The organism is Pectinatus haikarae (genome assembly GCF_015732185.1).
Classification (GTDB): domain Bacteria; phylum Bacillota; class Negativicutes; order Selenomonadales; family Selenomonadaceae; genus Pectinatus; species Pectinatus haikarae.
Window position 1 is genome coordinate 346028 of sequence record NZ_WIQM01000016.1, and the last position, 115343, is coordinate 461370.

Consider the following 115343-nt stretch of genomic DNA (forward strand, 5'->3'; position numbering starts at 1 on the left):
AGTACACTGCATCATGATTTGCATTTTGAGACAAAAGAGCAGATAAATTCACTGGAGGCACTGATTGAAAGTGTCGGCAATATAAAAGATGTCAGAGTCTGCAATAAACAGCCGTACCGCATTATAAAGGTATTGCAGCGCATCAGTCCGGATGTGCTGATAGTGCGCCATCCCAATCTTGCACCTATGGGCATGAAATTGGGTATTCCGACTTTAAGCGAGGGTGATGCCAATTTCAGTATCGGCTATGACGGTGTGCTGAAATTCGGCAGACGGCTGCTGGATCTGATAACTGCCGAAAAATTGTTCGGCAATATCGCAAAACATGCCAGACTGCCGTATAACAGCCGTTGGCGTGAAAATGATGTTGATGATGTTCTTAATAATAGGATGCTAGGCGGTGAATTATGAGCGAAATAATTGAACAACCACGTTATGGCTGTGCTTTGAGTGCACAGCAGACAGTACTGGCCATCCCGCGTGCTCTGCCTATCATTCATGCTGGACCGGGCTGTGCGTCAAAAGCCTTTTCCTTTGCAGCCACCGGTGCCGGTTTTCAGGGTGAAGGCTACGGCGGCGGATCACATATTTCCTCTACCAATACAGGTGAATCAGAGGTTATTTTCGGCGGCGAACCGAGTCTGGAGAAAGAAATAAAAGGCGCTCTAAAAATTCTGGACGGAGATCTGTTTGTTGTATTGTCCGGCTGCACCTCCGATATAGTAGGTGATGATTCTATATCCGTAGCCGAAAGATTTGCTGCCCAGGGGTATCCGGTGGTAGGGACGGAAACTGCCGGTTTTAAAGGCAGCAGTTATTATGGCCATGAAATAGTTGTAAAATCCATCATTGAGCAATTTATCGGTGATGTAAAACCGCAGGTACGGCATGGACTGGTAAATGTTTTTGCTGTAGTGCCTTTTCAAGATCCCTTTTGGCGAGGCGATCTGGAAGAAATCAAACGCATATTAACCAATATAGGCTTGGAAGTAAATATTTTATTTGGTAATGGCTCGGCGGGAATCAGCGAATGGCGTGACATTCCCAATGCGCAGTTTAATCTGTTGATTTCACCGTCAACCGGCACGGAAATAGCAGAGCTTTTAGAAGCAAAATATCAGACACCTTATCTGCAATATCCGATCCTGCCTGTAGGCGGCGTTGAAACCAGTCGTTTTTTACGGGAAGTAGCGGCTTTTGCCGGGCTTTCTTCTCTGCCCGTTGAAAAAGCAATAGAAAAAGAAGAGCGGCGTTTTTACGATTATTTTGTTGCTGTATCAGATTTTATCGGTGAATATTGGAATAACCTGCCGGTCGATCTTTATGCTGTCGGCGACAGTATTTATGCACCGGGAGTAAGTTCCTTTTTGGTTAATGAACTGGGACTTGTCCCCAGGGGAGTTTATGTAACTGATGAACCGCAGCCGGCCTGGCAATCTGTTATAACGGAGACATTAGCCGCACGCGACAGCAGACTGGCAGCTGTACTGAAGTTTGAAAATGATGGAGGAGCTATTGAAATGGATATACGGGAAAAAGACAAAAATGCCGGAAAATCAATCATTTTAGGAAGTTCATGGGAAAAATTCCTTGCAGTGGACGTAGACAGTCTTTATGCATATCTCAGCCTGCCGCTTGATGAAATAGTTATCTTAAACCATTCATACATGGGTTACAGCGGAGGGCTGCGTCTCATCGAAGAAGTATATTCTGCTGTGTTCAAGCGCAAAACGGCAACATCGAGATCTATCGTCTGAGATGCAAAACACAAAGGGTTCTGACAGCAGGGAAATCATTCATTGTGAAGCTATTTTCCTGCTTGTCACACTCGCTTGTGCTTATTACCGAGGAAACTCTGACTAAAATAAATATGGGATACATCTTTCTGCCGTATATTCCAGATCAATCAGCAGTTTCTCACATTCGGAGGAATAATTTTATTATGGAAAAGCTAAGACCGTGGCTGCCGCTGTTTTCTATATTGCTGGCATCATTTTTAGATATTTGGCTGCCCGATTCATCTTTGCACACGCCTACAAAGGCAAAGTATTTTTTATGGTTCAACATTATTTTAGGAATATTTTTTACCGCCGGTGCCATACGTACAATTTTTTGGAGAAACAAAGGGAAAAACTTTATCACACAGGCTCCATTTTATGCGGCAGTGATTTTTCTGCTGAATATATTTAATCTAGTTTCCAAAAAATATGCTTTGCTGCCGGTTATATTTTTTCCGTCGCTGGACAGAGTTTTTTCTGTTATTGTCGAAGACAGTTTTTTTCTGGCTTCCTGTCTTGCATCCTCGGCACAGCTACTTTTTGCCGGATTTGCCATCGGCGCTGCTGCCGGAATATTAACAGGAATAGCTGTCGGCTTCAATAAAGTTTTATCATACTGGATCAATCCATTGATACGTGCCATCGGGCCCATGCCCCCGACAGCATGGATACCGATAGTACTGGTAGTGTTTCCAACGACATTTTCAGGCAGTGTTTTTTTGATTGCCCTGTCCGTTTGGTTTCCCACGACAATAATGACAGCCGGCGGCATTCAAAACATACCGAATGTTTATTTTGAAGTAGCCAGTACCTTGGGTGCGGGTAAATATTATCAAATATTGAAAGTGGGTATTCCCGCAGCTATGCCGCAAATGTTTTTAGGAATATTCAACGGGGCTGGTATATCCTTCGTGACCCTTATGACCGCTGAACTTCTTGGTGTAAAAAACGGTATTGGCTGGTACATAAACTGGCAGAAAGATATGATGGCTTATGCCAACGTGTATGCGGGCCTCATCATTATAGCAGTCAGTTTTTATCTCTTGGTAATGCTGCTGTTTAAGGTGCGCGACCGCGTTCTGGTATGGCAAAAAGGAGTCATAAAATGGTAGGAGCCGTAAATATAAATTCAGTAACCAAAAAATTTGCAGCCGATGACGGCAGTGAGATCACGGCTTTAAACGGTATAGACTTGAAAGTGAGAGCCGGTGAATTTATCTCCCTGATAGGTCCCTCAGGCTGCGGGAAATCAACTTTGCTGCGTCTTATAGCCGGATTAAGCAAACCTACCGAAGGTACTCTTTTTATTGATGAAAGTGAAATCAAGGGTACATCTTATGAACGTGGTCTTGTATTTCAAAATGCCATGCTCTTCCCCTGGCTCAACATATATGACAATATTGCTTTCGGCCTCAAAGCAAGAAAAGTCTACCGCAGCAGCAAAGACCGGGTAAAATCATTCATCAGCATGGTCTCTCTGGACGGATTTGAAAAATCATTTCCGCATCAGCTGTCCGGAGGCATGATTCAGAGAGCGGGGCTGGCCCGGGTGCTGATAAACGATCCCAAGGTGCTCCTGCTCGACGAACCGCTGGGAGCTCTCGACGCATTCACGCGCATGAATTTGCAGGATGAACTTATCCGTATCTGGAAAAAGGAAAAAATGACCATGATATTGGTTACTCACGATGTTGATGAGGCGGTATATCTGTCTGACAGAATAGTGGTCATGACCCCTCGTCCCGCCAAGATAGAAAAAATCATTGATGTCAATCTTTCTTATCCGCGGGCCCGCAGCGGATCTGAATTTCTTTATCTTCGCACTCAAATATTGAAAATATTGAACTACGCCGGAAAAACCGAGGAACCCGGTTATTATATATGACTCATATTCAAATATTGCAAGGGGAATAAATACAATGAAAAAACTCATATTATTTATGCTGCTGGTGCTGACGCTACTTTCTATAGCCGGCTGCGGCACACAAGATAAAAATACTGCGGAAGGAAATGGACCCGCACCGGAAAATGCCGATGATAAGAATTTCGTTTTAAAAGTCGGCTACAGCGGCTCGCTTTGTGAAGCACCGCTGCATATGGCAATAGAAAAAGGCTTTTTTGCCGAAGAAGGTTTGACTGTGGATGCTGTAAAGCTTGCACCGGGAACGGCTTTTGAAAGCATCAGTTCCGGAAAAACCGATGCGGGTTTCAATTTGCTGGCCAATCTGGTCCAGCCGTTATCGAACGGGCTTCCCGTTAAGCTTACGGCAGGTCTCCATACCGGCTGCGACAAAGTTCTGGTGCCCAATAACGGCAAAATAAAAACCATCGAAGACCTCAAGGGGAAAAAGATAGGTGTGCCAAGCCTTAACAGCAGTCCTATAATATTTGCCAAACGCGTTTTGGCTGCGCACGGCATAGGTGTAACGGAAAAGAATATGGAAGTTGAATTTGTCGTATTCAGCAACAGCGAATTGCCTCTTGCCCTGGAAAAAGGCGCTGTCGATGCAATAGCTGCCAATGACCCTGTTGCCAGCATAGCTGCTGACCAATACGGCCTGAATATGCTGGCCGATTCCGCTATGGATGCTCCTTATAAAGATCAATACTGCTGCACAGCTTATGTAAGCAATAAATTAATTGCGGAACATCCTGAAGCCGCCGCAAAATATACTCGGGCAATGATGAAGGCCAGCCGCTGGATACAGGCTAATCCCGACGAAACTGCCAAATTGCAGGTAGAAAAAAAATATGTAGCGGGTGATGCCGAAAAGAACGCTGCAATACTAAAAACTTTTAAATATACTCCATCCGTGCAGAAAGCTTATGATTCTTTCAGTATAGTGGCAAAGGAACTGCAGGATATCGGTATGCTGGATAAAAATACAGATATAAATACATTGCAGAAAAACAGTTTTCAATTTTTTGATGATGTCAAGGATGAATAATATAAATTACACAGGACAAGCACAAACAAAATAAAACAGTGAGGGGAATTCATATGGCAAAGGGACGAATGCACAGCTTAAACACTATTTTAATACACGGAGGCATAGATGGAGACGAACGAACAGGTGCAGTAAACATACCTGTTTACCAGACTTCTACTTACAAACAAATACGGCTTGGTGAAAATACCGGTTATGAATACTCCAGAACAGGCAACCCGACACGTGAGGCATTGGAAAAACTTACGGCAGAACTGGAACAGGGCAGGTACGGACTGGCTTTCGCTTCCGGTATGGCGGCTATAGCGGCAGTATTCACCTTATTTTCCAGCGGAGATAAAATCTTGATCTCAAAGAATGTCTATGGCGGCACATTTCGTATTCTGGACAAAATTTTTGTGAACTTCGGCATTACTTATCAATTTGTTGATACGGGAGATATAGCAGAAATAGAAAAAAACCTCACGAAAGAAGTTAAAGCTGTTTTAGTGGAAACACCCACCAATCCTCTGCTGGAAGTAACAGATATAGCAGCGGTAGCGGAAACGGCAAAAAAGCACGGAGTGCTGACCATAGTAGACAATACCTTCATGTCCCCTTACCTGCAGCGCCCGCTGACACTGGGAGCGGATATAGTATTGCACAGTGCCACAAAATATTTGGGCGGGCACAGTGATCTTATTGCCGGCATCGTAGTTGTCGATCAGGAAGAACTTGCCCAGAAATTATATTTTATTCAAAATTCTACGGGCGGTGTTCTCGGTCCGAATGACTCATTCCTGCTGATAAGAGGCATAAAGACACTGGGTGTGAGAATGGAGCGCCATCAGCAAAATGCGGGGAAAATTGCCGAATGGCTGAAAACTAAAAATTGGGTAAAGGAAGTTTATTATCCCGGCCTGCCTGAGCATCCCGGTTATAAAATACAGAACAGGCAGGCTGACGGGGCAGGTGGCATGCTGACTTTTGAATTAAAGAAAAAGTATGATTACAGAATATTTATAAACAGCCTAAAAATAATTACGCTGGCTGAAAGCCTGGGCGGAGTGGAATCTCTCATCTGCCAGCCTGCATCCATGACCCATGCATCCATACCGCCGAAAATAAGAGAACGTATCGGTATTACAGAAAATCTGCTGCGCCTGTCCGTGGGAATCGAAGACTACGAGGATCTGCTGGCTGACATAAAGCAGGCGGCTGAAAAAGCGGAGGCCTGAAATGAAATATTATAATGGCATTCATTCACTGATCGGAAAAACACCGCTCCTTAAGCTGAATAATTTGAACCTGCCGGAAAATGTCAATATTTTCGCCAAACTTGAATTTTGGAATCCGGGCGGCAGCGTGAAAGACCGCATTGGCGTCTTCATGCTCGAATCAATGGAAAAAAAGGGGAAAATCACTCCCGGAGCCACGATAGTAGAAGCTACCGCGGGAAATACAGGCATCGGCATAGCACTGGCTGCGCTCAACAAGAATTACAAAGTCATATTTGTCGTTCCCGATAAATTCTCAGCAGAAAAGCAATGCCTGATGAAGGCGCTCGGCGCACAGATAATCAACACACCGCGTGAAGGCGGCATGCTTGGCGCGGCAAAAAAAGCGCAGGAAATAAAAGACAGTATCCCCGATGCCGTCTCCTTTGACCAATTTAATAATCTTGATAACACACAGGCACACTATGAAACCACCGGACCGGAAATTTACAGAGACCTGGATGCCGAGATAGATTATTTTGTTGCCGGTGCAGGCAGCGGCGGCACATACAGCGGAGCATTGCGTTATTTAAAAGAAAAGAGACCAGCCATTAAAGGTATTCTTGCCGACCCTCTCGGTTCCACGCTTGGAGGCGGTGAACATAAGGACTACGATATTGAAGGAATCGGCAATGATTTTGTTCCCGCTACAATGGATATGAAACTTGTGGATAAAGTAATAAAGATATCCGATCAGGAAGCACTGGAGTCAGTACGTTTACTGGCCCGGTACGAAGGCCTCTTTGTGGGAACATCATCCGGAGCGGCATTAGCTGCCGCACTCAAATTGGCCTTTACGATAAACAAGGGCAACATAGCAGTCATTTTTCCCGACCGCGGCGATCGCTATTTCAGCAAAAAAATATACGGATAGGCGATAATATGGCATTTATTGAAATTCACAATTTGGAAAAAAGCTTCAAGACAGACAATAAATCCTTTAGAGTCTTAAATAATATTAACCTGAGCATAGATAAAGGCGATATTTTTGGAATTGCCGGATTCAGCGGTGCTGGCAAATCGACCTTAATAAGATGCCTCAACAGACTTGAAGAGCCAGACAGCGGCACTGTAATCATAAACGGCAGGGAAATAACGTCACTTTCCTCAAGTCAGCTGAAAAAAGAACGGCGCAGCATTGGAATGATATTCCAGGCATTTAATCTGTTTGACAGCAAAACTGTAGCAGAAAATATTGCATATCCGCTGCATATAGAAAAATTTAAAAGTTCGACCATCAATGCGCGTGTCAGCGAGCTTTTACAGCTGGTAAATCTGGAGCATCGCTCCAATGCTTATCCCGGAGCCCTTTCGGGAGGAGAAAAGCAGAGAGTGGGCATTGCCCGGGCAATCGCCAATGAACCAAAAGTATTGTTAAGCGATGAGGCGACCAGCTCACTTGATCCACAGACTACTTTTTCCATATTGGAACTATTGCAGAAAATAAATAAAAAACTGGATCTGACAATTATTCTTATAACCCATGAGCTGTCGGTAATTCAATATATATGCAACAGAATGGCTATTCTTGAAGCGGGAAAAATTGCAGAATACGGTGATACTAAAAACGTCTTTAGTGCCCCTTCAAGTGAAACACTGCAAATGTTTATGAAAGTTCATCATCAATTTCAGCAGCAGTCATTATTTGTGGAGGGAGCGGGAATATGAGTCTGCGAACGCATTCACTGTATGAAGTATTGGTAAGTGCATTCGGACCGGATGTCTGGAAAATGATTATACCGGCCATCGGTGACACCTTATATATGGTGTTCTGGGCAGCTGTATTTACTTTGATAATAGGAATTTGTCTGGGATTTATTTTGACAATAACGGCTGATGACGGACTGCTGCCGCTGCCTCTGCCGCATCGCGTGCTTGGTGCTGTTATAAACGGATTGCGGTCTCTGCCGGAAATAATCATGATCATATTGATGCTGCCTATAGCCAGAGTGATCGTTGGTAAATCCTATGGTACAAATGCCTGCATAATAGCATTAGTTGCAAGCTGTGTCCCAATGTATGCGCGATTGGTGCAGGGAGCACTTGCGGAACTTTCCAAGGGAAAGATAGAAGCAGCCAAGGCGATGGGCAGCGGTATATGGAGAATAATCTTCAGCGTGATGCTGCCGGAATCAGTTCCCACACTGATACATTCCTTCACTGTGGCGCTGGTGGCAATAATTTCAATGACAGCACTGGCAGGAAGCTTTGGTGCCGGTGGACTAGGCGATATTGCCGTACGATACGGATTCAACAGATTTCAGCATGATGTGCTGATCGCCACAGTGACTGCTCTTGTGCTCATAGTTCAGGCGGTTCAATTCATAGGGGATTTATTGGCTCATATGATATTGAGAAAAAGACATATGCTTTAAAGACATATGCTTTAATGGGGGAATATGAATGAAAAAAATTATTGCAGCCTTATTGTCGGGCATGTTTATTATACTAACCGCAGGCTGTTCAAATTCCAATGCCACACAGACATCCGGACAAACAGATGGAAAAAAACTGACCATACTGGCCGATCTCGTACCGCACAGTGAGCTGCTTGAGTTTGTTAAACCAAAGTTAGCGCAGAAAGGTATTGATTTGGAAATAATTTCGGCAGCATCGGACGGGACCTGGAATTCTCGAGTAGAAAGCGGTGAAGTCGACGCCAATTTCAATCAGCATTATCCGTATTTAAAGGAATGGAATGAAAAAAACAACGGGCACGTGGTAAATGCCGGAAATATCCATGTAGAACCGATAGCAGCATACTCGGTAAAATATAAACAGCTGAGTGAAATACCCGATAATGCATCAATCGTTATCCCCAACGACGCCACCAACGAATATCGGGCACTTAAAATATTGGAACAGGCCGGCTTCATTAAGCTCCGACCTGATCTTGACTCACTCCGGGCCAGCCTTACCGATGTATCGCAGTATGTAAAACCCGTTTCGATAAAAGAAATTGATTCGGCGCAGATAATAAACATGTCGGAAGATTTTGACATTTATATAACAAATACCAATAAAATTTTAGAGGCAGGCATAGATCCGACAACTAATTTATTCCGTGAGGACGGCAATTCACCCTATGCCAATATCATCGCAGTAAAATCAGGACGGGAAAACGATTCGGCTATACAGGAACTTGTAAAAGAGCTGCGTTCAGACGATACAAAAAATTTTATAAAGGAAAAATATAAGGGTGCAGTTATTCCAGCAGCATGACAGTAAAAGGAGGTTCGGCAAATGCAAAAAAAAATTAATCTTGATATTTCGGAAGTGCAGCCGCGCGAACAACGGCTCGGAACGATCATTGCCTGGGACGGCGACATTGAAGAGCTGCACCGTCAATCCAATTTTGCGGGCAGAGCAGCAGGCTGCGGCAGCGGCAAGGGCTGCCGTTTATGTGAATTACAGGGTCCATTTTCGCAGGGATCGGTTTGCAGTGAACAGATGGTTGAATGTCAGGCCGGCAATGTCCGTGACGCCGTTTTAATACAGCATGCCCCTATCGGCTGCGGTGCCGGACAGGTGCCGTATAATTCCATCTACCGCAACGGCCTTGCGATGCGCGGCCATAAAGTAGAAAATATACGAATAATAAACACCAATCTTGGCGAAGACGATGTAGTATTCGGTGCCGCTGACAAATTACGCAGCGCCATTGATTCCGCATGGACGCGCTATGAACCCAAAGCCATATTCATCGCTACATCATGCGCGACCGGTATTATCGGTGAAGATGTCGAAAGCATTGCCCGGGAAAAGCAGGAGGAAATCGGTGTGCCGATCATACCAATGGCCTGCGAGGGATTTCGCTCAAAACACTGGAGTACAGGTTTTGACGCCACACAGCATGGCATTCTGCGGCAGCTCGTCCGCAAAAACCCTAAAAAGCAGGAAGACTTGGTCAACGTAATAAATTTATGGGGTTCCGACGTGTTTACGCCGATGCTGGCAAATTTGAATCTAAGAGTCAACTATGTTATCGATCTGGCATCTGTCGAGGATCTGGCGAAAATGTCGGAGGCTGCAGCAACTGTAGGATTTTGCTATACCCTATCCTCCTATCTGGCCGCTGCGCTGGAACAGCATTTTGGTGTACCGGAAGTCAAGGCACCGATGCCCTATGGCTTTGCCGGTACAGACGCCTGGCTGCGTGAACTGGCACGCGTGACCCACAGGGAAGAATTGGCCGAAAAATATATTGAAAATGAGCATAAAAGAGTCCTTCCCCGCATTGCGGAGCTGAAAGAAAAACTAAAAGGTATAAAAGGCTATGTAGCGACAGGCTCCGCATATTCTCACGGCCTGATACAGGTACTGCGTGAATTGGATGTCGAGGTAAACGGCTCTCTGGTTTTCCACCACGACCCTGTTTATGACAGCGGTGATGAGAAAGAAGATTCCCTGGGCCATCTGCTGAAAAATTATGGAAATGTCGAAAATTTTCATGTCAGCAACCGCCAGCAATATCAATTATATGCTTTTTTGCAAAAAGTACATCCCGATTTTATGCTCATCAGACATAACGGTCTGGCTCCTCTTGCCTCAAGGCTTGGCATTCCGGCGGCTCCTCTGGGGGACGAACATATTGCTATAGGCTATCAGGGAATAATCAATCTGGGGGAAACTATTCTGGATATACTGGCCCGCAAAAAATTTCATAACAGTATCAAGGCTCATGTTAAGCTTCCGTATACAGATTGGTGGATAAAACAAAAAGATCCGTATATTCTGGCACGACAAAACAAAATATGATTTCCACAATAGAGAGGTTTAAATATGGATATATGCAAAAATAAAAAAAACAATTCCATCAATCAGGTCCGTTACGGCTGCGCTCTGGGCGCCTTTCATTCCGTTTCGGCTATCCCCGGGGCCATGCCGATCGCTCACTGCGGTCCCGGTTGTGTTGACAAGCAGTACATGAGCCTCGGCTTTTACAACGGCTTTCAGGGCGGCGGCTATTCCGGCGGTGCAGTCATTCCCAGCACCAATCTGCAGGAAAATGATGTTGTTTTCGGCGGAGCCAAACGCCTGCAGGAATTGATCGAAGCCAGTCTCAAAATCCTCAAAGCTGATCTGTTCGTTGTATTAAACGGCTGTATTGGTGAGCTGGTCGGTGATGATGTGGGTGCCGTAGTCGACCAATTTCAAAAGCAAGGCATTCCTATCGTAAACGCAGAAACAGGAGGCTTCAAGGGCAATAATTTTATTGGTCATGAAATAGTAGTGAAGGCAATAATCGAGCAGTTCGTTGATAAATACACGGCGGCGCATTCCCAAAAGCAAAAAGGTCTTATAAACGTGTGGTCAGAACTTCCCTTCCAAAATACTTTTTGGCGGGGAGATCTTGCCGAATTAAAAAGAATTCTTCAGGGAGCAGGCTTCCGTGTAAACATTCTTTTCGGCAACAATTCTGAAGGCGTAGAAGAATGGAAAAACATACCAAAAGCCCAGTTTAATTTGGTAATTTCTCCATGGCTGGGCCTTTCTACCGCAAAATATCTGGAGGAAAAATATGATCAGCCATACCTGCATATTCCCGTTTTACCCATAGGTGCCGATCAGACTGCCGAATTTCTCCGAAAAGTAGTAAATTTTGCAGATCATAATAAACAAAAAGCGGAAGAATTCATTGCTGCTGAAGAAAAGGAATACTACTACTATCTGGAACATTTTACAGACTTTTATGCGGAATACTGGTGGGGGCTGCCTTCTTCCTATGCGGTTATCGGTGACAGTGCCTATAATCTGGCTATAAATAAATTTCTGGTAAAACAGCTGGGACTGATTCCGGCAAAGCAAATTATTACAGATAATCCGCCTGAACGATACCGCCCGGCTATCAGTGCGGAGTATCAAAAACTGGATACCGATGTTTCTGCAGAGGTAGTTTTTCTGGAAGATGGCTATGAAATCAACGCGTTATTGGAAAATGTAAACTACGGCCACCGTCCGCCTATAATATTCGGCACTACATGGGAACGTGATACAACAAAAAAACTGGGCGGCAGCATAGTAGAAGTGGGATTTCCTGCATCCTATGAAGTTGTTCTGAATAAAAAATATGTTGGTTACCGAGGTGCTCTCAGCCTTTTAGAAAAAATATTCACTACTGTTATAAGCAAATCGGCATAAATGCGGGGGAGAGCTTGACATGAAAAAAATAAATCTTAATATGCCGGAAGTTGAAGTCAGGGAAAATCGTCTTGGCTCCATAACGGGCTTTCAGGGAAATGCGGAAGAACTGGTAAAATGCTCCGGCAGCGGTAAGTTATGCGATCAAAAACGGTCATTCAGCCAATGCTTAGACTGCTCTATAAGCAAGGCGGCATGTATGGTGACATTGATACAGGATGCCGCGGTCATCTGCCACGGTCCTGTCGGCTGCGCTTCCTGTCTGCATGAATTTGCCTTCACCTACCGAGTAAATGCGCCATTGCGCAATGTGGCCCGCCCCACTCAGCGAAGGATATTTTCTACAAATATAGGTGAAGAAGAAACAGTATACGGGGGCGGCGACAAGCTGGCCGAATCAATCAGAAGTGTATATAAAAGAACACAGGCAAAGGCAATTTTTGTCCTGTCTACCTGTGCCGCAGCCATCATAGGCGATGATATAGAAAGTGTGACTGATGAGGCAGAAAAAGAACTCGGTATCCCAATTATAGCTATTTTTTGTGAGGGTTTCCGTTCAAAAGTATGGACCAGCGGTTTCGATGCCGGCTATCACGGCATAGCGCGCAAATTAATAAAACCGGCGGAGGTGCACAGAAAAGATATCATCAATGTCATCAATTTCTGGGGAAGCGATGTATTTACACAATGGTTTGCCGCTTTTGGCGCAAAACCAAACTATATAACACCCTATTCGACGATAGACAGCCTTTCCCATTCCTCCGAAGCAGCTGTCACCATCCAAGCCTGCCCCACACTGGGTTCTTATCTCGGCGCAGCATTGGAACAGGAATTTGGTGTTCCTGAACTTAAAACACCACCTCCTTATGGCGTAGCACAAACTGACAGATGGTTCCGTGAACTGGGAAGGATCCTAGGAAAGGAAGAAATTGCCGAGCAGCTTATAGTGCAAAAAAAAGCAGAATATCTGCCGCAGCTGGAAAAAATAAGAGAAAAATTAAAAGGCAAGCTTGCTTATGTTACCGCCGGTGCGGCACACGGCCATGCTTTGCTTTCTGTATTGAGAGAATTAGGGTTGAGAGCTGTGGGGGCGGCAATATTTCATCACGATCCCGTCTATGACAGCAATACTGATGAAGCTGATGCCCTGGCGCAGACTGTGCGCGATTATGGCAACATTCCAAACTACAATGTCTGTGATAAACAGGAATTTGAGCTTGTGAATATGCTGCATCATTTAAAACCGGATGTATTGCTGGCCAGACACGGCGGTATGACACTCTGGGGCGCAAAGTTCGGCATACCGTCGCTGCTTATAGGTGATGAGCATTTCAGTATGGGTTATGAAGGGCTTATCAGATACGGGAACCGACTCATAGAGGTTATCGAAAATGATGAATTTGTAAAGAATCTCGAAAAACATACGATCAATCCTTATACAAGCTGGTGGCTGGAACAAAAACCATATACATTTTTAAAGGGAGAGGGATAATGGATGGCAGGCAAGATGATTGAACAAGAGCGCTATACCTGTGCTATAGGCGCACTGCAAAGTGTCGTTGCAATACCTAAAGCGCTGCCGATACTGCATTCCGGTCCCGGCTGCGGTATGATGGTCAGAGGTTTCTTTGAACGTTCTACGGGATATGCCGGAGGAAGCACCTCTCCGTGTACTAATTTCAGTGAAAGCGAAGTTGTTTTCGGCGGAATTGAGAAGCTCCGCAAAATAATCGCCAACTCTTATAAGATACTGAACAGTGATCTGCAGGTTATTTTGACCGGCTGCACGGCTGGCATCGTAGGTGATGATATAGACAGCCTTGCCGATGAATTCCGTGAAGCGGGCCGGCCAATAGTTACAGTGGAAACAGCAGGTTTCAAAAGCAATAATTTTGTGGCGCACAGCGATGTGGTAAAGGCAATAATCGATCAGTATACAAATATATTCATTAACGACAATCCTGTGAGAAGCGAAAAGAAGACAATCAACCTATTTGCCTCAATACCCTATCAGGATCAATTTTGGAAAGGCAATCTCAGGACTTACAAATATCTTCTGGAACAGCTGGGATTCAAAGTACATGTCTTATTCGGACCTGAATCAGACGGCGTTGCGGAATGGCAACAGATACCGCGGGCAAATTTTAATGTGCTTATCTCACCCTGGTACGGACAAAGCATTGTTGAACACCTCGAAAATATATATGAACAGCCATTCTTCAAATTTCCCCATATACCGATAGGAGCAAATGAAACAGAAAAATTTCTGCACGGTGTCCTGAAATTTGCGGAAGGACTGAATGTTCGGCTGGACTATCCTAAAGCAGAAAATTTTATAAAACGCGCGAGCGCGGCATATTACGAAGAGCTTGATAATTTGGCAACATTTTTGCTGGAATTCCGTTATGGACTGCCGAGTTATGTTCATATTATCCATGACGCAGGATATGTCACCGGTCTGGCAAAATTCTTGCTGCACGAAACGGGCATCGTTCCTAAAGAACAATTCATAGTCGACAATACCCCGGAAAAATTTCAACAAAGCATACGCGAAGATCTGCAAAGCATATCGGCAAAAAAAATTGTTCCTCTGACTTTTGAACCGGATGCGGGGAAAGTCCAGGATATTGTCAGAAATATTGTGCATGAAGGCAGAGGGCTTCTTATCGGCAGCGGCTGGGATAAGGAATTGTCCCGGGAAAAAGGATTTGATTTTATATCCGCCTCCGTACCGTCACCTTATCGGCTGGTTTTAAGTACGGGGTACGCAGGTTTTCACGGCGGCCTCAGAGTAATGGAAGACATATTCAATACCGTCCTGGCAAGTTACAGATAATGATATAAAGCTCATCATTTAAAGGAGATGTTTAATTTGACTGCACCAGATTATGGATTTGAAACAGCACAGATACATGCCGGTTATAATGCAAAGGAACATAATTATGCGGTATCACCGCCTATATATCAGTCGGCAGCCTATGATTTTGCCAGTGTACAGGATGCACGAAATCTATTTCAATTCAAAGAGGCCAGATGTGTTTATTCACGTGTCGGCAATTATACAGGAACGGTGCTCGAAGAACGGATAAAAATTCTTGACGGAGCTTCAGGAGCTCTCGCTGTCGGTTCCGGCATGGCGGCAATCGCTTATACATTGCTCAGTCTTACTGAAGAAGGCGGAAGCATTCTTACGACACCTTATCTTTACGGAGGAACGGCAGACAGTTTTAAAAAAATATTTCCGAGATTTCATGTCAATATAAATATAGCAAAAAATATCGAATCCCCGGAAAAACTGGCACAGGAAATAACGCCTGACACCAAAGCAATATATATTGAAAGCATCAGCAACCCCAACGGTGTTCTTCTGGATATTGAGGCTTTGGCAAAAATCGCACACGACAATAAAATACCGCTGGTAGTCGATAATACAGTTGCCACGCCATATCTGCTCAATCCTCTTAAACATGGAGCCGATATCGTAGTCTACTCGGCAACCAAGGCACTGAGCGGGCATGGAAATGTTATTGCAGGACTTATCCTGGAAAGCGGCACCTTTGACTGGAACAGTGGTAAATTCCCCTATTTTGCCAAAAAACACTGGACACTGCGTGATGAAAACAATAAGCCGCGCAGTTTTCTGGAAGTTTTCCCTGATGCGCCGTTTTGCTTTCAGATAAGACGTCATTATCTGGCATATCTCGGAGCGGCACTCTCACCGTTTGATGCCTATCTTGTACTGCTGGGACTGGAAACATTATCGGTGCGTGTTTCCCGGCAGACAAAAAATGCGGAAAAAATTGCCGCTTTTCTGGCAGAAAACGAACATACCGAATGGGTGCGCTACGCTTCTCTGCCAAACAGCCCCTACCACAAATTATCTGAAAAATATTTTCCAAAAGGTGTAGGCGGCCTATTGGCTTTTGGCTTCAAGGGCACCCCAAAACAGTTAGAAATATTCATCGACAGCATCAAATTATTTCATTACCACGTCAATATCGGTGATGTACGCTCTCTGCTGGTAAATTCACCCCAAACGACACACGGTGAATTAGAACCGCATGAAAAAGCAGCGGCTGATATTCCCGAAAACCTGATTCGCCTTTCTATCGGTCTTGAAGATCCTGAAGATCTCATAAATGACCTGACACAAGCATTTCATACTGCATTTAAAACGGCTGAAAAATAATGGACCGTTCCCAATGAAGAATTGGGAACGGTCCATTATTTTTCAAGATTTATGTCAGTCATATATATTTCTTTAAAGCATTTCACTGACTATACAAGACCAGCCCTTTCCCTTATAGGCATTATAACCGCGAGAATGCGCATAGCCAAATATTTCTGAACGGCCTTTGCTGTCTTCTATATGATAACCATACGTTTCACCGGAAATAGCTTTATTCACTGCCGGTATGCTTTTCAAGCTATTTTTCAGAACATTGGAATGATCTTTTGCTGCAATAACAATACCGTCTGCATTAACCACGTAAATTTGTGCCGAAGTCCCGATTTTAGCAGAATCTACTATATCATAAATATAATTCCAATTGAAACGTGAAGAAAAATAGCCTATCAGGTTACCTTTGTCATCTAAAACAGGCGAAGTATACGCAACTGTCGGACTGTCAGCTGTAGAAGATATATATAGCTCTGAGGCCGATATCTTATTCAGTTTCTTTGCGTCGCTGAACCATTCATGCGTATGCATATCCTTCCCTATAGAACTTTGATTAACGGCTGCGGCAATAATTTTTCCATCTAAATCCAATATGTAAAGATCGAGATAAACCTCATAAATATCCACAATATTTTTTAAAAATGTGCAGCCGCTCTGGATAATATCCGGACTGCCGTCAGACAGACAAAGCTTTACCGGTACGAATTCAGCCCAGGCCTGTGCATCGCAGTTCCGTTCAAAAAGATTTCGTTCTATTTTATCCATAACATCATAAGCTACATCGGCTGTACGAACACCCATTACCTCATTAGCTTTATTTACTATATTTTGAATAATAGTATCACTTTCTTTAGTCGATCCAAGACTCTTTGTGGCAAGTTTTTTTATTTCTTCCGCTACAACGCTGAATCCTCGTCCTGCCTCACCGGCCCTTGCTGCTTCTATTGCAGAATTAAGCGACAGCAGATTGGTCTGTTTTGCTATACTTTGAATAGATTTATTCACCTTTCCCATTTTCTGTGTTGCTTCTTTCAATTCTGTCAGCAAAATAGATGAATCGATTACCTTATCATTTTCCATTCAAATTGCCCCTTTTGCAAAATACCGATTTTTCGATGAATAATCCAATCTATATAATATTTACATTGATGCTTTTTGCAGAGGAATTTATATGCAAAATCCCTTCTAAATATAGAAGTATAAAGGAATTTTTTTTCAAAATCAATAAATATTTTAATAAATATTATATTATACTTATTTAGACAAATATATCAATACAAATAAATATCATTAATACTATTTTCACTGGGATTTTTCCTGCAAAAATTGCCCTCCATAAGTTGGATTCCAGTCCAGCTTATGGAGGGCAGCTTACCACCAGTATGTTTTTAAATTTACTTTTCGAAAGCTTCGAATTATATTTTGCCGCAGCAATATTCCTTACCAAAACTCCCTATAAATTACTCAATCCATTGTCTGAATGATTACGATGCCGATTATCATGCACAACAACCCCAGCAAAGCGCTGCTCTTTAATTTTACGTGGTAAAACATAACGTCAAGAATACCGGTAATAAGCATTCCCGCAGCTCCCCATAATGCATAAGCAATACTGATATCCATTGTTTTTACAGCCTGAGCCAATAGAAAAAACGCGGTAAATATGCAGATGACAGCAAAAAATCCATATAATTTACGTTTAAAACCGGCCGAATTTTTCAGCAATATATTGGCTGCAATATCCATTATTACCGCTCCTATCAAAAATATAATGCCCTTATTCATGTTTTTCACCGCATACGGTACCAAAATTCAGCAAAATGATACCAATAAAAATTGCTGAAAAACCCACTATTTTAGCAATTGGCAGCTTTTCTTCAAATACAGACCAGCCAATAAAGGTTATAGCGGCAAGACCGACGCCCTCCCAAAAAGCATATGCTGTGCTCATAGGTATCCTTGTCACAGCCTTGGCCAGAAGGAAATAGGAGATACCTATAAAAGAAAAAATAATGCAATACATCATAATCGATTCATCATTGCCAAATTTTTTCATTATCGTAGTACCTGAAACTTCCGCAATGACAGCAAATATCAGTGCATACCATTGCTTCATAATATCGAACCCCTTACATTATCAATACAATCACTATTCTTTACATATATATAGTATCACACTAAACTATGTACTGTCCAACAGGATTAACGATCAATCTTCTGTACCTATTCCGGACTATCAATGTTTTATGCCTCTGGCTGCATGTTTCCTTATATCTCCGCTCATCTGCTCTTGTTTGCTCCTTTATAAAGCCTGAATAGTGTATATATTATTTTATTTGTATATATTATTTTATTATATTAAAATATAAGTTAAAAGAATATTGATTCTTATACAGTTAGACAAATTTTTCTTCTGTCGCTCGCAGACAGCGGGAAAAATATATTACCCATAAGTTTACATCAGATGGAGGCCATTACATGATGAATGCAAAATTTAAAGCTTATACAGCTGCGCTCATATATACACTGATCATAGGACTTTCGTTCATGTTCGTAAAAATAGCGCTGCGTACTGCAGCCCCGGTGGATATATTGGCTGACCGCTTTTCCATCGCTTTTCTGACAGGTTCTCTTATTTTTCTATTCAGCAGGAAAAAAATCCATATTGGTGTAAAAGATTTTTTTTCTATATTGCCATTGTCACTTCTTTATCCTGTTTTATTTTTCTTCTTTCAAGCCTTTGGTCTTGCATACTCAACATCTGCCGAGGCGGGAATAATTCAGGCTTGTGTTCCTATTCTTACCCTTCTGCTGGCTATAATCTTCCTTAAAGAATATTCATCTATGCGCGAAAATCTCTTTACGCTGTTATCCGTGTCCGGCGTAATATATATATTTATCATGAGCGGAAATAGAGAGCAAAACGGCAATACCCTGGGCATTATCCTTATTTTTCTTTCAACATTGGCCGCAGCGGCCTACAATGTTTTAGCCAAAAACCTGATAAAAAAATATTCTGCCACTGTTCTTACTTACTTCATGACAGCTTTTGGCATGGTAATATTCAACTGCGCCGCTTTGATTCAACATACCCTGAATAATACGCCGGTTTCTTATTTTTCCCCTTTTAGGGATAAATATTTTTTCTTTGCCATTTTATATCTTGGTATTCTATCTTCGTTCACCAGTGCTTTTCTGTCCAATTACGCACTTGGCAAAATAGATGCTTCAAAAATGAGCTTATTTGCGAATCTCGGTACTTTGATAACAATAGCAGCAGGAGTTGTTTTTTTACAAGAACCGTTTCATTATTATCAAGTAATTGGTTCCTTCCCTATTCTAATAGGAGTAGCCGGTGCAAATTATTTTGCGTCAAAAAAAAAATAAGCCTCGCTTTCAGGGCCTATTTCTGTAACTTCATGCCATTTTATTTTTATCCGATGACTAACCCGCTCTAATACTCCCGCTTCTGCAAGCGGTGAGTAAAGAGCGGCTAAGTCCCTGGATAATTTTGACTACTATTCAGGCGGCGTCAAAGCGCCGTCTGAATTAACTCTCCATTTATATTCTTCTCCCCAGTTATACATAGCCTTTAGGACAGGATCAAGACTATAACCTGTTTCTGTAAGAGTATATTCAACATGCGGCGGCACTTCGGCAAAAACCTTACGATTGACAAGTCCTGTTTCTTCCATGGACCGCAAGTTTGCCGTTAATACTTTTTGCGATATATTGCCAATAGATTTTTTCAACTGACCAAATCTTTTTGTACCGCTTAAAAGATCACGTATTATTAGAATTTTCCAACGGTCGCTTATCAGCATTAAAGTAGTTTCTACCGGACAAGCCGGTAATATTTTTTTCATAACCGTTTTTCTCCTTGCAGTTATTAATAGTTTCATTTTAGTAACTATGTTACTCTAAGGTGCTTACTTTACTATTATTCCTTATGGCTGTATTATAAACCTATAGAAGAAAAAACACAATTTTAATTGGAGGTATTATCATGAAAATCGGTATTATCGGTGCCAACGGAAAGGCCGGACGCTTAATTGTGAAAGAAGCTCTGAGCAGAGACCTTGATGTCACAGCAATCGTTCGCCATGAAAACAAAAGTGACGCTGTTAAGGCAATACAAAAGGACTTATTTGATTTAAGCTATGATGATTTAAAAGCCTTTGATGTGATCATTGACGCAGTCGGCACCACCTCGGAAAATGCTGCACAGCATATAACGTCCCTAAAGCATCTGGCTGATGTTCTAAAGGAAAAGCCTAATCGTCTGCTCATTATCGGCGGGGCAGGCAGTCTTTATACCAATGCTGAGCATACTTTAAAGCTTATCGACGCACCGGATTTTCCTGATTCTTTCAAACCTGTAGCTTCAAGCATGAGTCAAGCCCTGGACAATCTGCGTAAGATAAGTGATGTGAACTGGACTTTCATAAGTCCCGCAGCTGATTTTCGTTATGATGGTGCGCGAACCGGCAGTTATATTTTAGCAGGCGAAGAATTTACCGTTAATTCTAAAGGCGAAAGTATTTTAAGCTATGCTGATTATGCCATTGCCATGATTGATGAAGCTGTGAAGGGCAACCATATACGGCAGAGAATCTCTGTTGTTGGTAAATAAGTATTAAAAGGACGTGTCCATTATGAAGGATGTTATTGAAACTATAAAAAATCATCGCTCTATACGTCATTATCTGGACAAACCAATTCCTGACGCGGTGCTGAATGAAATTTTACAGGCAGCTCAGTCTATGCCGACATCCATAAACGGGCAGCAGCTTTCACTTATCGTGATAAAGGATAAAAATAAACGCCAAAAAATTGCTCACCTTACCGGTGATCAGCCCTGGATAGCGCAGGCTCCCGTTTTAGTCATTTTTACTGCCGATTTTTATCGCTCAGATTTGGCTTGCAGGAAGAACGGACAAAGGCAAGTGATTCATGAAAGCGTGGAAGGAACATTGGTAGGTGCTGTCGATGCGGGCATAGCTATGGGAGCAGCGATCATCGCAGCGGAGTCACTGGGATTGGGCATTGTTCCTATCGGCGCAGTGCGGCGTGATCCCGCACAAATGATCAACCTGCTTGAACTTCCCCCATATACTTATCCGTTAGTCGGACTTGTCATCGGTTATCCTGCCGATCCATCCGCTTTAAAACCGCGCTTTCCGTCCGGTACATTTGTTCATGAGGAAGTATATCAGAAAGACGGTGTACAAAATGCCATTGACGAATACGATAAAAAAATGGAAGACTATTACAAAGAGCGCGGCGACAAACAAACTGACTGGAGTTCACAGGTAACCGGTGCCTATAAGCAGGTCTACTTTCCCCAAGTTTATCCGACAATGAAAAAGCAAGGTTTTTTAAACGATAAATAAATAAAATAATAATTTGAACAAAAAAGGAGCCCAAACGGCTCCTTTTTTGTCATATCAGAAAAATCAATCCCAACAATTATAGACACCATCTTTATCCCCACCTGCTCTGCCGTATCCGCCGCAGAACTGGCTGCCCTGATCTGATGCAGCTGCAGATGAAACAGCAGCATTATTTGCATCTGTACCGGACTCGGCTGCTGCAAACGCCGTAAATGAAAAAGCTGTTATTGCCAGCGCAGCAGATAAAGAAATTAACATTTTTTTACTCTTCATAATAAAACCTCCCGCCAATTTAGATGAAGAAAGTAAATAATAACTTTTCCTAAAATAATGGTAGCAATAAATTATGACAAAACTATGACAGAAACTATTTTATCTGTGTACATTCTTTATAATTTATTTACCTGATACATGTGCATCATCTTCAAAACTTAATCTATTTTTATGAATTTATTATTTTTGGTTACCCAAAAATAAGCATTAGTAAACATTGACAAAATTTATATAATTTATTATAATTACCCATATTAATTTGATCATATATTATTTATAATATATTGTTGATTCAAACGGAGAGAATAAAATGGCAATTGCTAAAAATACAACGGCATTATCAAAAATAAATAGCGGTACTATGAAAATTATTACAAAACTGCTGAAGGACGTTTTTCACGGAGAAATTACCTTAATAGTGCAGAATTCCTGCTTGATTCAAGTGGAAAGAAACGAAAAGATTCGTTTGGCTGATATCGCCAAATATGATCAGTACGCTGCAAAGGCTACTCTTACAAACTATGATTCTATATGTAAAAAAATTCAGCAGGAGTTTAGCAGCTTGGAATATGGAAATATCGTCATAATAATAAAATCCGGGCGAGTAGTACAGGTTGAACGAACGGAAAAGCATCGTTTTCAGGGTTTTACAGGAATGGACGGCGAAGGTATTTAAAATTTGCTATATATAAAGGAAGCCGTCGGCTGAACAGCCGACGGCTTCCTTTATATATAGCAAATTCATCCATGTCCAAGACGGTCCAAGAAGATATCGATATTATATCATGGACGCAATATAAGACAGTTCATCATTGTTCAGATCAATTCGAAGTATTCTCCCAAATACAAGCGATGCTTCCTTCACCTTAGCCAATTTTAACGGGTCGATCGTTCCCGCGAGATCGCTGTTATATTTTATATCGTTATGTGTCACCTGCCGTTCCAGCGCACACCCTGTATGAACAACTATCTTCAATTTTTGAGCATTTGAAAACTCCGTGCCAAAACTTTTCTCCAGTTTTTCAGTAAATTCCATCAATAAATTAATTACTTTATCCGGATTCAGATATAAAAGTATTTCATTCAATGAATCAGCGCATAAATGACGCAGGACCACATTGCCATTTTCTGTACCCTGCGGAACAAAACCAGTCCCCGGCAGCTGGCATAACAACGCGTTATCCTTGCCGCTCAATATCGTTTCCAAGGGAATAAAGGGAGCCTCTATCTGTGGATCCATAATACCGACTGAAGCCAGTATATTATATTTCTCCGATAATTTTTTTATATTTTCCTTCATATCATATATGCTTATGGGTATTATTTTAACATGCATAATTCCTGCATTGAGTAAAATATCCCGGATCATCTGTTTGAGTTTTTCGGCAGTTCCCTCACCGGAGCTGCAAATAGTAACTATTATGTCGTTTTTTTCATTGTTTGACAGAATGGTACTGTCATCATACCCGCCGAAAGATTTCAATGAATCACAAACCGCCTGCAGCGTAATTCCTGCCATATCCACTTTGCGCATTGCTTCCAATACCAACGGAGTAGTAACCATGCTGATAGTCATTACCGATATATTAAGCTTTTCCTGTATCAGCGGCCCAAAATTGCATAAGGATCCCATATCCGCCATAAGCAGCAGCCCCTGACTGCAATTGATATGCCGCAATTTTTCTACTATGCGGTCAAGCATTTCATTAGGCCGGCATTCAAGGGGCATATCAAACGCAACAAGCTTCACTTTTGTTGCACTGAATAATTTGCGGGCAACATCACAAACAGAACTGGCTGTATAATTTCCATGCATCGCAACAGCAATAACAATTTTATCCGTTATATCTTCCTGCTTTAAAGACTGTAAAAGCATAGCAAAATATTCCGTTTCTGAGACAGCGATCTTGATATTATAATGATCTTCAATCATTTTTTTGATTTCCTGTGCCAGCTCGAACTCCAACGTAGAAGTATTTACCACCCCTGACAAAGAATTACGAAATTGCTTTTTTTCTTTATTACGAGCAAATAAAGCACTTAAATGCAAGCCAAACGCATATAAAAATCTTTCCTTAGATATCAGATTTATTTTATCAGCCACTATATCAGCTACCTGCTGCGTAAAATCCACCATATCCGCATCGATTATTTTCAAAAGACGGTCATGCACGGATAATGTAACATTCTGTTTTTGTTTTATATAAAAATCCTTTAAATACGCATTAACATCAGCGATCATTACCTGCTGCACTACATCATCCGCAATTCCTTCACCCTTTAAAATTTTCACCTTATTTTCTACCATTTGATAAAGATTGAATTTCTCATCTTCAGCCTCTTTAGGCAGTTTTCCCTTGCTGTCAGGAGTAACATAAAACTCATTGCCTATTGTCGCCGAAATAGCGGCCATATCCTGTCTTTTAGTGCTCATAGCCAATATACCGGACTTTATTTGCTGCGGCAGTATATGATAATCTATTTCTATATATTTGCGGTTTTTTATATTGAGCAGCCCTTGCGCGCATAACAGCCTTATGTTGGATTCAAGCTGTCCGACATTTCCCGGGCCTATATTTCCGATCAAAGCCTTTATTGCGTCACCGCTTACCTTTATCGGTCTTTTTATGCAGCGCGATTCTTTTAAGAACAGCAGCTTTGTAATTTCCAGCTTTTCTTCTATAGGCCGTTCAGATAACGGTGGTATTTCAATAATATTCGGTATTCTCCGTTTGAATGTTCTCGTCAGCACAGAATCGGGATCTTCTGTTGTCGCGCAGACAATAAGCACACGTGCTTTTCTTTCCCGCTTTGTTTCTCCCAATCTGTTGAAGGTGCCCGTATCCATAAAATAGAATATCATTTCCTGCCCCTCCGGCGGCAGGCGATGAACTTCGTCAAGGAAAAGTACGCCCTCATCAGCTGATTCCATCAAACCGACAGCACTGGTATCCGCTCCGGTAAAAGCACCTTTAATGTGACCAAAAATATGTGATATCAAAAGTTGAGAATTATTGTAATAATCAGCGCAGTTGAATGTTACAAAAGGGGCATTCTGCTTAAATCGCCCTGCCTCTCTTCCATATTCAAACATCATGTGGGCGAACAAAGTTTTTCCCACACCGGTCTGTCCCAAAATAAGAGTGTGGAGCCCGTCAGGTGGATATATTATAGCTGCTTTGGCTTGATCAATCTGTGCATTCAGGCTTGCTCCCACAAACTTACTGAATACATTGGTCCGTTCATCATTCCCCTTTACTTTTATTTTTTTCAGAGAATCTTTTACTTTACCGTCATTATAGAAATATAATACAGGTCTTCCCCTTGATTTTTCTATTTTTTTTTGTCTATAAAGTTCATTCAGCTCACGACTTACATTGCTGCGCAGAATATTTAAATGCTGCGCGATCTGAACAGCTGTTAGTCCTCTCTCCCTCAATGCACCCGTTTCATAAAGCTGTCTCATATAGGCATAAATTCGTTCGATACGTTTCATAATGTAAACTCCAATATAATTATTTTGTGCCTTCTTCCAAAATAAACACCGTGAAATAAGTTGTTTAATGTAAAATGACCTGCAAAAAATTTCATCAACATTTTGATAAAAGTTTTATCTATAAATATTCAATTCTATTGCGTCCATTACTTTTCGCCATATACATTGCCGCATCCGCATCTTTTTTAATGTCCTCTATTGTTTTATGATGCGGCTTGTTGGCAGAAATACCGATACTGACAGTAACAGTAACAATTATTTCTTCCGCATCAAACTTTGATTGCTCAATGTATGTTCGTATTTTTTCCGCCAGGGCAACTGCACCATAGCAATCAGTCTGCGGCAAATAGACTGCAATTTCTTCTCCGCCGACTCTGCCTACAATATCACTTTTTCTGCAATTTTCTACTATACATTCTGCCACTCTCTTTAAAACTATGTCACCGACTGCATGTCCATATGTATCGTTTACTTTTTTAAAATAATCTATATCAATAAACATGACAGAGAACGGAGTATTTTCCCGTCGTGCCAGATTTATCAATTTATTGCATATTTGACAATAAGAACTCTTATTAAGCAGATTTGTCAACCCATCGCGCGAAGCCAAATATTTCAATTTCTTATTCAATTCAGCGAGTTTATGTTCAGTATCTTTGTTTTCTGTAATATCCGTCAATACTACTAATTCTGCAAATGCATAACCCGATTCATTTCGCAGAGGTGTGACACTTACTTTATAAATTTTATCATTGATAACTAATTCGTGTGTCGGGACCGTTTTATTCTGATCAAAAAGTTTAAAGTCACGTTCTATATTTTGTGCGCCTTCCGGACTCATTTCAGAGACCTTACGCCCCGCCAGATCTTGGACCTTAGGATTATTAACAGCTACCAATGCCTGGCTGTTTAATATATGGTCTCCTTTTCTATCTACCAGCACGACCGATACAGGAATAGCCGCAAATAACTGTTCGAGTGTGATAATTTCTCCGCCCACTTCAATTAAGTTTTTTTTATTTTTATACTTATCCGCCCCCAGGCTCACCATCCAGTCACCAGCTTTCAATAATTTATTAGAAAACGTTATAAGACGATTATAATACTTTCGAATGACTCTAAGCAATGGCTATTATAATGAAACTGTTATTCTTCACATCTTCGGTACTGCCTTGCAGAGTGAATCGCGCAAATACTCCAGAATAATAAAACTAAGATTTTCTGTACCTTGAGCAAACAGATATTTAAATCTGAGCATAACAAAAAACTGTCGTTCTGTAACTCGACAGTTTTTTGTTATGCTCAGATTTAAATATCATTATTTGACTGAATAAACCGCAATTAATGCTTCACAAATTTGCTTAATCCAAGACCAATGAAAAGTCCTTTTTAATTTCTGCAATACTGACAGGTCTGTTTTTTTCGACCGATTTTTTTGCGGCAAGTCCTATAAGAACCGGCTGCAAACCATCATTTGCATTTACTGCCGTTGGTGTGTCATTACATATTGCATCAACAAATGAATTTATTTCAGCAGCATATGCCAGCATATACCGTTCGAGGAAAAAATACATTGGCTTTTCACTTAATACACCATCCTGATTGCTTATGACAGCTGAAGAATTGCTGTCATTACCGATGGAGATCGCACCTTTTGTACCAAACACTTCAGCCCGCTGATCATATCCATAGACAGCCTGACGGCAATTATCAATCACTGCGGTGGCACCATTTGCCAGTTTCATCGTAATTACAGCTGTATCTATATCACCTGCTTTGCCGATTTCAGGATCAACTGTCACAGAGCCGACAGCAAATACTTCTTCCACTTCACTGCCAGATAAATAACGGACCATATCAAAATCATGTATCGTCATATCCAGAAAAATACCGCCCGATACTTTCACATACTCTATAGGAGGAGCTTCCGGATCACGAGACGTTATTTTTATTATCTGCTGCTTACCGATCTTCCCTGCTTCTACTGCATCTTTTATTGCTCTAAAATTATGATCGAAACGGCGATTAAATCCTACTTGATATTTCAATCCCGATTTTTCCACAGTATCCAATACTTTTCTTATTTTTTTCACATCATGGTCAATAGGCTTTTCACAAAATACGTGTTTTCCCGCATTTATCGCTTCAATAGATATGGGGGAATGCGTATCCGTTGATGAGCAGATAAGAACTGCATTTATTTCAGCATCTGCCAATATCTTTTTATAATCTGTGTAAACATTTTCAATCCCCAATGATGCAGCCCATTTTTTACCATTATCATTTAAAAACGGGTCCGCAACAGCTTTTATTTTCGCGTTTTTTACAAATTTGGTAATACTTTCTCCATGAACTCGGCCAATACGTCCTATGCCAATAATACCAATATTTACCATTTATATCACCTGATTAATAAATTTTAGAATCTTTTTCAGAAACAATTTTCAATATATCTCGCTGACAACTCTGTTACGTGCGCAGTTCACGATAGATATCGATCATTTGTTCTATCAGTTTTTTATTAAGTATAGCATTATTCACATACCCTTGTGCATGTATCAGCAGTACGGACAGTTCATTTTTAACTCCATTCGCTTCATCTTTAATAAGATTTGTCTGCAATTCATGCGCTTTGAGAAGTAACTCATCAGCTTCTCCCAAAATTTTTTCAGCAGCTCCAAAATCAGCTTTTTTTGCATCTTCCAGAGCTTTGAACTGTAAAGCTTGCGCATCACCTGCAGAAGCAATCATACTATATGCCATTTGTGTAATATTGGACATAATTCAACTCATCTCCTTGATTAAATATTTTATTTTTGGTTAAATAATGATTAACTATTGAATATAAAATAGCATTATATATAGTAATTGTCAATAAAAATAATAATATTTTGAAATAAAACAATTGACTAAATAACGTTTATATAATAATATTATTATCATAAAATCATCATAATATTATTATAATATAACTATATAGATTTCATAGTACAGTCATTTATATGTAATAATTATATACTTGTAGATGATTTTATTCATAAATTTACGGGAGGTCCTAAAAATGTCAACACAAAGACTAAAATATTTTGTAGATGGTCAATTTAAAGATTCCGTATCAACCAAAATAGTTGATGTTTACGATCCGAGCACAGGTAATGTACTAGCGCAAATGCCCTGCTGCACAGAAGATGAAGTAAACGAGGCAGTGTCTGCGGCAAAGAAAGCATTTATCTCCTGGTCGATGACAGCTCCATCGAAAAGAGCAGCCATCATGTTCAAAGTTAAACAATTACTTGACAGTCACTTGGATGAGTTGACCATGCTGGTTGCCAAAGAAAATGGCAAATGCTGGTCGGAAGCAAAAGGGGATGTACTCAAAGCGATTGAGCCTACCGAATTAGCCTGCGGCATTCCTTCACTTCTTGCCAGTGAAGGGGAAGCATTATTCGACGCGTCCCGAGGTTATGATACTATTCGTTATCGCGAACCATTAGGTGTTTTTGCCGGTATTGCTCCGTTCAATTTTCCTGCAATGATTCCAATGGGCTGGATGACACCAATGTGTGTTGCCTGCGGTAATACAATAGTATTAAAAGTTTCCAGCAACACCCCGATGACTTCTTTAAGAATAGCCGAATTATACAAAGAAGCCGGCATTCCCGACGGCGTGGTAAATATAGTTCCCTGTACGCGCAATGAAGCCGAAATGCTTCTTTCTCACCCTGACATAAAAGGAATTACTTTTGTCGGTACAACTGGAGTGGGACTTCATATTTACTCAGAAGCCGCAAAATCCGGCAAACGTGTTCAGGCGCTGTGTGAAGCAAAAAATCATGCTCTTGTCCTGGAAGACGCCCCTATTGAAAGAACGGCAGCAAGCATCATCAACGCAGCATACGGCTGTGCAGGCGAACGTTGTATGGCTCTGCCTGTGGTAGTAGTACAGTCAAGCATAGCTGACAAATTAGTCGAATCAATAGCAGAAAAAGCGAAAAAAATGAAAATCGGTCCCGCCTATGACAAAACCAGTAAGCTTGGACCTGTTATAGACGAAAAACACCGTCAGCATATTATTCAATGGATAGAAAAGGGTCTTGACGAAGGAGCAAAGATGGTCCTCGATGGACGAAATGTCACCGTACCGGGCTATGAAAAAGGATTTTATCTTGGCCCCACGGTCTTAGATCACGTAACGGATAAAATGACTGTCGGACAAAGAGAAATTTTTGGTCCTGTTCTGTGCATAAAACGGTGTAAAGATTTTGAAGAAGGCCTGGCAATAATGAATAATAATCCTTTTGCCAATGGTTCTGCCATTTTCACCCAGAATGGCCACTTCGCAAGAGAATTTGCCCGGCGCACAGACGGCGGCATGGTTGGAATAAATGTCGGTATCCCTGTGCCGGTCGGGATGTTCCCCTTCAACGGACATAAACAGTCCTTCTTTGGTGATCTTCACTGTCTGGGCCGTGACGGAGTCAGATTCTATACAGAAAGCAAAGTTGTAACTTCCCGCTGGTTTGACGAAGAAGCAAAAAAGGAAAAAGAAGTTTCCACATGGGACGGAACTATCTGAGCAGTCTGCTTATCATTAAATAAATTTTTCAATTTGATATTGCTGAAAAATTACGTTCGATGAAATTTTGATTTTATTGAACGTAATTTTTCTGTAATATAGAACTCAATAAAATATTAATATTTATACATAGAAGGTGTTTTATTTGAAGGCAGTCATTTATGAAGGCAATGGCACTATGAAAGAAAAAAACGTTGACTTGCCAATATTGGAAAACAACGAACTGTTGTTGAAAGTACAGGCCTGCGGTATTTGCAGCAGCGACCTGAGAACTCTTTTATATGGAAGTCGTTCCGTCGTACCGCCTGTAGTGCTGGGGCATGAGATTGCCGGTGAAATAGTTGATAAAACCTTACGGGGAACAGAATATAATCTGGGCCAAAGAGTAATCGTATCTCCTGCAATAGGATGCGGACGATGTATATTTTGCAGAACAGGTCAACAGAACCATTGCAATGACGTCAGGAAAATAGCCAGTCATTATAATGGAGGATTTGCGGAATATATAAAAATACCCGCTCAAGCGATATACGGAGGCAACATAAATATCATACCAAAAAATATTGATTATCTTGAAGCCTCTTTATCAGAACCTTTGGCCTGTGTGATAAACGGTCAGGAAAATCTGAATATCGGTCCCGACGACACGGTTGCCGTGATTGGCGCAGGCCCTATCGGTCTTTTGCACGCAGAAACTGCCAGACTAAGCGGTGCAAAAAAAATTCTGCTTATCAACAGGAGCTCGAAACGCTTAAAACTAGCAGAATCATTTCATTATGATGCCTATATTGATCTATCAGCCGAAGATGGAATAAAAGCAGTAAATGATATGACTGATGGAAAAGGCGCGAATGTCGTCATTGTAACAGTAAGTTCAGCACAAGCAGTGGAAATGGGAGTAAATATGGCATCGCACATGGGGAGAGTATGCCTGTTCAGCGGTTTTCCTTACGATAAATCAAAAAACAAACTGGATCTTAATATTGTTCATTATCGTCAGATAACTCTGTACGGAGTATTTTCCTCTGCACCCAGACATAATGAAGCGGCACTGAATTTGATCACAGACGGAAAAATTAATATCAAAAAAATTATTACGCACATTGTCTCCCTCAGCAAAATAGACAGTGGTTTTGATATTGTCCGGGCACACGACGGACTAAAAGTTATTGTTGTGCCGGATATGGAGGATTTACAGGAAGATATAAAGAATTATTCCAGTGCAAAGATTATTGTCTGATTCTATCTATGATCTTAGTCAGATAATATATTAAAAATACTAATTATTTTCAATATACTAATAATTATTTGCAGTATTATTATTGTAAATGATTATACAAACAGAAGGGATTGATGAATGTGCGGAAAAGGAACTCTGTTATTATTTTTGGTGTTTTGATTTTGGCAATCGCTATTGCAGGTTTTATATTTGGAAAATTTCAATACGGCGGCTCTACAGCAAACGGAAAATTTATCGTCGCTTATCTGAATTCATCTGATTCGGATAATTTTCTGGCTACCATCAAAGCAGGTTTTAATGAATCAGCCAAAAAAGATACAGGAATAGAGGTTAAATTTGCCGACGGAAAATCAGATGTAAATCTGCAGATAGATCAAATGAATCAATTCATAGCTGAAAAGGTAAACGTAATCTGCATTAATGCCGTCGATCTGGAAGCTGTTGTCCCTGTTATAGAAAAAGCCAACGCGGCAGGAATACCGGTCATAGCAGTTAACAGAGCACCCAAAGGAGGCAATTACATACTTGCGGCTTCAAAAAACTATGAAGCCGGCGTGCTGCAAGGACAGTATATGATCAAAGCTTTGCCTCCCAACGCCAAAATCTTATACTTAGAGGGGACACGCTCGCAGGAAAGCGCTCAGCAAAGATGGACCGGTTTCTCCGATGCATGTTTAAAGCAGAGGCCGGATATACAAGTTTTAAGTAATCTTGACGGCAATTATGACAAGGCCGAAGGTATGAAAATAATGTCAGTATGGCTGCAGATATTTCCTCATTTTGATGCTGTTGTCTCAGGCAATGATCAAATGGCACTGGGTGCCATAAAAGCTATGCAGGCTGCAGGACGCCAGGGTGTAGCTGTTTCCGGTGTTGATGGTACAAGTGAAGCCTTAAAAGCCATTTCAGAAGGACTTATGGCCCAGTCAGTAAAACAGGATGGTGTAAAGCAAGCACAGGAAAGTTTTAAACTGGTAGAGATGATAAAGGAAGGAAAGACTCCTCCAAAAGAAAATATGATTCCCTTTACTTCAATTACGAAAGAAAATCTTAATGAGTTCTTAAAGTGAGGAGGTTTTAAACATGCTGCAAAATCAAAAAGTAAAAAATAAAATTTTGGGACTGGCATTTATTATGATCCTGATATTATGTATGATCGGCGGTGCAGGATATTTTTTCATATTGCAATCAAAAAACACTATAGATGATCTTTATAATTATAATTTGATGTCCACGCAATATCTTAACGATGCGGGCAATCAGATGCGCACAATCGAAGTTGATGTTTCCTATATATTGCTCCAAGGTAAAAACAGTCTTGATCCCAAAGTTCTTCAGGAGGATATCCTGCAGAAATCTGCCATATTAAAAAACGATATAGACAAACTTAAACAAGTCGACAGAAGTGATAAGGCACAAAAAATATTGGAAAAAGCTGACGCGGATATCAATGATTTCATCGCAAAAGTAAAAACTATTGATCAATTGAAGGACACACCGGAAGATAAGGTAAAATTATTTGAAAATGTATCGGCAATAAGAGCCTTAACCGATGATTTTTCATACTTGAATCCTGACAATGTAATGCAGGGAAAAACCCTATTTGATGCCAATAATACAGCTTATCAGACCTCTATCAAGATCTTTTTCGCTATTTTACTGCTGGGAATTTTTATAAGTGTGATACTGTCCGTTATAATTTCTAAAAATATTTCTAAACCGCTGCATACTGCAGTGATGCACTTGAATCACGTCGCTGACAAAGATTTTGGCAATGATATCCCCAATGATCTACTTTACCGAAAAGACGAGATCGGTGACATGATGCAGTCCCTGAATAATATGAAAACAACGCTCAGAAATATTTTACAGAATTTCCAGACCGAATCTCAGAAAAATGCCCAAATGGCATTGGAAATTAAGGAATCAATAAAAAATCTAAATGACAATACTCAAGATATCTCGGCAGTAACCGAACAAATGTCGGCAAGTATGCAGCAAACAGCAGCCTCGACTACTGAAATCAAAAATATGAGTGAACGGTTGAAAACAAGGATGACTGATACTGCAGAAGAAGCAGAAAAGAGTGAAAAATACGCACAGGAAATCAATGAAAGAGCAGGTACACTAAAAGAATCTGCCGAGGTTTCAATAAAAAATTCCAATGAAATATACGCTAGAACAAAAATGGAATTGGAAAACGCAATTGAAGATTCCAAAGTGGTCGGGCAGATAAATACGCTGACAGAGGATATACTGTCAATAGCCTCTCAAACAAATCTTTTGGCACTCAATGCTGCAATAGAAGCAGCGCGGGCCGGTCAGTCTGGCAGGGGATTTGCGGTTGTCGCTGATGAAGTCAGAAAACTTGCCGGACAGTCGAAGGACACCGCTGACAAAATTCAAAACATAGCCGTGCAGGTCAATGATTCGGTGGCAAATTTATCACAGAGTTCCTTTGATATACTAAAATTTATAGACGGTGCTGTAAACAATGATTATAAAGCACTGAATGTCACAGCGGAAAAATATAAAAAAGACGCTCAATATATAAATAATTTTTCGGCACAGAGCAATGCATCAGCTCAGCAGCTTATAAAAGAAATAGAATCTATGTCTGTCTCCATGGAAGAAATTGCCAAGGCCACACAGGAAAGCGCCACAGGTAATTCCTCCATAGCTGAAAAAGTTACGGATGCAGCCCAGAGCTGTGAGGATATATTAGGCAGGGTAGATCAAACGCACAAAGGTGCGAAAATATTGCTTGAAGAAATATCAGAATTTAAACTATAATGTCAGTGCTGACAAAGCTTGATGATACTGCCGATTTTATATCAAAAAATTATTATCAAGAAATTAAATAAATTTATTAAAATATATTGGTGAACGGCAATGAAAAAAAACTTTCCTTTTAATGAAGATCATATTGAATTGAAAAATTCTTTTTATGTAGATGAAAATTACAGCGAAAAGCATGTCCATATGATTCACTCTCATGAGAATGCACTTGAGCTGCTTTATATTTACAGCGGAGAGGGAAGATATTTTGTCAGAGACAGAGAATATGCCGTGCATTCCGGAGACCTCATGATATGCAATGCAGGTGTATTACACGGAGAATCACCGTTACAGAAACATACCATGCAAACATACTGCTGTGCTTTTTCCGGACTGGAGACAGAATCTGACAAAAAATTGCTGGCTTATGAAGAAAAACCTCTTTTTTCTCTGCCCGCAGAAAAGGCGGAATGTTTCAATGCTTTAATGCCGATAATCTATAATGTTTTTTCCGGATCGAAGGTAACGGCGCACCATCTGTCGATGGGGCTACTGTCTATGGCCTGTGAGGAGATCTTAACAAGAATGACAGCCAGAACAGCATTATATGAGCAAAAAAACGAAAATCTCGTTCGAAAAATAACAGCTTATATTGATAAAAATTACAAAGAAAGTATATCACTTGAAAAAATCAGCAGAGATCTTTACATTAGTCCTTCAAGATTATCTCACGTGTTTAAGGAAGAGACAGGCCTGTCACCGATTCAGTATGCTATTCACAGACGGATCGGTGAAGCGCAGAGCCTGCTTGTGGAAACTGATGAACCCATATGCTTTATTGAGGAATCGCTGGGCTTTTGCAGCAGTGTCCATTTCAGCATGATGTTCAAAAAACACGTGGGTATTTCGCCTAAAGCGTACAGGCAGCATTTTTGTAAATAAATTTTCATTTCAAAGCATCACTCGAAATGCCGGAACAAGAAAATTTTGTTCCGGCATTATTTATTGGTGAAAATCAGATTATTTTGTCATATAGAAAAGCTCTCAGATAAATATACTTTGCAATATTTTATAATAACCTATAAAAAAAATTTTCGATCCATTGATTGGCAGCATTCATAACAGCAGGATATTGATAACATATAAGACCGATATTTGCTATACTTTAAATAAAGTTAATGAATAATTTAAATTAACTAAATATTTTGTTGCAAGCAAGATTACTTAATTTTGTGTTTAAAATTAATGTTTTAGGAGGATGCTTCATGGAGAAAAATTTAAATATCGGTATTGTGGGAACGGGCGCTATCGGTCGTACCCATATCGAAAGGATCAATCGAAAGTTACAGGGAGCAAAGGTCACCGCCTGCGCGGATGCCAATTTAGATTTTTGCAGATCTGTAGCTGAAAAATACGGACTGAAGGTTTATGAAAACGGAGAAGATATGATTGCAGACGATAAAATCAATGCAGTTATCGTAACGACTTTGGACGCTTTTCACGAGGAATATGTTCTAGCGGCGATAAAAGCAGGAAAATTTGTCTTCTGTGAGAAACCGCTTGCACCCGAAGCCCAGGCGTGCAGGCGGATTGCAGAGGCCGAAATTGCTGCGCGCAGGCAGCTGGTGCAGGTTGGCTTTATGCGGCGTTACGATCCGGGGTACCGTCAGCTGAAAGCCCTGATCGAGTCAGGCGAATACGGCAGTCCGCTGATGCTGCACTGTGCACATCGAAATCCTGACGCTCCCGGATTCACGACAGATATGCCTGTAGAAAATTCAATGATACATGAGATCGATGTTTTGCGCTGGCTGATCAGTGAAAATTATATCAGCGCAGAAGTGGTTTTTCCGAAGACTACCAAATATGCGCAGGGAGCCTTGAAAGACCCGCAGATAATGTATCTTACAACTGAATCAGGAATAAGGATCGATGTTGAATCCTTTGTTAACTGCCGCTACGGATATGATATAAAGTGTGAAGTTGTATGCGAAGAGGGTTCATTAAATCTGCCGGAGCCTGCAAATGCCATGGTCCGCAGCAAAGCTTCACGCATGACGCCTATTTGCCGCGACTGGTCGGAGCGATTTATTGAAGCCTATAATGTAGAATTTCAGGAATGGATAAATTCCTGCCGGGCAGGAGTGGTGAGCGGGCCGTCGGCATGGGACGGCTATCTGGGACAGGTAGCTGCCAAAGCCGCATCAAAAGCGCGTGACACCCAAACCAGAATCGCAATAAAGACCGAACCGACACCGGATTTTTATAAAAAGTAATTTACAAAACAACAGCCGAATAAGACAGCCGCTCTTGTCAGTCTGTGTTTTTTATACCATAACTATGGCTGTACCAGAGATTTTTATAGCATTTCAACTGTTGTCATAATGTAGAATAAGCGTTGTTTTATTTATAATCCTGTTCTATAAAAAGTTGAAAAATATTGTATTATTCATCTATTCTTGAAAAACATTGATAAAAAATTTATATGGACAGAGACATCAAATGATTTTCCCAAATGATGCCCCTGTTTTTTTATGTCCAAAAAGGCGGATTTTTTCCTGCGGCTGTTCTTAACGATCAGTCAGCGGATATAGCTTACCGTGCCTGTTCGGCGCTTGGGAGCTGGCTGCAGAGCGGTACCGGCATCCTTATAGCCGAGCGCAACGGCAAAATATGGCTGATAGCTGTCCGGGATGCCCAGCTCTCTTACTTCCGGCAATTCAAAAAAGAAATTGACCAGTCCCAGCCAGCAGCTGCCTATTCCCAGACTTTCCGCGGCCAGTAAAATATTTTCGATAGCCGCGGCGCAGTCTACCAGCGGTGTGTAATGAAAGTCAGTACCTGCCAACGGCAGTGGTGAAGTGGCAGTTTTGTCGCCCGAAACTATCACCACGGTGGGAGCGTGATGGAACACATTATACTGATCTGAGGCACCCATTTTATTTGCCCATTTATGTAAAGGCAAAATCATTTGCTGTTTGATTTTTTCATTCATTGATTCGATCAACAGCTTATTTTGAATAACGGTAAAATGCCAAGGTTGACAGTTATGACCGCTGGGAGCATAGGTACCTGCTTCAATTATGGCATTTAATTCTTCTTCTTTGATTTGTTCAGGCAGGTATCTTCTTACGCTCCTCCTGCTTTTTATTACGTTAAAAATTTGATTCATTTTGAATCCTCCCCATCATCAGCAGTAAATTTTTAATACCAGACTATAAAATGTGTTCAGGCATTGACCACTCTTCAAAGCTTTTACTGAATTGGAAAAGCAGTATTACATGCTTAAAGTGCCTTTATTGATATTATACAATATTGGTAAAGTATATTCTATTCCTTCTATACCTAATTTTCTCTTTGATGAGAAATCGCAATGTCACCCATTACAAGCAAAAATTTATATATCTTGCAAAATGTATTTTGGAACAATGACACAACACTAATTAGCAAAACAGAAAACTATATAGTTAATAACATCCTCATTTATATGGATATTATGAGTAATATTTTTACAATGAATTTGATTTTTTTAAGACAAATAATATAATTTATGGTTTTATGTTGATGATAAAGGTGATAAGTTATAAGATATAAATCAAATTCAAAGAGGAGGAATTATCATAGACACTTCAAAGCAAAAAAAACTGCTGTTCGCCATTGTGACAATGTTCTGGTTTGCACAATACGTGTACGTACCATATCAGACACCCTATCTTTTGATGAATCAGGTTGCTTTCTCTGCTACTGGCATCATTATGGGAGCATATGGCTTTTCTCAATTGGTACTGCGAATGCCTATAGGTGTCATGGCAGATAAAAACGGCAATCATAAATTATTCATCATAATAGGTGTGGCAGCATCTGCTCTGGCGTCTGTATTCAGGTTGACAATGCCGCCAGAAACAGGATTTTTCTGGGGAAACATTTTATCGGGACTCGCTTCTGCTATGTGGCTGTCCTTTATGCTGCTTTATTCCGAATTTTTCAGGAAGGAACATATGCAAAAAGCAATGGGACTGATGATGACGGCCAACAGCATAGGAATTTTTATGGGATTTATGCTTTCAACAATATTGTATGGAGCTTATGGAATGAATCTGCTGTGCTATCTCAGCGTCATTGCCGGAGGAACGGCAATGTTTTTATCATTTTTTCTTAAGTCGGCTGATAGTCATAATAAAACGGTTTCTGTTAAAAATCTTCTTACCGTCTATTGGAATAAAAGGCTGATATTCTTTGGCCTTCTGGTATTCATTCAGCAGGGTATACTCATGTCTACCTGCATGAGTTTCACGATGCAGATAGCGCAGCAAAATGGTGCTTCTTCAATACAGATTGGCATGTTGTCACTAGTATACATATTATCTGCAATATTCTTTTCATATTTCGCATCATCCAAACTGGCACAAAAGCAAAGTCCTATGTTCTGGCTATTGACTACAATGCTTTTAATGGCTGTATACTGTTTTTCAGTACCTCATCTAAAAACAGATCTGATAATTATTTTTCAAATTCTTATGGGCATGTCCACAGGTATTTTAGTTTCCTTCTGTACCTTTGAAGCAATAAAGGAAATACCTCAAGGCAAGCGTTCAACCGCAATGGGATATTTTCAGGCTATATTTGCCGCAGGCATGACAATCTTACCTGCACTGGCAGGAAAAATTGCCGAAAATTATGGCGTACAGTTTTCTTTTTATGCAGAAGGTATTATAGCTGTAGCCGGAGCTGTACTTACAGTATATTACTACCGGCTGCCAAAGAAAACTATTGTGTAAAAAATATAATTATACTATAATGTTATCAATAAATACCAAAAATAGTGTTAATATATAGTAATGAATTCTGCTCAAATCAAATTTGGAAGGGATGCCAGCATATGAAAATAGATCGCATAAACCGTATTAAGGAAATGTTGCAGGAGTCAAATACTATCTCAATTGATAAACTTTGCTCTGCCTTTGAAGTGTCCAAAAATACAATAAGGCGCGATATTACAGAATTGGAAAAACAGGATGTAATAAAAAAAATATACGGCGGTATCATGTTAAAACAAAATAGAGGAGAGCCGGAACCTTTCGCATCCCGTGAAGTAAAAAATTCAGCAGAGAAAAAAATTGTAGCAAAACTGGCTGCTGGTTTTGTGAAGGATAACGATGTAATATTTATTGATTCGGGAACAACAACGATGCATCTCATACCATATCTGGCAAATATTAAAAATCTTACTATTCTGACCACAAGCCTTTATATAATCAATGCGGCTGCAAATTATTCTCAGTTTAATATTATTTGCACAGGAGGGACTTTCTATTATCCTTCCAAAGCCTTCATCGGTTCCAGTGTTCTAAAATGCCTTGATAATTATAATATATCAAAGGTATTTTTGGCATCTGCGGGTGTCTCACTGGAGAATGGAGTCACCAACACGTCATCTCTTGAATGTGAAACAAAAAAAATTTTAATGTCTAAAAATGCTCCTAAAATATTGCTCATAGATTCTTCCAAACTTGATACGGCTTCTTTAATGACTTTTGCACAACTCAGGGATTTTGACGATGTGGTTATAGACAATAAACCGCCTCAGAAATACATTACGTATTTTGCTGATAACAACGTTAACTTATGGTATTCAAAAAATCGTGACTGAAATCAGACCACGGCCTTAATCTGACTCTGCCATATAATATATTATAAAATTTAAATATTTATTGTATCAGCAAAAAGCCTCGGTTTATAACCGAGGTTTTTTGCTGTATTAAAACATTTATGGTTAAATTATGATAATATTATTGACTTTTATTCAGTTTTATATTATTTTATAATCACAATATTATCAAGTTAGTTCACATTCAAACTATAATATTAAAAGCTCAATTAGGAGAATAATGAAATTTGAGCATAGGATCTATACAAATTTAAGTAAATTACAGATCCAACAAAGAAAAGAAGGTAACTAAAAATGGGACTTATTATAATTGTTATTGCACTAATTGGCTTAATGTATTTTGCATACCGAGGATATTCGATCATTTTAATCGCACCCATATTTGCTGTAATAGCAGCTATTGGTAGTGGTTACGCCGTAATGCCGATATATAGTGAGCTTTATATGACCAAAGCAGCCGAATATATTAAGAACTATTATCCTATTTTTTTATGGGGAGCCGTATTTGCAAAAATTATGGAGGTTGGCGGACTGGCTGCTTCTGTTGCAAGCAAGATTGTAGAAACACTGGGTAAGGATAGAGCCATTTTAGCTGTGCTTTTAGGCTGTGGAGCATTAAGTTACGGGGGACTCAGCGTATTTGTTGTCGCATTTGTCATGTATCCCTTTGCCGCCATTTTATTTCGAAAAGCACAAATTCCTAAACGATTATTACCGGCAACACTATGGATGGGTATATTGACTTACGCAATGATTGCCATTCCAGGAACTCCGCAGATTCAAAACATCATACCAACGGCTTTTTTCGGAACAACGACCTGGGCAGGAATTCATACGGGACTTCTGGCTGCAATATTGTATTTTGCCATAGCATGGCTGTGGATTACATATCGTTATAAGAAACTTGCGTCTGCCGGCGAAGGATATGGCTCATATACTTTAAATGAACCAGAAGATATAAGGCATGATGATTTGCCGCGATGGTATCTGGCAGTGCTGCCTCTCATTTTGGTAGTGATCATTAATTTGCTCATCAGCAATCCTTTTTCCTGGCAATGGGCTTATTATTGGAACAGCCAAAGCCTGGCACCTTTTTCGGCATTAAACCTGCCTCTTTTGGCTCCCAGTGTAAATCGTGTGCAGGCAATATGGTCCATTAATGTTGCTCTCATCGTCAGCAGTATTGTTGCAGCGTACATAGGACGCAAGCGATTAAAGACAAAAGGAGGGTTAATTTTTTCTGTCAATGATGGCGCTATAGCATCTGCTTCAGCAGTTTTAAACGTAGCATCAGGGTATGCCTTTGGTTCTGTTGTCGCATTGCTGCCGGGTTTCCAAGCTGCTAAAGACGCATTGCTGCATATTAATAGCAGCGGCAGTCCGTTACTTTCTGCTATTATTACCACAAATATTATGACCGCTATTACTGGATCGGCATCCGGCGGCCTGACCATAGCCTTGGGTATGCTGGGAGACGAATGGCTGACCTGGGCGCACAGCATTCAAATGTCACCGGAGATTTTACACCGAATTATCTGCATTGCTTCAGAAGGGCTGGATACTATGCCTCATGCCGGCGCTCTGGTTACATTGATTGCTGTATGCGGACTTACCCATAAAGATTCCTATTATGATGTATTTGTACTTACATTGCTTAAAACAACAATTGCTTTTATTGTATGGGGTTTTTACAATTTAACGGGTTTGAATTGAATAAGAAACAAATTATCCAGCGTTCATAAATTATATATGCAAATCTTATACATATAAGAAAAACCTTGCTCAGAAACCAGCGGATAAATTTTCTCCTGTGCTGCTTATTTTAAGGAATGAATATGAACAAGTATTTTCTGAAATATTGAGCCATAACACAAAATTATTTCAACCGTATCTTAAAAAACCTTGGCTTACAGACCGAGGTTTTTGCTGTTTAAGAACACTTATGATGAAAACATGATAAAAGCTATTGATATTTTTGTCATTTTGTATTATTTTATAACCATAATATAATCAATTTAAAAACATATTAATTCAAAACTTACTCAGAAGGGGAAAGAAAATGTCAAAAATATTTTTTGTTCCAAACAAAATATTATCAGGTGAAGGTGCTGTGAAAGATATCGGTCAATATTTGAGCGGTAAAGTAAAAAAAGCTCTTCTTGTCACTGATAAATTCATGGTACAGTTTGGCAATGCGAAGAAAGTCACCGATGCGCTCGACGCATGTTCTATAGACTATATACTTTACGACGGAGTAAACGGTGAACCAACCGAAAGTATGGTGGAAAAGGGTGTTTCCTTGTATAGGGAAAATAATTGTGATTTTCTTATTGGTCTGGGCGGCGGCAGTCCCATGGATACAGCCAAGGCGATAGGTTTTATGTCTGTGAGCAAAGGACAATTAAGTGATTATATGCATAAGTCTATCGATACGCCTGTACCTTATCTTGTTGCCATACCGACCACAGCCGGTACAGGTTCGGAAGCTACACAATTCACTATTATAACCGACACTAAAAACAATGTGAAAATGCTTCTGGCCGGACCATCCATTCTGCCTCAGTTAGCCATAATAGATCCTGATTTCACACTGACAGCGCCTGCTAAAGTCACGGTAGCAACAGGTATTGATGCTCTTTGCCACGCCGTAGAAGCATACACTTCAAGGAAAGCGCAGCCTTTGTCCGATATATTTGCATTATCCGCAATAAAGCGGATACATAAAAATCTGCCGCTTTGCTTTGCCGACGGAAAGAATGTTGAAGCAAGAATGCAGATGTCACTCGCTGCCACAGAAGCAGGAATATCATTTAATAATTCATCGGTAACTATTGTTCATGGTATGAGTCGGCCGATCGGTGCCCTTTTTCATATAGCACATGGAGTTTCCAATGCAGTTCTGCTCGTTGCCTGTATGGAATTTGCCGTTAAAGAAAATACAGCGCGCTTTGCGCAGATAGCCCGGCTGATGGAAGTGGCAGGCGAAAGTACACCCGATCATGAAGCGGCAGAATCACTAGTTGAAGAATTATCACGTTTTTGCAAAGCTTTGGAAGTACCGACCTTGGCTGAGCTCAATGTGAATAAAGAAGATTTCATGGAACAGCTGGAAAAAATGGCAGCAGATGCACTTGACAGCGGCAGCCCTGCCAATACTATGCGCCAGCCTGCCAAGGAAGATATCATTGCAATATACAAAAAACTATTTTGAGCTTGAAAATACAGTAATAAAGGGGGAAAATGTAAATGTCGCTTGTAAAGATGAGTGAGCTTTTGCATTCGATAAAAGATAATTCCTATGCGATCGGCTCTTTCAATGTTTCCAATATGGAGATGGCAATGGGAGCGATAAGAGCTGCAGAAAAAATGAATGCTCCTATCATGATACAGATAGCTGAGGGCAGACTGAGGTATTCACCGCTTGAGCTGCTGGGTCCGGTAATGGTCGCTGCTGCAAAATATGCGTCTGTTCCCATTGCAGTTCATCTTGACCATGGCGGAACGATGGAAACTATTAAGCTGGCTCTTGACATCGGCTTCACGTCCGTGATGTTCGACGGTTCGAAATATCCGCTGGAGGAAAATATAAAGCTGACAAAAGAGGTAAAGGCTCTTGCCGATGGATACGGGGCAGATGTTGAAGGTGAAATAGGCAAGGTCGGCGGCGCAGAGGGAGATTATAAGGAGGTGGATATTGCAATCACCAGTGTTGAAGAGGCTGAACGATTTGCAAAAGAGACCGGGATCGACGCGATGGCAGTTGCTATAGGAACGGCGCACGGCAATTATAAAAGTGAACCCAAGCTCAGAATAGACCGCCTGCAGGAAATCGCAGCCGCGGTAAGCTGTCCCCTGGTGCTGCACGGAGGGACAGGACTGACAGCAGATGACTTTCACAACTGCATCCGAAACGGCATAAAAAAAATAAATATAGCAACAGCCTCCTATGACAGTGTGGCCAGGTATATAAAAGAAACGATAAGTGCCAAACCTGATGCCAATTACTTTGACATCAGCGATGCGGCAGTGAAAGCTGTAACGGAAAATATTGTTAAACATATGGAAATATTCGGATTAAAAAATAGACTTTAACAAAGGGAGATAAAAAATGGCTCTGTTAGAATTTGATAAATCAAAACCAATGGATATAATCCCAATGGGACGGGCAGCTATAGATTTCAATCCCAATGAATTGAACAGAACACTCGACCAGGTTCGCACCTTTACCATGTATTTAGGCGGAAGTCCTGCCAATATAGCAGTCGGCATGGCAGCACTCGGCAAGAAGTCAGGCTTTATCGGTGCCGTTTCTGATGATCAATTCGGCACCTTTATTGAAAATTTTTTTAAAAACAGAAATATTGATACAAGTCAGATCATAAGGGCCAAAAACGGCGAAAAACTTGGGCTGACATTCACTGAAATATCCAGCCCCACCGACAGTCAGATTTTGATGTATCGCAATATGGCGGCAGATTTTGCTGTTTCACCTGAAGATATATCAGAGGAATATATAAAGAACAGCAAAATTTTATTGGTTTCGGGAACAGCACTTGCAGCCAGTCCTTCCCGCGAAGCATGCTTTATGGCTATTCGATATGCCAAAAAACATAATACAAAGGTGATTTTCGACATAGATTACCGGCCGTATAATTGGAAAAGCCTGTCAGAAGTGAGCATATATTATTCACTGGCAGCTCAGATGAGTGATGTCATTATGGGGTCAAGAGAAGAATTTGATCTTACTGAAAATTTACAATATGGAAACAACAGCGTATCAGACTATGAAATAGCCGATAAATATATAGAATTGGGCAATAAAATAGTCATAATAAAGCACGGAAAAAAAGGATCTGTAGCTTACGGAGCAGACGGAAAAGCTTATAAGGTAAATTCCTATAAGGTGAAACTTCTGAAATCCTTTGGCGGCGGAGATGCTTATGGTTCAGCGTTTATTTATGGACTGCTGGAGCATTGGGAACTGCCGGAATGCCTGCGCCACGCTACGGCACATGCGGCAATGGTCGTGGCCAGCCACAGTTGTTCCGAAGCTATGCAGGATATAGTATCCATTGACAAATTTATCAATGAACGTAAAGATGAACAAGTGATAACGCCTGTAGATTGGAAGGTTGTATTATGAGTGAAGAAAAATTCGGCCGTTTGGGAAGAACTCTGCAGCATGGCTACAACAGCATGGTCACATGCGACAGCAATATGATGATGGATATAGGCTATCAGGTCATGAATAAAAATGACGCAATTTTCTTTGAGGAAAAAGGAAAAGAAACAGCCTATGTGATTCTTACCGGTGAAGTAGAAATTTCCTGGGAAAAACATACGGAAAAGATGAAAAGGACTTCACTGTTTGATGAAAATCCTTACTGTCTGCATGTTCCGTCCGGAGTAAAGGTATCCATAAAAGCTTTGAATGATGCCGAAATGTTAATTCAAAAAACAGAAAATGACAGAAACTTTACCGCCAAATTTTATTATCCCAAAGATGTACAGTGTGATATCTTTGGCAAGGGACAGTGGGGCGGCTGCGCTGAAAGGACCGTCCGTACCATATTCGACTATGAAAGCGCACCGTATTCCAATATGGTAAACGGAGAGATCATTAATAAACCTGGACGCTGGACCAGCTATATACCTCATTTTCATCCGCAACCGGAGGTATATACCTATAAATTTGACAAACCACAAGGCTTCGGCGGCTGTTTTATCGGCGATGACGCTTTTAAAATTGCCCATAACAGCTGGTGCGCCGTCCCCGGCGGACAGACGCATCCGCAGACTGCAGCACCAGGCTACGTTATGTGGTACAGCTGGATGATAAGGCATCTGCCGGGCAACCCATGGGTAAAAACCCGTACTGACGACAGTGAGCACACATGGCTTTTGGCTGAAGATGTCAAAATCTGGCCGGATAAATAATTCGGCGAAATATGAATGAGAGGATGAATCTAATCAATGGCAAAAACAATTCGTCTGACTATGGCTCAGGCATTGGTAAAATTTTTGAACAATCAGTATATTGAGTTCGACGGAAAAGAAAACAGAATGTTCAAGGGGATTTTCACTATTTTCGGGCACGGTAATGTAATTGGGCTTGGACAGGCTTTGGAAGAAGATCCGGGAGAATTGACGGTTCATCAGGGGCGCAATGAGCAGGGAATGGCGCATGCGGCTATGGGCTATGCAAAACAAAAACTCAGAAAACAGATTTACGCCTGCACCTCTTCTGTCGGTCCAGGAGCCGCAAATATGGTGACGGCGGCGGCCACAGCGACCGCAAACTGCATACCGGTGCTTTTTCTGCCCGGAGATGTTTACGCCACCCGCCAGCCTGATCCGGTGCTGCAGCAGATGGAACAGCCGTCGGATCTTTCGATCAGTACGAACGACGCTTTCCGGCCGATAAGCAAATACTGGGACAGAATAGCACGCCCGGAGCAGCTTATGTCTGCCTGCATCAGTGCCATGCGTGTTTTGGCCGATCCTGCTGACACGGGGGCAGTCACGATAGCTCTGCCGCAGGATGTCGAGGGCGAGGCTTATGATTATCCGGAATACTTCTTTGCCAGACGTGTTCACCGCATTGATCGCCGTCCGCCGACGAAGGCAATGATCGAAGATGCTGTAGCAGCAATAAAAGCACATAAAAAACCTATGCTGATCTGCGGAGGCGGAGTGAAATATTCCGAAGCATGGGAAGAGTTTAGAAATTTTGCCCATAAGTTCAATATTCCCTTCGGTGAAACTCAGGCGGGACGCGGCGCTATAGTCTGGGATGATGAGATGAATCTGGGCGGCATTGGTGAAACAGGCGGTCTGGCCGCCAATGTGATCGCCAAAAAAGCTGACCTGGTAATCGGTGTAGGAACACGCTATACGGACTTCACAACATCATCAAAATGGCTTTTCCAGAATCCCGATGTAAAATTTCTTAATATAAATGTATCTGAATTCCATGCTTATAAGCTGGACGGCATACAGGTAGTGGCAGATGCCAAAGCTGCACTGGAGGCAATAAGTGAAACTTTGGAAAAAACCGGAGGTTATAAAAGCACTTATACAAGTGAAATAGCTGCGGCAAAGGAAGAATATAACACAGAAATAGATCGTGTTTACGGTGTTGAATATACAGGCAAAGGATTTGTTCCTGAAATTGATGACCATCTTGACCGTGAAAAGGTATTTGAAGAGGTTCATAATATCACCGGTTCTTATCTCACTCAATCTTACGCTTTAGGTGTATTGAATGATTTCATGAAAAATGATTATGTCGTGGTCGGTTCTTCAGGTTCGCTGCCAGGTGATCTGCAGAGGGCATGGCGGGTGAAGGAACAAAACAGTTATCATGTTGAGTATGGTTTCTCCTGCATGGGATACGAAGTAAATGCGGCGCTCGGCGTAAAGCTGGCGGAGCCGGATAAAGAAGTATACAGCTTCGTCGGGGACGGTTCTTACATGATGCTTCATTCTGAGCTGCCAACCTCCATACAGGAGCATAAAAAGATAAATATCATTTTATTTGACAACATGGCATTTGGCTGTATTAATAATCTTGAAATGGAGCATGGCATGGACAGTTTTGGCACTGAATTCAGATTTCGTGACGAAAAGACAAATAAGCTCACCGGCGGACTGGTGCCGATAGACTTTGCCATGAACGCAGCTTCCTACGGCTGTAAAACATATAAAGTCACGACTGCCGATGAATTGAAAGAAGCTCTGGAGGATGCCGCGAAGCAGACTGTTTCAACACTTATAGATATAAAAGTACTTCCAAAAACCATGGTCCACAAATACGGCTCTTGGTGGCGTGTGGGTGTGGCACAGACGTCTAAAAGTCAGCGCATTCGCAAGGTATATAAAGAAATTTCCTTGAAAATAGATGAAGCAAGAAAATATTAAACATGAGTCGGATATGCTTATACTTAAGTATATCCGACCATATGACCAGAACAGACTTCAGTATTAATAATTGTTATTTTCAGATAAGACAAATAATATTTTAAATTTTAAAAAGTCATTACTAATTATAGTGGTTATTGCGTGTGATAAAAATGAATATTTTACTTCATATAATGTATACTCAAATCTCAAAACTCAATTTATAAATTTAATTGCAAGACATATCTCATTGCTCAGTTAAGTATTATTCCTATAAAAACGCACATTTATAAATAGAAAGTTTACCCATAACGCATACTCTTTCAAAAATATCCGCTATGGGATTAAACTATATCAGCAGCTCATCAAAAAATGAAAATGTTTTACTAATGGGAGGATAAAAGATGTCTACTCACATAAATGATCAAGGACATGCATTTCTTAAAAAAATTGCTTTTTCCGCAACTTTCGGTGCTATATTGTTTGGTTATGATACAGGAGTTATAAACGGTGCACTGCCGTTTATGTCATCGCCCGATCAACTGAATCTGACTCCGGCCAGAGAGGGAATGGTCGCCAGCAGCCTGCTTTTCGGAGCTGCAATTGGGGCCTTCTTCGGCGGACGTATTGCAGATGCCAAGGGACGCCGCAAAATGCTCCTTATTTTGTCGGTAATATTTTTCCTATCAACTATAGGCTGTGCTCTGTCCCCCAGTTTTGAAGTCATTGTATTTTTTCGCTTCATACTGGGGCTTGCTGTCGGCGGTGCATCAGTTACCGTTCCCACCTATTTGTCAGAAATGGCTCCCGTTGAAGGAAGAGGGCGGTTGGTGACACAAAATGAACTGATGATAGTATCGGGGCAGTTAACAGCATTTGTGCTGAATGCTATTTTGGCAGTTTCTTTTGGCGAAGCAGGCCACATTTGGCGCTGGATGCTTTCAATAGCCACTATTCCTGCGGTCTGTCTGTTCGTCGGTATGTACCGAATGCCGGAAAGTCCGCGCTGGATGGTCCGGCATGGCAGAATCAGTGAAGCCTTGGAAATTTTGAAAAAAATACGTAATGAAGAGCAGGCTGTAGCTGAACTAGAAGAAATTCAGACAAATATTGCCCGCGAAAGTTCTGTCAGTCAGGTTAAATTCAGTGAATTAGGGACTCCATGGATACGCCGTATAGTCTTTATCGCAATAGGCATAGCAATGTGTAATCAGTTCGGCGGTGTCAATTCCGTTATGTATTACGGCACACAAATACTGCAGAATGCCGGTTTCAGTACAAATGCTGCCATCGTCGGAAATATAGCAAACGGCATCATTTCAGTAATCGCAACCTATCAGGGCATTTATCTGATGAAAAGCCACGGTGTTCGCAAATTACTGATGCTGGGTTTTATCACCACTATGATCTGCCATATCATTATCGGCACCTCAAGTCTGCTGTTTTCGCATGAAGCATTTTTCCCATATTTTATTCTTTTTATGACTGTAATGTTTATGATGTTCAATCAAGGTTTGATTGCACCAACAACATGGCTTCTTTTGTCAGAGATATTCCCAATGCGTCTGCGCGGTATGGGCATGGGCCTTACAGTTCTTTTTTTATGGCTTACCAATTTTGCAATAGGTCTGTCTTTCCCTGTACTGCTGTCAATAGTGGGACTTTCAGGAACATTTTACACTTTTGCCTGCATCGGAGTAGTCGCGCTTATTTTCGTGAAACTTTGGGTCCCTGAAACCAAGGGACGTTCGCTTGAAAAAATCGAAGAAGATTTCAGAGCCTACGGTGCTACAGATGAAGAAAAAGCTAAGCAATATATAGAAAAAATTTGAATTTTACTATAAACATACCTGCTGCGATAATATTATCTGTTCAGTAATGTTGAGTGAGAGTTTTAGCGTACCGATTTTATCACGCGTTTATATAATATCAAGATTTACGATTATCGAGGGAAGCTTATCAGCTTCAAAATACAATATATCCAGAGCAGGATATAGGGGAGGCCGATATAAAAGCAATTTTATTTGTTTGAATATGCACTAGGACCCATTTTAAACTTTCTAATATATATTATAATATTTTAAAACATTGATTGAAAACAAAGGAACTGCACTTGGCAGCTGATTTTTTATTATTGATTGTTTCATCATATATACAATTGCTTTGGTGAATGATTTAAGTATAAAAAACAATTACATCGAATATAAATCGTTAATTTACAAGTAGAGAGCCTTCTATGGTTATGAATTTTAATTATAGAAGGCTTTTTGCATTTTTCAATAATAATCAGGTATAATAACTAAAAACAGTTTTGCAGATATTTCTTCGGACAAGTATGCAGAAGCATCCATTGAAATAGAACAGCTAACATCTAAAGAGGTAAAAAAATTGACAGTACAGCATTATATAAAAAAAGATTTTCAACCGGGCATTGAAAAGGATATACGATTGCTATACGTATGTGAGGCGGATGAAAGTCAGGCAAATTATCCTTCACTGCTGCACTCACACAATGATCGTCTGGAATTGGTCTACGTATATAAAGGTGAAGGAATCCACCGCATAGGCAATAATCTTTATCATACTCAGGCTGGTTATATATCAGTATTCAACAGCAATGTTCTACATGACGAAATGGCCAGGCCTGATATAGGCATGGGTTTTTTCAATTGCGCCGTAAAAGGCCTGAAAATCAATACTCTGCCGGAGAACTGGCTTATCCCCCAAACTGTCAGCCCGATATTGAAATGCGGCGATATCAGCTGGTGTGTAGAAGATATCTTTCGGCAGATGAAATATCATTTATCCAATAACCGAGAAGGCGCAGAGCTTATATGTCAATATTTGATGGATGCACTTTTATGCATGATTATGAATCAAATTCCCTTTGAGGCAGACAAAAAAAATACAGAAGACAACGAATTGATCATCGAAGTAAAATCATATATTGATACGCATTATTCTGAAAAGCTGACATTTGATTCGTTGTGTGAAAAACTGCATATCAGTGAATCCTTTCTCTCACATAAATTTAAAAAGGTAACAGGTTTTTCTCCTGTACAATACATAACACGCAGACGTATGGGAAAAGCACAGACTCTTCTGATAAGTTCTGACGAAAGCATCACCGAAATAGGTGCTGTGGCCGGCTATGAAAATACCAGTTACTTTAATATGCTGTTTAAAAAAATTATCGGCATGACCCCACTGGAATACAGACGATACTGGGTCGGCAAGGAACAATACAGAAAGCTTGATGCATTGAATCAGGATAAGCTCTGATATTCCATAGTCAACTTGCTTCTTATATTTTTCGATGCCCAAAGCAGCTCCGTTACGGTTTCTGAAATGAGTTATTTATTATGATGCCAGATATTGATATTTTTATTTTACGGACTTAAAAAGTATATATATTTCAGGCCTGCGGTTCTGATGAACGTGCGAGATACTGCAAGTTATTTTCCCACAAAAAGCCTATAATACAAGTATAAAAAATATACAGCCGCAATAATGAAGGGAGTCCTTTGATTATGAAATTAGGTATGAATGAAGCTACAGCTTTAGAAAAATCTTCTTTAGAAAAAGATTTGGAATTATGCGAAAAATATAAATATGACTATATTGAAATTCGCACTATGGACAGTCTGCCGAATTACCTGAAAAAACACAGCATTGATGATCTGGCCGAATATTTTAAAACACATAAAGTAAAACCGCTGGCTTTCAATACATTGTGCTTTTTCAACAATCGTACACCGGAAGAATATCAAAAGGTCCTGGATGAGCTGAAGTATATGTGCGAAGTGGGCAACAAAATCGGCTGCAATACGATTATAACAGTTCCGACTGTGGACCTTAAAAAAACCACTCGCACTCAGATACGCAAATCAGCAGTAAAATGCCTCAGTGAAATGGCAGATCTGGCAGCTGATTATAACATGCGGCTGTCGGTGGAATTTATCGGTCATCAGGCAGCATCAATAAACACTTTTGGTCAGGCTTACTCAATAATTGAGGAAATTGATAAAAAAAATCTTGGTATCACTCTTGATTGTTTTCATTTTCATGGAATGGCATCCAAAATAGAGGATTTGGAAAAGGCAGACGGACAGAAAATTTTTGTTGTTCATCTGAATGATACTGAGGATTTTCAGATAGGTGTGCTTTTAGATGAGGACCGTGTGTGGCCGGGAGACGGATGTATTAAATTAGGAAAGATTTTCCGCACGCTGAAAAAAATCGGCTGGAAAGAAGATGTGGTTTCTCTGGAATTGTTCCGTCCTGAATATTACCAAATGGATCCCGATGACGTATACCGTATTGGCATGGAAAAATCAAAATCGATTATCAATAAGATCAACATGATCGAAAAGGGTTGGTTTTGAGAATTTTTATAAGTATCATACAGGCTTAGTAAAAATGGGCATTCATTTATTACTGAGTTATAAAAGGCTCATTGTCGGTGCATTCTATATCAGATGCATCGATAATGAGTCTTTTCTGTTTATTTTTTCATAATTTATAGATAAAACTAATAATTTTTAATATAAAAGCTTCGGGCAAACTCATTGACACCGATAATTAATATGCTATACTGATGGCAAGTAACGGAGGAGGGATAGGAAATGAAAAATCTGACATTGTTATTTACTGGAATTACACTCGTCGGTGGTGTGATTCTTTCATTGATATCTGGCTCATGGATCATGCTGGCAGCAGCTGTTATCCTGATGGGCAGCAGTTTCGTAATAAGCTATATAGGCAGTATGCTGGCCTTGTCAGGCGATGAAGCTGCAGATGATGCTGAAAGTGTCGTTTATCGGCGCGCCTGTGCAAATAAGTAGAACTCTGACTTTGGCTTCAGACGGTTTTGTATAATTATTAATATCAAGAAACACAATAGGACGGGTTCAATTTTTTATTGAACCCGTCCTATTGCTGTCCAATTAGATCAGTATATAGATTTATCCGGATCAGCGCCCAAAGTGTCCAGTACCTGCGGCAATTCATTAAGAAGCTCCATATCTCCGTCACTGAGTGCAAAGTCAAAGATCAGCGCGTTTTCTTTTATGCGATCAGGTTTTACGGATTTAGGCAGCGGCAGTATCTGTTTTTGCAATGCCCAGCGCAGACATATCTGTGCGATAGATTTACTATATTTTTCACTCATTCTCTGCAGTTCGGGCATCCTGAATATATCACCATGAGCCAAGGGCGACCAGCCTTCAACGACAATATTATTTTTATGGGCAAATTCAACCGTATCGACATGATTCAATCCCGGGTGCAGCTCTATCTGGTCTACCATGGGCGCGATCCGGCAATGATCAAGCAACGGACGCAGGTGCCGTATCATAAAATTGCTGACACCGACAGCGCGTATATATTTTTCCTGATAAAGTTTTTCAAAGGCTTGCCAAGTTTCCAATATCATTATTTGCCAGTCATGTTCATGTCCCTTTACTATCGGCCAATGTATAAGATATAAATCAAGATAATCAGTCTGAAGTTTTTTAAGCGATTCATGAAAAGCCTTTAATGTGTTTTCATACCCTTGATCATGATTCCACAGCTTACTTGTGAGAAAAATATCGCTGCGATGCACACCGCTGCCTGCTATTGCTCTACCGACACTTTGTTCATTACCATAAATAGCTGCAGTGTCAATATGGCGATAGCCGATTTTCAAAGCATCCAATACCGCTTTTTCCGCGGCACTGTCAGGTGTTTTCCAAGTTCCATAACCAATACAAGGTATCTTAACCCCATTATATAATTCATAACAATCTGTTAATTTCTGCATGTAAATCGCCCTTTCTCTGCAATGCCCCAGCATATTCTGCCAGATAATAATTCCGAAAATCATCACAAGCAGGACAGGATGGATGAGAGTCTATAATTTCAACTCCATTCTTATACCTGTTGTGTATCATATTATAAATATTTTGATTAATTTTTATCAATATATTTATAATATGATGTTAATACGAGGTGTTAAGTTTGTCAATTTTTTTATGTAAAATGATAATTTTTTGATTGATAAAACCATAATTAATTTGTAATATAGTATGCAGAGACATATTTTACGATTGATTATCCGCTTTACCGCACCTGCATGTGCAGATTACGCGACTGCGACAGCCTCTGAATATAAAAATCATAATCTCAGGGTGATAAAATGACTATACAGTACTACATAAAAAAACCGTTTAAACAAGATTTTGAACAAAACGCAAAATTGCTGTATGCCTGCTTTGCCGATGCTGTGCAGACAAGCCTGCCTACAGTCCTCCACTCGCATCATGACCGATTGGAGCTTGTATATATATCTGAAGGACAGGGCCTGCATCGCATCGGAAATGGTCTTTATCATACAAAAGCCAATGATCTGCTGATTTTCAATAATAATGTCCTGCACGATGAATGTGCTAATCCCAATACAGGAATGAGTATATATACCTGTGCTGTAAAAAACATAAATCTATCAGATATGCGGGAAAATGAAATTATTAGTGATAACTTTGAACCGATTTTGCACTGCTCTGATCAGGGAAAAATTATAAAAAACATATTTGAAGGAATGATTGGCCAGCTTGCAAATGACTGCTGCGATGCTGATAACATATGTCAATATTTGCTTAGTGCATTGCTGCTGGTAATTACCCGTCAGGTGCCCAAAACAAGAAAAGCCTTTTCACTAAGAGAAAGTGAGTTGGTAATCCGCATAAAACAATATATAGATGACCACTATTTGGAAGCACTGACTCTGGACGGTCTGAGTGAAAAACTGAATATGAGCGATTCATATCTGTCACATAAATTTAAAAATTTTACCGGTTTTGCACCAATGGAATATATTATCCGAAGACGTATCGGAAAAGCTCAGTCATTGCTTATCAGCACAGATAAGAGTATAACGGCAATAGCGGCGGAAGTGGGTTATGAAAATAATAGTTATTTCAATACTCTCTTCAAAAAAATGGTGAGAAAAACACCTCTGGATTACCGGCGTTATTATGTAGGAATAGAACAATATAATAAATTAAACCGGTTGTCCAAATTTTAATGGCTAAATAAGGCTGCAGTAAAAACTACAGCCTGTGAACGGAATATTATTTACTGATAGTTTGGTTCAGCGCATCAATAGATGAATGAAGTCCTGCTTCCACTGACATTGTCAGATCTTCCATTTCCAAAGAAACAGCATCATTATAGCCCATCATTCTGACAACGGAGAAAAATTCTTTCCACCACTGCAGATCCTTGCCGCAACCGACAGCCACATAATTCCAGCTTCTGTTTGCCGATTCAGTTACCGGTTTAGACTCGGGCAGGCCGTTAATATCGCATAGACCTCTTTCTATACGGGCATCCTTGCCGTGCACATGATAAAGAGCTCCTTTCAAAGCCCTCGCTGTGGCTATTGGGTCGGCTCCCATTACTATCAAATGCGATGGATCAAGATTCATGCCAATTATAGGATCTACCGCATTTCGCAGCTTCCATAATGTTTCTGCATTATATACCAGCTGACAGGGAAATTCTTCTATAGCAATCTGCTCAATTCCGTTATTTTTACAGTGCTCCGTGAAATTCTTCCACCAGGGAACGGCGATATCTTCCCATTGATAGCGAACTGTTTCCACCATATAGTCAGGCCATGAAACTGTTGATGTTATCCAGTTTGGAGTTTTATCTCCAGGAGCACCTGCCGGCAGGCCAGACATCATTACCAGCTTTTTTACCCCCAGTCTGCCTGCAAGCACGGCAGTAGAATACATACTTTTACTGTAAAAACTGCCTGTTTCTGTCGGCCATAATTGATTACCGGAACAATTCAGGGCAGCAATACGCATATTGCGGGCGGTCAACTCCTTCTTGTAGGCTTTCAATTTACTGTCATCCGTCAATAGTTCTTCAGTAGGAACATGCCTGCAGCCGCCCCATCCGCCGGCAGTCATTTCGACCGCATCGATCCCCATTGATTTTACTTTATCAAGCATTTGTGTAAAGCTCAACTCTCCTAAAACGTCCGTGCATAATGATAAATACATTTTTTAATACCTCCGTTATTTAAATAATTAATATACTTGTAATATTCTATCGATATTATTTAGTATAGCAAAGCGCCTGATTAAGTGTTAATGATATCTTGCTGTTATAAGCATGAATATAGAACAGACACCACAAAGTATTATAAAATATTGCAGAAATGACAACCTGCTGCATTATTTAATTTAAACTGCGCCTCATAAAGTTTGACAAAATTTCCATAATTGTCATCTGTATCTTCCTGACCGAAAAGCCAGTTCTATTTCTTCCAGACTTTTTCCTTTAGTTTCGGGCACATAATTTTTTACAAAAAATATTGAAAATAATCCTATTATAACGAAAATTGCAAAAGTAAAAAACAGACCAATAAGATTGAGCAGAATGGGAAAGAATAAACCTATCAGAAAATTGACTATCCAGACAAAAAATACACATACTCCCATTCCCAGCCCCCGCAGCTGCAGCGGAAAGAATTCTGCCAGAAGGAGCCAAAAAACAGGTGCTATGCACCCCTGCATAAAGGCAAGAAATGTCACGGTAAGTGCAAGAACCACATAAGGTAAATGAGGATCACCAGACATGTATTTGGATACCAGAGCCAGACAAGCCATTACTGAAGTTGTTCCGGACAGCCCAATTAAAAACATCGGTACACGTTTTACCTTCCCAACCAGAAACATGCCAACGCCAACGGCTATGACAGCTATAAGACCGTTCAGAGTATTGGCGATCAATGCCGCTTCCGTACTGAACCCGGAAGTCTTTAAAATTTGTGTACCGTAAAACATGATCGTGTTGACACCAGTAGCCTGTGAAGCTGCTGCCACACCTATCCCAATAAATACTACACGTCTTACCCACGGAGTAGTAAGCTCGCGCCAGGAAATTTTCCTTATGTGATTTTCTGTTGCTATGGCATTTTTAATAGATTCCAGTTCACCTACAGCTTCGGCACTGGAACAGCGTATTTTTTTCAAAACACCCAAAGCTTCGGAAATTTTACCATTATTGATCAACCACCTTGGTGATTCCGGCATTTTCAACATTCCTATGAACAAAAATATCGCTGGCAGAGCAGCTATTATCAGCATGTATCGCCATACATGTCCTGTGTCACCAAAATAATGACCTAAAACGGCATTGCAGATAAATGCAGTAAATTGTCCGATGACTATCATCCATTCATTTTGGGTGACCATACGCCCGCGTTTTTCAGTCAGAGACATTTCAGCCAAATAGGTTGGCACCGTAACAGAAGCACCGCCTACTGCTATACCAAGAAAAAATCTGCCGATGATCATTATTCCGGCATTGCGTGATAAGGTACATCCCACAGTAGCTGCAAAAAAGAGGACCGCCAGATACAGAATAGTTTTTCTCCTGCCGATGTAATCAGACAGCTGTCCGATTATTACAGACCCCAAAGCGGCACCGAATAATAATCCGGCAACCACAAAACCTTCTGTAGATGGAGTAAGATTCAACTGGTCCGGTGCTGACATATATGGCAGTGCTCCGTTAATAACTCCGGTATCGTAGCCGAATAACAGTCCGCCGAAAGTGGATATGATCATTATTACCGTCAACGATTTATTGGCATCAGCATTTAAAGTATTTTTCTCTTGCATATCCTGTCCCCTTTCAATATATAAAAAAAACAGGAGCATCATTGGGAGGATCATCTGATACTCCTGTCAATACAAACACTTTAACCCACGATTAATCTACCTAAAACACTCCATCGTATGCATCGTAATTCCTGAATTTGGCATAAAATTTTATTTATTGAAAATCCACCCAGACAGAACCGCTGTCAGCAGAACGAACACAGTTTTGTATCCATTTTACGCCTTCCAGACCGGCGTTTATATCAGGATAAACGAACGTCCTGAGAAAATTTATATCGTTACGATCCGCAGCCTCAATCGCCCTGGCAAATTTTAGATAAATATTTGCCCAGGACTCGCCCAGACCTTCGGTGTGAAGAGCACCGAAACGATCATCAGCTAATCCTTCTTTTTTCAAATACGGCATGCCATGATAAAGTATTTGGTAAGGTTGTCCCTGAATTTGATATAAAAGCCGATTAGGCTGAAAATCACTGAATTCAATGCTGGCTTTTGAGCCGACTATACGTATAGTTTGAGATTCCATATAACCTGCATCTACCGCCGAAAACCATGCTGTACCTACTGCACCATTGTCATAGTGCATCAGCATATGAACATTATCTTCAAGCGGAGCCCTGCTTTTTATGAAACTTTGACGGTCACATAACAGCTGTTTTATTTTCAGATCAGGCAGCATCAATTGAGACATATAGTAGGTATGCGTGGACAAATCACCTATTACAAAGCTGGGACCGGCAATCTTTGGATCTACGCGCCATTTTTGCGCTTCACTGTATTTTTCTGCATCCTCGGTTGCAGAAAATCCGTGAGTGTAGCGTAAACTTACAATGCGTATTTCACCCAGTTCACCGTTTTCAATCATTTTACGGGCCTGAAAAAGCATAGGGTGACCGCTGAATCCGTAAGTAACACCGACTATTTTATTTTTTTGCTCAGCCAGTCTTTTTATTTCTTCTACCTGAGCAATTTCAAAGAACAGTGGTTTTTCGCAGATAACGTGCATGCCGGCGTTCAGTGAGGCTTTTGTTATTTCATAATGTGTACCGTTTGGGGTGGCTATGGAAACCACTTCTGCACCGTCAGGACGTTTGGCTTCTTCTTCAAACATTGTTTGGTAATCGGGATAACAGCGGCTTGGATCGACTCCAAGATTCACACCAAAATCTCTGCCCCGTTCAGGATCAATATCAAAAGCTCCGGCAACGAGGCGGAAGGCTGTATTATCACGCAATGCACCTGTCCTGTGTTTATAGCCGACTTGTCCTGTGCGGCCTCCGCCGATCATTGCCCAACGCAAAGGCCGGGAAATACTTTTTTCACCATTCAGCATTTTTATTACTTCCTTTCAATAATATGTACTAAAGCTTAAGCATCATTATATACGAATTTATTTCAGATTAATTTCACTATTCTGCATTTTATTGAAGCTGAATATTTAATCTTATCAGGCTTTTGAAATTGTCGATATAATAGATTTTTGCCGATAATTTCATTATGTTGTTCTGTACACATATTTTGAGGCCAACTTACTTCTTTCTGAATGCAGTACAATAATATATTCCGAAAAATCATTCAAAAAAATTGCTGTTCATGCAGTTAAATGAATGGTATGACAAATATCAACTAAAGGAGTTTTATCGATGTTTACCAAAGGGAAATTTAATTCCATTTTCAAAGAAAACACATATCCCGATCTGATATCCGTATATCAGGCCACAGGCAAATACACAGAAATGCCTCGCGCCATGCATTCACACGAAAGCACTGTAGAACTGATTCTCATAACCGAGGGCTATGGCATACATATTATTGATGGGAAAAAATATTATACGGAAAAGGGTGATCTTTTAATCTTAAATGCAGGTGTTTTGCACGATGAATCATCAGCGGGGACAAATCTCTGCATTGCCACCTGTGCCTTGCAAAATTTATCGATCCGTGATTTTGAAACCAATACCCTAACAGGGAAGAATCAAAATCCTATTTTGAAAACCGATAGGGACTTCTCCGAAGTAAAGAAATTATTTTTTCTGATGTATAATGCTGTAAGCATGAAGGATTATAGTGCGGAGGAATACTCCAATTATCTTTTAAGGGCATTATTAGTGCTGATATGCGGTATCATCCGAAAAAATCCTGACCATGACTATACCAAGGATGAAAATAAGCTGGCGCAGAAAATAAAAAAATATATGGATATACATTATACGGAAAATTTGAAATTGAATATGCTGGCCGGATACATTCATGTCAATACGTATTATTTGTCGCATATATTCAAAAAGGTTTATGGACAGTCGCCGATGCAGTATGTTATGCGGCGGCGTATCGGCGAAGCACAGACGCTGCTGATCGATACCCGGAAAAATATTACGGATATCGCTATGACAGTAGGATACAACAGCCAAAGCTATTTTAACGGAATCTTTGTCAAAATTACCGGTCTGCCGCCCAGAAAATACCGCATGCTGTATTCAAAAATTTGATTCTTTGCTGACAGGGGAAAAACTGACGGTCCTTAAAATATTGCATAAAAAAAGCCCAGGAAAAATTTCCGATTGTTTTGGTCGAAAATTTTCCCTGGACAATATTAAGGTGATATAAATGGTAGGTAATTTTAAAGAATGCATTGCTGATCAGACTGTCTTTGCATTATTTGCTGCTGGCTTCTTAGATCGTTCAGTTCAGCGGACAGACAGCTATGGACGCAGCAGATCATAATCTTCTGCCTGCTGCTCCCTGATGGAATGAAAGTCCGCCGCCGACGGAGATCATTTATAAAAATCAGGGCGATCCTTCATTTTGATCGGCAGAATTTTGCCGGGATTTTGCTGTGCCTGTACGCAGACATCAGCTGTCAAAGCTGCCGCATAGCCATCCCATGAAGTTGGACCGTCGAGTTTCTGTCCCTTGTTGATATTATTGATAAAAGCTTGAATTTCGTAATCATATGCTTTTATGAATCGTTGCTTCCAATCCATGAGTATAGGACGATTCAACGCTGCTTTCTGCCGCGTCTGCACAGTGGCCGGTTCGGGCAGATAAGCGATGCCGTCTTCACCGACTACTTCGCATTTTATATCATAGCCGTATTTGCAGTTTACAAAAATTTCCACATCGATACGAATGCCTTTCTTTGTCTCCACTAAAACAATTTGCGGGTCTGCCAAGTGGCTGGAGGCATTACCGGTTTTGCGCGGATATATGACCTGAGCCGATATATACTCATCATCCAAAAGCCAATGCAGTACATCTATTTCATGAATCATAGTATCATTTATAGCCATATCTGTAGTGTATTTTTCATCAACGGCAGGATTGCGGTGTGCAGCGTGCAGTATAAGCGGTGCACCGATCTGTCCTTCATCAATTGTTTTTTTCAGAGCTACATAGCCCTCGTCAAAACGGCGCATAAAACCGACCTGCACCAGATGTTTTTTTTGTTTCATTTCCTCTTCAACTATTTCAAGACAGTCATCCGCCGTTGTAGCCAGCGGTTTTTCACAAAACACATATTTCTTCTGTTTTACTGCTTCAAGCACGAATTCTTTATGGGCAGGTCCCCAACAGGTCACAAGTACAGCGTCTACATCCGCCGATCTGATAAGTTCATGTCCGTCGGCATAAAATTTTGCGTCCAGATGCAAATCTGCGATAATTTTTTTTGCATTATTCTCGTTTATATCATTTACGGCAACGATTTTCCCGCCTGATAAGGTATTTGTTATTCTCTTAATATGCTCCAAGCCTATTGCGCCGCAGCCAATAACACCAATTTTTACTGTCATGATGAAACCTCCCATTATATATTGCCGCACCATATACAGGTCACAGCCATATGTCATAAATTTTGAATAAATAAATAGATAAAAGTGATATTTAAAATTATCGCTTTATTATGCCTGTACAGTATTTTCCTTTATTTACAGACCTATTATAATATTATCCGTCGAGGAATACTTTATTTTTTCTGCTGAATTAAGAACCTAATATTTGAATTTTTGCAATAAACTTGCAGGAATTTGAAAATAACTAAAATATAAAGGAAATATCAGCTGATATTCCCCTTATATTTTAGTTATTTATTTTTTATCGTTAATTTACAAAGATAGTCCAAATTTTTATATTGAATCTCGCCAACCCGGCATTTTCGATAAGTTTTCGGAGCCATTCCCACAATTCTTTTGAAAAGATTATTAAAATAGCTTACATTATCATAGCCTATAAACATACTAATTTCCGTTATACTTTTATCAGTGCTGATCAAAAGTGACTGGGCCTTTCCTATCCTTCTGTGAATGATATACTGTATAGGAGAGAAACCGATCCGTTTTTTAAATTGGTGAGTCAGGTTCGACGGACTCATATGAATCATTTTGGCGAGAGCATCAATATTTATGTCTGTAAGATAATGGTTGTCCATATATTCTTTTAAATACAGGATAAAAGTATCTTTTTTGCTCTTTTGAGTAATATTTTCCCATGGAGCCTGATAAACCAGTAGAATCATAAGCGCACTGACAGCATACTGGCAGAAGATCTCGGCATGAGTACGATCCTCAGAAATCTGTTCATGCATGCTCTCAAAAATATTTTCCACGCGGCCTGCCAACGCTTGGCAGTGCAAAACGGGAGAAATGCCGTCACTGATCAAATGGCCGGGCTTAAGCCCATCAAGCTGTACTCCGCTCAGACCGCAATTAAAAAACTCCATGCCTTTTTCCGGATCTGACCACTCATCGTGCAAAACGCCCTGATTATATATGAGCAAATCACCGGCAGTTATATGAAAAAGTTGATTTTCAATGCGAAACACACCTTTTCCGGCGTAGACGTAAAGCAATTCAAGATTTTCCTCATGTGAATGCAATGCCGTAGGAATTTTTGTCTGAGTACGATCCGCTTTACAGACGTAAAGCAGACGAATGTTTTTTTCAAAGCCAGACTGAAATAATTTTTTATTATAATAAACAACAGTCATAAAAAGCCTTCTTTGTTTCGCAGTATATGCCGAACATTTATAATTATGTTCTCTAAACAAAAACATATGATAATATCCTGTATTTATTATATAAAATTTATTGCTCAAATTCATCTATAAATTTATTTTTTTTCAAAAAATCTTATAATTCTGGACAAATTAAGAATTGCGCTATAGTATTTCTTAATACCGGAAAAGGTTAATCCACTTTGAAATCATTTTCTAACTGTTCTAACGTTCGTCCTCTCGTCTCAGGCATAAACAACTGAACAAAGATAATTGCGCAAAGCCCCATGATAACAAAAACAGCAAAGGTCAAGGACAACCCCAGTCCATTCAAAAGAATGGGAAAAGTGAAACTTACTGCGAAATTACCTATCCATTGGAAAAAAACAGCCATGCCTGTACCGGTCGCTCTCATGCGAAGAGGAAAAATCTCCGAACACATAAGCCAGGTAACAGGAGATACGCAGCTTTGCTGAAAAGCCAGAAAGGTAATCGTCAGTCCCAACACATAAAATGGAAGCTGTGACGAATGTGGTGCGAAATGTGATATCAAGGTAATCCCAAGCATACAGACAGTGGTACCTGCCAGCCCCAGTGTAAGCATCGGCCTGCGCCCTATTTTGCCAACCAAGTAAAGTCCGAACAAGCCTCCTAATACAGAAATTACACCGTTGCCGATATTTCCTATCAATGCTGCCTGAGTGCTGAATCCTGAAGATGTCAGTATCTGCGATCCGTAAAACATTATTGAATTTACACCGGTAATCTGCTGGGTAATAGACAGTCCGATGCCAAGGAATAACAATCGGCGTATCCACCTTGTTTTCAGATCACTCAGTGTAAAATTTTTTCGGTTCTCTTCCTTGCTCAGCAAATCCTGCAATTCATTAAGTTCGGCAATTACCTGTTCTTTTGTGGTACGTGTTTTATGAAGTACTGACATGGCTTCACTGATACGGCCTTTTGCTACAAGCCAGCGGGGACTTTCATCTGTTTTCAGCATACCTGCAAACAATGCGACTGCCGGTATAGCGGCAACAGCGATCATATACCGCCATACATGCGATGTATTGCCAAGCTGAATAGCCAGAACAGCGTTAATGATGAAAGCCAGCAGCTGTCCGGATACGACGACCAGATCCATCAGCCCGACCATGCGGCCTCGCGTTTCTTTAGTGGCTATTTCCGCCAGATAAATGGGGACGGTCACAGAAGACGCACCGACAGCTACTCCGAGTATAAAGCGAAATGCTATCATAATATAAGCATTAGGGGAGAGGGAGCAGCCTATAGTCGCCAGAAAAAACAAGATGGAAAGATATAATAGATTTTTCCGCCTGCCAAGCAGGTCGGCCAACCGCCCGCCAATAAGACAGCCGAGTGCCGCGCCAAGACCTATTGCTCCCGTAATTGCTCCCTCCAGCACAGGAGATAAATTAAGCTGATCCGGTCTCGCCATAAAGGGAAGCGCACCATTTACAACACCTGTATCATAGCCGAAAAGCAGGGAGCCGAAAGTAGCCACTAAGCCGATCAGAATGACATATTTTTTCGGATCTACTCGTTTGGACAATATATTCACCTCTTTTAATTATAATCTACCCAGCTGCTGCCGTTGACCGCCGATTCAACACATTTTTCCACCCACTTGACCCCCTGAGCACCGGCATGGATATCAGGGTACCAGAAGTCGACTTTCTTTCCCTTTCCGGCAGCCTGCATAGCGATGGCAAAACGACGGTAAAGGTTGGCCCAGGCATCGAAAAGTCCTTCGGAGTGTCCGCCACTGATACGATCTTCCCTGCGAGCTTCCGGATATAGATAAGCACCGCCGCGTTCAAGAATTCTTACCGGCTCGCCTTCCACCTCATAACTCATCTGGTTAGGTCGTTCGTCAAACCATTCTATGGAGGCTTTGGAGCCAATGATGCGGATTTTCTGCCCGTGCAGCGCTCCGCAGTTTATAGCTGATGACCAGCATGTAGCCTGAGCACCGCTTTCCAGGTTCATAAGAACAAACGCATTGTCTTCCAACTGACGGGTTTTAACAAAGGATTTCGTCAGGCATAAAAGGTTTTTGATTTTAAAATCAGAGACCATAGTTTCGGCGAGAAACAGTACATGTGTACCGACATCACCCAGAACAAAGGAAGGTCCTGCCGTTTTAGGCTCCATACGCCATTTCGCAGCGGGATCTTTTTCCTCTACGGTACTGGCATAGGCACCGTAAGGAAACTGCATTCTTATAATGCGTATTTCTCCCAAATCACCGTGCGATATCATCTGACGTCCCTGCTCGATCAATTCATGCCCGGAATATCCATAAGTGACGCCCACTACCAGATTTCTGGAATCCGCCAGCCGGACCAGCTCCTTTGCCTGCGCATGAGTAAAGCAGAGCGGTTTTTCGCATACGGCATGCAGACCCGCAGTCAGAGCGGCTTTGCATATTTCATAATGAGTGCCGTTGGGTGTGGCTATGGAAACAGCCTCTATACCGTCCGGGCGTTTGGCTTCTTCGGCAAACAATGTTTTGTAGTCGGGGTAGCAGCGTTCCGGAGCAACGCCCAGCTGGATGCCAAAATCCCTGCCGCGTTCGGGATTAATGTCAAAAGCGCCTGCAAGCAGCTGAAATGAATTGTCGCGTAAGGCGGACGAGCGGTGAATATAGCCGATCTGGCTGCCTCTGCCGCCGCCGACCATAGCCCAGCGTATGGGATGATCCAAAATTTTCTCTCCGTTGATCATAAAAAAAGAACCTCCTTAGGATTTGCTGTAAATAAAATTTTTATTTCAGGCGAAGCTCTTCATTTACATCAGGACTTCGCATTGAAAAACATATGATACGATCATTTGTCGATATGGGTCCCGACTCTCAAAAACCAATGCTTTTTAAGTAATCAAGGCTTGCCTTTACGTCACGCAGACTGGTCTGGGAATTTCTCGGATCGCGCTCCTGCTCGATCGTGATATAGCCGGAGTAGTTGATTTCCTCGATCAATAATTTGTGTATTGAAATGTAATCAATATTTCCTGTCCCGATCGGGCACATTGAACCCTTGGCGCATCCGTCGAAAAAGCGGATATGCTCTTTCATCACCTGTGCATATATCTTCTGGTTTATATCTTTAAAATGGATATAGTCCAGGCGGTCAGCATACTTTCTTAACCATTGCACAGGGTCCATGCCGGAATATTTCAGATGACCCGTATCGAGACAAAAACCTGCTTTTTCACAGGGGATGTCCGATGCGGCTCTATCAATCTCGTCAGCAAATTCTATATACCCGCCGGCATGGGGATGCAGCACCGGACGCACTTTCCACTTTGCAGCCCGGTCGCATATACCGATAATGTGCCTTATCATGTTTTGCCAGTCACTGCTCTTCAACCTGGACGCACGCCCGGAATGTCCGGCGGCAAAATCCCGCTCATCATGCCCCCAATCCATTATTGTCAAGTATGGTGCGGGAAAATGCTGTCCTTTCTCAGTAGGAAGTTTAGGCAGCCTTGTAATTATGGAACAGATATCATCTGTCTGTTTTAAAAGATTACTGAAATTTTCCTCACTTACCAAGTCATCAAATATAGTCCCAGCGACAATAGAGATGCGGTTTTTTTCCAGTTCGCGGCTCACGACATTGATATCAAGCGGCAGATATCCGTATGGACCAAGCTCTATTGCCGTATATCCCGCCTGAGCGGCTTCGGACAAAACTTTCTGCCAGGCCGGCAAATAAGGATTTCTTACATCATCAATCCCCCAGCAGCATGGAGCCCCGGTAATGTGTATTGTCAAAACAAATCACTCCTTTTACATTTATTTTTGATGCACATATAGTTTAACAAAAAAATAATCAAAAAAATTCCAAAATATTGGCTAATTTTTGATTATTTTATATCATCAATAAAGTTTTTTTTCATTATCTTGCTGTTTCTCATATCTGTTCACAATTTTCTGGTGCGAACCGGACAATATACGTCAGTCTGCTGCACCTAAATATTCTGCAGATAAAATAAAAATCATGTTATGTTCGCAGATCGGCATGCGAATCAGCAGATATAAAACAAAGTAAAACTTCTGACCCGCTGATAGATCTGTCCGGGCAATATTATCCATGCAGAATCAGATCACTGCGCACAATTTTTTTAAATTGCAGAAAAAATATGCTTATAATTTAGAAATTATTTATAAAATACAAAATAAATAAAAAATACTTGACATTCTTTTTTTATAGTGCTAATTTATATTCAATAATTATTCATAAATTAATCATAATATTATCAGAAAGGTGACTGAATATGAAATTAGCATTTGACGTAGATGTTTTGGCAAAACAAATGGGAATCAGTGACATGGTACACAAGGTATCAGCATGGGGGTATAAGTATATTGAACAATCACCGCATCCCAGAATAAATCCATTTTACAAGCATCCAAAATTCAGCCGCGAATGTCAGGCAGAATACAAAAAAGCCTTAAAGGAAACCGGTGTTGAAATTTCTTCCTTTATAGTAGTGTATCGCTGGTCCGGCCCAACGGAAGAACAGCGGCAGATCGCGGTAAAAAACTGGAAAAGAATGATAGAGATAGCCGTCGATATGAATGTTTCTGTTATAAACACGGAACTTTCAGGTGATCCTCACCAATCGGAAATATGTGAAGGAATGTGGTACAAATCCATGGAGGAACTGCTTCCTATCATCGAAAGAGAAGGTATAAGGATAGAGATACAGTCCCATCCGTATGATTTTTGTGAAAACAGCAATGAATCGGCAGATCTGGTCAAATCTTTGCGCAGTGACAATTTAAAATATCTTTATTGTGCGGCGCATACATTTTTTTATGACAACGGCAAAGGTGACGTGAAAAGTATGCTGGACTATGCGGGAGATGATCTATCACATGTATTGTTTGCCGATACGATGAATCACACCAAAGACTGCCGATATATATTAAATCCTCCGGGGGTTGATGCGACAATCCATCAGCATCTGGGACTGGGTGAAGGGGAAGTCGATTTTGCGGGAATATTTGAAAAACTTCAGGAAATGAAATTTACCGATCGCAAATTTAAAGTCGGCGGTGAATCGATAGCCTGTGTATCACTGTTCGGCTATCCGGAAAAAATGGATAAACAGGCGTCCGAAGCACGGAAAATAGTCGAAAGAGGACTGGGCATTTGATATCAAGACAGCGGCGGCTGACAAAGCCGCCGTTTTTGATTATACACATAAGCATTTATTTTGATCATGATTTTTATTCCGACTAAAATTTGTATAGGAAATTATACGTGGAAAAAAACAGAGAAAAAACCTATATAGCACTTATAACGGCCACTGTATTCTGGGGTATACAGCCCTTATGCATAAAACTTATTATGGTATACTGGTCGCCCGCGGCATTGACCAGTATGCGCTACTTTTTCATAAGTCTTATTTTATTTTTCATAATCTATTTGCGCAGTGAACCCAGATTTTTTTTACCGGCTAAATTTGTCATACCGGTGCTGCTTATGGGGCTGACCGGTATAGCTATAAACAATATCGCTCAGTTTACAGGTCTCAAATATTCTACGATTACCAACTGCACGCTCATAGCCTCAGTCGGTCCTTCCATTACGGCACTCATGGCAGCAATATTTTTAAAGGAATGTCTCAGTTTTCTGCAATGGCTGGGTATTATACTGTCTCTATGCGGAGCATTGCTGTTGTTTACTGAAGGAAATATTGATATTTTACTGAATTTTTCTTTCAACCAGGGCGATATCTTATTTTTTATCTGTCAAGTAGTCTGGGCCTTATATTCATTCATTGGGGTAAAAGTAATGCAATCTCTGTCGGTTTTTCTGGTTACCGCATGGGCTGGATTATTCGGAGCGATACTGACTGCTGTTTATGCACTGTATACAGATGAACTATATTACACACCGTTGCCCCTGCCAGCAATCTACGCCTTCACTTTTATTGTGCTTCTCGGCGGAGTTTGTTCGATGGTATGCTGGAATATCGGTGTCAAGAATGCCGGCCCAAGTTTGTCGGCTGTTTTTGCCAATATAACACCATTAGTAGGAATATTCTGCGGGGTATGGTTTTTTTCCGAAAGTTTTGGTATGCTGGAATTCTTCGGTGCTGCCGCAATATTCGTCGGTGTTTATATGACCACCCATAACAGGCAGATAGCGGCCTGCTTCCAGCATTTACATATTTTATCTAATAAGGTGAATCATTGATAAAGTAAATATTCACCTCATATAGATGAAAAAATGAAGTAAACTTATATACAAATTTTTGTTCATAAATTAATCACAAATGTATAGACATTCAACAGTAACAATGCTATTATATACCCATAAACAAACAATTATATTATATATAAGAGGAGAAAAAAATGGCAAAAATACAATTAGGTATTTGTCCGATTGGCTGGACAAATGATGACATGCCGGATTTAGGAAAAGAAAACACTTTTGAACAGTGTATAAGTGAAATGGCGCTGGCAGGTTTTACGGGCTGCGAGGTCGGCGGAAAATTTCCGCGCGACATAAAAATATTGAAAAAAGCATTGTCTCTTCGCAATATGAATATTGCCAGTGCATGGTTCAGTTCATTTTTGACCAGTAAACCATATGAAGTAACCGCCAAGGCCTTTATTGAACACCGGGATTTTCTGCATGAAATGGGTGCGAAAGTTATTGTTGTGGCGGAACAGGGAAACAGCATCCAAGGGCAAATAGAAACTCCACTGTTTGCCAGCAAGCCGCATTATACTGACGAACAGTGGAAAACCGTACCGGAAGGGCTCGATAAGCTTGGACTGCTTGCCAAGGAAAAAGATATGACGTTAGTATATCATCATCATATGGGAACAGGTGTGCAGACAGAGGAAGAAATCGATAAGCTTATGGAACTGACCGATCCCAATCTGGTGTCATTGCTATATGATTCGGGCCATCTGGTGTGCTCCGGAAAAAATCATCTGCGGGTGCTTGAAAAACATATTAACAGAATCAAGCATGTTCATTTGAAAGATGTTCGTAAAAAACTGGTAGACAAAGTAAAAGAAGAAAATCTAAGTTTCCTGAAAGGTGTAAGAATGGGGATGTTTACCGTTCCCGGTGACGGCGATATCGATTTCGGTCCAATTTTTGACATACTGAATAAAAATGATTATACCGGATGGGCATTAGTAGAAGCTGAACAGGACCCTGCTGTTGCCAATCCGCTTGAGTACGCTCAAAAGGCCCGCAGCTATGTGAAAAAAGTATCCGGATTATAATGCTGCACCAAAATAAATAAATATTCTAAAATATATAAATGCTTGGGTAGATATACAAATAAAACTCAGGCATTATTTTATTTTAATGTCTATCCGCCGATGAAAAAACTGCATGAAAATCTGTGTACATACTTGATTATCACTTATTTTTGCATGGAATTTTTTCCGGAGAAAAATTGCCTTTTAAAATCAATATGTCGGGTAGAGGTCATGATAATATGTATAATTTAAAAAAAATTATCAGCAATTCATCTGAAACAGGTACAGATTGCAGACTGAAGCATCGTTTTGCAGCAATTGTTTTCGGCAATATCATAATGAGCCTGTCCATAAGTATGATGCGCCTGAGCTTATTCGGCAATGATCCGTTTTCGTGCATGAATTTAGGCTACAGCATATTGACAGGGCTGACGTTCGGTAAATGTGTGATAATATATAATTGCATAATAATCCTGTTTGTGTTTTTACTGGATAAGAGTTTTATCAATATAGGAACTTTGATCAACATGTTTTTACTCGGTCCCGCCAGTGATATTTTTTATGACATATTGCTGATATTATTGGGCAGCAACAGCAGTCTGACCATCCGTATTATTTTATTGCTGCTGGGTATTTTGATATCATGTTATGGCACATCCGCATATATATGTTCAAATTTTGGCATGGGTCCATATGACGCAGCAGGATGGATAGTAGAGAAAAAATCTAAAGGCAGAATAAAATTTCGTTATGCACGTATTTTTTGGGATTTTTTATCAGTTTCTATCGGTTTTTCACTTGGCAGTATAGTAGGAATTGGCACGATCATAATGGCTTTATTCACAGGACCTCTAATTTCTTTTTTCAACAGGAATATAAATATGCCTCTGATTTATGGCAAAAATGATAATTAATCTCAGAAAATGTTATTTATCTGTCTTATACCTGTTTATACGTATATATTTGGCATAACCTCTTAAATAAAAATGTGATATAATCAAAATTACAGGCGCACTGCTTTTAAATAGCAGCACGCCTGCAGGTAAAATAATTGCATTTGCTTTATAGTTTAAGGAAAGGTGATAATAATATGCCAAATATAATAATAAATGATGTTTTAGAAGAAAAAATTAATGCCATTACGCATGGTATAGGCGCTTTTTTTGCGGTAATCGCTCTTATCGTACTTATTGCCAGAGCTTATTTGGACGGCGGTTTGTGGCAGATGGTCGCGGCTGTGGTATATGGTGTATCATTGGTGCTCTTGTATCTTGCTTCTACTCTTTATCATAGTTTTTCCCGCAGACGAGTGAAGGAGATTTTAAAATTCTTTGATCATGCCGCTATTTACATATTAATTGCCGGCAATTACACCCCCTTTACTCTGATACCGCTGCATGGCACTTTTGGTTGGGCCATATTCGGTATTATCTGGGGGCTGGCATTGGCAGGAATTGTTTTCAAGATTTTCTTTGTAAAAAGGTTCAAATTCTTTTCCACTTTGTGCTATCTTCTGATGGGGTGGCTGGCGGTCTTCATGGTAAAGCCGCTGCTTGCTGTACTGCCTGCCGCTGCAATATACTGGCTGGTTGCAGGCGGTCTGTTATATACAATAGGCACGATTTTTTATTTGGATAAAAAAATTCCCTATAATCACGCTGTATGGCATCTATTTGTAATAGGAGGCAGCGTTTCGCATTTTATAACAGTTTTCAAATATGTAATGCCCATGCCGGTCATGTGAACATTTTATTATGATTCTTGCGTAACCCAGATAAAAAAGGCTGCACAAACATTTCTTGTTTGTGCAGCCTTTTCATCTTTTCAGTTGACTTGTAAACCGTTATTCATCCAAAATATTTACAGTTTAAAAATTCTCTGCCGAAGTCTGTGTCTGCCTGCCTGTTTTCCTGCCGTAGAAAAAGTAATACAAAATGAAACATACTACTGCAACAGCACCGGCGACAGCATATAGCTGCTGAAAAGCCATAAAATCTCTGAGACTTCCAAGAATATACGGTCCCACGCCTATCCCCAAGTCCAAAGCTACAAAATAAGTAGACAGCGCAACACTGATACGATGCGGCGGAGTGAGCTTAATGCAGACTGCCTGCCCGTTTGACATGAATGTACCGTACCCCAGGCCGACCAAAGCCCCCGACAAAAGCAAAGTAGCTGACGTGCCTGTCACACTTAAAAGAAATAAACCGGCGGCCAGAAATATATAACAGGGATACAACACATAATTTTCACCCTTGCGGTCAAAGATCACGCCTGTCATCGGTCTTGTAATAGTAATAATAACAGCATACACTACAAAGAAAAATGTTCCGGCATCCACCAGATTTATTTCCCTTGTATAGGCCGCCAAAAAACTTAATACGCTTGAATAAGCGAATCCCATTAAAAATCCTATTATCGATATTACCATAACACGTGATTCCACATAATTATCCAACGTACATTTTTTCATTTGCTTTCTTTCAGCCTCAGTGAGATTCATTTCTCTCACTGTAAGAGTAAAGCATCCTGCCACGCATAAAACGATCAGTGCCACACAAGTTATTATAATTACATTGAAGTTTGCTATCAGCATCAAAAGCATACCTAAAAATGGTCCTATAGCCGCGGCAAGACTGGTACTGAGTCCATAATAGTTTATTCCCTCACCGCGTCTTTCTTCCGGAATACAGCTGGCAATTATAGTATTTGTAGCCGTCGAAATAACGCCGTAAGCCATCCCATTCAAAAAACGAACGACATACATAACAGCCAAATTAGGAATATAAAAATACATCAGCGTTGTCACTAAATAAAATATAATGCCAAAATATAAAGTCTTTTTTCTTCCATATAGTTCAATTTCTTTTCCAAGCTGCAGTCTCGCCAGCAGCGTACCCAGGATAAAAATACCTGAAGCCAGCCCTGCCTCACTCAAAGAAGCATTCAGCTGCTCTTTCGCTACTACAGCTATTATAACCATTAACAAATAGTAAATAAGATATACAACAAAATTTATACCGGTGTCCAGTACGAAATCCTTGTTAAATAAGGAACCTTTGCTCATAACCACATCTCCATTTTTACTTTTACTTCTCTTTCCGGCTGCTGTTCCCAAAGGCAGCATGTTCTAAAGCCCTTCAAAACAAGGTTTTTGCACTTCGAAATGAGTTGATATCGCCTATTATATACTCCGGAAATGGGTTTGTATAACAAAAGAATTAGATACCTGTCATAAAATTATATTATGCCGATGCAATGAAAAAGGCAGCGGAAATTCCATTCTTTTCATAGAACTTCCGCTGCCATATTCATCTGTTTGTATATAATTTCTGTATATAATCAATAAATACTTTCATTATTTTATATTTAGGATTGCTCTTCTTATACATCAAATAGCATTTTAAATTAAAGGAAGGCGCCATGTCATAATAACCGTCCTCTATTCCCACTGCATTCAAAAGACGTTCTGAAAGCACAGCCCCCGTCTCATTCTGCTGACAATAATTCATGATGGCATACGGAGTAGAGAGCCAAGCCTTGACTACGGGTGTTTTTTTATTGACCGTAAAATAATTTTTTATAATTGAATTCATTAAATAATGCGGTGCATACTGCACTAAAGGATACGAGGCTATATCCTCTATTGCCAGCTCATTTTTCTGAGAATTGAAATGTGGCGCATAAAATACCATTTTTTCATTGCAAAAGAATGTTCTTTCATATTTTGCCACATCCAGCTGGGACATATAAAATGTTGATATTATATCAAGTGACCCATCTTCCAGCTGACGAAAAAGCTCATAAGCTTCCAAATTATAAACATTTATTGTCAAATCCGCATTATGTTTTTGAAAATATGACAAATGCTGATTCATCAAAACATCGCCTAATGACATCAAAGCGCCTATGTTCAACGGCATTGTTTTCCCTTTTATCTGTTTCATTTCATAAACGCATTCAGACAGCTCGCCTATAACTTTCTGAACATGCTGAAGGAATTTCTCTCCCGCTTCAGTCAGGTCGCTTCCTCTATTTGAGCGGACTATAAGCTTAACCCCCAGAAGCTCCTCCAGTTTCTTCATCTGAAAACTAAATGCCGATTGAGTAATATTTGCCTTTTTTGCTGCTGTTGTAAAATTTCTGACCTTGCCGTAAATAATAAAATTTTCTAATTGCTGAATACTTGGCAATTGTTCCATTCATATCCTCCAATAGCCCTATTTCCCTGCAATGAATAATACCGCTGCCATAACGCGCGTATTTTTTATATAATAATCGCAGCTCTCCGCATTATTCAATGTATACTAAAGAAAATTCTATTGCATTTTGACAATTAATTCAATAGCCACTGCATATATTTTTTAAAAAACATGTGCAAATAATCTGTTCAACGTGCCAGATCGCTCTGCATACAGCTCTTCGTTTTCATCCGTGCCTTGATGACAGCCAGCATAATAAACCAAACCGGCGTTACAAATAAAGCGACCCTTGTTTCTTCGTTGAATGCCAAAATCACTATAACGAATGCGAAGAATAATAAAATCAAATAACTGCTGAGCGGATAAAAAGGCATTCTGAATTTATTTAATGATTTGTACTCAGATTTTGACTGACGGTATTTCATGTGGCAGATAACCATAATTGCCCATATATAAATGAAGCAGATAGTTGATATACTTGTGATCAATACAAAAACACCCTTAGGCATTATATAATTTAAAATTACTGAGATTAAGATAACCGCTACAGAAAATATTGTCGCATTAGCGGGTACCTGCCTGGATGTAAGTTTCTTCATAGATTCCGGTGCATTATTTTCTTTTGATAAAGAATATACCATACGGCTTGTACTGAAAATGCCGCTGTTGCATGCTGATGCTGCAGCTGTCAATACAACAAAATTCACTATACCGGCGGCGGCTGCTACTCCCACTGCGGCAAATACCTGAACGAACGGACTCTTATCCGGACTTATTGCTGTCCATGGATAGATACTCATTATTATGGCAAGAGCACCTATATAAAAAATTATAATGCGGATAGGTATATTATTGATAGCCTGCGGTATAACCGTTCCGGGATTTTTTGTTTCTCCTGCGGTTATACCGACGAGTTCGATACCGGTAAATGCAAAAACGACCATTTGGAATGAAAGTATGAATCCACTGATCCCATTCGGAAACCAACCGCCGTTATTCCATAGATTTGAAAAACCTGATTCACCTATATCTGTAGAAAATCCCTTGAAGATCATAACGGCACCAACAACGATCAAAGTCAATATTGCCGCTACCTTGATTAAAGCGAACCAAAACTCCATTTCACCAAACATTTTCACCGCAGTAAGATTCATGATCAATAAAACCACGAGTACTATAAAGCTCGGCACCCATTGACCAACACTAGGAAGCCAATATTGAATATACAATCCTGCTGCTGTCAGATCAGCCATAGCAAGGGATATCCAGCAGAACCAATAAGTCCAGCCTGTAATGAAAGCGGCTCTGTCTCCCATATATTCATAAACAAAATCAACAAATGAATGATAGTTCAAATTTGAAAGAAGAAGTTCGCCCAGAGCCCGCATTACCCAAAAACAAATTATACCCGTTATCAAATATGCCAAAAGTATAGATGGTCCTGCCAAATGAATAGATCTGCCTGCTCCTAAAAATAGCCCTGTACCTATCGCCCCGCCGATTGCCAGCAATTGCACATGGCGATTTTTCAATTCTCTTGATAAACCTTGTTTTTCCGACATGTAAATTCCGCCTTTTAATATATTAAAATCTTCTCAAAATAAAAAGAGGTCAAATTATAAAAATTTGACCTCTGAGATAACATACTGCTCCATACTCTGTCCTTTTACCTGAGAGATTCACTGCTAAAATCAGCAGCTTGCTCCTTCGGTGCTCATCTGAGGCTCTCCAGAGGTCCGTCTGATATTGGTTCTTTTGCCTGAAAGTATAACATCTTCGGCGGACTGTAAAGTCTCTCTCCCAATATCTTCATCCGAAATTATATGCAATTTTCAATACAGTTACATACTTTATCACCTATTTTTATAAATGTCAATTATTTAAATACATTAATATTATCCACACAAACACCGATAATATTAAAATTAATTGCCTATAAATATTTGTCAATTTAATTTATTAGCTTGTCATATATATTTATGTGCCGCATCCCGATGGCGGATGGTCCTTATCCTCCGCAGCAGCAGAAAGACCACCATGATTATTTTGGCGAAATAGAAAAGATTCTTATATCCATATCTGTTTCCAGCAGATTGCCCTGTACTGCAATATTTATCTTATCAACAATATTATAACGATCTAAGCCATTAATTTTTTCCAGAAAATCCAGCACTTGAAAATAATCACCCTTAGTTTTTATTTTTATAATTATCTCCTCATAAAGATCATTTTTACCGGACTGTGGTACAGGTTCGACAGAGGAAAGGACAATATTGCTCGCAGCAGCGGCTTCCTGCAATGAGGAAATAAAAACTGCTTCATTTTTTTGATCCGGCAATTTATTTTTCCAAAATAAATTTATTTCTTCTATTTTTCCTGCAGTATTTTCCTTCTTTTCGTACCTGTCAGAAAATGATCTCAATATTCTCAGCTGTTCTTTATTGCTGCTTATTTTCTTTTCTACAGCATACAGCTCTCTATCACAAGGAATGTAAAGCAGTAAATAAACCGCAGCGGCATATACGCATATCATTAAACTCACAACAGACAGATAATACTTATCTTTTTTTCCCATATATTCACCTGTCTTTATATATTTTCAAAACAAAAATTACAGCACCTGTTTCTTTTTCCTCTTTCTCAGAAAGCATTGAGGTATCAGGAAAGTAATATTGTTTCAATGCTCCTATATATTCTTCAAGTGCTTCATAGCTCAAACTGGTGCCTGTAATGATAATATTGTCCATTTCATCAGTTTTGACGGCATTAAGCCAGACTCCGTCAATACAAACAGACCCCATATTGCTCAGTAATGCATAACCGGACATATTAATCGGATGAAGTCCCAGCAAAATATTTTTTCTTTTTTGAATATCCATTTGATAATTTTCAAACATGTTTTTTTGTTCAACAATATTTTTCATATTATGTAATTGTGACTCTAAACCGATTTCTTCTTCATGGGCAGCGGCTATGGCAAAATGAAAAAAACTCGCTATAGCCGCTGTAAAAATAAAAGCTGCTGCACACATAAAGACGCTTATTCTCCGCCAATTCAATCGCGCGGGTTTTTGTTTTTCCGGCAGCAGATCCAATTTACTGTCTTTCAATAAAATATTCTGCACCAAACTTTTTATATACGGGGGAAGAATTGATTCATCCGTCGCTAAATGAAAGCTTATTGCTCCTTTATGCCACCCCAGCTGAAAAATTTCGCTTTCTTCTTTGTTCGCCAGAACTTCATCCTGCAGCGGAAAAACTCCGCATGGACATAAATATGCAGCGGTGCATATAGCATACAGAGTCATAATAAATGCTTTCTCTGCTGTATATATTTTTATATTTACCGAGTCCTCCGTATATTCATAATCGAAAGAAACGCACTGAGTGTCATCTATTGCCGCATTACCGCGAATTTCCCAATAAATAGCCTTTTTCAGCTCTTTGTAAGACATCGGAGGAAAAATATTTTTATACAAATTAAATTTGTCAGCAGAGATGCACATATATACAGGCAGGTCTCTGCAGCCTATTTTCAACACTGCATTTTTCAATATATCACTAAGCTGATCAAATTCCGAAAAATTTACTGACATATAATGTTCAATATTTTTTATCTTCCATAAATTATCCTCCAATTTAATATTGGCCAGATAAATATCATCTTCCATTATTGCCAGTGAAACTACATTTATATGATTGCTGTAAAGCAATTTTTCAATTTTTTTATTCTTCATGGTAATTCCACCGTATCACGGATAATTTATGTTCTTTTTCCTTAATATATACTGTTATCCGTTTAGAAGCACCGCCGGCATTCCCCACAGCATTAAGTGTGAAATATGAGTCCTCATAATTGAAAAAGTGCAGATAAACAGCAGCGCTCAGCTGTTCTTCATCTTCCTGCCAGCTCTCCTCAAACAGAGTTTTTTTATAAGTTATAAAACTCCCATCTGCCTGTCGTTTTATATCATCATAAATAAACGTTTCTGTGCTCAATAGATATATTGTCCTTTCCAAAGCACTTTCTGCGGCATACTGAGCTTTAATACCATTTACAGCCAACAGATCTATTTTTTGTTCATTGGTGCTTAAAAGAAAAAACGAGGAAGTGATAAAGAGCATCGGCAGGATATAGCATAATCCTGTCAATGTGGAAATTCCCTTATTGTTCATTTTTTGTGCCTCAATTCAATGAACGGCTTCCCAATCTTGTCACTGCTGTATCCAGATAAAAATACTGGGAAGAAAATTGATGAGTCCCCTTCAATTCCAATAAATACACACGATTATCCTTATTCTCTGATAAAGGCCGGCATGAAAACCTCACATAGGTGTAGCAAAAATCATTGTCACCTGTCAGTGGCTGCCCCTTTTTTATAATACGCGGAAAAAAAGCCAGATCATCTTGTCTGTATTTTATAAATTCTGCTGACGCTTCACTGCTGCCCGTGGTAGCACGTGTGGTAATGGCAATGGCATCATGCCCGCTTTCCTGATAAACTGTCACCGAATCAGCATGCTTTATATCCTGAATTATGCATTCGGCTGCAAAACGCATCTGTGAACGAAGTTCCATCTGATAAATATTTTTCAAATACATATGCAGCACTGCCAAAAAGATAACGGAAATACTCATCATGATAAATACATAAATATTAAGCGACAGCAGTGTCTCCAGTAATATACTTCCGGCCTGATTTTTTCCTTTTTGTTTATTCATTTGTATACACCGTTTTCCTTAAATCAAATTCGGCCTGCTTTCCATTGACGGTCCAATTTACTTTGGCAGTCACAGTTTTCAATTTATCATTTACTGATAGGGAAGTATTAATATGGAAAAAAACATTATTTTTATTTATTGAAGCTTCTTTTATCGTTCCCGCATCATAGAATTTTTTCTCAGTTAATATCTCGCCTTCAATCATGGCAATTTCTTTTTGTGCCAGATAAACAGCAGTCATTTTAGCATCTTCCATCACCTGATTTTCTGAATATATTCGAAAAACACTGAAGATAGCCGCCGCAGCCAAAAGCAATATGCTCAGGGAAAAAACCTGCATAAGCATAAAAAAACCTTTATTGTTCATTATTTTGCCATCCTGATGCGCCCATATGAATGAATAATTACTTTTGCCAAAGAATCTTTGCCGGAAATATTTATCGTCGCGGCATTGACCGTATATTTATCACCTCGATTAAAAGAAAATACTGCTCCGTGATTCGAACTCAGCACTATTCCCTCCGGCATATTTACTACAACAGGTTTTGCGGCAGGGTCAAAATATAATTCATATGAAGTTTTGTTCAGCACCATATATGGTGTAGGAACAGCCTTCGCTTCATGCGGCAGTGAAAAATTTTTCTGCTGAAGAAGCCGCAGATTGCTAAGCAGGTATTGAGCCTGAAAATCTGTCTGCATTTTTTCCGTCAGTAAAAATTTAGGCGCAACCATAAGAAAAAATACAGCCAGTACTGCAAGAGATAATATCAACTCAATGCTCATGAAACCATATTGTCTTTTTTTCATTGCATTTTTCCTTAAAAATAAAATATGCTAAAAATGATCAGGGCACCAAGTGAAATAAACGGCCCAAATGGCAGTATATCATTAAGTGTGTATTCTTTTTGCAAAATTCTGTAAATGCATAATAGGGATGCACTGAATACCGCAAAAAATATTGCCTGCGCGATCAAGGGATAAGGCAGCCATAAGCAAAGCGCATAGGAAAGTTTGACATCACCGCCTCCTATAGTATCAGTAAAAAAATAAATGGGCAAAAATACCATGCTTATAAATATCAATGCAAAAAACACATTCCAAAAAGCAAAATATTCATTCTGCATCAACTGATGTATACATCCGCCAAAAGCTATAAAAACTGGCAGCTTATTTGGAATAAGGTACGATTTATAATCTATGTAGGCAACTTTTGCCAACAATAAGAGAATGTAGATAAAGCCGGCATATTTTTCCGATATATTCAATAAAAAGCAATATCCTGTCAGACAAATTATTTCTGTAAAAGGCAGCTGTATTTTCATTTTTTTACTGTTCCGAAATCTTTTAAAGCATGCCCCTGACAAAGCGCTGTCGCATTTACAGTATCCAGTTCATATGTTTCCGCCGTTATTTTCAATTTATCGCCTGTACGTAAATAGCTTTCTCCCTGTGGTGGTTTAAGATTATCCACATCGTCTATATATTCAGCTAAGTCTGTCTTTATATTTTGCGGATTCCGGCCGTGTGTCGATAAATGCATAGCAATCGCTGTATTCAGTGTCTGCAGATCGGCCTGTATTTTGGCCGTATTGGCAAGCGTGACAGAATTGCTGAATTTAGGAATAGCCAGCGTTGCCAATATTCCTAATATGACAATAACAATCATCATCTCTAAAAGCGTAAAACCTCTCTCATCTTTTAAAAATTTTTTTCTCATAATAATTTCCCTCACATAGGTACCTGTGCAGCCGCTTCAAACATGGGAATAGCAATAGCCGCCACGAATATACCGATAAATATAGAAAGCGCTATTATCATACATGGCTCTGCAAGCGCTATACCGCGTTTATAAAGCAATTCAACATCATTTTTATAAAATTCTGCTGTCGTATTCAGCATAATTGCCAAATTGCCGCTTTTCTCCCCTGTAAGCAGCATTTGCATAAATAAAGGAGTAAATAATGTATTTTTCGCCAATGAGGAAGATAATGTATTTCCCCTTTGAATATCTGCCTGAACTCTTTTCAATATATTTTCCAAATATTCATTGGGCGAGTTGCTGAGAATAGTGCTTATACTTTTGTCTATGGTCAGCCCTGAAGAAAGCATAACCGATAACTCATTGCAAAATTGCAATAATATTAATTCGGCAAACAGCCGGCCCCAAAAAGGTGTTTTTAAAAGAAACTTATACACCATGTATTTATATTTCTTTTGCTGCCACATAAAATTAAAAACAGACAGCAGAGAAAGGAACAGCATGATAAAAACTATCCCGTACTTTTCTAAACCAAAACCAAGAAAAAGCACAAAAGTTGTCAGCAATGGCAAGGGCACATTTAAATTTTTCAGCAACTCTGCAAACATAGGCATAACTACAGTAAGCATTACACCGGCAGTGACAATAAATACAAGACTTAGCATCAAAGGATAAACAGCAACGGTTTTCAATTTTTCTCTTATATTATAGTCACGTTCAAGGTAATCTGCTGAATACTGCAATACATCGTCAAGTTTGCCGCCTGCTTCACCTGCCGCGGTGAGAGCAAGAAAGCTCCTGGGGAAAGCAGTTTTGTGTACGGCAAGACTGTCAGAAAAGCTTTTCCCTGTTTGGATCTGCAATGAAATCTCATAAAGTATATTTTTGAATTTTATATTTTTTGTCTGTGCATTTATTGCCTCAAGTGCCTCCTTCACGGTTATGCCGGATTTCAGCATTATACTCAGCTGCCGGCAAAAAAAAGCAACATCATTACAGCTTATTATATAACCGAATCTTCCTTTTAATCTCTGCCGCAAACTACATTTTTCCTCTTCTAAACCGAGCAGAAAATAATTTTGCGACCGCAGTATTTCAGCGGCTTCATCAGGAGATGCCGCAAATATGCTGCCTTTTATATCTTTGCCCAGATGATCCTTAACACAATAAAAATACTTTTTCACAGTATAAGCTCCGATAATTTTGACCACTATTCAGGTGGCATAAAAACACCGTCTGAATTAAGCCTTCCATTATATAGATATCATCAAAAAATCCCGTTTTCAACGCTCATCTCAAAGTGGTATATTTTCTATTAATTGATAAGGTTTTTTCGGCGCAGATTGTTCAATGCAGCTTCCATAGTCTGCATTCCTTCACTTTTTCCCGTCTGTATAGATGAAAGCACCTGCTGCGGTCTGCCTGATGCTATCAGGGAGCGAACCGCATCTGTTGCCGTTAAAATTTCCATGGCTGCTATTCTCCCGCCTGCTGTTTTCTGCAGCAGCTGCTGGCTTATTATTGCCTGCAGGACCATGGAAAGTTCAATACGGACAGTGCCTGCATCATCGTTAAAAAGGCTCTCGATTCTTGTGAGCGATTCTGCCGCACTGGCGGTATGCAGTGTTGAAATTACCAAATGACCTGTCTGCGCAGCCGAAAGAGCTGCCCGCATAGTTTGCCGATCACGTATCTCTCCGAGAAAAATAATATCAGGATCCTGACGCATCGCGCTCTTCATCGCCTCCTCAAAAGAAAAAAAATCACTGCCGTATTCTCGCTGATGAATAAGGCTCCGAGTCGAAGAAAAAATATACTCTATCGGGTCTTCTAAGGTCACTATATGACACGGACGGTATTGTGCTCGATAAGAAAGCATAGCGGAAAGTGTGGTGGATTTACCTGATCCTGATGGTCCTGTTACTAAAATAAGACCGCTTTTTTTCAAAATAAGCTTTTTAAGAATTTCAGGATATTCCTGATCCTCTATTGATTTTATTGTCTGGCAGATAAGGCGTACAGCAAAGGCAAGCTGACGCTGCTGCTTATATATGCTTATGCGCAGACGTCTATCGCAAATTGTATACGCTATATCCACGTCATTTTGGGATAAAAAAATCTTCCTATCTTTTTCTGTCAATAAAATATCAAAAATTTTCTGCAATTCAGCATTGTTGAACTTTATATCGGGGACAATTAATAATTTTCCGTCCACACGACAAAAACATTCCTGATCAGCCGTTATATGCAAATCAGAGCATGCGGCATCTGCAGCTGAAATCAACATTTCAAATTTATTCAAGGCGCTGGCATTCATCCTCGTTGATCACCCTCATGATTTCACTTATAGTAGTTTTTCCCCGTATGATTTTTTCTATACCGTCATTGAACAGAGGTACCATCTCATCACCCACTGCAATTTCCTTCATAACACTGCTGCTGTCTTTTAAACAAATAGATTTTTTTAGGCTTGCCTTCACTGTGAGTATTTCCTGAACAGCTATCCTGCCAAAATAGCCGCTGTTTCCGCAAAAAGCACAGCCTTTTCCTCTGAAGGCCTGCTTTATTGAGTATTTTTGCATAAAAATATATTGCTCAGAATTTTCAACAGGTTCATAACTTATTTTACAGTGAGGACAAATGCGGCGTAAAAGCCTTTGCGACAAACATCCGGCAAGAACTTCAGCCAATAAATACGGCTCTATTTTCATATCCAGCATTCGTAAAATAGCACTGACAGCATTGCCCGTATGCAAAGTAGAAAGCACCAGATGCCCTGTCAAAGCTGCACGGACAGCAGTAGCAGCTGTTTTTTCATCACGAATTTCGCCGATGAAAATAATATCAGGATCTTGCCGCAGTACTGCCCGCATCCCCTCTTCAAAAGATAATCCTGTTTTTTCGTTTATCTGTATTTGTGTTATATTATCAAGCTTATACTCAACAGGGTCCTCGATTGTCACAATATTTTTTTCCGGTGTATTCAATTCATTCAACGCGGCATAGAGTGTTGCTGTTTTACCTGAATTGACCGGACCTGTATTTAATATCAATCCGCTGGGACGATGAAACAATTTGCGAAAACTGGCTTCATTTTTATAATTTAATTCCAGTTCCTCAACAGTAAAACATCTTCCTAAAATATTTAAAAGCCGCATGACAAGTTTTTCTCCGTGTATCGTTGGAATGGTGGAAATTCTTATATCTATGGTTTTTCCTGCATATTTATAAGACATACTGCCATCCTGCGGTTTTCTTTTTTCTACAGTATTCATGCAGCTGATTATTTTTATGCGGGAAATAATCAGCTGATGCAATTCTGATGGTAAAGTAACATAATCTTTTAATATGCCATCAATACGTACACGTATGCACATATTTTTTTCTCTCGGTTCAAAATGTATATCGCTTACATTTTGTAAAATTGCGTTATTTATGATTTTATCGACTAATCCGACTATTGGTGCCGCACTTATATTGAGGTCCGGCAAATCGATATTATTACCGCTTTTATTGAATGAGCGCAGAGTCTTCTCTGCCAGCTCATTCAGCGACTTTTCCTCTATACCCGTCATAATTTTTTCAATAGTGCTTCATGTAAAGCTATACGCATAAGATCAACGTCAATTTTTCCGCACCCGCTCCATTTTTCCAAAGCAGCTGCCCCCTGTCCCGCCAGCATGTATTCTCCGTTTAGAACAGTATACCCGTATTTCTCTGCTTCGACGAGGAGTTTTGTTTTTTCCGGTGTATAAATTATATCATAGACAAATGCATTGGATGGAAGCATAGTTATATCCACAGGAGGCATTTTATCGATATACATATCCATGCCAAGCGGAGTTGTATTTACTAAAAGATCTGTTTTTGGCAAAATTTCCTGAAACATTTTTTCATTCCAATCAGAGGAAGAAATATTTCCCAATTCTTTAAAATCATCGGCCAATTTTTTCGCCTTTTCTGCGTTTCTTGCAGCGATATGAACTGAACCGACGCCTGCATGGAGCAATCCATATATAACAGCCCTTGCCGCTCCTCCTGCCCCCAAGACTACAGTATTTATTCTTTTCAGAGTAAATTTTACAGACTGAAACGCACTTATAAATCCTTCGTAGTCCGTATTATAACCGTAAAGTCTGTCATTTTTTATAAGCACCGTATTTACTGCTCCGATAAGGCTGGCAGACTGATCTATCTCATCAAGATATTTTATGATATTTATTTTATGCGGTATTGTGATGTTAAAACCCGTAAAATTTAATGCTTTCAGCCCTTTTACCGCTGCCTCCAATTCATTTTCCCTGACAGGCATGGCGATGTAAGCATAGTCGAGATGCATACTTTGCAATGCTGTATTTTGAATGACAGGAGAAAGCGAATGATGGATAGGGTAACCTATAACACCCAGATTTTTTGTTTTCCCTGTGTAAATAGCAGACAATATATTCCCCTCTTTCATTATTTTGCTCCAGCACCGTGCCAAAGCTGCAGATGCTCAGACAATATTTTCCATTTCATGGATATCTGTGTTACTTTTGAATTGAACTGCCTCGGCAATATGCTTTTCCGTGATTGCAGGTGCATTATCCAGATCGGCAATGGTCCTGCTTACCTTGATTATTCTGTCATATGAGCGTGCACTTAATTTAAGCTGCTCGAATATAAGACCAAGCATATTTTGTGCCGCATCTGTCAGATGACAGAATTTCTTTATAAGCGCGTGATTCATCTGGGCATTGCAGTGAATCGCATATGCCGACAATCGTTTTGTCTGGATATTTCTCGCCTTTTCCACTCGTCGTCTTATACAAGCCGAATTTTCTGTTTTTTCCGATGTAATCATTTCCTTGTAATCAAGGCGTGGTACTTGAATATGAATATCTATTCTATCAAGAAGCGGTCCTGAAATTTTTTTCGTATACCGTTTTATTTCATTTGGAGTGCACGTACATGCCCTACTTTTATCATTAAGAAAACCGCACGGACATGGATTCATTCCAGCCACCAGAATAAAATTTGAAGGGTATGTATAAGCACCGTTTACACGGACAATCGAAATTTGCCCGTCTTCAAGAGGTTGTCTCAACACTTCCAGAGTTATCTTGTTGAATTCCGGCAATTCATCAAGGAACAGAACTCCGTTATGGCTGAGAGTCACCTCCCCCGGTTTGGGAATACTGCCTCCGCCGATCATTCCCGCATTGGATATAGTATGATGCGGACTGCGAAAGGGCCGGCTGTCTATAAGCCCCCCTCCCGCTTTCATGAGACCGGCAATACTGTAGATCTTGGTAATCTCCAGTGCCTCCTGTTTTGTCATAGACGGCAGTATCGATGGCATTCTCCTTGCCAGCATAGTTTTTCCTGTGCCGGGCGCCCCGCACATAAGAACATTATGCCCGCCCGCGGCGGCTATTTCCAGCGCCCGTTTAGCAGTATACTGACCCTGCACATCGGAAAAATCATCTTCGGCAATGTTATCCGCTTTATTTTCTTTTATGGCCTCTGTCTCTTTCAACGCAGGATATAGTTTTTTCCTTTCGTTAAAAAAATCTATCAACTCAGCTAAACTCGTTATGGAATATACTTCCAGTCCATCTACAAGAAGCGCCTCCTGTTCGTTGCCCTCAGGTATAAAAAGCTCTCTTATTTCCTGTCTGCGGCACTGAATAGCGATCGGCAGTATACCTCTGATACTGCGGAGATGCCCCTCCAGTGACAATTCTCCCGCAAACATTGCCTTCCCGCAGCGTTTCTGTGGAAGCAGACCGTAGGCTGCCAGAATTGACACTGCGATAGGCAGATCCAATCCACAGCCGTCCTTTTTCAGATCCGCCGGTGCCAGATTAATCGTTATCTTTTTTGGCGGCAGCTTTATACCCGAATTTTTAATAGCCGTACGCACACGCTCTTTTGATTCCTTCACTGCTGCATCCGGCAGTCCGACTATATCGAACGCCGGCAGACCATTTGCTATATCGGCTTCCACCTCTATAAGAATTCCATCTATGCCGGCAGTTGCCGCACCGAAAATTTTGGCAAACAATATAACCGCCCCTCGCTGTTATACTTTAATCAATAATGACCGGACCAACGCTTGAACAATTCATGTTCGATATGCAGCTGATCACATATTTTCCCGACCATGATATTCACTAAATCATCTATGCTCTGCGGTTTATGGTAAAAACCCGGACACGCAGGAAGTATGCTCACGCCGATGCGGGACAATTTCAACATATTCTCTAAATGCAGAGGACTGAAGGGTGTCTCACGCGGCACTAATACAAGACTGCGTCTTTCTTTTATTGTCACATCAGCGGCACGGGTAAGAAGATTATCAGCTAAACCCGCAGCTATCGCCCCCACTGTTTTCATCGAGCATGGAAGAATTACCATAGCTTCATATAAAAAAGACCCGCTTGCCACAGCAGCTCCTATATTATCAACATCATAAAGCGTATGGGCATACTTTAGAAGGTCTTCCGGCACCATTCCGCATTCATGCTGTAAAACGGTTTGTCCGGAATGAGTGACTACCAAATGTATTTCTATCCCGGTATCTTTCAATACTTCAAGAAGTTTCAATGCATAAATAGAGCCGCTTGCCCCTGTTATGCCAACAACTATGCGTTTTTTCATATTTTCCATATATTAAACTTCGAAAGCTCCCTTTATATGATTTAGTTTATACGGACAGGGAGGATTATAATATATTTCGATCACATCAAAACGATAATTCAATGAATCATGCTGATGAAATAGAATATATAAATGTGCTGTGCGTATTATTTTTTGCTGCTTTCTGCGGTCCACCGCTTGTGCCGCTGTTCCATACAATGCATTTTTTCTTGTTTTCACTTCGACAAACACGATTACATTTCTATGCTCAGCTATTATATCTATTTCACCGTATTTTGCAGTATAATTCATATCCAATATCTGATACCCGCGTGATTTCAAATAATCAGCTGCGATCTTTTCTCCCAGAAAGCCTTTTTCTCTTCCTCTCATAGCTTTATATCCGGTGGTTTTTTACGTTTATCTATTCTATACACATATGCAAGTATTTGCGCCACAACCGCATAAAGCGCAGGGGGGATTTCTCTGTCAAGTTCCAGTGCCATAAGCATACTGACAAGTGTTTTATCTTGATATACGGGCACGGAACTTCTTTGCGCGGCCTGTAATATGCTTTCAGCGGTATAGCCTCGCCCCTTGGCAACTATCTTAGGTGCTTTTCCCTCTTTTTCTCTGTAACGCAGCGCCACCGCCTTTTTATCCAGGGCTGCGCCATTTTCATTATTATTTTCTTCCATGATATATTACTCCCGTTTTTTCACTCAATAGTACCGATTTTCAATTCAGTGAGATTCAACTTTGACTCATGAAGATATGAACGCAGTTCCGGCAGATAGTTTTCAAAAGATACAGCTGTATCCTCACTTGAGAAAGAAAGCCGAACATTCAGCTGCTGTTTATTGTATAAACGCAGCACTATTTCCACAGCTCCCGCATTTTCAGTGAGACAGCAGACACGAAACCATGTCTCATACTGTTCTTCACCCGTTTCCGAATTACGATGTCCTTCATTATAAACATTTATATACGCAGGATAACTTTTCCGCTCATCTAAGAATATGGGGAGAATAAAATCAAGAGATTTCTGAGCCGCCGACGAAGTAGAATCAGTAGGAAATGACTGCCCCATCACTTTTGCAAAATCACTGACATTTTCCCCTGCACGCTTTAAGGAACTGGCATCAGCATCATTAATCGTACTTATATCACTTAGCTGAACAAATGCCCACAGTTTAGGTAAATTAGGAACATTGTTTCTCGCCGCAGCCTGCGATACAACACCGGGAATGTTGCCTTCAACCACCTGCATTACCTTTTGCAGCTGCTCTGCATCTTTTGGAGATAATATCTGTTGATTTCCGTTCACAAAATCTTTTAAAAGTGCAGTATCAGCGGAACTAAGCTGTTTATTTTGCAAAAGGAGCTGACCCAAATCACGCAGGGCACTCATTGACTGTGCCGTATTGTTCATAAAATCCGGCACAGAGATTTCCTGTTGTATAGGTATATTGCTTCCCTGCGTCATCTGAGTTGCGGCAGCTTTTGTTGCCACCGAAAACGGCTGCTGCAGCATGTTCTTCATGTCAGGCGGCTCCGAAGCAGCGGAAGACACTGCCGAGTCGACTGCATTGCTGATTTTCTGCCCTGCTGCGGCTGTTTCAGCAGTGTCTTCCGCAATTACCCTGCCATTTTGTATAACCGTAGGCCGTTCAGCTGCGGGCTGAGTACTTGCCCTGCCGCCACCGGAAGGATACTGCGGAACAGTATTTTTTTCTGTCCCGGCAAGACCGGCGTCATTGCCCATTTTTGCTCGGGCAGATTGCAGCTTTTCACCGCTGTCCTCTGCTGTACCGGTATTAATAACTTTCGCAGAAACAGCCTGTTGAACCGGACTATCCACAGAAGGTTTGCCCCCTGTACCTTTGCCGCCGGCTGCCGCATCACTTTTAAAAAATGTATCTAAAATGTTTTTCAGCAGCCGTACATTATCATTTACTCCCGCCCGTTTATCTCCGGTATTACTTGTATTTTCAGCACCGGCAGTATCTGCAGGCTGTGTCTTGACCAATGTTTGCAGTGTTTCAGGCAGCTCAGAATCATCCTTGTTGTTGAGTAAATTAAACGCTGTTTTTGACATATCTACCATACTGGGATACTGATTTTCCTGCGTCAAAAGTGAACGAAAATTATTCAGGAGAACTTTTATATTATCCGGCAAGCCCGTATAATCGCCATTTTCCATTAATTCTCCCAGCTGCGACAGCATCTTGCCCAGTGAGGCCAGCTGATCAAAAGCATATCGTCTAGCCTGAAGAGCATCTCCCAAGCCCTGGGCCAATGTTTTATCAATGGAAAAGGCATCCTGCAAAAGCTGCTGAACGAGCTTTTGTATTTCCGGTGACAGATCATCTGTATTGATATTTTGTGCGCCAATAATATCAGAAAGCACTTTTGAAAGATCTGTTACCGCATTTTTTATTGCAACATTCGTCTGGGGAGAAGAGCCTGACGCATCGCCCACAGCCTGTGCAGAAGCAGTTTTTTTATCAACTGGGCCGGTAGGTTGTTGATTCGCTGTATTAGTTGGATTGATTCCAGACTGTATGGGCATAAGAACATTCCTCCATCAGAATTGCTTCATCGATTTAACTGGTTCAAACGAGCATCGGTGCAAGGGACATGGTCCATATTTATGCAGTGCCTCAAGATGTCTTGGCGTACCATATCCTTTATGGTTGGAAAAACCATATTCGGGATATTGCCTGTCGTACTCATCCATAAGCTGATCTCTCTCCACTTTTGCCACTATGGAGGCCGCCGCTATTGAAGCACTTTTGGCATCACCTTTTATGATGGACAAATGCGGTATATCAAGTGCATTCAGCGGCATAGCATCTATCAGCACTTGCTGCGGTTTTACGCCTAAACTATAGATTGCATTATACATAGCATTCATTGAAGCCTGATATATATTTATACGATCAATCGTCTTTTCGTCTATCACCGACCTGCTCACAGCGATGGCTTTTTCCAAAATCTGCGCATAAATTTTTTCACGGGCCGCAGCCGACAATTTTTTTGAATCATTAAGACGCGGAATATAACAGCCAACAGGTAAAATAACTGCCGCGGCAACGACTGGTCCGGCTAAGGGTCCCCGCCCCGCTTCATCTGTACCTGCTATATATTCGTTGCCTCCCGCCTGCAGCTCATATTCGTATTTATATAATTCATGCAGACGCTTTCTTTCTTGCATTTCCCTGTTATGACGGACGATGAGTTGCTGAACAGCTTTACGTTTATCATTTCTGACAAGTTCAGCAAAACTTTCATCCGTATCAAAAACCGAAAACTTATCGGCTATTTCTCTGACCGACATCTTTATTTTTGCATCCATTAGTATCACCTATAAAAAATACATCTTATTACCAATTCGGTATAAGATGTATTTTTCCTTTGTCATGTACATATTTTTTACAGTGACTCAACAGCACTGCAATATATCTGAAAAGAACCGCTATGTCAATATAAACATCCCTAAAGACAGGTCGTTATCATACTGACGGTGACTCAAGAGAAATTTTTCCCAACCGCCCGCTTCGAAAATCTGTAAAGACAACAGTTGTTATTTTTTCCTCGTCCAATTTACCGCCCTTAAGCAGACAGCCGCGTTTTTTGCCTATTACTTCAAATAGTTCCTCCGTGCTGTCAGGCAGCACATCTATTTTATAACGTGTCATCAGGAAATGCGGATAATAATTCTGCATATATTCCAACAGAAGCAATGCTACTTTTTCCTTATCATAAATATCATCATTGACCGCCCCAGTGAAAGCGAGGTTGATTCCCACGGCAGGATCGTCAAATTTAGGCCATAACAAACCCGGCATATCCAGTAAATCTATATGTTTTCCTATGCGTATCCACTGTTTTGCCCGCGTCACGCCCGGACGATTTTCTGTCTTAGCCGCTACAGTACCTGCCAGCCGATTTATGAGCGAGGACTTGCCGACATTAGGGATGCCTACGATCATAGCCCTGGCATTACGCGGTCGTGCTCCCTTGGCAGCGAACTTAGCTGTCTGGCGCTGGGTCAGATCATTGATCATATTTGTCAGTTCTTTGATGTTTTTACCCTGAACTGAATCTACTGCCATAGCTGATTTGCCCATACGTTTATAAAACGTTATCCACTCACGTGTTATTGCCGGATCTGCAAGATCTGCCTTATTCAAAACAATAGCATGCGTTTTTCCGCTGATCATTCCAGCCAGCATGGGATTTGAACTTGAAAGAGGTATACGGGCATCCAAAAGTTCTACGACAATATCAACCAGTTTCAAATTTTCTTCGATCAGTCTCCGGGCTTTCGTCATGTGCCCTGGGAACCACTGAACCAAAGGTATATCCGGTTTTTGTTCTTCCATTTGTTCCTCCAAACAGATCATAAATTACTGAACAATTTCAAAATTTTTAACACATATCGATTTTGGAAAAAAAGCGCCGGTTTTTACCGGCGCCGGAACAATCCGCTGTTAATTATTTTCCTTCTGCAGCCATGGCCAGTGTATGCAGTTCACTCAGCGGCCAAAACACCAGGACAGCTTTTCCTTTTATCAGATTGAATGGTACAAAACCCACGTCGGGAAACCGACTGTCTTCAGAATTGTTGCGATTATCTCCCATTACAAAGATATGCCCTTCAGGAATAGTTGTGAGAGGGTAATCGCCTCTTGTCTGGCTAAGAATAAAGGGTTCATTCTGCAGTTCGTTGTTAACAAAAACATGCCCATCCTTTATTTCAATAGTATCTCCGGGAAGGGCTATCACTCTTTTAATAAAATCTCGGCTGGTATCTCTGGGATATTGAAAAATCAATATTTCTCCCCGTTTGGGTTCACGCAGCCGATAGATAAATTTATTCACTACCAAACGTTCATGGTTTACCAATGTCGGTTGCATAGAAGGTCCGTCAACAAGATAAAGTTCAACGATAAAATGTCGTATAAACAAGGCCAATACTACTGCAATAGCTATTGATATGATCCAGTCTTTTATTTCCGCGCCTAATGATTTATTCATATTCGGCCTCCAACATATAAACTTTTCGCAAAAATCACAACTGCATATAAAAAAGGACTGCCATAAAGCCACAGTCCCCAATAATAAACTATCAGCGTCTTTCCTTGATACGGGCAGCTTTACCTGTAAGATTGCGTAAATAGTAAAGTTTTGCTCTGCGTACAACGCCTCTGCGCACGACATCAATTTTTTCCAGACGCGGAGAGTGTACCGGAAAAGTACGTTCCACGCCAATACTGTAGGAAATTCTTCTTACAGTGAACATTTCGCGTACGCCACTGCCCTGACGGGCAATAACAACCCCTTCAAACATCTGAATACGTTCATGTGTACCTTCAACTACTTTTACATGTACACGAACTGTATCTCCCGGTTGAAATTGGGGAATGTCCTTTCTAAGCTGTTCCTGTTCCAATACTTGGATAATATTCATCATTTTTCCTCCTTAATATCAGCCGTTCGTGGCAATGCAAACCAGAGGACCGACTGCGATACCTTCTAAGTTTAGCATAATTTAATTTTCGGTGCAATCATTTTTTCATTTTTTCCAGCAATGCTATTTCGTCCTTTGTCAGAGGATAATCGGCCAGCAAGTCAGGGCGTTTTGAAAACGTTTCTTCCAATGCTTTACTTTTTCGCCAAAGAGCTATTTTAGAATGATCTCCCGAAAATAGAATATCAGGCACCGGCATTTTCTTATATTCACGAGGCCGCGTATACTGGGGATGTTCCAATAATCCATTATAAAAAGAATCTGTGGAAGCCGATTCCTTTGATCCAAGAACTCCGGGAAGCATACGCGAAACAGCATCAACAATAACCATGCAGGCGAGTTCGCCTCCTGTCAAAACATAATCACCTATGGAAATTATCTCATCGGCTAATTTTTCTGTTATGCGATTATCAAATCCCTCATAATGTCCGCAAATGAAGATCAACGAATCGTATTGCGAAAGCTGCCGGGCCTTCTCCTGTGAAAATGTCTGCCCGCCCGGACACATGAGCAGTACACGGGATGTAAATTTCGGCGGAATTGCATTTTTTATATTTGCCACAGAGCGAAAAAAAGGTTCTGGCTTTAAAACCATTCCAGCCCCACCGCCAAAAGGCGCATCATCTACCTGATGATGCTTGTCATAAGTAAAATCACGTGGATTTGTAAAAAATATATCAATAATATTTTTATCAGCAGCCCGTTTAATAATACTGTGTCCAAAAGGTCCATGAAACATCTCGGGAAATAAAGTCACTATGTCTATTTTCATGTCAATCTTTTTCCGGCCATATAACATCCATACGTTTGTGTTCTATGTCTATCTTGGTGACCACTTTTTTTAATGCAGGCAGCAAAATAGGTTCGGCAGACTCAGTACTTTTTATAACATAGACATCATTGCTGCCCGTTTTCAGTACGTTTATTATTGTTCCCAATACAATACCTTCTTCATTCCAGACCTTGAGTCCGACTATATCAAAAGTATAATATTCACCTTCGGCAAGAGGAGCTGCTTCTCCGCGTTCTACCCGCAGAAGTTTTCCCGTGGCCGCAGCTGCTTTTTCCCTGTCATCAAAACCTTTTATATCCATTATGATAAAGTCATTATGATACTGGACAGTATTTATTTCTACTAAGGTATCGTCTATATAAGCACTGCGCATTTTTAAAAACCTCTCAGGGAAATCAGTGAGCGGATAAACACGTATAGCTCCTCTTATACCGTGGGGTCTACCTATTTTTCCAACAACAATAAAATTTTTATCAGTCACGCATTTCGATAATTTTTCCATCTTCGACCAAGAGCTCCGTATTCATTATTTCCGGCATCGTATCGCCTATTTTTATTTCTACCAGACGCTGCAGTGTGCCCTGAACGACTTCTGCGCCAATTTCAAGTTCTTCCGTGTCGGTGATTTTATTTAAAAGATTATCTTTATAGGACAATCTTTTTTGTTTTTCTTCCTCCATGCGCTGTAAGAGCATGGAAACGCGCTGAACATCACCTGTATTTTGTTCAGACAAGACTTTTTTCATATCTTTTTCTATATGAGAAACTTCAGCATCAACTTTTTCTATCTGCCGATTGAGATTATGCAGCATATCTGTCTTAAATTTTTCGGTTACTTTCGCTTTTACTGTTATAGGACATTGCAAGGTTATGGATTCCATTTTAGAAGCCTCCTGATTTTTAGTATATAACAACAGCGGCAAGGCTTTTTGCAAAGTCCGTTGCCGCTGTGTATTAAATGATTTCAACTATGACTTTTTTATATTCGCGAGCTGCCGCGGCTTTTACGACAGTACGCATTGCTTTAGCAATACGGCCTTGTTTACCAATTACTTTTCCCATATCATCATCTGCAACGGAAAGTTCATAAATGATAGTTTTGCCGTCATCTTTTTCATTGACGATCACCATATCGGGATTATCAACCAAAGATTTTGCTATAAGCTCAATAAGCTGTTTCATATCATAGCCTCTTTCTTACTTATTCGCTTTTTTTGTTTCAGCGAATCTAGCCATTATACCTTTTTTGGATAATAATGATTTTACGGTATCAGTAGGCTGTGCACCTTTACTCATCCAGTCGATGACTTTTTCTTCATCTATATTTACAACAGCCGGTTCTTTCGTTACATCATAGTTACCTACGATTTCGATAAAACGACCATCGCGCGGAGCGCGGGAATCAGCTACAACGATGCGATAAAAAGGATTCTTTTTAGCACCCATTCTGTTTAAACGAATTTTTACTGCCATTTTGATATTTCACCTCCTTAAAATGGAAATTTCATATTGCCCAAACCTTTTGGAAGACCTTTCATACCCTTCTTCCCTTTAAGTCCGGTCATTTTTTTCATCATTTTTTTCATTTCGGCAAACTGCTTCAATAATTTATTGACATCCTGCACTTTAGTGCCGCTGCCCGCAGCTATACGCTTACGACGGCTGCCATTTATTATATTTGTATTATTTCTTTCGGCAGGAGTCATTGCCCTTATAATAGCTTCGATATGAGCGATATCCTTATTGTTCTTAAGATCCATGTCAACATCGCCGAGTTTTTTCTTAAGCCCGCCCATTCCCGGCAGCATGCCGAGAATCTTGTCAAGAGATCCCAATTTTTTTACTTGCTGCATCTGGTTCAGAAAATCATCCAGCGTAAATTGATTTTTACGCAGCGCCTTTTCCATTTTTTTTGCTTCATCAGCATCAAAAGTTTCCTGCGCTTTTTCTATGAGAGAAAGAACGTCTCCCATATCAAGTATCCGTGAAGCCATGCGGTCAGGATAAAAAGACTCCAGAGCATCGAGTTTTTCACCTGTCCCGACGAATTTTATCGGGCAGCCGGTAACGGCCTTTACCGAGAGTGCAGCTCCGCCTCTGGCATCGCCATCCATTTTTGTTAAAACCACGCCGTCAAGACCAAGATCATTATTGAAACTTTCGGCAACATTAACAGCATCCTGACCTGTCATAGCATCAACCACAAGAAGTATTTCATGCGGATGAACTATGCTCTTTATTGATTTCAATTCCTGCATAAGTTCTTCATTAATCTGAAGACGTCCTGCAGTATCAATGATAACTACATCATTAGCATGAGAATGCGCGTACTCAAGTGCTTTCTCAGCTATGACAACCGGATCGGTGCCTTCAGGCATGCTAAAAACTGGAAGCTCAAGCTGCTGCCCCAAAACCTGCAATTGCTTTACGGCAGCCGGACGATAAATATCTGCCGCAGCAAACAGCGGATGCTTGCCCTGTTTTTTAAGCATTATGCCAAGCTTGCCGACGGACGTAGTTTTACCCGCACCCTGCAGCCCGACCATCATTATGACTGTGGGCGGGTTCGGTGCAATATTTATGCGGCTGACAGAACCGCCCATGAGTTCAGTAAGTTCTTCATTGACTATCTTTATTACAGCCTGTGCCGGTGTGAGGCTTTCCAGTATATTTGCCCCGATAGCACGTTCCTTTATTTTTGCGATAAAATCCTTTACTACTTTAAAATTTACATCGGCTTCAAGCAATGCCATACGAATATCACGCATCGCTGTACTGACATCATCTTCTGACAAATGCCCGTGTCCGCGCAGCTTTTTAAAAGTATTCTGCAATTTTTCCGCCAGAGATTCAAAAATCAATTAAATTCCTCCTTCCAAAATCAATATTCCAATAGTTTCTTTATTTTTTCTTCTGTACCACTGATTTTTTTTATTTGGAAGTCAGCTTTCAGTGATTCCACATCATCCATAATATCCTGCAGCGAAACTTTTATCAACTTATCTCTTTCCATCGCCTTCAATTTTTGTTCGTAATTTTCAAGAATAGCCTCACAGCGATGAATGGTATCATAGGCAGCCTGTCTGGAAACATTCATTAAAGAAGCTATCTCAGAAAGAGATAAGTCTTGGTATAAATGCATTCTGAGGCACTCCTGCTGCTTTTTTGTAAGAAGCCCTCCGTAAAAATCAAAGAGCATGCTCAGCCGCAAAAAGTTATCTAACACGTTAAACACCTCGGCAACTGATTTTTAAACTTTAAGACATTATATCTAAACGCTGCAGTATTGTCAAGTAAATATACTTGTCAGCATTTTTGATATTATATTTTTATTTTTTAATATAATATTAATATAATTTAATTATTATTATAAATTATTATTAAAACATTACATATAAAAAACATTATACATTATTTTTTATCATTATATAAAAGAATGCACTATAATTTTCATTGTAATTTTGTTACAATATTATAAATGAAGTTATAACATAGCCAAATACAATATAAACAAAATATATTTTACAATAATATTTAATTATGTTATAAAATAATCATTGTCTTTCAAATGATATATAAAATGATTTTTTTCAAAATCTATTTATATAAATTAAGTTCTTCATAAATTTTAAAACGGAGGTGAGAATATGTCTGAATTTACTAAAATACTCATATTATTAATTGCTGCGTCATTATTTCCTGTCATGGCAATGATAGTCCCACTGTTAATTCAGCCCCGTCAGCCTAACGAGGAAAAAAATTCACAATATGAATGCGGTGTGGATACTGTAGGGCGTAACGTGACCCGATACCGGATCAGTTATTTCTTATATGCAATCATTTTTGTAGTATTTGATGTAGAGACTATTTTTCTATTTCCATGGGCTGTAAAATTCGCCAGTCTTGGTCTATTCGCTCTGGTGGAAATGTTTATATTTACAGGTATTTTAGCTGTTGGTCTGGCTTATGCATGGAAGAAAGGAGCTTTGACATGGAAATAGTCGATATAGTGCCGGATGTGTTAAAAAATAATGTTATGATCACAACAATCGACGGTCTTTTTAAATGGGCACGCAGCAATTCTCTCTGGCCGCTGACATCGGGTCTGTCCTGCTGTGCCATAGAAATGATGTGCGCAGCTGCGGCAAGATTTGATTTGGCAAGATTCGGCTATGAAGTATTTCGTCCGTCACCGCGCCAAGCCGATCTGTTTATCGTAGCGGGCACGCTGACCTGGAAGATGGCTCCTCCCTTAAAACGTCTTTATGAACAGATGCCGAATCCTAAATATGTAATCGCTATGGGAAGCTGCGCCAACGAAGGCGGACCTTTTGCCGATGCCTATTCTGTAGTACCAGGTGTAGATAAAATTATTCCTGTTGATGTTTTTATTCCGGGATGTCCGCCCCGGCCTGAAGCACTGATCTATGGAATGCTCCAATTAAAGGAAAAAATACGTCATCCGGAAATAATACAGAAGGTGAAAAAATGAAAAGGCGCTATATGGGCAGGGATAAGCTTTATACATTGAAAAAAGATTTTCCGACGGATATCGACTTTGACGATGCAGCAGAAAATCCCTCCCTTATTATAAGGTCGCTGCCGTATTTTCCAAAAATCATGCACAGCCTCAATACTCAGCATAAATTTGACATGCTCTCAAATATCACTGCTGTTGATTATGATGACTATTTTGAAGTTGTTTACGATCTTACCAGCAGAATAAATTCCGAGGAACTTATGGTAAAAGTACCCCTGGCAAAAGCTTCGCCAGCCTTAGAAACTATGACCGCTCTTTGGCCGGAGGCCGATTTTCATGAACGGGAGCAATATGACCTCATGGGCATTATTTTTCTTCACCATCCCAATTTACAGCGGATATTGCTGCCTGATGATTTTATTGGCTACCCCCTGCAAAAATCTTACAGACAAGCTGAAAAAGAAGGAGAGAACGGGTAATGATAAAAACAGAAACATACCAGTTGTCTATGGGGCCTGTTCATCCCAGCACTCATGGAGTATTGCAGGTACTGCTTACATTGGACGGTGAAAAAGTTGTCGATTCTGTTCCCTGCATGGGTTACCTGCACCGCGGCATAGAAAAGCTAATGGAAGCCCGCACATATTTTCAATGTCTGCCCTATACTGACAGATTAGACTATGTATCGGCCATGAACAATAATTTTTCCTACTGCCATGCTGTAGAAAAACTGGCCGCTATAGATATTCCGGAAAAAGCACAGTATCTGCGAGTTATTATGGCTGAACTGAATCGTATAGCCAGCCACATGATTTTTATCGGTTCACTCGCTGTAGATATAGGTGCAACTACGGGTATGATCTATCCGTTCCGCGACAGGGAGCGTATTCTTGACATCTTCAACGAGCTTTGCGGCGCTCGTATGACTTACAGTTATATACGGATCGGCGGTGTGAGAAGTGATCTCTCATCCGCCATAGTTGATATGATCAATAAATTTTTAGCTGATCTGCCTTCAATGCTTGACGAATATAACAATCTGCTGACCGGAAATGAGATATTCCAGCATCGTTTAAAAGGAACTTCTCTGCTGTCAGGCGAACAGGCACGGCGTTTAGGAATAACCGGACCTATGCTCAGGGCAAGCGGCATCGATTATGACTTACGTAAAGATAATACTTACAGTTCCTATGACAATTTTGAATTTTCCGTGCCGCTGGGAAAGAACGGTGATAACTGGGACAGGTATATTGTAAGAGTAAAAGAAATAAGTGAAAGCGCCAAAATAATACGGCAGGCTCTTGACGGTATCCCGGATGGACAAATTACCGCAAAAGTTCCTAAGGTGCTCCGCCCGCCCAAGGGCGAAATATACGATACGACTGAAGGACCGCGCGGTGAAGTCGGTTATCATATAGTAAGTGACGGATCAGCAAAACCTTACCGTATTCATATACGCAGACCGTCTTTTATCAATCTGCAGGCATTGAATATATTATGCAAGGGTTATCTTGTTGGTGATGTTGTTGTGGCTATGTCCACCATTGATCCGATTTTGGGTGAAGTTGATTGCTGAAATTTCTTGAATAAGGGCAGGTGAAGAATGTGCATGAAGGATTGCTTGTAAATCTTACGGTTTTCTTAACCAGGATCGCAGAATTTATTTTTGGTAATATATTTATAGCGCAGCTTTTTATAGTGCTGCTGGAAATAGTAGTAATATTTGCTGTTATTTCTTTGGCTGTTATCATACAGGTCTATATGGAACGCCGCATATGCGGCCTCATACAGGATCGGTTTGGCCCTAATCGTGTAGGCCCATTCGGACTTTTACAAACAGTTGCCGATATGATAAAGCTGATGTCAAAAGAAGATATAGTTCCCGCCAAAGCAGAAAAATTGCTGTGGGGTATAACACCGATGCTGCTGTTTATTCCCGCTGCATTAGTTTATGCTGTATTTCCCTTTGACAACGGTGTAATTTTTGCAGACATAGGCATCGGTATATTTTTTGTAATAGCTGTCATGTCGCAAGGTGTTCTTCTGTTTTTACTGGGTGGTTACGCATCGGAAAACAAATATTCATTTATGGGTGCTATGCGGGCTGTAGCACAGATGCTGAGCAGTGAAATCCCTATAGCCTTTTCCATTTTGGCCATCGTAATGATGACAGGTTCCCTGCGTATGAGCGATATAGTTTCTGCCCAATCGGGCATATGGTTTATTGCCGTCCAACCACTGGCTTTCATTATTTTTATAATTGCCATGCTCATGGAGACAAACCGCACTCCCTTTGATCTTGTCGAAGGAGAGGCAGAAATAATAGCCGGTCCTTTTACTGAATACAGTGGTATGCGCTGGGCTTTATTCTTTCTTGCAGAATATACCAATCTTCTTGCTGCTGCTATTTTAACTGTTACTTTATTTTTAGGTGGATGGCAGGGACCTTTTCTGCCAGGAATATCATGGTTTATATTGAAGGTTTTTGCCGTCATTTTCGTATTTATGTGGATAAGATGGACATTTCCCCGTACAAGAATCGATCAAATGATGGCATTGAGCTGGAAGGTCCTGCTCCCTTTGGCTCTGTTTAATATAATGGCCACAGGAATAGGCATATATATATATAAATGGATATATTGAGGTGAGTGATATGCAGGGCAAAGGTCTATTAATAGGACTGTCTGTTACCCTCAGACATTTTTTCAGTAGAAAGGAAACTGTTCAGTATCCTGAAGAAAAATTGGTGATGAACGATTTATTTCGCGGTGGCAGACTTATTTTGAATGAAAAAAAATGTATCAGCTGCAAATTATGTGCTATGGCATGTCCTAACGAAGCGTTGGCCTTGACGGTAGAAATTGATGAACAAAAAAAACGGCATATGAAAAAATATGTACATAAATCGGGGCGTTGTTTATATTGCAATTTTTGTGTAGAAGCCTGCCCTACAAAAGCGATAACTTGGGATAAAAATTATGAAATCGCCTGTTATCATATAGAAGAGCTGACATATGATGCTGTAAAACGAAACAAGGAGGACGAAAACAATGAATATTGATTTATCCTCAGGTTTATTTTACTTTTTAGCCGCAGTTATGCTTTTCTCCGCATTGGGTATAATATACTGCCGTAATTTAGTCCATTCCGCGCTGTTTATGGCTCTTTGTTTTATATCCGTTGCCGGTCTTTACGCGATGATCAATGCCGATTTTCTGGCAGCGGTTCAGATAATGATCTATGCCGGTACTGTCGTCATTTTAATAGTTCTTGGCATAATGATAACCAGAAGGACCACTATGGAACGAACAAGCATGCCGGAAAAGAAATACATTTTTCGCGCATCTGTGCTTGCAGGCATATTGTTTTTCTTGATGTCCTATATATTTATAACCGCAGGAACTTTGCCGACATTAAATACAGTGACTCTTCCCGATGATACCGTTTCAGCATTAGCAGAACTTTTGCTTGACCGCTATATGCTGGCTTTTGAAATAGCGGCAGTACTGCTTCTGGCTGCTATGATAGGTGCTGTCGTTTTAGCGAAAGGAGCTGATGAAAAATGATTATCGGCATAACACATTTTCTGATAATAAGTGCAGCGCTTTTCTGCATCGGTCTGTATGGAATATTGATAAAAAGAAATCTTTTTTCAATATTAATGTGCATTGAACTTATGCTCAATGCAGTAAACATCAATTTAGCAGCATTCAACTATTTTTTGCCTATGCCTGATCTTTCAGGGCAGGTAATGATTCTCTTCTCTGTTGCAGTGGCCGCTGCTGAAGTTGCAGTGGGGCTGGCACTTATTTTCCGTGTTTACCGTGACTTTAGAACAGTCAATATTGATAAATTGAACAGCATGAAAGGATAGGAGGCAGAAAAATGGAATATTTTGCACTCACCAACGCGTGGCTTATTCCCTTAATGCCGGCTATAGCGTTCGTTCTGATAGGTCTGTTCTTTAAGAGATGGTCTGCTCTGTCAGCCTGCATAGCTGTTTTTGCTTCTGCTGTCAGCTTTATCTTGGCAATATTTGCAGCAATAGCTGTTATCGGCAGCGGTATCAGTGTGGATGCTCCGTTTGTCGGGCATGTCATTTGGGCAGAAGCAGCCGGTCTGCATTTTGAAATGGGTATGTTGATCGACCCGCTCTCCGTGATGATGCTGTTTGTCGTTTCACTCGTTTCCCTGCTTGTACAGATATATTCCATAGGCTACATGCGGGGCGATAAGAGTTTCGGACGTTTTTTTGCTTATATATCGCTGTTCAGTGCTTCTATGCTTGGCCTGAACATATCCGCAAATTTCCTGCAAATGTATATATTTTGGGAACTGGTAGGTTTATGTTCCTATCTGCTGATCGGTTTTTACTATCAGCGTATTGCCGCAAGAGAGGCAGCAAAAAAAGCATTTATCACCACACGTATAGGTGATTTTGGTCTGCTCATAGGTATTTTGCTGCTGCAGACTGTTTTTGGTACTGTCGATTTTCTTGAACTGAGACAGCTGCTTCCTTCTTATATTGCTTCGTACGGAACTGGTACTTTAACCATAATAGGCATCCTGCTTTTTATAGGACCTATCGGCAAGTCAGGACAATTTCCCCTGCATGTATGGCTTCCCGATGCTATGGAAGGACCTGCACCGGTATCTGCATTAATACATGCCGCAACAATGGTAGTAGCCGGTGTTTATTTGGTCGCAAGAGCATATTTTTTGTTTGCATCCGTACCCGCTCTGCTGGAATTTATTGCATGGCTCGGTGCCTTTACTGCTTTCTTCGGTGCCAGCATAGCTATATCCCAACGCGAGATAAAGCGTATCCTGGCATATTCCACGATAAGCCAGCTGGGTTACATGATGCTGGCATTGGGAGTTGGCTCCCTGACAGCCTCTTTATTTCATCTTTTCACACATGCTTTTTTCAAAGCACTCCTTTTTCTCTGTGCCGGTGCCGTCATGCATGCGATGAATGATGAAGCCGATATTTTCAAAATGGGCGGTCTGCGTAAAAAAATACCTATTGTCTTCATCACAATGACAATCGGTGTCCTGGCAATATCAGGTGTTCCTCCGTTTGCCGGTTTTTTTTCCAAGGATGAAATCTTATCGGCTGCTTTGTCAGTCAACACACCTATATATATAATAGCTGTGATAACAGCTTTTATGACGGCTTTTTATATGGCCAGACTATTATTTGTTGTCTTTTTCGGCGAAAAAACCAATATGCGGCTGCATCATATATCCTGCTTTATGCAGATCCCGTTGGTACTTCTGGCAGTTTTATCACTGGTAAGCGGTCTTGGCGGCTATATATATGATTTTGGTTATTGGATTCGCTTTGGTGCGCCGCAGCCTGAGCATATGGATATATCTATAGCTGTACTCTCCGCCGTTTTGCCGCTTCTTGCTTTCATCCTCGCCTGGAATATATATGTCAGAAAAAAATGGTCTGCCGATTGCATAGCTGCCAGGATGGGCGTATTGTATACAATAAGTTTTCATAAATATTATATTGATGAATTTTATGCTGTCTTATGCCGCTTTTTTATTGATGGAATAGGCAGAGTAATGTATTTTATCGATATTTATATCATAGGCGGCATAATAAATGTTATTTCGGGATTAGTCCTGTTTTCCAGTACACTTTTAGGAAAAATACAGACAGGCCAGACACAAAGATATGCGGCTGCATTTTTATGCGGTGTAATTATTCTCCTGCTTTGCGGTATCCTGTATTTTAATAAAATAAGCGGCATTACTGCCGGAGGAGGCGTTTTATAACAATGGAATTCCCTTTTATGTCAACAATTTTGCTGATGCCTGTTCTGGCTATATTTCTTTTGTTTTTTGTCCCCCCCTCCTCAGAAAAAACCATAAAAATCATATCTGCCACGGCAATGCTGATAAGTTTTCTGCTGACGGTCTATGTGTACATCTCTTATGACAATTCAGCAGGAGGTCTGCAATTCACAGAAAAAATTCCCTGGATAAGCGATCTTGGCGTTTCATATTCTGTCGGTATAGACGGCATATCCCTGCCCATGCTTTTTTTAACGAACATAATCGGTCTGGCCTCTGTATTCAGCTCCTGGAATATCAATAAACGGCCGAAAGAATTCTTTATTTTACTATTACTGCTGATAGCCGGTGTCACAGGCACTTTTATTGCCATGGACCTATTCATCTTTTTGCTTTTTTATGAACTGGTGGTTATTCCTATTTATATAATGGTGATAGTATGGGGTTCTACTAAAAAAGTAAGCAAAGAATACGCCGGCATGAAACTCACAATGTATCTTTTAATAGGTTCCGCCTTTATGCTGGTCGGCATAATTGCCTTATATCTTCAGGCATTTCCTCCCGGTATGCGCACATTTGATATTGTTGCTTTAGCCAATGCGCATTTTTACGGAACCTTAAGTCAGCAATTTCAAATAATTGTTTTTTTGCTTATGCTGCTCGGTTTTGGTACTCTTTTATCAATGTTCCCTTTTCACACTTGGTCTCCAGACGGTTACGCCGGTGCGCCCACAGCTGTCTCAATGATTCACGCCGGTGTTTTGAAAAAAATCGGCGGTTACGGACTTATACGCCTGGGTCTTTTAATTTTACCGGAGGGCGCAAAATTCTGGGCTCCGCTGATTATATTGCTGGGTCTCGCCAATGTTATCTATGCGGCATATATAGCGATTGTCCAAAAAGATCTTAAATATGTAGTCGGTTACTCTTCTGTATCTCATATGGGATATGTGCTTTTAGGTTTTGCGGCTCTCAACACCATCAGTTTAAGCGGAGCTGTAGCCAATATGGTAGCACATGGTATTATGAGCGCGTTATTCTTTGCTATGATCGGTTATGTATATGAAAAAACTCATATGCGCAGTACGGAGCAGCTGCACGGACTTGCCCACCAAATGCCAAAAATAGCTACCGGTTTCATGCTGGCAGGTATGTCTTCTGTCGGTCTGCCGGGACTTATCGGGTTCATTCCAGAGTATACTACCTTCGTCGGCTTATTTGCCAAATATCCTGTTCTGGCAATTGCTGCCGTATCGGGTATAATATTCACCTCTATTTATATTCTACGGGTTTTGCAGAAAATCTTATTCGGACCGCGGGACAGCAGATTCGATTGTTATAATGATGCGAAGGGTGCCGAATTAGTCCCTCTGTTTCTATTGAGTGCCGTTCTCATTTTATTCGGCCTGTTTCCGCAGCTTTTGCTGGCTCCGATAAACAGCGGTATATCACCCTTAGGACCATTCCTTGACAGATTAAACGCGGCCCCTTCCCTGCTCTTTACTTTAGGAGGGATATGGTAATGAATTTATATGTTATTTATCCGGAAATTACTGTTTCGATTTTGGCATTGCTCTTGACGGTATTTGATCTCTTGCTGCCATCTAGAGAAACTCGTCGGTCTCTTGGCTATACAGCCCTACTGGTTCTATCAGTCTTGGCTGCAAGCCTGTTCTGGCAGTATCATATTACAGCTTCTCCTTATTTTTACCAGAATATGTTCTATTATGATAATTATGCCATCTTTTTCAAACAGCTTTTTTTACTGGCTGTCATTCTGACTATTCTTTTTTCTTTACGCTACACAGAGTCTATAAAATACAAAAGTGAATTTTATTCCATGCTTTTATTTGCGCTTGCAGGCATGATGATACTTGCTTCAGCCAATGACTTTCTGACTATGTTTATCGGTCTGGAACTTATGACTATAAGCTTTTATGCTTTGACCGGTTTCAGTATGAATGATAAAAAATCTTCTGAAGCGGCTATTAAGTATCTTATTATAGGCTCATTATCCACTGCTGTTATGCTTTATGGCATAAGTCTTATTTACGGAACGGCTCACAGTTTTTCTTTCTCTGCAATAAACGGAAATCCTGACATTTTTTCGTTGCTCAGCATAGCAGGAATGATGATGATAATTTCTGCCATGTTTTTCAAAATGTCTGTCATCCCTTTTCATATGTGGTCTCCAGACACATATGAAGGTGCTCCCACACCGGTTACCGCTCTTTTAGCCATGGGTTCAAAGGCAGCTGCTATCTCCGTCTTCATGCGTATACTTTTTGCGGCTTTTTGGCCGGCAGCCGATTATTTTCTGCCGATTTTATCCGTTTTTGCAGCTGTTTGCATGATCGGCGGCAACATCGCTGCAATGCGGCAAAAAAATATTAAAAGAATGCTGGCTTATTCCTCCATTGCTCAAGCAGGATATATGCTTGTAGGGATTTGTGCCGCAAGCCTGCAGGGCATAAAGGGCGTTCTGTTTTATGCTTTTCTGTACATTTTGGCAAATGCAGGTGCCTTTGCTGTTCTTACTGTTGTTGAATTCTACAAAAAAGGTACTAACTATGATGATTTTGCGGGACTTTCGCAAAGTTCCCCCCTTCTGGCTATGGTCATGGCTGTATCGCTTCTTTCTATGGCTGGTATTCCCCCTACTGCAGGCTTCGCCGGTAAACTTTATTTATTCATGGCAGCTGTCGAGCATGGCTATCTATGGTTGGCATTTGTTGGTTTTATAATGTCTATGCTTTCCGTTTATTATTATCTCAAGGTAGTCAGAGTAATGTACAGTGACATACTTGATCCCGTCAATATCAATATATCCAGTTCCTTGCGCACTGCCATTTTAATCAGTATGACAGCCACCGTGCTCTTTGGTATATGGCCTCAATACTTATCCGTACTGACAAATCTTGCAGCCGTTACATTTCTAAAATAATCTAAAAACCACCCGGAAAAAACCTTAAAAAAAGTGCTAAAACCTGACTGATAAGTTATAATAATACTGTAGTCACATCACACTTGGTACTGAATCACTGATTGATCCCAGACATACCGTCGATCAAAAATTTGATTGATGCGCCTGAAAAGTATTCATAATTTTTCTATGGAGGAATACATGGTAAAAATATGTTTCTTATGCCACGGTAATATCTGCCGAAGTCCTATGGCCGAATTTGTTATGAAAGATCTGTTGCGGCACCGTAAACAGGAAGGGCAATTTCTGATAACTTCAGCGTCCACCAGCAGCGAAGAAATCGGCCGTGATATGCATCCTGAAACAAAATCCAAACTTCGGCAGAAAAAAATTCCCTATACTGTGCACCGGGCAATACAATTTACCCAGGCAGATTATCTGAAATACGACTATATTTTAGTCATGGATAGGCAGAACATACGTGAACTGCAATCGATCATCGAAAAAGATTCAGCACGAAAAATTCATTTGTTGCTTTCTTTTACAGACAATGTCAGTGAGATAGCGGACCCTTGGTACACGGGAGATTTTGATTGTACTTATGATGATATAGCGAAAGGCTGCATGGCTTTTTTGCAATATATTATTAAGGATACCAAATTAACAGCGAAATCCAGTCAATGAATAAGCAGGAGGTTTGCCAATATGATCATAGCAGTACCTTATGAAAAAGAACAAGTGTTTCAGCATTTTGGAAAAACGGAAACTTTTAAATTCTACAAAGTCAGCAAACATGCCATAATCAATACAGAAATGATCTCTGTCAGCGGCAGCGGGCATGGGAAGATAGTCGACATCCTTAAAGAAAAGGAAATTGACATTCTTATCTGCGGAGGAATCGGCAGCGGCGCTCAAGACCTGCTGAAGCAGAATGGGATCCAATTTTTTGGTGGAGTTACCGGAAAAACCGATAAAGCTGTCAATGATTATCTTATGGGCAGTCTCCAATACGATGCCGATATACGATGTGACCATCACGACAGCCACAACTGAAACCAGGAAAAATAAATCTAATGACAAAATTGCCTTAGAGAACACTCACTCTGTTCTCTAAGGCAATTTTGTTGCTGAAACGATTTATTTTCTGCCGAATATATAATAATAATTAAAATCACTTTTAATTATGTGTCCTACCGCAATTTCCTGAATAAGATATTTTGCAGCATCAATAAAAGTTATTTTTTCGTCTTTCAGATTTCTAAAGACAATATCTGCATTTTTTAGCAATAAGCTATGGTTTTCTTTATGCTTGAGATATAACGGATAACCCGCCTTGGCCAAGATTTCCGCCTCGCGCTTAAAATGATTCTTAAGCTCCTCGCCAAGTGTTATAAACAAATCAGCAGGATTTTTGGATTCAGCAGCGGAAAAACAGCTATGTATAATTTGATTGGAAACACTTATAAGCCGATGATGATCCCTGTCAATATGGATGTTGCCGCTTTTGAAAAAAGGACCCCATTGGATAGTCGTCGGTTTATCATTATATATTATTTTCAGTTCTTCATCGCTTATGACTTTATTCCTTCCTGTAAGCTTGGCAAGATAAAGTGAATTATCTGTCCTCTTAAAAATTGTTTCGTCATCATCATTCTCGCGGTACTGCGTCACGCCAAAGCTTGCCGTAATAGCACCTATTTCCTTAAAATAATGCCCTGCTATGATCGCACGTATTTTTTCGGCAACATTTGTTGCCGAAGTCACATCCGTGTTTATGAGCAGGATAATAAATTCTTCACCGCCCCATCGGCATAAAATATCTGCGGCGCGTAAATTATCATTTAATACGCATGACAATTCCTTGAGCACAAAATCTCCCTTAAGATGACCATAACGATCATTTACTGTCTTGAAATGATCTATATCCAATAAGATAAATGATAAAGGCTGCTTTGTCCTGTTAATTTCTTTTAATTTATTCTGGCAAGTTTCGATAAAATATATTCTGTTATATAATCCCGTCAAAGCATCTTTAGTAGCCAAATTAAAAAGTTTTTCATTTTTTGAAAGCAATTCCTTTTTGAGATAATATTGACTGACACATGATTTTATCCTGGCCATAAACATTTTGAAATCAAGTGGTTTCAATACAAAGTCATTAGCGCCAACGCTCAGGCAATGAGGCAGAATATTTTCATTATTATAAGCAGTAACCAAAATAATAATAGCTTCCTCGTTTTTTTCACGAATATACGAAATAACATCATCACCATTATATTCAGGCATTACTAAATCTATCAGAAAAAAATTGTATTCCATGGCATGTTTTAAAAATTCTGATGGCTTCTGATAATAATCGACATTGCATATACCATGTGTATTGAAAAATGTTTTTATTATCTCAATTGAAAAACGGCTGTCATCAATAACTGCTATTTTGAACGTTTTTATCAGATTTATATTTTCCCGTTCTTTTTTTATAGTTTGCAAATAACGTACAAAACTGGCAGAATTGAATTGGTCTTTTTTAAAATAGGCCATGATCCCCATATTAAAACATTGCTTTTTTATTCTGAGATTATCTTTTGCTGTGATTATAATAACAGGCGGATATACGAATCCGGTAGATGTCAGTTTTTTTATAAAATCATTTTTCAATATGCGATGAATATCCTGATCAATTACAAGCAAATCAAATTTTTTCTCACTTATCCTTCTTGATGCTTGTTCAAACTCATCTGTACGTTCATATGAAAAGTCTTCTTGCATAGCAATATCAGAAATTCTTTTTGAAAATGACTTATCATTTTCAAAATGCAGCAACAACATATTATCCCCCCAGTTATCATAAATAAAATAATACTACTGCATCCACACTCAAAATATTCAGCAAAATCTTTTTCATGCCAACTATATTTAAATTCGCAGCAATTATTATGCCGTAAATTTTTATAACCGGCAACGCATAAAAATGAGAAGCAATAAGTCTAATTATAGCATATTTTAGAGAAAATATATCTACTTATACAAATGAAACAACGCTGAACACAAATCATTATTCAATAATGAACGACAAATCATTTCCCCAAAAGTCCGCCTAATATGCGCATGCCTGTTTCTATCTGCTGGAGGGAAAGTGACGCAAAACTGATCCGTATATGCTGCCTGTCAATATGACGCGGATAGAATCCTGTACCATCTGTCAACAATAATTTGTTATCTTCCGCTGTCCTGCATAATTCATCAGCAGTCACTCCCTCTGGCAGTTTTAGCCAAAAAGAAAGTCCTCCGTGTGGATTTCTCCAAGATACAGTGGCCGGCAGATACTGTTTTGCCGTATTATAGGCAAAATCAAATTGCGCACTATATATTCGTCTAATATCACCTACATGTTTTTGCCATAGGCCCTCACGCAGATAAAGATCGAATATTCTCTGAGTAAAACCGGATGTAGAAATATCGGCAATATATTTTACTTGCAACAACTTCTTTGATAAACATTCCGGCATATTTAAAAAAGCGATCCGCAGTCCCGGCATAAAAATTTTAGAAAAACTTTTTATATAGATAATCCTGTCATCCCTATCAAGTGATTTAAGTGGAAATAAAGGTGACGGACAATATGATAATTCACTTATATAATCATCTTCCAAAATAAAAGTATTATAATACCGCGCCAATGATAAAAGTTGATTTCGTTTTTTCAAACTATACGAACAACCTGATGGATTTTGCAGCACCGGCATTAAATAAATAAGTTTGGGATGAAACCGGCGCAGCTGAGATTCCAATACATTTAGATCAATACCATCCTCTTCAAGAGGTATATCTATTATTTTTGCTCCTCTTGCCAAAAAAGCAGCCATAGCTCCCGGATAAGTTGGCGTTTCAGTGAACACATAGTCACCATGATTTAACAGAGTGCGCGAAACTATATCAATTCCCTGTTGTGCTCCCGAAATTATTTGCAGATTATGAGCATCTGTAAAAATTTTACTTTTCCGCAAATATTGGGCAATAGACTGGCGCAAGGGAAAAAAACCTTGACTTTCCTGATAGGTAAAGGCACGCCCCTGATCCCGATCCAATATTTTTATAAGAACTTTTTTTAATTCGTCCACAGATACAATATCAGGATTCAGCGATATGCTGCGCATATTTATAAAAGATATATTTTCTCTGGGATCCAATAATTCCGGGGTATATATTTTAGCTGTATCAAACTCATAGTCAACAGCTGAATGAACAGCCATAGGCTGCTCAGAAACATAACTGCCGCTGCCTGCTGCGGAAAAAATAAAACCATTTTTTTCCAATTCTTTATATGCATTTACTACTGTTCCTGTATTTATAGATAAATAATCAGCCAATTTTCTCACAGGTGGAAGTTTATATCCCGGAGCAAATATTCCTGAACGAATTAATTTCAAAAGTTCACTATATAATTGAACATATAATGCTTCTTTTGTATTTCTTATTAATTGTATCGATACAAAGTCATTGAATTCCTTTTTCATATTGCATTTACTCCATATATTTGTTAAAATAAGAAAATTTATTAAAATCATCTTACAATTGTACTAGTACAGTTCTATTTTAATAAATTTCCAAAATTTGTCAATAAGGAGCTAAAATTTTATGGAATCAAGATATCAATTAAACAAAGATCTTGCTCAAATGCTTAAAGGCGGCGTAATCATGGATGTCACCAACGTGGAACAGGCCCAGACGGCGGAAGAAGCAGGTGCCGTTGCTGTTATGGCGCTTGAACGGGTCCCTGCTGATATCAGACGCGAAGGCGGTGTCGCACGCATGTCCGATCCGAAAATGATCCGTGAAATAAAAGAAATTGTATCCATACCAGTTATGGCAAAAGCACGGATAGGTCATTTTGTTGAAGCGCAGATATTGGAAGCCGTGGGAATAGATTATATAGATGAATCTGAAGTTCTCACACCTGCGGACAATACAAATCATATTGATAAAGCTTCTTTTAAAATCCCCTTTGTATGCGGGGCAAGAAATTTGGGAGAAGCCCTGCGGCGCATAGGTGAAGGGGCTTCAATGATAAGAACGAAAGGAGAAGCCGGCACTGGCAATGTGGTAGAAGCAGTAACACATATGCGTACTATGTTGAATGATATACGCCGTGTCAAACTGGCCTCCCCAATGGAGCTTATGAGTATAGCTAAAGACTTTGGCGCACCAATCGATCTCATCAAATACGTTCACGATAATGGTTCTCTGCCTGTGGTAAATTTTGCAGCCGGCGGCATTGCAACCCCTGCCGATGCAGCATTGATGATGCAGCTTGGGGTCGACGGTGTTTTTGTGGGATCCGGTATATTCAAGTCAGGAAATCCCATGAAAAGAGCAAGAGCGATTGTAGAAGCTGTCACATACTATAATGACCCGCAGAGACTGGCAAAAATTTCCGAAGACCTTGGACCGGCTATGGTGGGAATTAATATCGAATCAATTGACGAAAAGGAAAAATTTGCTGACAGAGGTTGGTAATAATGAAAAAAATAGGTGTTTTGGCTATGCAGGGAGCTGTCGATGAACATCTGAAAAAATTAAAAGCAGTTGGTGCAGCGGGCCGCAAGATACGAAGTGAAGATGAACTTGATCAAATTGACGGTATTATCATTCCCGGAGGTGAATCCACAGCTATAGGAAAATTGCTGGAAGCATTTGGCCTAATGGAGCCATTACATAAGAAAATAGATGCTGGTATGCCGGTGTGGGGAACATGCGCAGGTATGATCTTATTAGCTAAACATATCTGTGATCAGAAAAAAACCTATCTTAACGCTATGGACATACTTGTCCGCCGCAACGCTTACGGCGGACAGCTGGACAGCTTTACCGCAATGCAGCGTGTCAAACATGTATCGGCAAATGAAATACCTATGGTATTTATTCGTGCACCATATATCGACAAGGCAGATAAAGGAGTGGAAATCCTGGCAGAAACACGCGGACATATTATAGCAGCGAAACAAAAAAATATGCTGGCCACTTCTTTTCACCCTGAACTGACCGCAGATAACAGTTTTCATAAATATTTTGTTGAATTATGTTGATCGGATATACTTTTTCTTAAGAATTTTTATACAAAAAGAGCAGGGCATTTGCCCTGCTCTAAAAGTTATGCTGTATTTCCTTAAATTGTTTTACTAATATAATAGCCAGTATATTGTCTGCGTTATTATATAAAAATATATACAAAAAACCAGATTCTCTATTGAAAATCTGGCTGCACATTCTATGGCAGGGGCAGAAGGACTTGAACCCTCAACCAATGGTTTTGGAGACCACTACTCTACCAATTGAGCTATACCCCTATGGGGTGACTAGTGGGGATCGAACCCACGCAATAACGGAGCCACAATCCGCCGTGTTGACCGCTTCACCATAGCCACCATATTAATAGAAAAAGCAATATCAGGTTATCAAAATGACAACCTGATATAAACTGAACCGGCAGCAACCTAATCTCCCAGGGGGCTGCCCCCCAAGTACCTTCGGCCTGTGGATGCTTAACTACTGTGTTCGGAATGGGAACAGGTGGATCCATCCAGGTATCGCCACCAGATGCTTCAGATCTTACTGCTTTAGCAGTCTAGAGATGAAGTACGCAAAGTGAGCATCGCGAACGACGCGTTTCCTTGCCCTTCTTAGTGCTTCAGCACTTAGAAATAAAGTACGCAGAGTGAACGCTAGTGAACGCGCGTTTCCTCTAAAATTATCTTAATGCTTTAGCATTGAGATAATCAGCACGCAAAGTGAGTTTACGAACGCCGCGTTTCCTCAAACGTTCTTTTCTGCACCTTAGTGCTCATATATAAAGTAAACCAGGAACTAATCTGCTGCTTTCCCTTTACCTATATACTTTCATGAGTGATCTTGCACACTCAAAACTTCACAGAAGAAATCAGGACCAAACATTTATAGATGAAATTAAGTTAAGCTCTCGGCTTATTAGTACCAGTCCGCTTCGTATGTCACCATACTTCTACTCCCGGCCTATCTACCTCGTCATCTTCAAGGTGCCTTCCAAGCCTTACGGCTCTGGGAAACCTCATCTTAAGGCAGGTTTCACGCTTAGATGCTTTCAGCGTTTATCCTTTCCGAACGTAGCTACCCAACTGTACCCCTGGCGGGATAATTGGTACACCATTGGTTCGTCCACTCCGGTCCTCTCGTACTAGGAGCAGCCCCCTTCAAGTTTCTTTCGCCCGCGATGGATATGGACCGAACTGTCTCACGACGTTCTGAACCCAGCTCACGTACCACTTTAATGGGCGAACAGCCCAACCCTTGGGACCTGCTTCAGCCCCAGGATGTGATGAGCCGACATCGAGGTGCCAAACCTCCCCGTCGATATGGACTCTTGGGAGAGATTAGCCTGTTATCCCCAGGGTAGCTTTTATCCGTTGAGCGATGGCCCTTCCACGCGGTACCACCGGATCACTAAGCCCTGCTTTCGCACCTGCTCGACTTGTTGGTCTCGCAGTCAAGCTCCCTTCTGCCTTTGCACTCTTTGCGCGATTTCTGGCCGCGCTGAGGGAACCTTTGGGCGCCTCCGTTACTCTTTCGGAGGCGACCGCCCCAGTCAAACTGCCCGCCTGGTACTGTCTTGAAGATCGTTACTCTTTCAGTTAGATGCCCGTTAAATAAAGGGTGGTATCCCAACAATGACTCCTCACTGACTTGCGCCAATGTATCTAAGTCTCCCACCTATCCTGTACGTTATTTACCGAATATCAATGCCAGGTTACAGTAAAGCTCCATGGGGTCTTTCTGTCCAGTCGCGGGTAACCTGCATCTTCACAGGTATTTCAATTTCACCGGGTCCCTCGTTGAGACAGTGCCCAAGTCGTTACACCTTTCGTGCGGGTCGGAACTTACCCGACAAGGAATTTCGCTACCTTAGGACCGTTATAGTTACGGCCGCCGTTTACCGGGGCTTCAATTCGGGGCTTCGGATTGCTCCTGACTCCTCTTCTTAACCTTCCGGCACCGGGCAGGTGTCAGCACCTATACGTCAGATTTCTCTTTCGCAGGCACCTGTGTTTGTGCTAAACAGTCGCTTGGGCCTCTCTTGTGCCACCGCCTTCAGCTCCACCCGTTCGGGTTTCACCGTCTGCGGCTATCCTTTTCCCGAAGTTACGGATATATTTTGCCGAGTTCCTTAACGAGGGTTGTCCCGCGCACCTTAGGATTCTCTCCGCGCCTACCTGTGTCGGTTTTGGTACGGGCACTTCTTCTCTCACTAGAAGCTTTTCTCGACAGCGTAGCTCGTTTGAATTCGGTTCCTCCGTAGATTCACCTATCTATCACTTCTCAGCCTTCTCACATGGCGGATTTGCCTGCCATGCAGCCTACCGGCTTCGACGCGCTCTTCCATTCGCGCGCTCAAACTGCTTTCTGTGTCACTCCTTCGTTCAATCGATCCGAAGTGGTACAGGAATTTTTGCCTGTTGTCCATCGCCTATGCTTTGTGCCTCGGCTTAGGTCCCGACTTACCCTGGGACGACGAGCGTTGCCCAGGAATCCTTAGGCTTTCGGTGGAACAGATTCTCACTGTTCTTTTCGTTACTCATACCGGCATTCTCTCTGCTGTACGCTCCAATGCTCCTTACGGTACATCTTCAGTCGCATACAGTATGCTCCCCTACCCAGTATATATTTCTATATCCTGCCACGGCTTCGGTTCTGTGCTTGAGCCCCGGTCATCTTCGGCGCAGAGCCTCTCGACCAGTGAGCTATTACGCACTCTTTTAATGGTGGCTGCTTCTGAGCCAACATCCTGGTTGTTTATGAAGTCCTACATCCTTTTCCACTTAGCACAGCATTTGGGACCTTAGCCGGTGATCTGGGCTGTTTCCCTTTCGACTACGGGTCTTATCACTCGCAGTCTGACTCCCAAGTATTTTATTAC

The 115343-nt window shown here is 40.5% G+C and carries 111 protein-coding genes, 2 tRNA genes, 2 rRNA genes and 1 riboswitch (2 of these 116 running past the window's edge); of the genes, 59 read left to right on the forward strand and 56 right to left on the reverse strand.

Annotation, left to right across the window (positions count from 1 at the left end; translation table 11 throughout):
- The 15 genes from I6758_RS12220 to I6758_RS12290 all read left to right on the forward strand — a co-directional run.
- Positions 1-411, forward strand: partial view of a nitrogenase component 1 gene (locus I6758_RS12220; RefSeq protein WP_196605538.1) — the 3' end only. 1068 nt of this gene lie to the left of the window's left edge; 411 of the gene's 1479 nt are visible here — the last part of the coding sequence; the start codon falls outside the window, past its left edge; it ends in the stop codon at positions 409-411.
- A complete protein-coding gene (locus tag I6758_RS12225) occupies positions 408-1757 on the forward strand; it encodes a nitrogenase component 1 (RefSeq protein WP_196605539.1) in 1350 nt (449 codons plus the stop codon). Before I6758_RS12220 ends, I6758_RS12225 begins: the two co-directional genes overlap by 4 nt.
- Positions 1758-1942: 185 nt before the next feature.
- A complete protein-coding gene (locus I6758_RS12230; protein WP_196605540.1) occupies positions 1943-2890 on the forward strand; it encodes an ABC transporter permease in 948 nt (315 codons plus the stop codon).
- Positions 2884-3663 (forward strand): ABC transporter ATP-binding protein, encoded by a 780-nt coding sequence (locus I6758_RS12235; protein WP_196605541.1) that lies wholly within the window; start codon positions 2884-2886, stop codon positions 3661-3663. The genes I6758_RS12230 and I6758_RS12235 overlap by 7 nt, the downstream gene beginning before the upstream one ends.
- A gap of 34 nt (positions 3664-3697) precedes the next feature.
- Complete coding sequence (locus I6758_RS12240) at positions 3698-4726, forward strand: ABC transporter substrate-binding protein (protein ID WP_196605542.1); 1029 nt, start codon at positions 3698-3700, stop codon at positions 4724-4726.
- Positions 4727-4779: 53 nt separating this feature from the next.
- Positions 4780-5943 carry a trans-sulfuration enzyme family protein gene (locus I6758_RS12245; RefSeq protein WP_196605543.1) on the forward strand — a complete coding sequence of 388 codons (1164 nt, stop codon included), beginning with the start codon at positions 4780-4782 and terminating at the stop codon, positions 5941-5943.
- 1 nt (position 5944) lies between these two features.
- Positions 5945-6856, forward strand: coding sequence for a PLP-dependent cysteine synthase family protein (locus I6758_RS12250; RefSeq protein WP_196605544.1), 912 nt, complete (start codon positions 5945-5947; stop codon positions 6854-6856).
- A gap of 8 nt (positions 6857-6864) precedes the next feature.
- The gene (locus I6758_RS12255; RefSeq protein ID WP_196605545.1) at positions 6865-7650 is read left to right on the forward strand and encodes a methionine ABC transporter ATP-binding protein; all 786 of its coding nucleotides are present in this window, start codon (positions 6865-6867) and stop codon (positions 7648-7650) included.
- Positions 7647-8357, forward strand: a complete 711-nt coding sequence (locus I6758_RS12260) for a methionine ABC transporter permease (RefSeq protein ID WP_196605546.1) — start codon at positions 7647-7649, stop codon at positions 8355-8357. The genes I6758_RS12255 and I6758_RS12260 overlap by 4 nt, the downstream gene beginning before the upstream one ends.
- Positions 8358-8385: 28 nt before the next feature.
- Entirely contained in the window at positions 8386-9204 is an 819-nt protein-coding gene (locus I6758_RS12265) for a MetQ/NlpA family ABC transporter substrate-binding protein (protein WP_196605547.1), read from the forward strand.
- 21 nt (positions 9205-9225) lie between these two features.
- Positions 9226-10740, forward strand: a complete 1515-nt coding sequence (locus I6758_RS12270; RefSeq protein WP_196605548.1) for a nitrogenase component 1 — start codon at positions 9226-9228, stop codon at positions 10738-10740.
- A gap of 24 nt (positions 10741-10764) precedes the next feature.
- Entirely contained in the window at positions 10765-12123 is a 1359-nt protein-coding gene (locus I6758_RS12275; RefSeq protein ID WP_196605549.1) for a nitrogenase component 1, read from the forward strand.
- Positions 12124-12142: 19 nt separating this feature from the next.
- Positions 12143-13615 carry a nitrogenase component 1 gene (locus tag I6758_RS12280; RefSeq protein ID WP_196605550.1) on the forward strand — a complete coding sequence of 491 codons (1473 nt, stop codon included), beginning with the start codon at positions 12143-12145 and terminating at the stop codon, positions 13613-13615.
- 3 nt (positions 13616-13618) lie between these two features.
- Positions 13619-14959: a nitrogenase component 1 gene (locus I6758_RS12285; RefSeq protein WP_196605551.1), complete on the forward strand. Its 1341-nt coding sequence runs from the start codon at positions 13619-13621 to the stop codon at positions 14957-14959.
- Between the two features lie 36 nt (positions 14960-14995).
- Complete coding sequence (locus tag I6758_RS12290) at positions 14996-16312, forward strand: O-acetylhomoserine aminocarboxypropyltransferase/cysteine synthase family protein (protein ID WP_196605552.1); 1317 nt, start codon at positions 14996-14998, stop codon at positions 16310-16312.
- 72 nt (positions 16313-16384) lie between these two features.
- Here I6758_RS12290 and I6758_RS12295 read toward each other — a convergent pair whose 3' ends face one another.
- The 3 genes from I6758_RS12295 to I6758_RS12305 form a co-directional block, all read right to left on the reverse strand.
- Positions 16385-17383, reverse strand: coding sequence for a methyl-accepting chemotaxis protein (locus I6758_RS12295; protein ID WP_196605553.1), 999 nt, complete (start codon positions 17381-17383; stop codon positions 16385-16387).
- A gap of 384 nt (positions 17384-17767) precedes the next feature.
- Entirely contained in the window at positions 17768-18088 is a 321-nt protein-coding gene (locus I6758_RS12300; protein ID WP_269140353.1) for an SMR family transporter, read from the reverse strand.
- Positions 18081-18419 carry a DMT family transporter gene (locus I6758_RS12305; RefSeq protein ID WP_196605555.1) on the reverse strand — a complete coding sequence of 113 codons (339 nt, stop codon included), beginning with the start codon at positions 18417-18419 and terminating at the stop codon, positions 18081-18083. The genes I6758_RS12300 and I6758_RS12305 overlap by 8 nt, the downstream gene beginning before the upstream one ends.
- 362 nt (positions 18420-18781) lie before the next feature.
- Here I6758_RS12305 and I6758_RS12310 point away from each other — a divergent pair, with 362 nt between their 5' ends.
- A complete protein-coding gene (locus I6758_RS12310) occupies positions 18782-19690 on the forward strand; it encodes a DMT family transporter (RefSeq protein WP_231038658.1) in 909 nt (302 codons plus the stop codon).
- A gap of 131 nt (positions 19691-19821) precedes the next feature.
- On the opposite strand, the gene I6758_RS12315 is transcribed toward I6758_RS12310, so the two are convergent.
- Positions 19822-20169: a winged helix-turn-helix transcriptional regulator gene (locus tag I6758_RS12315; RefSeq protein ID WP_196605556.1), complete on the reverse strand. Its 348-nt coding sequence runs from the start codon at positions 20167-20169 to the stop codon at positions 19822-19824.
- 140 nt (positions 20170-20309) lie between these two features.
- Between I6758_RS12315 and I6758_RS12320 the strand changes: the two genes are divergently transcribed.
- Both I6758_RS12320 and I6758_RS12325 read left to right on the forward strand, forming a co-directional pair.
- Positions 20310-20936, forward strand: coding sequence for an NAD(P)-dependent oxidoreductase (locus I6758_RS12320; RefSeq protein WP_196605557.1), 627 nt, complete (start codon positions 20310-20312; stop codon positions 20934-20936).
- A 22-nt stretch (positions 20937-20958) separates the two neighbouring features.
- Entirely contained in the window at positions 20959-21696 is a 738-nt protein-coding gene (locus tag I6758_RS12325; protein ID WP_196605558.1) for an NADPH-dependent oxidoreductase, read from the forward strand.
- Between the two features lie 63 nt (positions 21697-21759).
- On the opposite strand, the gene I6758_RS12330 is transcribed toward I6758_RS12325, so the two are convergent.
- Entirely contained in the window at positions 21760-21969 is a 210-nt protein-coding gene (locus I6758_RS12330) for a hypothetical protein (RefSeq protein ID WP_196605559.1), read from the reverse strand.
- A 310-nt stretch (positions 21970-22279) separates the two neighbouring features.
- On the opposite strand from I6758_RS12330, the gene I6758_RS12335 reads away from it, so the two are divergent.
- Complete coding sequence (locus I6758_RS12335; RefSeq protein WP_196605560.1) at positions 22280-22645, forward strand: YezD family protein; 366 nt, start codon at positions 22280-22282, stop codon at positions 22643-22645.
- 102 nt (positions 22646-22747) lie between these two features.
- Here I6758_RS12335 and I6758_RS12340 read toward each other — a convergent pair whose 3' ends face one another.
- From I6758_RS12340 to I6758_RS12355, 4 genes are all read right to left on the reverse strand, one after another.
- Positions 22748-25465, reverse strand: a complete 2718-nt coding sequence (locus tag I6758_RS12340; protein WP_196605561.1) for a sigma-54-dependent transcriptional regulator — start codon at positions 25463-25465, stop codon at positions 22748-22750.
- Positions 25466-25583: 118 nt separating this feature from the next.
- Positions 25584-26516, reverse strand: coding sequence for a sensor domain-containing diguanylate cyclase (locus tag I6758_RS12345; RefSeq protein WP_196605562.1), 933 nt, complete (start codon positions 26514-26516; stop codon positions 25584-25586).
- Between the two features lie 310 nt (positions 26517-26826).
- Positions 26827-27861 (reverse strand): inositol 2-dehydrogenase, encoded by a 1035-nt coding sequence (gene iolG, locus I6758_RS12350; protein ID WP_196605563.1) that lies wholly within the window; start codon positions 27859-27861, stop codon positions 26827-26829.
- Between the two features lie 73 nt (positions 27862-27934).
- Positions 27935-28246 carry a PTS lactose/cellobiose transporter subunit IIA gene (locus I6758_RS12355; RefSeq protein ID WP_196605564.1) on the reverse strand — a complete coding sequence of 104 codons (312 nt, stop codon included), beginning with the start codon at positions 28244-28246 and terminating at the stop codon, positions 27935-27937.
- A gap of 280 nt (positions 28247-28526) precedes the next feature.
- Here I6758_RS12355 and I6758_RS12360 point away from each other — a divergent pair, with 280 nt between their 5' ends.
- The 6 genes from I6758_RS12360 (at position 28527) to I6758_RS12385 (ending at position 36335) form a co-directional block, all read left to right on the forward strand.
- Positions 28527-30041, forward strand: a complete 1515-nt coding sequence (locus I6758_RS12360; RefSeq protein ID WP_196605565.1) for a CoA-acylating methylmalonate-semialdehyde dehydrogenase — start codon at positions 28527-28529, stop codon at positions 30039-30041.
- 145 nt (positions 30042-30186) lie between these two features.
- Positions 30187-31281, forward strand: coding sequence for an alcohol dehydrogenase catalytic domain-containing protein (locus tag I6758_RS12365; protein WP_196605566.1), 1095 nt, complete (start codon positions 30187-30189; stop codon positions 31279-31281).
- A 113-nt stretch (positions 31282-31394) separates the two neighbouring features.
- Positions 31395-32351 carry a sugar ABC transporter substrate-binding protein gene (locus I6758_RS12370; protein WP_196605567.1) on the forward strand — a complete coding sequence of 319 codons (957 nt, stop codon included), beginning with the start codon at positions 31395-31397 and terminating at the stop codon, positions 32349-32351.
- A gap of 13 nt (positions 32352-32364) precedes the next feature.
- Entirely contained in the window at positions 32365-34074 is a 1710-nt protein-coding gene (locus tag I6758_RS12375; RefSeq protein WP_196605568.1) for a methyl-accepting chemotaxis protein, read from the forward strand.
- Positions 34075-34173: 99 nt separating this feature from the next.
- Positions 34174-35001: an AraC family transcriptional regulator gene (locus tag I6758_RS12380; RefSeq protein WP_196605569.1), complete on the forward strand. Its 828-nt coding sequence runs from the start codon at positions 34174-34176 to the stop codon at positions 34999-35001.
- Positions 35002-35324: 323 nt separating this feature from the next.
- Positions 35325-36335, forward strand: a complete 1011-nt coding sequence (locus tag I6758_RS12385; protein ID WP_196605570.1) for a Gfo/Idh/MocA family oxidoreductase — start codon at positions 35325-35327, stop codon at positions 36333-36335.
- A gap of 305 nt (positions 36336-36640) precedes the next feature.
- Here the strand turns inward: I6758_RS12385 and I6758_RS12390 are convergent, their stop codons facing one another.
- On the reverse strand, positions 36641-37231 hold the full coding sequence (locus I6758_RS12390) for a nitroreductase family protein (protein WP_196605571.1): 591 nt from the start codon (positions 37229-37231) through the stop codon (positions 36641-36643).
- A gap of 487 nt (positions 37232-37718) precedes the next feature.
- On the opposite strand from I6758_RS12390, the gene I6758_RS12395 reads away from it, so the two are divergent.
- From I6758_RS12395 to I6758_RS12450, 12 genes are all read left to right on the forward strand, one after another.
- Positions 37719-38837 (forward strand): MFS transporter, encoded by a 1119-nt coding sequence (locus tag I6758_RS12395; RefSeq protein WP_330998055.1) that lies wholly within the window; start codon positions 37719-37721, stop codon positions 38835-38837.
- Positions 38838-38938: 101 nt separating this feature from the next.
- On the forward strand, positions 38939-39709 hold the full coding sequence (locus tag I6758_RS12400) for a DeoR/GlpR family DNA-binding transcription regulator (RefSeq protein WP_196605572.1): 771 nt from the start codon (positions 38939-38941) through the stop codon (positions 39707-39709).
- A 312-nt stretch (positions 39710-40021) separates the two neighbouring features.
- On the forward strand, positions 40022-41440 hold the full coding sequence (locus I6758_RS12405) for a GntP family permease (protein ID WP_196605573.1): 1419 nt from the start codon (positions 40022-40024) through the stop codon (positions 41438-41440).
- A gap of 346 nt (positions 41441-41786) precedes the next feature.
- Complete coding sequence (locus tag I6758_RS12410) at positions 41787-42938, forward strand: iron-containing alcohol dehydrogenase (protein ID WP_196605574.1); 1152 nt, start codon at positions 41787-41789, stop codon at positions 42936-42938.
- A 35-nt stretch (positions 42939-42973) separates the two neighbouring features.
- Positions 42974-43819 carry a class II fructose-bisphosphate aldolase gene (locus I6758_RS12415; RefSeq protein WP_196605575.1) on the forward strand — a complete coding sequence of 282 codons (846 nt, stop codon included), beginning with the start codon at positions 42974-42976 and terminating at the stop codon, positions 43817-43819.
- 16 nt (positions 43820-43835) lie between these two features.
- Positions 43836-44870: a 5-dehydro-2-deoxygluconokinase gene (gene iolC / locus I6758_RS12420; RefSeq protein ID WP_196605576.1), complete on the forward strand. Its 1035-nt coding sequence runs from the start codon at positions 43836-43838 to the stop codon at positions 44868-44870.
- Positions 44867-45664 carry a 5-deoxy-glucuronate isomerase gene (locus I6758_RS12425; RefSeq protein ID WP_196605577.1) on the forward strand — a complete coding sequence of 266 codons (798 nt, stop codon included), beginning with the start codon at positions 44867-44869 and terminating at the stop codon, positions 45662-45664. The genes iolC and I6758_RS12425 overlap by 4 nt, the downstream gene beginning before the upstream one ends.
- 36 nt (positions 45665-45700) lie before the next feature.
- Positions 45701-47647 (forward strand): 3D-(3,5/4)-trihydroxycyclohexane-1,2-dione acylhydrolase (decyclizing), encoded by a 1947-nt coding sequence (gene iolD, locus I6758_RS12430; RefSeq protein WP_196605578.1) that lies wholly within the window; start codon positions 45701-45703, stop codon positions 47645-47647.
- Positions 47648-48030: 383 nt separating this feature from the next.
- Complete coding sequence (locus I6758_RS12435; RefSeq protein WP_231038660.1) at positions 48031-49458, forward strand: sugar porter family MFS transporter; 1428 nt, start codon at positions 48031-48033, stop codon at positions 49456-49458.
- Positions 49459-50014: 556 nt separating this feature from the next.
- Positions 50015-50908 (forward strand): helix-turn-helix transcriptional regulator, encoded by an 894-nt coding sequence (locus I6758_RS12440; protein WP_196605579.1) that lies wholly within the window; start codon positions 50015-50017, stop codon positions 50906-50908.
- Between the two features lie 248 nt (positions 50909-51156).
- Positions 51157-52011 carry a sugar phosphate isomerase/epimerase family protein gene (locus I6758_RS12445; RefSeq protein ID WP_196605580.1) on the forward strand — a complete coding sequence of 285 codons (855 nt, stop codon included), beginning with the start codon at positions 51157-51159 and terminating at the stop codon, positions 52009-52011.
- Positions 52012-52251: 240 nt separating this feature from the next.
- On the forward strand, positions 52252-52470 hold the full coding sequence (locus tag I6758_RS12450; protein WP_196605581.1) for a hypothetical protein: 219 nt from the start codon (positions 52252-52254) through the stop codon (positions 52468-52470).
- 107 nt (positions 52471-52577) lie between these two features.
- Here the strand turns inward: I6758_RS12450 and I6758_RS12455 are convergent, their stop codons facing one another.
- Entirely contained in the window at positions 52578-53429 is an 852-nt protein-coding gene (locus I6758_RS12455; RefSeq protein ID WP_196605582.1) for an aldo/keto reductase, read from the reverse strand.
- A 375-nt stretch (positions 53430-53804) separates the two neighbouring features.
- Here I6758_RS12455 and I6758_RS12460 point away from each other — a divergent pair, with 375 nt between their 5' ends.
- Complete coding sequence (locus I6758_RS12460) at positions 53805-54692, forward strand: AraC family transcriptional regulator (protein WP_196605583.1); 888 nt, start codon at positions 53805-53807, stop codon at positions 54690-54692.
- Positions 54693-54738: 46 nt separating this feature from the next.
- Here I6758_RS12460 and I6758_RS12465 read toward each other — a convergent pair whose 3' ends face one another.
- The 3 genes from I6758_RS12465 to I6758_RS12475 form a co-directional block, all read right to left on the reverse strand.
- A complete protein-coding gene (locus tag I6758_RS12465; protein ID WP_196605584.1) occupies positions 54739-55680 on the reverse strand; it encodes a sugar phosphate isomerase/epimerase family protein in 942 nt (313 codons plus the stop codon).
- A gap of 225 nt (positions 55681-55905) precedes the next feature.
- Positions 55906-57306, reverse strand: coding sequence for a sugar porter family MFS transporter (locus tag I6758_RS12470; RefSeq protein ID WP_196605585.1), 1401 nt, complete (start codon positions 57304-57306; stop codon positions 55906-55908).
- A gap of 154 nt (positions 57307-57460) precedes the next feature.
- Positions 57461-58639 carry a Gfo/Idh/MocA family protein gene (locus I6758_RS12475; protein ID WP_196605586.1) on the reverse strand — a complete coding sequence of 393 codons (1179 nt, stop codon included), beginning with the start codon at positions 58637-58639 and terminating at the stop codon, positions 57461-57463.
- Positions 58640-58949: 310 nt separating this feature from the next.
- Here I6758_RS12475 and I6758_RS12480 point away from each other — a divergent pair, with 310 nt between their 5' ends.
- Positions 58950-59795, forward strand: a complete 846-nt coding sequence (locus I6758_RS12480; protein ID WP_196605587.1) for an AraC family transcriptional regulator — start codon at positions 58950-58952, stop codon at positions 59793-59795.
- A gap of 285 nt (positions 59796-60080) precedes the next feature.
- Here the strand turns inward: I6758_RS12480 and I6758_RS12485 are convergent, their stop codons facing one another.
- From I6758_RS12485 to I6758_RS12505, 5 genes are all read right to left on the reverse strand, one after another.
- Positions 60081-61097 (reverse strand): Gfo/Idh/MocA family protein, encoded by a 1017-nt coding sequence (locus I6758_RS12485; protein WP_196605588.1) that lies wholly within the window; start codon positions 61095-61097, stop codon positions 60081-60083.
- A 290-nt stretch (positions 61098-61387) separates the two neighbouring features.
- Complete coding sequence (locus I6758_RS12490) at positions 61388-62290, reverse strand: helix-turn-helix transcriptional regulator (RefSeq protein ID WP_196605589.1); 903 nt, start codon at positions 62288-62290, stop codon at positions 61388-61390.
- A gap of 199 nt (positions 62291-62489) precedes the next feature.
- Positions 62490-63878 (reverse strand): sugar porter family MFS transporter, encoded by a 1389-nt coding sequence (locus I6758_RS12495; RefSeq protein ID WP_307224391.1) that lies wholly within the window; start codon positions 63876-63878, stop codon positions 62490-62492.
- Positions 63879-63883: 5 nt separating this feature from the next.
- Positions 63884-65044 (reverse strand): Gfo/Idh/MocA family protein, encoded by a 1161-nt coding sequence (locus tag I6758_RS12500; RefSeq protein WP_196605591.1) that lies wholly within the window; start codon positions 65042-65044, stop codon positions 63884-63886.
- Positions 65045-65171: 127 nt separating this feature from the next.
- On the reverse strand, positions 65172-66095 hold the full coding sequence (locus tag I6758_RS12505) for a sugar phosphate isomerase/epimerase family protein (RefSeq protein WP_196605592.1): 924 nt from the start codon (positions 66093-66095) through the stop codon (positions 65172-65174).
- A gap of 503 nt (positions 66096-66598) precedes the next feature.
- On the opposite strand from I6758_RS12505, the gene I6758_RS12510 reads away from it, so the two are divergent.
- The 5 genes from I6758_RS12510 to trhA all read left to right on the forward strand — a co-directional run bounded on the left by I6758_RS12510 (position 66599) and on the right by trhA (position 71298).
- Entirely contained in the window at positions 66599-67483 is an 885-nt protein-coding gene (locus I6758_RS12510) for a sugar phosphate isomerase/epimerase family protein (RefSeq protein WP_196605593.1), read from the forward strand.
- Between the two features lie 107 nt (positions 67484-67590).
- Positions 67591-68529 (forward strand): DMT family transporter, encoded by a 939-nt coding sequence (locus tag I6758_RS12515; RefSeq protein ID WP_307224395.1) that lies wholly within the window; start codon positions 67591-67593, stop codon positions 68527-68529.
- Positions 68530-68687: 158 nt separating this feature from the next.
- The gene (gene iolE, locus I6758_RS12520; RefSeq protein ID WP_196605594.1) at positions 68688-69575 is read left to right on the forward strand and encodes a myo-inosose-2 dehydratase; all 888 of its coding nucleotides are present in this window, start codon (positions 68688-68690) and stop codon (positions 69573-69575) included.
- Positions 69576-69793: 218 nt separating this feature from the next.
- Positions 69794-70468 (forward strand): YczE/YyaS/YitT family protein, encoded by a 675-nt coding sequence (locus I6758_RS12525; protein WP_196605595.1) that lies wholly within the window; start codon positions 69794-69796, stop codon positions 70466-70468.
- 176 nt (positions 70469-70644) lie between these two features.
- Positions 70645-71298: a PAQR family membrane homeostasis protein TrhA gene (trhA, locus tag I6758_RS12530; RefSeq protein WP_196605596.1), complete on the forward strand. Its 654-nt coding sequence runs from the start codon at positions 70645-70647 to the stop codon at positions 71296-71298.
- 123 nt (positions 71299-71421) lie between these two features.
- On the opposite strand, the gene I6758_RS12535 is transcribed toward trhA, so the two are convergent.
- From I6758_RS12535 to ylxM, 31 genes are all read right to left on the reverse strand, one after another.
- Positions 71422-72621, reverse strand: coding sequence for an MFS transporter (locus I6758_RS12535; protein WP_196605597.1), 1200 nt, complete (start codon positions 72619-72621; stop codon positions 71422-71424).
- A 244-nt stretch (positions 72622-72865) separates the two neighbouring features.
- The gene (locus I6758_RS12540) at positions 72866-73756 is read right to left on the reverse strand and encodes a LysR family transcriptional regulator (RefSeq protein WP_196605598.1); all 891 of its coding nucleotides are present in this window, start codon (positions 73754-73756) and stop codon (positions 72866-72868) included.
- Between the two features lie 188 nt (positions 73757-73944).
- Positions 73945-75318, reverse strand: coding sequence for an amino acid permease (locus tag I6758_RS12545; RefSeq protein WP_196605599.1), 1374 nt, complete (start codon positions 75316-75318; stop codon positions 73945-73947).
- A gap of 86 nt (positions 75319-75404) precedes the next feature.
- Positions 75405-75498: riboswitch (glycine riboswitch) on the reverse strand.
- A 299-nt stretch (positions 75499-75797) separates the two neighbouring features.
- Complete coding sequence (locus I6758_RS12550) at positions 75798-76331, reverse strand: type IV pilus inner membrane component PilO (protein ID WP_196605600.1); 534 nt, start codon at positions 76329-76331, stop codon at positions 75798-75800.
- A gap of 4 nt (positions 76332-76335) precedes the next feature.
- Positions 76336-77493, reverse strand: a complete 1158-nt coding sequence (locus I6758_RS12555; RefSeq protein ID WP_196605601.1) for a PilN domain-containing protein — start codon at positions 77491-77493, stop codon at positions 76336-76338.
- Positions 77483-77932 (reverse strand): hypothetical protein, encoded by a 450-nt coding sequence (locus tag I6758_RS12560; RefSeq protein ID WP_196605602.1) that lies wholly within the window; start codon positions 77930-77932, stop codon positions 77483-77485. The genes I6758_RS12555 and I6758_RS12560 overlap by 11 nt, the downstream gene beginning before the upstream one ends.
- Before the next feature lie 10 nt (positions 77933-77942).
- Positions 77943-78479: a PulJ/GspJ family protein gene (locus tag I6758_RS12565; protein ID WP_196605603.1), complete on the reverse strand. Its 537-nt coding sequence runs from the start codon at positions 78477-78479 to the stop codon at positions 77943-77945.
- Positions 78472-78846 (reverse strand): hypothetical protein, encoded by a 375-nt coding sequence (locus I6758_RS12570; RefSeq protein ID WP_196605604.1) that lies wholly within the window; start codon positions 78844-78846, stop codon positions 78472-78474. The genes I6758_RS12565 and I6758_RS12570 overlap by 8 nt, the downstream gene beginning before the upstream one ends.
- Positions 78846-79286 (reverse strand): pilus assembly FimT family protein, encoded by a 441-nt coding sequence (locus I6758_RS12575; protein WP_196605605.1) that lies wholly within the window; start codon positions 79284-79286, stop codon positions 78846-78848. The genes I6758_RS12570 and I6758_RS12575 overlap by 1 nt, the downstream gene beginning before the upstream one ends.
- A gap of 11 nt (positions 79287-79297) precedes the next feature.
- Entirely contained in the window at positions 79298-79801 is a 504-nt protein-coding gene (locus I6758_RS12580; protein ID WP_196605606.1) for a prepilin peptidase, read from the reverse strand.
- Positions 79798-80196 (reverse strand): type IV pilin protein, encoded by a 399-nt coding sequence (locus tag I6758_RS12585; protein WP_196605607.1) that lies wholly within the window; start codon positions 80194-80196, stop codon positions 79798-79800. The genes I6758_RS12580 and I6758_RS12585 overlap by 4 nt, the downstream gene beginning before the upstream one ends.
- Before the next feature lie 11 nt (positions 80197-80207).
- A complete protein-coding gene (locus I6758_RS12590) occupies positions 80208-81422 on the reverse strand; it encodes a type II secretion system F family protein (RefSeq protein WP_196605608.1) in 1215 nt (404 codons plus the stop codon).
- Between the two features lie 131 nt (positions 81423-81553).
- Complete coding sequence (locus I6758_RS12595; protein WP_196605609.1) at positions 81554-82540, reverse strand: type IV pilus twitching motility protein PilT; 987 nt, start codon at positions 82538-82540, stop codon at positions 81554-81556.
- On the reverse strand, positions 82533-83813 hold the full coding sequence (locus I6758_RS12600) for a GspE/PulE family protein (RefSeq protein ID WP_196605610.1): 1281 nt from the start codon (positions 83811-83813) through the stop codon (positions 82533-82535). The genes I6758_RS12595 and I6758_RS12600 overlap by 8 nt, the downstream gene beginning before the upstream one ends.
- The gene (locus I6758_RS12605) at positions 83810-84697 is read right to left on the reverse strand and encodes a shikimate dehydrogenase (RefSeq protein WP_196605611.1); all 888 of its coding nucleotides are present in this window, start codon (positions 84695-84697) and stop codon (positions 83810-83812) included. Before I6758_RS12605 ends, I6758_RS12600 begins: the two co-directional genes overlap by 4 nt.
- A gap of 36 nt (positions 84698-84733) precedes the next feature.
- The gene (locus I6758_RS12610; RefSeq protein ID WP_196605612.1) at positions 84734-86284 is read right to left on the reverse strand and encodes a YifB family Mg chelatase-like AAA ATPase; all 1551 of its coding nucleotides are present in this window, start codon (positions 86282-86284) and stop codon (positions 84734-84736) included.
- Between the two features lie 29 nt (positions 86285-86313).
- Positions 86314-86889, reverse strand: a complete 576-nt coding sequence (locus tag I6758_RS12615) for a UbiX family flavin prenyltransferase (RefSeq protein WP_231038662.1) — start codon at positions 86887-86889, stop codon at positions 86314-86316.
- A gap of 3 nt (positions 86890-86892) precedes the next feature.
- Positions 86893-87252, reverse strand: a complete 360-nt coding sequence (locus I6758_RS12620; RefSeq protein WP_196605613.1) for a YraN family protein — start codon at positions 87250-87252, stop codon at positions 86893-86895.
- A complete protein-coding gene (locus I6758_RS12625; RefSeq protein ID WP_196605614.1) occupies positions 87249-87557 on the reverse strand; it encodes an EscU/YscU/HrcU family type III secretion system export apparatus switch protein in 309 nt (102 codons plus the stop codon). The genes I6758_RS12620 and I6758_RS12625 overlap by 4 nt, the downstream gene beginning before the upstream one ends.
- Before the next feature lie 20 nt (positions 87558-87577).
- Entirely contained in the window at positions 87578-89431 is a 1854-nt protein-coding gene (locus I6758_RS12630) for a flagellar hook-length control protein FliK (RefSeq protein WP_196605615.1), read from the reverse strand.
- Between the two features lie 15 nt (positions 89432-89446).
- A complete protein-coding gene (locus I6758_RS12635) occupies positions 89447-90217 on the reverse strand; it encodes a ribonuclease HII (protein WP_196605616.1) in 771 nt (256 codons plus the stop codon).
- A 157-nt stretch (positions 90218-90374) separates the two neighbouring features.
- Positions 90375-91247 (reverse strand): ribosome biogenesis GTPase YlqF, encoded by an 873-nt coding sequence (ylqF, locus tag I6758_RS12640; RefSeq protein WP_196605617.1) that lies wholly within the window; start codon positions 91245-91247, stop codon positions 90375-90377.
- A 112-nt stretch (positions 91248-91359) separates the two neighbouring features.
- Complete coding sequence (lepB, locus tag I6758_RS12645; RefSeq protein WP_196605618.1) at positions 91360-91902, reverse strand: signal peptidase I; 543 nt, start codon at positions 91900-91902, stop codon at positions 91360-91362.
- 91 nt (positions 91903-91993) lie between these two features.
- Positions 91994-92335 carry a 50S ribosomal protein L19 gene (gene rplS / locus I6758_RS12650; RefSeq protein ID WP_307224456.1) on the reverse strand — a complete coding sequence of 114 codons (342 nt, stop codon included), beginning with the start codon at positions 92333-92335 and terminating at the stop codon, positions 91994-91996.
- A 97-nt stretch (positions 92336-92432) separates the two neighbouring features.
- A complete protein-coding gene (gene trmD / locus I6758_RS12655; protein WP_196605620.1) occupies positions 92433-93167 on the reverse strand; it encodes a tRNA (guanosine(37)-N1)-methyltransferase TrmD in 735 nt (244 codons plus the stop codon).
- Position 93168: 1 nt separating this feature from the next.
- Positions 93169-93690, reverse strand: coding sequence for a ribosome maturation factor RimM (gene rimM / locus I6758_RS12660; protein WP_196605621.1), 522 nt, complete (start codon positions 93688-93690; stop codon positions 93169-93171).
- Positions 93662-94069 (reverse strand): YlqD family protein, encoded by a 408-nt coding sequence (locus tag I6758_RS12665; protein ID WP_196605622.1) that lies wholly within the window; start codon positions 94067-94069, stop codon positions 93662-93664. The genes rimM and I6758_RS12665 overlap by 29 nt, the downstream gene beginning before the upstream one ends.
- Before the next feature lie 73 nt (positions 94070-94142).
- Positions 94143-94370, reverse strand: coding sequence for a KH domain-containing protein (locus I6758_RS12670; RefSeq protein ID WP_196605623.1), 228 nt, complete (start codon positions 94368-94370; stop codon positions 94143-94145).
- Between the two features lie 15 nt (positions 94371-94385).
- On the reverse strand, positions 94386-94661 hold the full coding sequence (rpsP, locus tag I6758_RS12675) for a 30S ribosomal protein S16 (protein WP_196605624.1): 276 nt from the start codon (positions 94659-94661) through the stop codon (positions 94386-94388).
- A 17-nt stretch (positions 94662-94678) separates the two neighbouring features.
- Positions 94679-96049, reverse strand: coding sequence for a signal recognition particle protein (ffh, locus tag I6758_RS12680; protein ID WP_196605625.1), 1371 nt, complete (start codon positions 96047-96049; stop codon positions 94679-94681).
- Between the two features lie 20 nt (positions 96050-96069).
- A complete protein-coding gene (gene ylxM, locus I6758_RS12685) occupies positions 96070-96387 on the reverse strand; it encodes a YlxM family DNA-binding protein (protein WP_231038714.1) in 318 nt (105 codons plus the stop codon).
- A 448-nt stretch (positions 96388-96835) separates the two neighbouring features.
- Here ylxM and I6758_RS12690 point away from each other — a divergent pair, with 448 nt between their 5' ends.
- The 13 genes from I6758_RS12690 (at position 96836) to I6758_RS12750 (ending at position 107449) form a co-directional block, all read left to right on the forward strand.
- Positions 96836-97189, forward strand: coding sequence for an NADH-quinone oxidoreductase subunit A (locus tag I6758_RS12690; protein WP_196605627.1), 354 nt, complete (start codon positions 96836-96838; stop codon positions 97187-97189).
- Positions 97180-97680, forward strand: a complete 501-nt coding sequence (locus I6758_RS12695) for an NADH-quinone oxidoreductase subunit B (RefSeq protein WP_196605628.1) — start codon at positions 97180-97182, stop codon at positions 97678-97680. The genes I6758_RS12690 and I6758_RS12695 overlap by 10 nt, the downstream gene beginning before the upstream one ends.
- Positions 97677-98147: an NADH-quinone oxidoreductase subunit C gene (locus I6758_RS12700; RefSeq protein ID WP_196605629.1), complete on the forward strand. Its 471-nt coding sequence runs from the start codon at positions 97677-97679 to the stop codon at positions 98145-98147. The genes I6758_RS12695 and I6758_RS12700 overlap by 4 nt, the downstream gene beginning before the upstream one ends.
- Positions 98147-99244, forward strand: a complete 1098-nt coding sequence (locus I6758_RS12705; RefSeq protein ID WP_196605630.1) for an NADH-quinone oxidoreductase subunit D — start codon at positions 98147-98149, stop codon at positions 99242-99244. Before I6758_RS12700 ends, I6758_RS12705 begins: the two co-directional genes overlap by 1 nt.
- 74 nt (positions 99245-99318) lie before the next feature.
- A complete protein-coding gene (nuoH, locus tag I6758_RS12710) occupies positions 99319-100311 on the forward strand; it encodes an NADH-quinone oxidoreductase subunit NuoH (RefSeq protein ID WP_196605957.1) in 993 nt (330 codons plus the stop codon).
- 10 nt (positions 100312-100321) lie between these two features.
- A complete protein-coding gene (locus I6758_RS12715) occupies positions 100322-100729 on the forward strand; it encodes a NuoI/complex I 23 kDa subunit family protein (RefSeq protein WP_196605631.1) in 408 nt (135 codons plus the stop codon).
- The gene (locus I6758_RS12720; RefSeq protein ID WP_196605632.1) at positions 100719-101234 is read left to right on the forward strand and encodes an NADH-quinone oxidoreductase subunit J family protein; all 516 of its coding nucleotides are present in this window, start codon (positions 100719-100721) and stop codon (positions 101232-101234) included. Before I6758_RS12715 ends, I6758_RS12720 begins: the two co-directional genes overlap by 11 nt.
- Complete coding sequence (gene nuoK / locus I6758_RS12725) at positions 101234-101542, forward strand: NADH-quinone oxidoreductase subunit NuoK (RefSeq protein WP_307224460.1); 309 nt, start codon at positions 101234-101236, stop codon at positions 101540-101542. Before I6758_RS12720 ends, nuoK begins: the two co-directional genes overlap by 1 nt.
- Positions 101543-101553: 11 nt before the next feature.
- A complete protein-coding gene (gene nuoL, locus I6758_RS12730; protein WP_196605633.1) occupies positions 101554-103455 on the forward strand; it encodes an NADH-quinone oxidoreductase subunit L in 1902 nt (633 codons plus the stop codon).
- Positions 103456-103457: 2 nt separating this feature from the next.
- A complete protein-coding gene (locus I6758_RS12735) occupies positions 103458-104996 on the forward strand; it encodes a complex I subunit 4 family protein (RefSeq protein WP_196605634.1) in 1539 nt (512 codons plus the stop codon).
- Entirely contained in the window at positions 104996-106417 is a 1422-nt protein-coding gene (locus I6758_RS12740; protein ID WP_196605635.1) for an NADH-quinone oxidoreductase subunit N, read from the forward strand. The genes I6758_RS12735 and I6758_RS12740 overlap by 1 nt, the downstream gene beginning before the upstream one ends.
- 180 nt (positions 106418-106597) lie before the next feature.
- Positions 106598-107080: a low molecular weight protein-tyrosine-phosphatase gene (locus I6758_RS12745; RefSeq protein ID WP_196605636.1), complete on the forward strand. Its 483-nt coding sequence runs from the start codon at positions 106598-106600 to the stop codon at positions 107078-107080.
- A gap of 21 nt (positions 107081-107101) precedes the next feature.
- Positions 107102-107449, forward strand: a complete 348-nt coding sequence (locus I6758_RS12750; RefSeq protein WP_196605637.1) for a NifB/NifX family molybdenum-iron cluster-binding protein — start codon at positions 107102-107104, stop codon at positions 107447-107449.
- 84 nt (positions 107450-107533) lie between these two features.
- Here I6758_RS12750 and I6758_RS12755 read toward each other — a convergent pair whose 3' ends face one another.
- Together I6758_RS12755 and pdxR are read right to left on the reverse strand one after the other, a co-directional pair.
- The gene (locus tag I6758_RS12755; protein ID WP_196605638.1) at positions 107534-109225 is read right to left on the reverse strand and encodes a diguanylate cyclase; all 1692 of its coding nucleotides are present in this window, start codon (positions 109223-109225) and stop codon (positions 107534-107536) included.
- A 248-nt stretch (positions 109226-109473) separates the two neighbouring features.
- Complete coding sequence (pdxR, locus tag I6758_RS12760) at positions 109474-110913, reverse strand: MocR-like pyridoxine biosynthesis transcription factor PdxR (RefSeq protein ID WP_196605639.1); 1440 nt, start codon at positions 110911-110913, stop codon at positions 109474-109476.
- Positions 110914-111034: 121 nt separating this feature from the next.
- Here pdxR and pdxS point away from each other — a divergent pair, with 121 nt between their 5' ends.
- Complete coding sequence (gene pdxS, locus I6758_RS12765) at positions 111035-111913, forward strand: pyridoxal 5'-phosphate synthase lyase subunit PdxS (protein WP_196605640.1); 879 nt, start codon at positions 111035-111037, stop codon at positions 111911-111913.
- Between the two features lie 2 nt (positions 111914-111915).
- Positions 111916-112482 (forward strand): pyridoxal 5'-phosphate synthase glutaminase subunit PdxT, encoded by a 567-nt coding sequence (pdxT, locus tag I6758_RS12770; protein WP_196605641.1) that lies wholly within the window; start codon positions 111916-111918, stop codon positions 112480-112482.
- Between the two features lie 185 nt (positions 112483-112667).
- Here the strand turns inward: pdxT and I6758_RS12775 are convergent.
- The 4 genes from I6758_RS12775 to I6758_RS12790 form a co-directional block, all read right to left on the reverse strand.
- Positions 112668-112743, reverse strand: a tRNA-Trp gene (locus I6758_RS12775).
- Between the two features lies 1 nt (position 112744).
- Positions 112745-112821 (reverse strand) — tRNA-His (locus tag I6758_RS12780).
- 56 nt (positions 112822-112877) lie between these two features.
- A 5S ribosomal RNA gene (rrf, locus tag I6758_RS12785) occupies positions 112878-112994 on the reverse strand.
- A gap of 366 nt (positions 112995-113360) precedes the next feature.
- A 23S ribosomal RNA gene (locus I6758_RS12790) occupies positions 113361-115343 on the reverse strand; it runs 941 nt beyond the window's last position.

What these genes read in the sequence shown, in the direction of transcription:
- I6758_RS12225 (WP_196605539.1), top strand. Translation starts at nt 408, where the DNA reads ATGAGCGAAATAATTGAACAACCACGTTATGGCTGTGCTTTGAGTGCA.
- I6758_RS12230 (WP_196605540.1), top strand. Translation starts at nt 1,943, where the DNA reads ATGGAAAAGCTAAGACCGTGGCTGCCGCTGTTTTCTATATTGCTGGCA.
- I6758_RS12235 (WP_196605541.1), top strand. Translation starts at nt 2,884, where the DNA reads ATGGTAGGAGCCGTAAATATAAATTCAGTAACCAAAAAATTTGCAGCC.
- I6758_RS12240 (WP_196605542.1), top strand. Translation starts at nt 3,698, where the DNA reads ATGAAAAAACTCATATTATTTATGCTGCTGGTGCTGACGCTACTTTCT.
- I6758_RS12245 (WP_196605543.1), top strand. Translation starts at nt 4,780, where the DNA reads ATGGCAAAGGGACGAATGCACAGCTTAAACACTATTTTAATACACGGA.
- I6758_RS12250 (WP_196605544.1), top strand. Translation starts at nt 5,945, where the DNA reads ATGAAATATTATAATGGCATTCATTCACTGATCGGAAAAACACCGCTC.
- I6758_RS12255 (WP_196605545.1), top strand. Translation starts at nt 6,865, where the DNA reads ATGGCATTTATTGAAATTCACAATTTGGAAAAAAGCTTCAAGACAGAC.
- I6758_RS12260 (WP_196605546.1), top strand. Translation starts at nt 7,647, where the DNA reads ATGAGTCTGCGAACGCATTCACTGTATGAAGTATTGGTAAGTGCATTC.
- I6758_RS12265 (WP_196605547.1), top strand. Translation starts at nt 8,386, where the DNA reads ATGAAAAAAATTATTGCAGCCTTATTGTCGGGCATGTTTATTATACTA.
- I6758_RS12270 (WP_196605548.1), top strand. Translation starts at nt 9,226, where the DNA reads ATGCAAAAAAAAATTAATCTTGATATTTCGGAAGTGCAGCCGCGCGAA.
- I6758_RS12275 (WP_196605549.1), top strand. Translation starts at nt 10,765, where the DNA reads ATGGATATATGCAAAAATAAAAAAAACAATTCCATCAATCAGGTCCGT.
- I6758_RS12280 (WP_196605550.1), top strand. Translation starts at nt 12,143, where the DNA reads ATGAAAAAAATAAATCTTAATATGCCGGAAGTTGAAGTCAGGGAAAAT.
- I6758_RS12285 (WP_196605551.1), top strand. Translation starts at nt 13,619, where the DNA reads ATGGCAGGCAAGATGATTGAACAAGAGCGCTATACCTGTGCTATAGGC.
- I6758_RS12295 (WP_196605553.1), bottom strand. Translation starts at nt 17,383, where the DNA reads ATGGAAAATGATAAGGTAATCGATTCATCTATTTTGCTGACAGAATTG.
- I6758_RS12300 (WP_269140353.1), bottom strand. Translation starts at nt 18,088, where the DNA reads ATGAATAAGGGCATTATATTTTTGATAGGAGCGGTAATAATGGATATT.
- I6758_RS12305 (WP_196605555.1), bottom strand. Translation starts at nt 18,419, where the DNA reads ATGAAGCAATGGTATGCACTGATATTTGCTGTCATTGCGGAAGTTTCA.
- I6758_RS12310 (WP_231038658.1), top strand. Translation starts at nt 18,782, where the DNA reads ATGATGAATGCAAAATTTAAAGCTTATACAGCTGCGCTCATATATACA.
- I6758_RS12315 (WP_196605556.1), bottom strand. Translation starts at nt 20,169, where the DNA reads ATGAAAAAAATATTACCGGCTTGTCCGGTAGAAACTACTTTAATGCTG.
- I6758_RS12320 (WP_196605557.1), top strand. Translation starts at nt 20,310, where the DNA reads ATGAAAATCGGTATTATCGGTGCCAACGGAAAGGCCGGACGCTTAATT.
- I6758_RS12325 (WP_196605558.1), top strand. Translation starts at nt 20,959, where the DNA reads ATGAAGGATGTTATTGAAACTATAAAAAATCATCGCTCTATACGTCAT.
- I6758_RS12330 (WP_196605559.1), bottom strand. Translation starts at nt 21,969, where the DNA reads ATGAAGAGTAAAAAAATGTTAATTTCTTTATCTGCTGCGCTGGCAATA.
- I6758_RS12335 (WP_196605560.1), top strand. Translation starts at nt 22,280, where the DNA reads ATGGCAATTGCTAAAAATACAACGGCATTATCAAAAATAAATAGCGGT.
- I6758_RS12340 (WP_196605561.1), bottom strand. Translation starts at nt 25,465, where the DNA reads ATGAAACGTATCGAACGAATTTATGCCTATATGAGACAGCTTTATGAA.
- I6758_RS12345 (WP_196605562.1), bottom strand. Translation starts at nt 26,516, where the DNA reads ATGGTGAGCCTGGGGGCGGATAAGTATAAAAATAAAAAAAACTTAATT.
- iolG (WP_196605563.1), bottom strand. Translation starts at nt 27,861, where the DNA reads ATGGTAAATATTGGTATTATTGGCATAGGACGTATTGGCCGAGTTCAT.
- I6758_RS12355 (WP_196605564.1), bottom strand. Translation starts at nt 28,246, where the DNA reads ATGTCCAATATTACACAAATGGCATATAGTATGATTGCTTCTGCAGGT.
- I6758_RS12360 (WP_196605565.1), top strand. Translation starts at nt 28,527, where the DNA reads ATGTCAACACAAAGACTAAAATATTTTGTAGATGGTCAATTTAAAGAT.
- I6758_RS12370 (WP_196605567.1), top strand. Translation starts at nt 31,395, where the DNA reads ATGAATGTGCGGAAAAGGAACTCTGTTATTATTTTTGGTGTTTTGATT.
- I6758_RS12375 (WP_196605568.1), top strand. Translation starts at nt 32,365, where the DNA reads ATGCTGCAAAATCAAAAAGTAAAAAATAAAATTTTGGGACTGGCATTT.
- I6758_RS12380 (WP_196605569.1), top strand. Translation starts at nt 34,174, where the DNA reads ATGAAAAAAAACTTTCCTTTTAATGAAGATCATATTGAATTGAAAAAT.
- I6758_RS12385 (WP_196605570.1), top strand. Translation starts at nt 35,325, where the DNA reads ATGGAGAAAAATTTAAATATCGGTATTGTGGGAACGGGCGCTATCGGT.
- I6758_RS12390 (WP_196605571.1), bottom strand. Translation starts at nt 37,231, where the DNA reads ATGAATCAAATTTTTAACGTAATAAAAAGCAGGAGGAGCGTAAGAAGA.
- I6758_RS12400 (WP_196605572.1), top strand. Translation starts at nt 38,939, where the DNA reads ATGAAAATAGATCGCATAAACCGTATTAAGGAAATGTTGCAGGAGTCA.
- I6758_RS12405 (WP_196605573.1), top strand. Translation starts at nt 40,022, where the DNA reads ATGGGACTTATTATAATTGTTATTGCACTAATTGGCTTAATGTATTTT.
- I6758_RS12410 (WP_196605574.1), top strand. Translation starts at nt 41,787, where the DNA reads ATGTCAAAAATATTTTTTGTTCCAAACAAAATATTATCAGGTGAAGGT.
- I6758_RS12415 (WP_196605575.1), top strand. Translation starts at nt 42,974, where the DNA reads ATGTCGCTTGTAAAGATGAGTGAGCTTTTGCATTCGATAAAAGATAAT.
- iolC (WP_196605576.1), top strand. Translation starts at nt 43,836, where the DNA reads ATGGCTCTGTTAGAATTTGATAAATCAAAACCAATGGATATAATCCCA.
- I6758_RS12425 (WP_196605577.1), top strand. Translation starts at nt 44,867, where the DNA reads ATGAGTGAAGAAAAATTCGGCCGTTTGGGAAGAACTCTGCAGCATGGC.
- iolD (WP_196605578.1), top strand. Translation starts at nt 45,701, where the DNA reads ATGGCAAAAACAATTCGTCTGACTATGGCTCAGGCATTGGTAAAATTT.
- I6758_RS12435 (WP_231038660.1), top strand. Translation starts at nt 48,031, where the DNA reads ATGTCTACTCACATAAATGATCAAGGACATGCATTTCTTAAAAAAATT.
- I6758_RS12445 (WP_196605580.1), top strand. Translation starts at nt 51,157, where the DNA reads ATGAAATTAGGTATGAATGAAGCTACAGCTTTAGAAAAATCTTCTTTA.
- I6758_RS12450 (WP_196605581.1), top strand. Translation starts at nt 52,252, where the DNA reads ATGAAAAATCTGACATTGTTATTTACTGGAATTACACTCGTCGGTGGT.
- I6758_RS12455 (WP_196605582.1), bottom strand. Translation starts at nt 53,429, where the DNA reads ATGCAGAAATTAACAGATTGTTATGAATTATATAATGGGGTTAAGATA.
- I6758_RS12460 (WP_196605583.1), top strand. Translation starts at nt 53,805, where the DNA reads ATGACTATACAGTACTACATAAAAAAACCGTTTAAACAAGATTTTGAA.
- I6758_RS12465 (WP_196605584.1), bottom strand. Translation starts at nt 55,680, where the DNA reads ATGTATTTATCATTATGCACGGACGTTTTAGGAGAGTTGAGCTTTACA.
- I6758_RS12470 (WP_196605585.1), bottom strand. Translation starts at nt 57,306, where the DNA reads ATGCAAGAGAAAAATACTTTAAATGCTGATGCCAATAAATCGTTGACG.
- I6758_RS12475 (WP_196605586.1), bottom strand. Translation starts at nt 58,639, where the DNA reads ATGCTGAATGGTGAAAAAAGTATTTCCCGGCCTTTGCGTTGGGCAATG.
- I6758_RS12480 (WP_196605587.1), top strand. Translation starts at nt 58,950, where the DNA reads ATGTTTACCAAAGGGAAATTTAATTCCATTTTCAAAGAAAACACATAT.
- I6758_RS12485 (WP_196605588.1), bottom strand. Translation starts at nt 61,097, where the DNA reads ATGACAGTAAAAATTGGTGTTATTGGCTGCGGCGCAATAGGCTTGGAG.
- I6758_RS12490 (WP_196605589.1), bottom strand. Translation starts at nt 62,290, where the DNA reads ATGACTGTTGTTTATTATAATAAAAAATTATTTCAGTCTGGCTTTGAA.
- I6758_RS12500 (WP_196605591.1), bottom strand. Translation starts at nt 65,044, where the DNA reads ATGATCAACGGAGAGAAAATTTTGGATCATCCCATACGCTGGGCTATG.
- I6758_RS12510 (WP_196605593.1), top strand. Translation starts at nt 66,599, where the DNA reads ATGAAATTAGCATTTGACGTAGATGTTTTGGCAAAACAAATGGGAATC.
- iolE (WP_196605594.1), top strand. Translation starts at nt 68,688, where the DNA reads ATGGCAAAAATACAATTAGGTATTTGTCCGATTGGCTGGACAAATGAT.
- I6758_RS12525 (WP_196605595.1), top strand. Translation starts at nt 69,794, where the DNA reads ATGTATAATTTAAAAAAAATTATCAGCAATTCATCTGAAACAGGTACA.
- trhA (WP_196605596.1), top strand. Translation starts at nt 70,645, where the DNA reads ATGCCAAATATAATAATAAATGATGTTTTAGAAGAAAAAATTAATGCC.
- I6758_RS12535 (WP_196605597.1), bottom strand. Translation starts at nt 72,621, where the DNA reads ATGAGCAAAGGTTCCTTATTTAACAAGGATTTCGTACTGGACACCGGT.
- I6758_RS12540 (WP_196605598.1), bottom strand. Translation starts at nt 73,756, where the DNA reads ATGGAACAATTGCCAAGTATTCAGCAATTAGAAAATTTTATTATTTAC.
- I6758_RS12545 (WP_196605599.1), bottom strand. Translation starts at nt 75,318, where the DNA reads ATGTCGGAAAAACAAGGTTTATCAAGAGAATTGAAAAATCGCCATGTG.
- I6758_RS12550 (WP_196605600.1), bottom strand. Translation starts at nt 76,331, where the DNA reads ATGGGAAAAAAAGATAAGTATTATCTGTCTGTTGTGAGTTTAATGATA.
- I6758_RS12555 (WP_196605601.1), bottom strand. Translation starts at nt 77,493, where the DNA reads ATGAAGAATAAAAAAATTGAAAAATTGCTTTACAGCAATCATATAAAT.
- I6758_RS12560 (WP_196605602.1), bottom strand. Translation starts at nt 77,932, where the DNA reads ATGAACAATAAGGGAATTTCCACATTGACAGGATTATGCTATATCCTG.
- I6758_RS12565 (WP_196605603.1), bottom strand. Translation starts at nt 78,479, where the DNA reads ATGAATAAACAAAAAGGAAAAAATCAGGCCGGAAGTATATTACTGGAG.
- I6758_RS12570 (WP_196605604.1), bottom strand. Translation starts at nt 78,846, where the DNA reads ATGAACAATAAAGGTTTTTTTATGCTTATGCAGGTTTTTTCCCTGAGC.
- I6758_RS12575 (WP_196605605.1), bottom strand. Translation starts at nt 79,286, where the DNA reads ATGAAAAAAAGACAATATGGTTTCATGAGCATTGAGTTGATATTATCT.
- I6758_RS12580 (WP_196605606.1), bottom strand. Translation starts at nt 79,801, where the DNA reads ATGAAAATACAGCTGCCTTTTACAGAAATAATTTGTCTGACAGGATAT.
- I6758_RS12585 (WP_196605607.1), bottom strand. Translation starts at nt 80,196, where the DNA reads ATGAGAAAAAAATTTTTAAAAGATGAGAGAGGTTTTACGCTTTTAGAG.
- I6758_RS12600 (WP_196605610.1), bottom strand. Translation starts at nt 83,813, where the DNA reads ATGACGGGTATAGAGGAAAAGTCGCTGAATGAGCTGGCAGAGAAGACT.
- I6758_RS12605 (WP_196605611.1), bottom strand. Translation starts at nt 84,697, where the DNA reads ATGAAAGAGGGGAATATATTGTCTGCTATTTACACAGGGAAAACAAAA.
- I6758_RS12615 (WP_231038662.1), bottom strand. Translation starts at nt 86,889, where the DNA reads ATGGAAAATATGAAAAAACGCATAGTTGTTGGCATAACAGGGGCAAGC.
- I6758_RS12620 (WP_196605613.1), bottom strand. Translation starts at nt 87,252, where the DNA reads ATGAGAGGAAGAGAAAAAGGCTTTCTGGGAGAAAAGATCGCAGCTGAT.
- I6758_RS12625 (WP_196605614.1), bottom strand. Translation starts at nt 87,557, where the DNA reads ATGGAAGAAAATAATAATGAAAATGGCGCAGCCCTGGATAAAAAGGCG.
- I6758_RS12630 (WP_196605615.1), bottom strand. Translation starts at nt 89,431, where the DNA reads ATGCCCATACAGTCTGGAATCAATCCAACTAATACAGCGAATCAACAA.
- I6758_RS12635 (WP_196605616.1), bottom strand. Translation starts at nt 90,217, where the DNA reads ATGGATGCAAAAATAAAGATGTCGGTCAGAGAAATAGCCGATAAGTTT.
- ylqF (WP_196605617.1), bottom strand. Translation starts at nt 91,247, where the DNA reads ATGGAAGAACAAAAACCGGATATACCTTTGGTTCAGTGGTTCCCAGGG.
- lepB (WP_196605618.1), bottom strand. Translation starts at nt 91,902, where the DNA reads ATGAATAAATCATTAGGCGCGGAAATAAAAGACTGGATCATATCAATA.
- rplS (WP_307224456.1), bottom strand. Translation starts at nt 92,335, where the DNA reads ATGAATATTATCCAAGTATTGGAACAGGAACAGCTTAGAAAGGACATT.
- trmD (WP_196605620.1), bottom strand. Translation starts at nt 93,167, where the DNA reads ATGAAAATAGACATAGTGACTTTATTTCCCGAGATGTTTCATGGACCT.
- rimM (WP_196605621.1), bottom strand. Translation starts at nt 93,690, where the DNA reads ATGGAAAAATTATCGAAATGCGTGACTGATAAAAATTTTATTGTTGTT.
- I6758_RS12665 (WP_196605622.1), bottom strand. Translation starts at nt 94,069, where the DNA reads ATGGAATCCATAACCTTGCAATGTCCTATAACAGTAAAAGCGAAAGTA.
- I6758_RS12670 (WP_196605623.1), bottom strand. Translation starts at nt 94,370, where the DNA reads ATGAAACAGCTTATTGAGCTTATAGCAAAATCTTTGGTTGATAATCCC.
- rpsP (WP_196605624.1), bottom strand. Translation starts at nt 94,661, where the DNA reads ATGGCAGTAAAAATTCGTTTAAACAGAATGGGTGCTAAAAAGAATCCT.
- ylxM (WP_231038714.1), bottom strand. Translation starts at nt 96,387, where the DNA reads ATGCTCTTTGATTTTTACGGAGGGCTTCTTACAAAAAAGCAGCAGGAG.
- I6758_RS12690 (WP_196605627.1), top strand. Translation starts at nt 96,836, where the DNA reads ATGTCTGAATTTACTAAAATACTCATATTATTAATTGCTGCGTCATTA.
- I6758_RS12695 (WP_196605628.1), top strand. Translation starts at nt 97,180, where the DNA reads ATGGAAATAGTCGATATAGTGCCGGATGTGTTAAAAAATAATGTTATG.
- I6758_RS12700 (WP_196605629.1), top strand. Translation starts at nt 97,677, where the DNA reads ATGAAAAGGCGCTATATGGGCAGGGATAAGCTTTATACATTGAAAAAA.
- I6758_RS12705 (WP_196605630.1), top strand. Translation starts at nt 98,147, where the DNA reads ATGATAAAAACAGAAACATACCAGTTGTCTATGGGGCCTGTTCATCCC.
- I6758_RS12715 (WP_196605631.1), top strand. Translation starts at nt 100,322, where the DNA reads ATGCAGGGCAAAGGTCTATTAATAGGACTGTCTGTTACCCTCAGACAT.
- I6758_RS12720 (WP_196605632.1), top strand. Translation starts at nt 100,719, where the DNA reads ATGAATATTGATTTATCCTCAGGTTTATTTTACTTTTTAGCCGCAGTT.
- nuoL (WP_196605633.1), top strand. Translation starts at nt 101,554, where the DNA reads ATGGAATATTTTGCACTCACCAACGCGTGGCTTATTCCCTTAATGCCG.
- I6758_RS12735 (WP_196605634.1), top strand. Translation starts at nt 103,458, where the DNA reads ATGGAATTCCCTTTTATGTCAACAATTTTGCTGATGCCTGTTCTGGCT.
- I6758_RS12740 (WP_196605635.1), top strand. Translation starts at nt 104,996, where the DNA reads ATGAATTTATATGTTATTTATCCGGAAATTACTGTTTCGATTTTGGCA.
- I6758_RS12745 (WP_196605636.1), top strand. Translation starts at nt 106,598, where the DNA reads ATGGTAAAAATATGTTTCTTATGCCACGGTAATATCTGCCGAAGTCCT.
- I6758_RS12750 (WP_196605637.1), top strand. Translation starts at nt 107,102, where the DNA reads ATGATCATAGCAGTACCTTATGAAAAAGAACAAGTGTTTCAGCATTTT.
- I6758_RS12755 (WP_196605638.1), bottom strand. Translation starts at nt 109,225, where the DNA reads ATGTTGTTGCTGCATTTTGAAAATGATAAGTCATTTTCAAAAAGAATT.
- pdxR (WP_196605639.1), bottom strand. Translation starts at nt 110,913, where the DNA reads ATGAAAAAGGAATTCAATGACTTTGTATCGATACAATTAATAAGAAAT.
- pdxS (WP_196605640.1), top strand. Translation starts at nt 111,035, where the DNA reads ATGGAATCAAGATATCAATTAAACAAAGATCTTGCTCAAATGCTTAAA.
- pdxT (WP_196605641.1), top strand. Translation starts at nt 111,916, where the DNA reads ATGAAAAAAATAGGTGTTTTGGCTATGCAGGGAGCTGTCGATGAACAT.